This is a genomic window from Pelomonas cellulosilytica (genome assembly GCF_021353265.1).
Lineage (GTDB): Bacteria > Pseudomonadota > Gammaproteobacteria > Burkholderiales > Burkholderiaceae_C > Pelomonas > Pelomonas cellulosilytica.
In genome coordinates this window covers 225,528-335,036 of record NZ_JAJTWU010000009.1, presented here as the reverse complement: position 1 = coordinate 335,036, position 109,509 = coordinate 225,528, and the positions used below count along the sequence as shown (strand labels likewise).

The window sequence follows — 109,509 nt, the reverse complement described above, 5'->3', positions numbered from 1 at the left end:
TCTTCCAGGCGTCGCTGTCGCCGTGGAACTGGCTGCCGTAGCGCAGCTCGACCGTCTGGCGCGTGCCCGGCTGCGTGGGCTTGCGGGTCAGCGTGTTGATGATGCCGCCGGTGGCGCCCAGGCCCTGCGCGGCGGACGCGCCGGACACGACCTCGATGCGCGACACGATCATCGGGTCGGCGAAATAGCCCTCCCGGCCACCCAGCCGCAGCGGGTTTGTCTGAGGGATGCCGTCCAGCAGCAGCAGCGCATTGCGGCCGCGCAGGCCCTCGCCGAAGTTGGTGAGCTTCTGTCGCGCAGGCGCATAGCCCGGGATCTGCACGGCCAGCAGAGCGCTCGGGTCCTCGCTGACGAGACCTTGCGCCGCGATCTCGCTGGCGCTGATCACGCTGACGGCGCCGGGGATCTTCTCCAGCGCCTTTGCGCCACGCGTTGCGGTCACGACAACCTGGTCCAGCGTGTTGCGCACTTCGGGCGATGCCGGATCGGCGGCATCGGACACCGGCTCGGCGTGGGTGGAAAGGCTGAACAGCAGAGCGGCACTGGCCATAGCCAGTGCATGGAGACGGGGACGCATGGGAGATCGCAAAGCAGCAGGAGAGGTGATGTCGGGCGCCCGACGGGCGCGGCCACGCACTGTGCAGCGGCTGACATCACGCATTCTATTTGCAAATGCGAATCACTCTCAGTATCAATTCAGCGTGGTCCAGGCTTTCATGCCTTGAGCCGGATCACGACGGCCGCGACGACGGGAAAGATCAGCGCCAGCGCGGCAATCAGCCGGGCCAACCGCCGAGGCGTGGCGACAAGCCGGGCTGCACGCCAGAAGGCCAACACGGCCAGCAGCAGCGCGGCCGGGCTGCCGTACAGCCAGAATCCGATGAGGTTCCAGCCGCGGCCCCAGCCTTCGCCGGCCGGCTTGATGAGCGCCAGGACGCCGTACAACGCCGCCGTGGCAACGGCGACGGCCAACAACCAGACGTCAGGGTGGCGCGGCTCCCGCGGCACCATGGTGGGCGAACGCCCGTCCGAGTCAGTGGCCGGAAGGCATCGATTCGTGGCGCGCGGCGGCGGCGTACAGGTCAGCAGCGAACGCCGGGTCGCTGTCCATCCAGCCATCGGCCATGCGGCGCACGGCTTCCGCCTCGTCGGCCGCGCTGCGGACCGAGGCGCCCTTGGGCGCTGCCACCCAGGCCGCGCGCATCAGGCGGGCACCTGCGGCGAGCACGTCCGTCACGCGGGGGAAGCTCAGCAGCGGGCGATCTTGGAAGGTTTGCGAGGTGATGGCAGCCATGTCAGCTCCTGATGGGATTCGGGTTGGTGGGTGGCGGCGGCGCCGGCTTTTGGCCGACATTCGCGTTAACCCTTAGTCCGTATCCTAGGGTTTCCCCGAGATTCTGGCTAGCCACCCCGATGAGGGATGGGGCAGTTTCTGCGCCTCAGTTCACACCTGAGGGGGCATCGGCGACGCAGTGGCGGGGCCAGCGGCTGCCAGCAACTGCTCCAGCCGCTGTTCGCGCAGCCCGTAGAAACGCTTGATCTCGGCCACCTGAGCCAGCAGCTCCAGCCGCCGGGCGGCCAGCGCCTGCGCGGCCGGCCCCTGGGCCTTCACGGCCAGGATCATCTTGTTCTTGCTGGTGTGCTCCAGCGCGATGAACTCGAACACCTGCGTGTGATAGCCCTCGCTCTCCAGCAGCAGTGCGCGCAGGGAGTCGGTCACCATCTCGGCTTCTTGCCCGAGGTGGATGCCGTGCTGCAGCATGGGCCGCAGCACGGCCGGCAGCGTCATCTGCGGACGAAGCTCCTTGTGGCAGCACGGCGAACTCATGATGATGCGCGCCCCGCTCTGCAGGCCCACGTGCAGCGCGTGGTCGGTGGCGATGTCGCAGGCGTGCAGTGCGATCATCACGTCCAGCGGCTGCACGGCCTGGGTGCGCACGTCGCCCTGGTCGAATCGGATGCCGCCGAGCTGCTCGCCGTCGATGACCGCGTTGCAGAGCCTGACCATGTCGTCGCGCAGCTCGATGCCGGTCACGCGCGGGGTGAGGCCCTGTGCCTGCAGCCAGTCGTGCACGGCGAAGGTGAGGTAGCCCTTGCCGGAGCCGAAGTCCGCCACGCGTATCGTTCCAGCGCCCGGCGCCTTCAGGCCGGCTTCATCGACGGCCGCGGACAGGATCTCGACGAAGCGGTTGATCTGCTTCCATTTGCGCGCCATGGCCGGCACCAGCGCCGGCTGCTCCTTGACGAGGTGGGTCAGGCCCAGCGCCCGCCACACCGGTTGGGCGATGTCCAGCGGCCGGTGCTTGGCCTTGTCGTGCGCGGCGGGCGGCGGCGCCTCCACCGCGTCCACGCGTGTGACGCGCAGCGTTTCGCGTCCCTTGCGGCTGACCGCGAACTGCACCTCCTCGGCGGCCGTGTGCAGGTGCGCGTTGCGAAAGCGCGCGCCCAGCAGCGTGCCGATCTCGGCCAGGCCGGCCTCGGGCGTGTGGTTCTTCGTGACGTCCTTCGTGCGGTGACGCCACAGGAAGCTCAGCGCCGGTTCGCCGCGCAGTTCGATGGCGCGCACGGTCAGCCTCTCGACATCGGCGTCGTCACCGACCGGGCCGGACAGCAGCAGCTTGCCGAACTGTCCGCCGGCCAGCGCCAGGCGCACCAGGTGCATAAAACGCTCGGACACCGGCGCCGTGGCAGCCGGTGGCGGGGTGACGAGGGACGTGAACAACGGCGCGGCCATGGGGCCGCATTGTCAGCGCGAGCGCCGCACCCGCAGGCCGACGAGGCCCAGGCCGGCCAGCAGCAGCGCGACGCTCTGCGGTTCGGGCACGGCGGTGACGCTGACGGACTGCCAGCTCATCGACGCCAGGCCCAGGACTTCGTCGGTCACGACGCCGGGGATCTGGTAGCTAGGCCAGCCCATGCTGTCGAAGCTGAACAGCCGCATGCTGTCGCCCGCCTCGCTGTACGCGGCCATGTGAGCCAGTGTGCGGTTGCCGAGGTCGAATTCCAGCCCGGCGCGCTGCTCGTAGCCCAGGTCGAATGCCGCGACGGCGCGGTTGCCCGACCAGTGCAGCTCGAAGTCCGTCAGCTCGTACCCAAAGAGCCAGCCGTCGCCGTCCAGGTCGGTGCCGGCGAAACGGCCGGTCACCACGGCGCCATCGGCATAGCCGCCCTGCGTGAAGTTGAAGGCCTCGGCGTGTGCCGGCTGGGCAAGGGCCGCCGTGAGGGCGATGGTGGTGGTGAGCGCGGTGAGCAGGCGGGGGGTGAACATGACCGTGGGTTCGTCAAGAGTTGTGAGGCCAGCCATGCTGCCGACGGGCCCGCGCCGTCACATCGCCCGAGGGAGCCAGGGGGGCATGTAGGCCGTCATGGCCCGATCGGGCCAGCGATGGCGCGGACCGTGGCGACAATCGCCGTCATGCGCCTGCGCCAAGCCACCCGTGACGACACCGCCGAAATCTGGCGGGTGCGCTACGCCGTCACGGAGAACCGGCTGACGCCGGGCCGCATCGGCGACGCCGAACTGCATGCGCACCTGGAGGACTTCGGCCGCGGCTGGGTCGTCGAGCTCGAACCCGCGCCGAACCCGAGGATTGCCGGCTTTGCGATCGGCGATGCCCGCGACGGCCACATCTGGGCGATGTTCGTGGACCCTCCGCTGCACGGCCAGGGCTACGGCCGGCTGCTGCATGACGAGATGGTGCGCTGGCTGTTCGCCCAGGGCCACCGGCGGCTGGACCTCGGCACCGAGCCCGGCTCGCGCGCCGAAGCCTTCTACCGCCGCGCCGGCTGGCGCCCGCTGGGCAACGCGACAGACGCGCACGGCGACCGACTTTTTGAACTGCGCCTGGAAGACTGGACACCCCATGCTTGACACCCACGAGATCGAAACCGCCCCGAACCCACGCACCACGCTGATCGTGCTGCACGGCCTGGGCGCCGATGGCTACGACTTCGTGCCGATCTGCGGCGAGCTGCAACTGCAGGCGCTGGGCCCCGTGCGCTACGTCTTCCCGCATGCGCCGACGCGGCCGGTGACGATCAATGGCGGCTACCCGATGCGCGCCTGGTACGACATCCGCATGGCCGACCTCGTCCGCCAGGAGGACGAAGCCGGGCTGCGCGAGTCGCAGCAGCAGATCGCCGCGCTGATCGACCGCGAACGCGAGCGCGGCGTGGCGGCCGAGCGCATCGTCGTCATGGGCTTCTCGCAGGGCTGCGCGATGACGCTGATGACGGCACTGCGCTACCCGCACCGGCTGGGCGGCGCCGTGGGACTGTCGGGCTACCTGCCGCTGGCTGCCACGGCCGCGGCCGAGCGCCACGCCGCCAATGCCGACCTGCCCATCTTCATGGCCCATGGCACACAGGACCCCATCGTGCCGCTGGCCCGCGGCACCGCCAGCCGCGATGCACTGGTTGCGCTGGGCCACGATGTCGAATGGCATGACTACCCGATGCCGCACTCGGTGTGCGCTGAGGAAGTGGCCGACCTGAACGCCTGGCTGCTCCAGCAGCTGGGCTGAATTCCCGCCGTTGTTCCGCCCGCCGCCCGGCCGCCGGGCCGGGCAAGATCGATGCGTCATGGAGCGCCTGGCCGAACAGATCGTTGACTGGCACAACCGCCACCCCCTCGCCCGGCGCATTGCCGTGGGCGATGTGCACACCATCGGTGTCGTGGCGCTGCCGTTCATCCGCGCGACGGCGCAGTCGGGCGGCTTCGCCGAGCCCGTCCTGACCGATGCGGTCAGCGCCTTCGATGACCTGCACGGCCTGCCGCCGGCCTCGCGCTGGGCGGTCGGCACGCAGCGGCTCAAGGCGCTGCCGCAGTGGCTGCAGCAGCTGCTGAAGCGCGAACGCCGCACGCAGTGGCGCGCCTTCAGCGAGAAATTCCTGCCGGGACTGAGCCTGCGGCGCATCGAGCGCTTCGCGCTGGCCCACGGCTTCGAGGACCCGCCGGCCACGCCCGAGACGCGACCCTGGCGCGTCATCGTCATCGACGAGCAGCGCGCCAGCGCCCGGCCGGGATGGCCGTTCGAGCTCTACGTGATGACGGCCGGCATCGACACCGGCAGCGCGCGCACCCGCGTGCTGAGCGGGCGCGGCATCCCGTCGCAAATCATCGGTCGCCGCCTGTGGGACCCGCTGCGGCTGGCCGCCTCAGGGGGCGTGCTGGCGCTGCTGCTGGCCCTGGGCGCGTGGTCGCTGTGGCCGCACCGCAGCGCCGAGCCGCTGATGGCCGCCGCCGAACCTGCGGCGTCGGACGTGCTTCCCGCCGCCGCTTCAGCGGAACCCGAGGCCGCAGCATCGGCCACGCCTGCCGAGCCGGCATCGGCGGCATCGGCGGCATCGGCGCCGGAGCCCGCGGCCTCCCAGCCGGACGACGTTGCGTCAGCACCCGAAGATGCCGACAGTGCACCGGTGCCCGACATCCGCCCGCGCCTCGTGCAGCGCGCCGACGGCAAGGTCGTGCCGCCGCTGCTGCGCTCCAAGCCGGCCGACACGCCGGCCGACGCCAGCGCCGCCGCGCCCACGCCAGACCGGCCAGCCGACAAGGCGACGGCCCGCACCGGCCGCACGGCCGCCGACAAACCCGCCGCCGAGCCCGCGGACCCGCGTCTGGCGCGCATGGCCGCCATGCCTGACAAACCGGCGGTGGCGCTGGTGGGCCCGCCCGGCACCAAGGCCGAGGCCGAGGCGCTGCTGCAGAAGATGAAGGCCGGCCTCGTCGGCGTGCACAGCAACCCCGACTCGCTGCAGGCCGACGTCATTCAGACGCCGGAAGGCTGGCGCGCCACGGTCTGGCCCTTCCCGAGCCGCGAGCAGGCGCAGCTGATCAATGCGACGCTGGTGGCGCGCGGCTTGAAGACGAAGGCTGTCAACTTCTAGCGCGCGCGCCAGCGCCGGTCACGGGCGGCGGATGACGAAGGCCCGCTTGTGGCCGCCGTCGAAGCCGCAGCGCTCGTAGAACGCCCACACGGCCGGGTCGCGTCGGCTGGTCGTCAGCACGACCTTGTAGCAACCAGCCGCCCAGGCCTGGGTCAGCGCGTGCGCGATGACGTCCTGCCCGTGCCCCTGGCCGCGCCGCGCGGCATGCGTGACGACGTTCTCGATGACGCCGTACGGTTGCCCGCCGCGCGTGAGGTTGGGGATGACGGCCAGGTTGCAGGTGGCCGTCAGCCGGCCTTGCGCGAACAGGCCGAAGTGGCGCAGCCCCGGCTGGGCGAACACCGCCTGCACCGCCTCGGCACCGGGCGGCGGGTCACCCGGATTGAGGTGCTCGTACAAGGCAATCAGCGCGTCGATGTCGTCCGGCGCCAGGTCGCGGATCTCCGGCTCGGTCACTTCACCTCCAGCTTCATCGCCTGGGCCATGAAGGCCAGGATGTCGCTGCGCTCCTCGATGATCTTGGACGTGGGCTTGCCCGCGCCGTGGCCGGCCTGCGTCTCGATGCGGATGAACTTCGGCTTGGGGCCCGTGTCCGCCGCCTGCAACGCGGCAGCGTACTTGAAGCTGTGCGCCGGCACGACGCGGTCGTCGTGGTCCGCCGTCGTGACGAGGACCGCCGGGTAGTTCACGCCGCTCTTGATGGTGTGCAGCGGCGAGTAGGCGTAGAGCGCCTTGAACATCTCCGGGCTGTCGGCACTCGTGCCGTAGTCGGTCGCCCAGGCCCAGCCGATCGTGAAGTGCTGGTAGCGCAGCATGTCCATGACGCCCACCTGCGGCACGGCGGCCGCAAACAGGTCGGGCCGCTGGTTCGTCACCGCGCCCACCAGCAGGCCACCGTTGCTGCCACCGTTGATGGCCAGCGTCGCGGGGCTCGCCACCTTGTTCTTGACCAGCCATTCCGCCGCGGCAATGAAGTCGTCGAACACGTTCTGCTTGCGCAGCTTGGTGCCAGCGTCGTGCCAGGCCGAGCCGTATTCGCCGCCGCCGCGCAGCGATGCGCTGACGTAGACACCGCCCATGCGCAGCCAGGTGGCGGCCGTCACGTTGTAAGCGGGCGTCATCGCGATGTTGAAGCCGCCGTAGCCGTACAGCAGCGTGGGGTTCTTGCCGTCGAGCTTCAGGCCCTTCCTGGCGGCGATGAAGATCGGGAAGCGCGTGCCGTCCTTGCTGGTGACGAACTCGCGGCGGGTCTCGAACTCGTCGGCGTTGAAGGCCGTCTTAGGCTGCTTGAATAGCTCGACCTTGCCGGTCTTCACGTCGTAGCGGTAGATCTCGGCCGGCCGGGTCAGGCTGGTGTAGCTGAAGAAGGTCTCGGTCTCGTTCCAGCGCCCGCCGAAGCCGCCGGCGGTGCCGACACCCGGCAGCGCCACCTCGGACAGCCGCTGGCCGTCGGCCGCGTGTACGCGCACCAGCGTGGCGGCGTCATGCAGGTAGCTCAGCAGGAAACGGCCGCCCACTGCGGAAGCGCCGGTCATCGCATCAGGGCCTTCGGCCACCAGCGTCTTCCAGCCGGCCGGCGCCGGGTTCTTCAGGTCGATGGCGACAAGCTTGCTGCGCGGCGCGTCCTTGTCGGTCTTGACGATCAGCTTGCCGGCGACGACTTCCACCGGGCTGTATTTCGCGTCGAAGGCCAGCGTGATCGCCTGCGGCTTGCCGCCGGCGAAGGCGCCGCCGGGCAGCGGCAGCACCATCAGGCCGTTCTTGTCGCCGCCGCGCCAGACATTGATCAGCAGCAGTTGGCCGTCGTCCGACACGCTCGCGCCGAAGCCCCATTCCTTCTCGTCACGGTTCTCGGCGACAAGCACGTCGTCGGCCTGCGGCGTGCCGAGGCGGTGGTAATAGAGCTTCTGGAAGTAGTTGCTGCCGGTCAGCGCGGTGCCTTCCTTCGGTGCGTCGTAGCGCGCGTAGAAGAAGCCCTTGCCGTCGGCCGTCCAGGACGCGCCGCTGAACTTCACCCAGTCGATCTTGTCGGCGAGATCCTGGCCGGTGGCGAGGTCGCGCACCTTCCAGGTCTGCCAGTCGGAGCCGGCGCCCGCCACGCCATAGGCCAGCAGCTTGCCATCGCGCGACGGCACGACGCCGGTCAGCGCGACCGTGCCGTCCTTGGAGAAGCCGTTGGGGTCCAGCGCGACGACCGGCGCGTCCTTCAGCGACTTGGCCGTGTAGAGCACGTTCTGCTGCTGCAGGCCGTCGTTGCGGCTCCAGAAGTAGCGGCCGCCCTCCGTGAAAGGCACGCCAAAACGCTCGAAGTTGTAGAGCTCGGTGTAGAGGCGCCGCACCGGCAGGCGCTGCGGCATGGCCTGCAGAAAGGCCTCGGTGACGCGGTTCTGCTCGACGACCCAGGCCTTGGTCTCGGCGCTGTTGTCGTCTTCCAGCCAGCGGTAGGGGTCGGCGACCGTCGTGCCGTGGTAGACATCGGTCTGCTCGGCCTTGCGGGTGGCGGGGTAGTCGAAGGCTTGGGCCGGAGCGCTTGTGGCGAGCATGGCAGCCAGGGTGAGGGCGGTGAGGGGCAGCTTCATCAGGGGTGTCCTGAGTCGAAAGGAAACCGATGATTTTCGGCGGTGGCGGGCCTGCTCGCCGTTCGTCATCCAGGATTCACCTAACGGTGCTTCCGGCCCACCAAGGGGCGGTCGGCTAGCTGCGGTAGTCGGCGTTGATGCTGACGTAGTCGTGGCTGAGGTCGCAGGTCCAAACGGTGGCGCTTGCGCTTCCGCGGTTCAGGCCCACGCGGATCGTGATCTCGCTCTGCTTCATGACTCGCTGGCCGTCCTCCTCTCGGTACTCGGGCCTGCGGCCGCCACGGGTGACGACGTGCACGTCGTCCAGGTGCAGGTCAATGAGGCCCTGGTCCAGGTCCGTGATGCCCGCATAACCGACGGCCGCGAGGATGCGGCCCAGGTTCGGGTCGCTGGCGAAGAACGCCGTCTTGACCAGCGGCGAATGGGCGATGGCATAGGCCGCCAGCTTGCACTCGGCCTCGTCACGGCCGCCCTCGATGGTGATGGCGATGAACTTCGTCGCGCCCTCGCCGTCGCGCACGATGGCCCGGGCCAACTCCTGAGCCAGCGACACCAGCGCGTCGCGCAGCACGCGGGCGTCGGCACTGTCCAGCGACGTGATCTCGGCATGCGCCGCCTTGCGGCTCGCGATCAGCATGAAGCAGTCGTTGGTGGACGTGTCGCCGTCGATGGTGATGCGGTTGAAGGACGCATCGGCAGCGTCCTTCACCAGCGGCTGCAGCAGCGCCGGGGCGATATTGGCGTCGGTCGCGACGAAGCCCAGCATCGTCGCCATGTTGGGCCGGATCATGCCGGCGCCCTTGGAGATGCCGCTCAGCGTGACCGGCACGCCGCCGATCGTCACGCGGCGCGACGCGGCCTTGGGCAGCGTGTCCGTCGTCATGATGCCGGCAGCGGCCTCGGCCCAGCTGTCTTCCTTCAACGCGGCCAGCGCGCCAGGCAGGCCGGCGACGATGCGGTCGACCGGCAGCGTCTCCATGATGACGCCGGTGGAGAACGGCAGCACCTGCTGCGGCGTGCAGCCGACGAGGCCGGCCAGCGCCTCGCAGGTCTGGCGCGCACGGGCCAGGCCGTCGGCGCCGGTGCCGGCGTTGGCATTGCCGGTGTTGATGAGCAGCGCGCGGATGGTGCTCCCGCCGGCCAGATGTTCGCGACAGACCTGCACCGGCGCAGCACAGAAGCGGTTGCTCGTGAACACACCGGCCACCGCGGCGCCTTCGTCCAGCGCGATGACGGTCAGGTCACGCCGGTTGGCCTTGCGCACGCCGGCCATCGTCACGCCGAGGCGCACGCCCGGCACGGGCAACAAGGAGGCGGGATCGGGGGCGGAGAGATTGACAGGCATGGCGCGCTCGGTGGGAGTCGGGGAAAGCGCGCGGATTGTAGGAACCCGGGAGCGCGATCGAGAGGCGCCAGATTCGGCACGCCCAGCGAAAAAGGCTCCCGAAGGAGCCTTTGAGTGGGTGCGCGCCGAATCAGCGCGGCAGGCGGCGGCGGGCCAGCAGACCGATGACGCCCAGACCGCCGAGGAACAGCGCGTAGGTCTCGGGTTCCGGCACCGGCAGCGACGTACCGATATTGGGCGTGACCACCGGCAGCGCGCTGGCGACGATCAGGTCCTGGTAGGTCGGGTTGGTCAGCTTGGTCAGGCTGTACAGCTCTGAGCCGCTGTAGGTCTGTGCCGCCTTCAGGTAGTTCGTCGCCAGGGCTTGCACCGCATTCAAAGACGCGGGCTGACCGCTCGTCTTCAGGTAGAAGCTGCCACTGCCCTCGGTGATGCTCAACGTGCCGCTGGTCTCGGTGGCGATTTCCCAGATGGCCAGTTGGAAAGCGGCCTGCTGCTTGGCGGAATTCACCGACGCGAAGCTGCTGGAGTAAAGGCCTTGCAGCAGCGTGGCCTGGCTGCCGGTGAAGCTGTCGACGGCGTAGGTCTTGTCGCCCTTCGACTTCAGCGCGATCTGCTGGGTCGGCTCAAGGCTGTAGGCCAAAAAGCTGCCGGACACGCTGTCCAGGAAGCTCAGGCCGGCCGTGCCGTAGTTGGTCGTGACGGTCGTGCTCAGCGAGACCGCGTCGGCATCCTTGCCTTGGTACTTGATCTGGATGCTGCCAGCGAACACCGGGGCGCTGACCAGCAGCGCGGCGGCAAGGGCGAGAGGCTTGAACATTGGGGATACCTTTTTGTTCTTCGGTGTTCAGGTTCAGCGGGCGCGGCGGCGAGCCAGGCTCAGGCCGGCCAGTGCCACGGCCACGAGGGCCAGGGCGGCGGGCTCGGGCAGTTCACGGCCGTTCAGCGTGGCGGTGAAGCCTTCGGGCGCCGTGACGGCGTAGCCTTCGCCGGCCACATGCAGCTCCCAGCTGCCAGCCGCCAGGACTTGCGGGTTGAACGTCCAGGTTTCGACACCGAATTCGTCGTTGTCCCAGTTCACGCCGACGGTCTCGACGAGCTGGTAGACCTGACCGCCCGTGACGGCTTTCAAGAAAGCGGACGTGATGTTGACCCAGGGGCCTTGGACCAGCGACGAGTGGGTGTTGACGCTGCCGCCCAGCAGCGTCGACGCGCCCAGCTGGAAGGAGTAGGTGTTGTCGAACGCGGCGACGTCAACGCCGTCCGACTGGATGTTCTCGTTGCTGAAGCTCAGCGACACCGGTGCGGCGGCAACGGTACCGGCGGCGAGGGCCAGCGTCAGGGCGGAGAGAGCGGCGCGCAACGGCTTCATGGCGTACTTTCTGGTTCTCTATACGGGTCTACCCGGTGTTTAGCCCGGGAATGGACTGCACTCTAGGGGGGCAAAGCCACTCGTTGCACCCCCCATGCGCGGGCCGAGGGGGCTGTTCCGTGCCTCAGCGCACGGTTTTCCCCCGACATAGGTGGGGTGAAAGCCAGGCCCTGCAACAAAAACGGGCCGGCAGAGCCGGCCCATCGTGGCGTGAGGCGCCCGGCGCGTCAGGCCAGCTTGCCGTGGCAGGCCTTGAACTTCTTGCCGCTGCCACAGGGGCAGGGATCGTTGCGCCCCACGTGGCCGAACTGGCTCAGCAACGTTTCGGGGTCGACTTCCTGACTGACGGAACCGTCCTCGTTCGGGTGCTGGTAGGTGACGTTGGCCACCGCCTCCGCGCGCCGCTCCATCGCCTCGGCGGCCTGGTTGGCCTCTTCTTGGCTCTGGATGCGCACGTTCAGCAGGATGCGCGTGACTTCCATCTTCACCATGTCGAGCAGCTGCGAGAACAGCTCGAAGGCCTCGCGCTTGTATTCCTGCTTCGGATTCTTCTGCGCGTAGCCGCGCAGGTGGATGCCTTGGCGCAGGTAGTCCAGCGCAGCCAGGTGCTCGCGCCAGCGCTGGTCGATGCTCTGCAGCAGCACCATGCGCATGAAGGGCGTGAACTGGTCGATGCCGACGCGGTCGATCTTGCTCTGGAACAGCTCGTTGCCCGCCTTGACGACGGCCTCGACGATCTCCTCGTCCGTGATGGCGTCGCTCTTCTTGACGAGCTCGGTCAGCGACAGCTCGATCTGCCATTCATCGCGCAGCACCTGCTCCAGGCCGGGCAGGTCCCACTGTTCTTCCACGCTTTCGGCCGGCACATAGGTGCGCACGACATCCGTCAGCGTCGATTCACGCAGCGAGCCGATCTGGGCGACGAGGCTCTCGGCCTCGAGGATGTCATTGCGCTGCTGGTAGATGACCTTGCGCTGGTCGTTCGACACATCGTCGTACTCCAGCAGCTGCTTGCGGATGTCGAAGTTGCGGGCCTCGACCTTGCGCTGCGCGCCTTCGATGGAGCGCGTGACGATGCCGGCCTCGATGGCCTCGCCCTCGGGCATCTTGAGCCGGTCCATGATGGCGCGCACACGCTCGCCAGCAAAGATGCGCATCAGCTGGTCATCCAGCGACAGGTAGAAGCGCGACGAGCCCGGGTCGCCCTGGCGGCCGGCACGGCCACGAAGCTGGTTGTCGATGCGGCGGCTCTCGTGGCGCTCGGTGGCGATGATGCGCAGCCCGCCCTCGGCCTTGACCTTGTCGTGCAGGCCCTGCCACTCGTCCTTGAGCTGCTGGATGCGCGCGGCCTTCTCTCCCTCTGGGATGGACTCATCGGCCTCGATGAAGTGGATCTGCTTCTCGACGTTGCCGCCCAGCACAATGTCGGTACCGCGGCCGGCCATGTTGGTGGCGATCGTGATGACGCCCGGACGGCCGGCCTGGGCGACGATCTGCGCCTCCTTCTCGTGCTGCTTGGCGTTCAGCACGTTGTGCGGCAGCTTGGCCTGGTTCAGCAGCTTAGAGATCAGCTCCGAGTTCTCGATGGAAGTCGTACCCACCAGCACCGGCTGGCCGCGCGTGTGGCAGGCGCGGATATCCTCGATGACGGCGGCGTACTTTTCCTTGTCGGTCTTGTAGACTAGGTCCAGCTCGTCCTTGCGGATCGTCGGACGATTCGGCGGGATGACGACGGTCTCCAGGCCGTAGATTTCCTGGAACTCGTAGGCCTCGGTGTCGGCCGTGCCCGTCATGCCGGACAGCTTGCCGTACATACGGAAGTAGTTCTGGAACGTGATCGAGGCCATCGTCTGGTTCTCGGCCTGGATCTCCACACCTTCCTTGGCCTCGACGGCCTGGTGCAGGCCGTCGCTCCAGCGGCGGCCCGACATCAGGCGGCCGGTGAACTCGTCGACGATGATGACCTCGCCGTTCTGCACGACGTAGCTCTGGTCCCGGTGATAGACGTGGTGGGCCCGCAGCGCTGCATTCAGGTGATGCATCAGCGTGATGTTGGCCGCGTCGTACAGGCTCGCGCCCTCGGCGATCAGGCCGGCCTGCGCCAGCAGGCGCTCGGCGTTCTCGTGGCCTTCCTCCGTCAGGTGGATCTGGTGGGACTTCTCATCCACCGTGAAGTCGCCCGGCTCGATGACGCCTTCACCCGTGCGCGGGTCCAGCTCGCCGATCTGCTTCTTCAGGCCCGGCACGACGGCATTGATCTTCAGGTAGACGTCAGTGTGGTCGTCAGCCTGGCCCGAGATGATCAGCGGCGTGCGCGCCTCGTCGATGAGGATGGAGTCCACCTCGTCAACGATGGCATAGGCCAGGCCGCGCTGCACGCGGTCGGCCGTCTCGTAGACCATGTTGTCGCGCAGGTAGTCGAAGCCGTACTCGTTGTTGGTGCCGTAGGTGACGTCGGCAGCGTAGGCGGCCTGCTTCTGTTCGCGCGGCATCTGCGGCAGGTTGATGCCGACCGTCAGGCCGAGGAAGTTATAGAGGCGGGCCATCCACTCGGCGTCGCGACGCGCGAGGTAGTCGTTCACCGTGACCACGTGGACGCCCTTGCCGGTCAGTGCGTTCAGGTAGACCGGCAGCGTCGCCATCAGCGTCTTGCCTTCGCCGGTGCGCATTTCCGCAACCTTGCCAGCGTTCAGCACCATGCCGCCGATCAGCTGCACGTCGAAGTGGCGCATCTTCAGTGCCCGCTTACCGCCCTCTCGGCAGACGGCGAAGGCCTCGGGCAGGATGTCATCCACCGTCTCGCCAGCGGCGATGCGCTGCTTGAACTCGGCCGTCTTGCCCCGCAGCTCGTCATCGGTCAGCGCCTCGAACTTGGGCTCCAGCGCGTTGATCTGCTGCACGGTGCGGCGGTAGCCTTTGAGCAGGCGCTCGTTGCGGCTACCGAAAATCGAGGTGAGAAGCTTGGGCAACATGCTGCGAATGGGGCTGGGCGGGCTGGTGCGGCCAGCAAATTGCCGGCAGGACGCGCGAATCTGAGGGCGGCACAGGGCAATGCAAGACAAACATGCCCGGCCGCGCAAAACGGCGCAGTTTACAGCGCGCCCGTATCGGCGCCCCGTCATGGCGCCCCGCCATGGCGCACGCGGCTGACTACACTGCCGGCATGGCCCTCCCCCGCTACCTGGCGCCGCGCGTTGTTCGCGCGAGCATCCCGTCGCCCACGCCGGTGGCCGACGCGCTGCGCGCGCACGAAGGTCTTGCACGCCTGGGCGAGCGGCTGGAAGCCTCCCGGCGGCGGCTGAAGGTCATTGCGCCGGCGTTGCCTGGCAGCCTGGTCGCCAGTCTGCAGCCGGGCCCGCTGGACGAAGAAGGCTGGACCCTGTTGTGCGCCAACGCGGCCGTGGCCGCCAAGCTGCGCCACCTGCTGCCGCGCCTGGAGGCGCTGCTGATCCAATCCGGCCTCCCCGGTCGCATCCGCGTGAAGCTGACCCAACGCTGAACCCCGCCGGGTCTACTAGCCAGGGGCTGCGCCGTCTCGCCACAACGGGCGCGGACCCGGAGCGTGTGCTATTGCCGCAGCCGAACAGAAGTCGCGACGTTCAGCCAGGAGTGGCGGATCGACGTTTGAGAATGGCTTGATCGCCTGATCCATGGGCGTCGGCCCATTTGCGAACCCGAAGGAAATTGAAGATGAAGCTCACCATTGGACAAAGGCTGGCCTCGGGTTTTGCGCTCGTGCTGGTCCTCGCGGCGGGCGTCATCGGGCTGTCGTGCTGGCATCTGGCCCGGACAGCGACAGCCACCCGCCAGATGATGAACGAGCCGCTGGCCAAGGAACGGCTGATCGCCGACTGGAACCGCAACACCCACGCGGCGGTGCGCCGCACCATCGCCATCGCCAAGAGCTCGGACAGCTCGCTCGTGCAGATCTTTGCCGAGGATCAGGCCCAGTCGACCAAGGCATCGAGCGCGATGTACGACAAGCTCCAGCAGCTGCTGACTTCCAGCGAGGAAAAGGCGCTCTTCGAGGCGGTCGACCAGGCACGCAAGGTGTACCTGGCGGCACGCAACGAGATCGTCCGGCTGAAGAAGGAGGGGCAGGCCGATGCCGCGGAGAAGCTGCTGACCGAGACGTTCCTGCCCGGCTCCAAGGTCTATTTGCAGAAGGTGCAGGACCTGCTGGACTTCCAGCGAGCCGCCATCGACAAGACCGCTGCGGAGGTGGATGCCGCCAACAGCGACGGCCGCAACCTGCTGATCGGTCTGGGTCTGACGATGCTGCTGATCGGCGTGGGCGCCGCCTGGACCATCACGAAGGGCATCACCGGCCCACTGCGGACGGCCACTCGTCTGGCGGAACAGGTTGCTGAAGGGGACCTGACTGCCTCGGATGCGATGGCGGCACCGTCGAGCGATGAGATCGGGCAGCTGTGGGCGTCTCTGCACCGCATGCGGGAACGCCTGTCGACGATGGTCAGCAACATCCGCGACTCGGCGGAGTCCATCAACACGGCCGCCGTCGAGATCGCCAGCGGCAACCAGGATCTCAGCGCCCGCACCGAGAAGGCCGCTGCCAGCCTTCAAGAGACGGCCAGCGCCATGGAGGAACTCACGGGCACGGTGAGCCAGTCCGCCGCATCGTCGACGCATGCCAACGAGTTGGCGCAAACCGCTTCAGACGTGGCGCAGCGCGGCGGCGAGGTCGTGGCCGAGGTGGTCCACACGATGGACGAAATCAACACCAGCTCCCGCAAGATCGCCGACATCATCGGCGTCATCGACGGTATCGCATTCCAGACGAACATCCTGGCTCTGAACGCGGCTGTGGAGGCGGCCCGGGCCGGCGAACAGGGGCGCGGCTTTGCAGTGGTCGCGGGTGAGGTGCGAGCGCTCGCCGGCCGCAGCGCCGATGCGGCCCGCGAGATCAAGAGCTTGATCGGCAGCAGCGTCGAGCGTGTGGAAGCGGGCTCACAGCTCGTCGCGCGGGCGGGGCAGACGATGAGCGGGCTGGTGGTCGACGTTCAGCGTGTGAGGAACATCGTCAGCGAGATCACGGTGGCGACCAAGGAGCAGTCCACAGGCATTGCGCAGGTCAACATCGCCATCAGCCAGCTCGACCAGGCCACCCAGCAGAACGCGGCCCTCGTCGAAGAATCCACCGCAGCGGCAGAGAGCCTGCGGGAACAGGCGAATACCCTGGCCAGCGCGGTCAGCGCGTTCAGAATCAGTCACCGTCAATAGCCGGCAAACCGGGCGGCATAGCTCGCCTCCGCGTCGCCGCGGCAGACATCTCGCACCTCGAGCGCGACGTGGTCGCAACCTCTAAGCTCGCTATCGATGCCCAAGTTGAACGCGCGAGCTCACGAACGCGGTTCCCCGGAGCCGCCGTCAACTGGCTGGCCAGGGGCTCGGCGCCAAAGGCCGTAGGTACTCCGCGCTTGACAGGCCCGGGGGACCGGCCAGATGTAGTGCACGCCGTGCAGCATGAACTCCACCAGATTGGAGCTGATCGGCGACCATTGGCCGCGCCTATGAGCCACCGCCAGGCCGGACGCCACTGCACGTTTCACGCTCGCGTGCGCTTCTGAAACGCTGATGGCCAGGGCTTCGCCCAGCGCCGCATACGTCCAACGCTGCGGTGCCGCTGCCTTCAGCAGTACGAGCAGGTCTTGCGGTTTGAGTTCCATAGCGGAGTGACATTCGCTATTCGCGAATAGCGAATGTCACTGATGGGGCTCATCCCGAGCAGCGCGCGCAGACTCTTGTGAGAAGAACGCCGTGATGACGCATTGGCCGTCTTCGTGGCGCGGCACTTTCTTCTAGGTCTGCCACCATGAGCGACGCCGGTGTGGCACCTCGTTCAGCTAGCGGTTGCCAGCCAAGCCAAGAGCACGACATGCCGATTCCGCGAGGCGAAGTGAGCCACTGAACGGGTATTGCGGCCACGGCCGACACCGAAGCAGCGATCGATGTCGCGATCATTGGAACGCCATCTAGGCATGTAAGGATTTGGCCTCCATTTACGGCGTCGGCTACCAACCGTTGATGCGTGACGCCATCTGCCGTTGGGCCGAAGCCGAGATGAAGCAACTGCTTGCCGGAGCGGCGGAGACGCGTCGGCAGAAGGCGCAGGAGCACAAAGAAGCCAAGCCGGTTATGAAGCGGCAATCAGAATCGCCCGCACCGGCTGCTGAGCAGCCGCGCAAGCGAGCGGCATGACCAGATGAGTTTTGACGGGCCCGCGCTTAGCGGGGCTTTTTCCTTTTCAGCCTTCGGAGTCGCAGTAGCCCTGACGATGCCGTTATCGACTCGCATGGAGATCGCCTCGCGCGCGCGCCTGCCGCCCGGCCAGGCCAATGCACGCGGCCATAGCGATCTTCTTCACTTCTCCCCCCCACCCGCCATCCCGGCGGACTATTGAAGTAGATCAGCGCCCAAAGGCTAGCGCCAGAGGTTGCCTCGGGTGCACGAAGTGGTACAGGCTGCCAGAAGAGAAAACAGGGACCAGACCGCTGGTGCGATCTAAGTCCCTGTTCTTAAATGGTGCCGGCTATCGGATTCGAACTGATGACCTACCGCTTACAAGGCGGTTGCTCTACCAACTGAGCTAAGCCGGCTGAACGTGTGATTCTAGGTCCTTACTTGACCCGCTTGAGCGCTGGCCGCGGACCGCCGGCTGGAGATTCTGGCGGCGGCGGTGCGTCACCGTCCTCATCGCCCGGCTCGCTGGCCAGTCGCAGCCCGCTGCGACGCGGTTCGGCAGGCACCGGCACGGGCGTTGCGGGCCCCTCCGGCTGGGGCTCCGGCGCCGGAAAGGCCATGCCCTGGCCGTTCTCGCGCGCATAGATGGCCACGACATGGTCCACCGGCACGATGATTTCCCGCGCGACACCGCCGAAGCGTGCCTTGAACTGGATGAACTCGTTGCCAAGATCCAGGCCGCTGGTCGCATCGAAGCCGATGTTCAGCACGATTTCGTTGTTGGACACGTACTCCATCGGCACTTGCACGGAGCGATCCACGTGCACGGCGATGTAGGGCGTGAAGCCGTTGTCCGTGCACCAGTCGTGAAGCGCGCGGATCAGGTACGGGCGGGTGGACGTGCCACCTGCCCCACCTTCTTGGCCTTGCGATTTGTCCATGTACTACCTTGGCCCCTGCAGGCCCTATGGTCCGTATTCCCAGCGACTGCTGCGGATCTGGCTTCGCCAGACCGCTGGTAGCGCCCCCTCACGGGGTCGCGCCGAAGCGCGTGGGGGCGGGCGAATCAGCGGCGCATGACCTTTTCAGAGGGCGTCAGCGCCTCAATGTAGGCCGGGCGGCTGAAGATGCGCTCGGCGTACTTCAGCAGCGGCAGCGCGTTCTTGGACATGTCGATGCCATAGTAGTCCAGGCGCCACAGCAGCGGGGCGATAGCCACGTCGAGCATCGAGAAGTCGTCGCCCAGCATGTACTTGTTCTTCAGGAAGATCGGGGCGAGCTGCGTCAGGCGGTCGCGGATCTGCGAGCGGGCTTTTTCCAGCTGCTTGTCCGTCGCCTTGGTCGTCGTGCCACGGCCTTCGAGGATGTTCACGTGCGCGAACAACTCCTTCTCGAAGTTCAGCAGGAACAGACGGACGCGGGCGCGGGCCACCGGGTCGCCGGGCATCAGCTGCGGGTGCGGGAAGCGCTCGTCGATGTACTCGTTGATGATGTGCGATTCGTACAGGATGAGGTCGCGCTCGACGAGGATGGGCACCTCGTTGTACGGGTTCATCAACGCAATGTCTTCAGGCTTCGCGAACAGGTCAACGTCGCGGATCTCGAAGTCCATGCCTTTCTCGAACAGCACGAAGCGGCAGCGGTGCGAGTAGGGGTCGGTGGTTCCAGAGTAGAGGACCATCATGGCTTGGGCTCCCGAGGGGTCAGTCAATCAAAAAGCGCGCTGGCTGAGCCGCGCTGAAAAAGCAAACGCAGTGGGTGGCCGAGGCGCGCCCCACTGCGTGGTTCGGCACCGCTTTGAGGCGGCACCGGGACACTTCGCTGTTACTTCACGTCCTTCCAGTACGACGCGTTCAAGCGCCAGGCGAAGACAGTGAGGATGCCGAGGAAGATCAGCACGATGACACCGAGCTGGAAACGCTGGGCCTGTGCCGGCTCGCCCATCCATTGCAGGTAGGCGACCAGGTCGGCCACGGCATCGTCGTATTGGCGCTCGGTCATCGTGCCGGGCTTGATCATCTCGTAGCCGGCGAAGACATGCGTCTTCTTCTCGTGGTCATGCGGATCGGCCACTTCCTCGAACTTGGCGATGCGCTGGCCTTGCAGCTCCCACAGCACATGCGGCATCGCGACACTCGGGAAGGCAAGGTTGTTCCACCCCGTCGCCTTCGTGTCATCGCGGTAGAAGTTCCGCATGTAAGTGTAGAGGTAGTCAGCACCGGAGCCCTTGGCGCCGTCGGCGCGCGAGCGGGCGATCACCGAAAGGTCGGGTGGATTGGCGCCGAACCAGGCCTTGGCTTCCTTGGGGTCGAGGCTGACCTTCATGGTCTCGCCGACCTTCTCCGCCGCGAACAGCAGGTTGTTCTTGATGTCGACCTCAGTCAGGCCGATATCGCGCATGCGGTTGTAGCGCATGTAGGCCGCGCTATGACAGTTCAGGCAATAGTTGACGAAGATCTTCGCGCCATGCTGCAGCGAAGCCATGTCCGACATCTTGTCCTTGGGGAACTTGTCCCATTCGATGCCACCGGTGTTGGCCTGCACGGCACCAGCGAAGCCGAGGGTGGCCAGCAGGAGGGCGATCAGCTTTTTCATTGTCGTTGTGCTCCGCGGCTCAGTGGGCGTGGAAGGTCACGCGGTCAGGCACCGGCTTGGGTTCGCCAAGACGGCTCCACCAGGGCATCAGCAGGAAGAAGCCGAAGTAGAACAGCGTGCCGATCTGAGCCACCAAGGTGCCGATCTCGCTGGGCGGCTGGATGCCCAGATAGCCCAGCACCAGGAAGAACACGACGAAGACGGCGTACAGGTACTTGTGCCAGCCCGGGCGGTAGCGGATGGATTTGACCGGGCTGTGGTCCAGCCAAGGCAGGAAGAACAGGATGATGACCGCGCCGCCCATGACGACAACGCCCCAGAACTTGGCGTCGAAGACCTTGAGCAGGAAGATCGCCACGGCAGCCGCCACCAGCAGCGCCAGCTTGGCGGCGCCACCGAACTTGCCCTTCAGGAAGCTCACGACGGCGGCCAGGCCGACGACGCCGCACAGCACGTTGACCATCACGTCGGTCGTCGCGCGCAGCATCGAGTAGAACGGCGTGAAGTACCAGACCGGCGCGATGTGGGCCGGCGTCTTCAGCGGGTCGGCCGGGATGAAGTTGTTGTACTCCAGGAAGTAGCCACCCAGTTCCGGCGCGAAGAAGATGATGGCTGTGAAAACCATCAGGAACAGGCAGACGGCATAGATGTCGTGCACCGTGTAGAACGGATGGAAGGGCACGCCGTCCAGCGGATGGCCGTTTGCGTCTTTCGGGCCCTTCTTGATCTCGACGCCGTCCGGATTGTTCGATCCGACATCGTGCAGCGCCAGCAGGTGGGCGACGACGAGACCCAGCAGCACCAACGGCACGGCGATCACGTGGAAGCTGAAGAAGCGGTTCAGCGTCGCGTCGCCGACGACGTAGTCGCCGCGGATCATCAGCGCCAGGTCCGGGCCGACGAAGGGCACGGCGGCGAACAGGTTCACGATGACCTGCGCGCCCCAGTACGACATCTGGCCCCACGGCAGCAGATAGCCCATGAAGGCCTCGGCCATCAGGCACAGGAAGATCGCGCAGCCGAAGATCCAGACCAGCTCACGCGGCTTGCGGTAGCTGCCGTACAGCAGCCCGCGGAACATGTGAAGGTAGACCACAACGAAGAAGGACGAGGCGCCCGTGCTGTGCATGTAGCGGATCAGCCAGCCCCACGGCACGTCGCGCATGATGTACTCGACCGACGCGAAGGCGAGTGCCGCGTCCGGCTTGTAGTGCATCACGAGAAAGATGCCGGTGACGATCTGGATCACCAGCACCAGCAGTGCCAGCGAGCCGAAGATGTACCACCAGTTGAAGTTCTTCGGCGCGTAGTACTCGGCCATGTGGACCTTGTAGGCGTCGAACGCGGTCGGGAACCGGTTCTCCAGCCAGGTCATGGTCTTCACGCCCACCGAGGCGCCTGCGGGAGCTTCCTTGAATTCAGCCATGTGTCGTCCCTGTCTTTCTCGTCAGGCCTTCTTGTCTTCGCCAATCATGAGCTTGGCGTCGGACAAGTACATGTGCGGCGGCACTTCGAGGTTGTCCGGCGCGGGCTTGTTCTTGAAGACGCGGCCGGCCATGTCGAAGGTGGAGCCATGGCAGGGACACAGGAAGCCGCCGTTCCAGTCGTCCGGCAGCGAAGGCTGGGGGCCGGCGGCGAACTTGTCGCTGGGCGAGCAGCCGAGGTGTGAGCAGATGCCGACGACGACCAGGTACTCGGGCTTGATCGAGCGGTTCTCGTTCTTCGCGTAGTCGGGGATCGGGAACGCCTTGCGCTCCGACTGCGGGTCGGCCAGCTGCGGATCGTTCTTCTTGAGGGCCTCGATCTGCTCGGGCGTACGGCGCACGATCCAGACCGGCTTGCCGCGCCACTCGACGGTGAGCTTCTCACCGGGTTTGATGCCGGAGATGTCGACCTCGACCGGCGCACCTGCTGCCTTCGCACGCTCGCTGGGCGCAAAGGTGCTGACGAAGGGCACGGCCGTCGCGACACCGCCCACGGCTCCGGCGCAGCCGGTGGCAATCAACCAGGTCCGCTTGCCTTGGTCCACTTGCTGGTCACTCATGAGGGTCCTCTAAAGAGACTTCGAATCGAGACTTCGAATCCGACAGACTTCTGATCACGGGCAGCCCGGGATTCTAGCGGACGGCAAATCTGCACTGCCGCCGGGCTCCCGGGGAAAGGACGCAGGTTTACCCGGCTTCTGACCCCGCCCAGTTGGCGCCAAGATGCCGCCGAACACTTTCTTTGATCCCCGTCAGGAGTCCTGCATGAGTTTCTTTTCCGAGTTCAAGGAGTTCGCCGTCAAAGGCAACGTCATCGACCTGGCGGTCGGCGTGATCATCGGCGGCGCATTCGGCAAGATCGTCGACTCCCTGGTCGGCGACGTCATCATGCCGGTCGTGAGCAAGATCTTCGGCGGGCTCGACTTCAGCAACTACTTCGTCCCGCTGGCGGGCCAGACGGCGTCGACGCTGGCCGAGGCCAAGAAGGAGGGTGCGGTGCTGGCCTACGGCAGCTTCATCACCGTTTCGCTGAACTTCATCATCCTGGCCTTCGTGATCTTCCTCATGATCAAACAGATCAACCGCCTCAAGCGGGAGCCGGAGGCTGCCGCGGCGCCGGCAGCGCCGCCGCCCACGCCGGAAGACATCCAGCTGCTTCGCGAGATCCGCGACGCCCTCAAGCGATAGCCCGGTTTTCGTCGCCCGCCCGGTAAGCAATGGTTACCGGGCTTTTTTTTGCCACGGATTTGGCGGCTCATGAAAACCCTAGGCGGTGCCAGGCGCGATACTTTCGCTCACTTGTGCCCTTTTCCTGATGAACGCGCCAGAGATCCGTCTGAATCCGCACCTGGAAGCCTCGCTGACCCGCATTCGTCTCGCGGGTGAGCAGGCTGCGGAGCGTTGCGCGGAAGGATTGGGCCTGTCGGCGCTGTCAGCCGGCCAGATCCGGCGCCGTGACGCGTTGCTGGCAGCGCAGTTCGTGTTCCGCCAGCAGCAGGGCACTTTCCTGCAACGCTTCCTGCAGAGCCTGCGCAAGCAGGTGACGGCCGAGCAGTCCGAGGCCAAGCCCGCGGCCGCCGCTCCGGCCAAGAAGAACTGGGGCGAACTCTCGCTGATGGACGACGACCAGGTGAACAACCTGGTCGCGGCCGACCGTATCGGCCTTGCCATCGGCCACCACAGCGAGTGGGAGCTGCGCGAGGTGGAGTCTTACGTGTCCAGCATCCAGGTGGGCGAGCGCAATCCGCTACGGCCCGAGCTGATCGGCCAGGCGCTGCTGGACGCCGTGCAGGCCATCACCGACGACCCGCCGATCCGCCAGACGCTGACCGACGAACTGACCCGCGCGCTCGCGCAGGAGATGCGCGCGTGCTACGGCGACATCGCCGAGTTGCTGCGCTCACGCGGGCTGCGCCCCCAGGACCTGCGCGTGCGCGCCACGCCGGACGCGGTATCACGCCATGGCGGCCTCGGCGGCAACACGCAGGCGGGCGACCTCGACTCCAGCTACGGCGCGATGTCCACGCGCAGCGGCTATGGCGGCTCGGGCCACGGCAGCCTGGGCGGCGGTGGTGGGCGCAGCGGGTTCGGCGGCTTCAGCGGCAGCACCGGCCGCGCCAGCGGTCCCGGTGGCCTCGGCCGTGTCGACCCACAGATGATGGACCTGCTGCGGCGCCTGGCCCACGCGCCGGCGCCGTACGAGGGCTTCGACAGCGGTCACTCCAGCCGTATGGGCTTGGACACGGTGTCCGGCGAGCCCAGCGCCTGGAGCCAGGCGCCGCTGCCGGCCAACCTGATCAACATGCACCGCGACGAGCTGCGGCAGGCCGCCACCGGCCGGCTGGACCACATGGTCATCGACGTGGTCAGCAGCCTGTTCGACCAGATCCTGGCCGATCCCAAGGTGCCGCCTCAGATGGCGCGCCTGCTTGCCCGGCTGCAGCTGCCGGTGCTGCGCACCGCGCTCGGCGACGAGACGTTCTTCTCGTCGCGGCGCCATCCGGTGCGGGTCTTCATCAACCGGCTGGCCTCGCTGGCCTGCGCGTTCGACGACTTCAGCGACGACCCCGGCCGGGCCTTCCTGTCCCATGTGCGCGACCTCGTGCAGGACGTGGCACAGGGCGACTTCGACCGCATGGACGTCTATACGGCCAAGCTGGATGCGCTCGAGACCTTCATCGCCGAGCAGACGCGCAACACGCTGAAGGCCGCGGGCGATGCCGCTGCCGTCGTGGAACGCCGCGAAACCGACCTGCGCCTGCAGCAGCGCTACTCGCTGCAGTTGCAGCAGCAGCTGGCCAAGGTGCCGATGCAGGGCTTTTTGCGCGACTTCCTGGCGCAGGTCTGGAGCCAGGCCATCGTGCTCGCGTCGCGCGAAGGTGCGCCGGAGCGCGCACTGCGGCTGCGCGCGCTGGGCCGCAGCCTCGTCATGAGCGTGCAGCCCAAGGGCGGCACGGCGGCGCGCGCCGAGTTCCTGCGCGAGCTGCCCAACCTGATGCGCACGCTCAACGAGGGGCTGGATCTGATCCGCTGGCCCGATGCGCCGCGCAAGGACTTCTTCGGCGCGCTGCTGCCTGCGCACGCCGAATCGCTGAAGGGCCAGGCCCCCAGCGCACTGGACACCAACCTGCTGATCAAGCAGCTCGACCAGATCTTCGGCGTCGCCCCGCCCAACGAAGCCGACCTCGCGAAGCCGATGGCCGGCGAGACGCTGCCGGGCGACCTCGACGCGAGCCAGCGCCTGACACCGGCCGAAGCCAAGAGCCTGGGCCTCGTGGAGGAGTCCACCGTCGACTGGAACGGCGAGCTGGACCTGGACCTCTCGGGCAATGACGCCGCCACGGCCGCCGAGCCGCTGCAGGCGGTGGACATCTCCATCGACGGCCTGCCGCCGGCGGAGAGCGCCCCCGAGCCGACCACCGGCGCGCTGCTGATGGAGAACCTGCAGCTCGGCTTCGCCTACCAGATGCACACGGGCACCGAGTGGCAGAAGGTGCGTCTGGCGCACATCAGCGCCGGCCGCAGCTTCTTCATCTTCACGCATGGCAACCGCCACCAGGAGACGGTGACGATGACGGCCCGCATGCTGAAGAAGCTCTGCGAAGCCGGACGTATGCGCACCTACGAAACCGCCCACCTGCTGGAGCGCGCGACCGCAAGGGCCCGCGCCCAGCTCGCCGCGCTGTCTACGCCGGCCCGGTAAGGCGCCGCGCCATCGCGAGCGCCGCCCCCAGGCTGGCCGGATCGGCCACGCCGCGGCCCGCGATGTCGAACGCCGTGCCGTGGTCGGGGCTGGTCCGCACGAAGGGCAGGCCCAGCGTCACGTTGACGCCCTGCTCCACGCCGAGGTACTTGACCGGAATGAGCCCGTGGTCGTGCGTCATCGCGACGACCACATCGAACTCGCCGCGCCGCGCGCGCATGAAGACAGTGTCCGGCGCGTAAGGCCCGCTGGCATCCCAGCCCTCGGCACGCGCATCGGCGATGGCCGGCGCGATGTGGCGGATCTCCTCGTCGCCGAACAGCCCGCCCTCACCCGCATGCGGATTGAGCCCGGCCACGGCGATGCGTGGCGCCGCCACACCCATGCGCCTCAGCGCCGCACCGGTGATGCGCAGCGTCTCCAGCACGTTCTGCCGCGTCACGCGCTCGATCGCGTCGCGCAGCGCGCAGTGGATGGTGACGAGCACCGTGCGCAGCTCCTCGTTGGCCAGCATCATGCGCACCGGCACGCCGCCGGCAAGCGCCTGCAGCATCTCGGTGTGGCCCGGATAGGGCGAGCCCGCGGCGTGCAGCGCCTCCTTGTGGATGGGCGACGTGACAACGGCCCGCGCACGGCCGGCCTGCACCTCGGCCACGGCGGCCTCGATGCAACGCGCCGCCGCGGCGCCGGCCCGAGCATCGACCCGACCGAGCGGCGCATCGACCAGACCGGCCGGCAGGCCTTCAGGCCGCCAGACCGGCAGGCAGCGTGGCGGCACGCGGTGCAGCTCATGCAGCCCCTGCAGCACCGCGACCGCGAGCCCGCCGCCCACGCAGGCGACGGCCCGGCGCAGAACGGCCGGATCGCCGACGACAACCGCATCGCGCGACGTGTCGCGCTGCCAGAGCCTGGCGATGATCTCCGGGCCGATACCGCAGGCGTCACCCATGGTGACGACGAGGGGAACCGGGTGAACCGCGTCCGCGGCCGGGAAGTTTTCCAGCGTCATGCGGCATTCTTCCATCACGGGCGCGGCGGGCTGGCAGACTGCCGACCGGCTCATCCAGCCCTGGAGAACTTCTTGCACAAGACCCTTGTCGCCGCCCTCATCGCGGGCCTGCAGCTGACCTCACTGGCCGCCACCCCGCCGGCCCCACCCACCACCACCGCCGCGGCCACGGACGCCGCTGTGCGCACGCGCGAGGCGCTGCACGCGCTGTTCGATGAAGCCTGGGAGACCGAGGCCCGTGCAGCGCCCGAAGGAGCATCGTTGCGCGGCGACCTGCGCTACAACGACAAGCTCGCCGACCGCTCGCCGGCTGCTCTCGCGGCGCGCGACGCCTTCGCCCGGAACATGCTGGCACGCGCCCGCACCATCGATGCCAGCACGCTCGACGAGACCGACCGCGTGTCGCTCGCGCTGTTCATGCACCGCTACGAGCAGGATGTCGCGATGCAAGGCTTCGCCGGCTGGCGCACGCTGACGCTGGGCACGCTGTACGGCGCGCAGTCGGCACTGGCGGGCTTCGCGCGCAACGTGCCCGTCAACGACGAGACACAGGTGCGGCAATGGCTGGCCCGGCTCGCGGCCTACCCGGCGCGGGTAGACCAGGAGATCGCCATCCTGCGCCGGGGCCTCGCGCTGGGTTGGGTCACGGCCCGGCCGGTGCTGGTGCGAGCCATAGCCCAGGCGGAGGGCCAACTGCCGGACAACGTGACCCGGAGCCCGGTCTACGAACCCTTCAACCGCATGACAGTCGCCGCTAGCGCCCGCACGGGCCTGCAGGACGAGGGTCGGGCGGCGCTGCGCGAGCACTTCTACCCCGCCCAGCGCAGGCTGCTGGCGGTCATGAAGGACGAGCTGCTCCCCAGGGCGCCTGAGAGCGGCTCGCTGTCGAGCTACCCGGGCGGCGACAAGGTCTACGAGGCGCTGATCCTGCGCAACGTGACGCTCCCACTGTCGGCCGCCCACATCCACGCTGTGGGGCTGCGCGAGGTCGCCCGGCTGAGCGCCGAGATGGAGAAAACCAAGGCCGAGGCCGGATTCGACGGTGACCTCGCGGCCTTCAAGAAGTTCCTCTACAGCGACCCGAAGTTCTTCAACCAAAGCGGCGAAGAACTGCTGGACGGCTACCGCGCCATTGCCAAGCGCATCGACCCTGAGCTGCCCAAGCTGTTCGCCCAGCTGCCGCGTTCGACCTACGGCATCCGCGGCATGCCGGCCTACACCGGCGAGGGCGCGGCAGACAACTACAACGGCCCGTCGCTGGACGGCACGACACCCGGCTGGTTCAACGCCAATGCGATTGCCTTCAAGCGCCGGCCCAAATGGGCCATGGAGACGCTCGTCGCCCACGAGACCGTGCCGGGCCACCACCTGCAGATCTCCCGCCAGGTGGAGCTGGGCGAATTGCCGAAGTTCCGCCGCCAGTCGCAGTACTCGGTCTTTAGCGAAGGCTGGGGGCTGTATGCCGAGACGCTAGGCCCGCAGATCGGCCTGTACCGCGACCCCTACACCCGCTTCGGCCACCTGCAGGGACAGATGTTCCGCGCCGCCCGGCTCGTGGTGGACACCGGCCTGCACGCGCAGGGCTGGAGCCGCGACCAGGCCATCGCCTACATGATCGAGCAGACCGGGCACGACCCCGTCTTCATGGCCGCCGAGGTGGACCGCTACACATCGCTGCCCGGCCAGGCGTTGAGCTACATGATGGGCGAGCTGAAGATCCTTGAGCTGCGCGCCCGCGCCGAAGCCGCCCTCGGCGCCCGCTTCGATCAGCGCCGCTTCCACAACGCCGTCATCGACCAGGGCGCCATGCCGCTGCCACTGCTGGAGCAGCGCATCGACGGCTGGATCGCCAGCGAGAAGGCGCGCGCATGAGCCCCGCCTTCTACCCGGTCGGCACGCCCGGCCAGCCTTGGGGCGAGGCGGACGTGCGCGCGTGGCGGGCGCGGCTGGTGCGGCAACGCAGCCACGCGCAGGACGTCGTCGCGGCCATCGACACGCTCCGCAACGACTTCGACGTCAGCGAGTACGGCGCGCTGCACTACGACGGCGAGCGGTTCCCGCTGCTGGCCGTACGCAGCCGCGACTGGCGCGACGAGCTGCCTACCCTCGTCGTCACGGGCGGCGTGCACGGCTATGAGACCAGCGGCGTGCACGGCGCGCTGCGCTACGTGCGCGAGCACGGCCACGCCACCGCCGGCCGCGCCAACCTGCTGGTCGTGCCCTGCGTCAGTCCCTGGGCCTATGAACGCGTTCAGCGCTGGAATTTCGATGCGCTGGACCCGAACCGCAACTTCCGCGCCGGCAGCCCGGCCGGCGAGTCGGCCGCGCTCGTCGCGCTGCTGGCCCCGCTGCACGGCCGCGTGCTGATGCACATCGACCTGCACGAGACGACCGACACCGACGAATCCGAGTTCCGCCCCGCACTGGCGGCACGCGACGGCCAGCCCTTCGCGCCCGGCGAGATCCAGGACGGCTTCTATCTCGTCGACGACATCGACCACCCCCAGCCCGAGTTCCAGCGCGCCGTCATCAACGCGGTCGCGCAGGTGACCCACATCGCTGCGCCGGATGCCAACGGCCAGATCAACGAGTCGCCGCTGCAATCGCCTGGCGTTATCGAGTTCCCGGTCAGCCGCTGGCAGCTGTGCGCGGCCATCACGGGCGCCCGCTTCGCGACGACGACCGAGGTCTACCCCGACAGCCCCCTCGCCACGCCCGAGCAATGCACGCTGGCACAGGTCATCGCCGTCAAGGCGGCCGTGGACTTCGCGCTGGCGCGGGCCTGACGCGGCTACCTCAGGCCGGGTTGTCGATGTCGATGAACTGCCAGGACAGCCCCAGGTCCTGCGCCACCTGGGCGCCCACGGCCTGCACGCCGTAGCGCTCGGTGGCGTGGTGGCCTGCGGCGATGAACGCCACACCGGTCTCGCGGGCGTAGTGCGCCTGCGGCTCGGAGATCTCGCCGGTGACAAAGACATCCGCCCCGGCCGCGATGGCCGACTCGAAATACCCCTGCGCGCCGCCGCTGCACCAGGCCACGCGGCGCAGCGGCCGACCGTCGCCCGGCACCGCCGTCACCGCACGACCCAGCGCCTGCTGCAGCCGCACCGTGAGCGCCGGCAGGTCGGTCGGCTCGACGGCCGCGGTGAAGCCGAGGTCCTGGTCACCGAAGCGGCCATCGGCCGTCCAGCCCAACCGCGCGCCGAGCTGAGCGTTGTTGCCCAGCGCCGGATGCGCGTCCAGCGGCAGGTGGTACGCGAACAGGCTGACGTCGTGCCGCAGCAGCCGGGCCAGCCGCTGCTTCATCCAGCCCGTCACGCGGCCGTCTTGGCCGCGCCAGAACAGGCCGTGGTGCACGAGGATGGCATCAGCCCCGGCCGCGATGGCGGCATCGATCAGCGCCAGGCTGGCGGTGACACCACAGACGAGGTGGCGCACGTCGGCACGACCCTCGACCTGCAGACCGTTCGGCCCATAATCCTTGAAGCGGGCGGGCTCCAGCCACTGGTTGAGCTGGCGTTCCAGCGCGGCGCGATCGGTCATGGGTGTGAGGTGAACGGGTGTTGAGGCGGCTCTGGCTGATTTTCGCGCAGGCGGTCACGGTGATCCTCGCCGCCGTCTTCGTCATTGCAACGCTTAAGCCGCAGTGGCTGCAGGCCTCGCAGCTGCGCGAGGCGCCCATCGCACAGACGGCGCGCCAGATCGCGCTGCCACCGCTGCAGGCCGCGCCGGCTTCCGTTGCACGCATCGGCTTCGCGCAGGCGGCCCGCGCGGCGGCACCCGCCGTCGTCAGCATCACGGCCAGCAAAGCCCCGGCCCAGGCGGCGGGCCGCACGCGCGAGCCGCTGTTCGGCTTCCCGTTCGGCCTCGGCCGGCCGCGCAACGGCCCCCAGCTGGGTCTGGGGTCGGGCGTCATCATCTCGGCCGACGGCGTACTGTTGACGAACAACCACGTCGTTGAAGGCGCGTCGGACATCGAGGTGCAGCTCAGCGATGGCCGCCAGGCGCAGGCCACGCTGGTGGGCACCGATCCCGAGACCGACGTGGCCGTGCTGAAGATCAACCTGCCCGACCTGCCAGCCATCGGGCTGGGCGACGCGACCAGCCTGCAAGTCGGCGACGTGGTGCTGGCCATCGGCAACCCGTTCAACGTCGGCCAGACGGTCACGTCGGGCATCGTCTCGGCGCTGGGCCGCTCGCAGCTCGGCATCAACACCTTCGAGAACTTCATCCAGACCGACGCCGCCATCAACCCCGGCAACTCGGGCGGCGCGTTGGTGGACGCCGACGGACGCCTGGTGGGCATCAACACGGCCATCTTCTCGCGCAGCGGTGGCTCGCTGGGCATCGGCTTTGCCATTCCCGTCGACGTGGCGCGGCAGGTGGCGGCGGCCATCCTGAAGGACGGCAGCGTCTCACGCGGCTGGATCGGTGTGCAGACCCGCGAGCTGACGCCGGAACTGGCCGAGGCACTGAAGCTGGGCAGCGCGCGCGGCGTGCTGATCGGCGGCGTCGTCAATGACGCGCCGGCGGCCAAGGCCGGCATCAGGCCGGGCGACGTGCTGACGCGCGTGGGTGATCGGCCGGTGGCCACGCCGGCCGAACTGCTGGCCAGCGTCGCGGCCCTCAAGCCGCGCAGCCAGGTCGACGTCAGCGTTCAGCGCGGCAGCCAGGCGATGACGTTCTCCGTCGCCGTGGGCCAGCGACCCAAGCCTCAGCGGGCGTCGGAAGACGACTGATCCTCAGGCGCCTTGGTGCTGCGGATGAAGTAGGTGGCCGCAAACAGGCCCAGCTCGTAGAGCAGGCACATGGGGATGGCCAGCGCCAGCTGCGAGACGATGTCCGGCGGCGTGATGACGGCCGCGACGATGAACGCCACGACGATGAAGTAGCCGCGCCATTCGCGCAGCTTCTCCACCGACACGACGCCGATGCGGGCCAGCACGACGACGATGACCGGCACCTCGAAGGCCGCGCCGAACGCGATGAACATGTTCATGACGAAGCCCAGGTAGGCCTCGATATCCGGCGCCGCCGTGATGCTCTTGGGCGCGAAGCTCTGGATGAACTTGAAGACCTGGCCGAAGACGAAGAAATAGCAGAACGCGACGCCGGCAAAGAACAGCAGCGTGCTCGACACCACCAGCGGCAGCACCAGCCGCTTCTCGTGCGAGTACAGGCCCGGCGCGACGAAGGCCCAGGCCTGGTAGAGCACCACCGGCAGCGCCAGCAGGAAGCCGGCCAGCAGCGTGATCTTCAGCGGCACGAAGAACGGCGCGATGACATTGGTCGCGATGAGCTTGGTGCCCTCTGGCAGGTGCGAGACCAGCGGCTGCGCCAGCAGGTCGTACAGCGCGCCGGGGCCAGGGTAGAGGGCGAGCACACCGAAGCAGACGGCGACGGCGACGACGGCGCGCAAAAGCCGGTCGCGTAGCTCCATCAGGTGGGCGACGAAGGGCTGCTCGGTGCCGGCCAGTTCGTCGTGGTCAGGGTTCTGGAAGGAGCTCATGTCCTCGTGCCGGGAGGGCGGAAGCGGGCCACACGGGCGGCGCCGGACTGGGTGTGGCGGCGCACGCCGGCCTTCTGCTTGAACCATAGCGGCGTGGCGCCGCGCTTGAGCCGCCAGTTCTTCTTCGGATGGCGGTACTCGGGCTGCGGCGCCGGTAGCCCGGATTCATAGGATGCGCCCTCGCCGCTCACGTCGCCCCAGGTCTGGTTCAACGCCTGCGTCGCGGAGTCGACCTCCTGGCGCACGCTCTGCTCCACGTCGTTGACGGCCGTCTGGAACTGGGTCTTCATCTTCTGGAGTTCCTCCAGCTCAATGGACCGGTTCACCTCGGCCTTCACGTCGGCGACGTAGCGCTGCGCCTTGCCCAGCAAGGTACCCACCGTGCGGGCGACACGAGGCAGCTTCTCGGGGCCGATGACGATCAACGCCACCGCGCCGATCAGCGCGAGCTTGTCAAAGCCGAAATCAAGCACTAGTCGTCAGATTCAGGACTTGGTCTTGGCGTCGACGTCGACGGTGTTGGGGTCGTTGACCTTGTTGGCCGTGACCTGCTGCGCCGGTGCGACCGGTGCGTCGGTCGAACCATCCTTCATGCCGTCCTTGAAACCCTTGACGGCGGCGCCGAGGTCGGAACCGACGTTGCGCAGCTTCTTGGTGCCGAAGATCGCGATGACGACGACCAGGACGATCAGCCAGTGCCAGATGCTGAATGAACCCATGATGTGTACTCCTTGTGGACTGGCTCAAATTCTAGGTGAGGGGCCGCGCGGCCCTTGCCATCGTGGCGTCACACGCCGACGTTAGCTGGGGGCGAGGCTCAGCCTTTCAACCACGGGCGTGGACCGCCCATCACATGCAGGTGCAGGTGGAACACCTCCTGCCCGCCGTCGGCCCCGGTGTTAATGATGTGGCGGAAACCGTTGGTGACACCCAGTTCCTTCATCAACCGCGGGCCCAGCGTGGTCATCCGGCCGAGCAAGGCCGCATCGGCCTCGGTCACCTCGGCCATCGACGCGATGTGGCGCTTGGGGATGATGAGCACGTGCACCGGCGCCCAGGGATGAATGTCGTGGAAGGCGAGCAGTTCCTCGTCCTCGTAGACCTTCTTGCTGGGGATCTGGCCGGCGACGATCTTGCAGAAGATGCAGTTCGGATCTGCGCTCATCGGGTGCTTCCTCGTTGGGCGAATTCAGCGAGGCCGGACAGGCCTTCGCGGCGGGCCAGCTCGGCCAGCACGTCCTCGGGCTTCAGGCCGAAATGGGCCAGTGCCACCATGCTGTGGAACCACAGGTCGGCGACCTCGTAGACGACCTTCTTCGGGTCGCCATCCTTGGCGGCCATAACGGTCTCGGTGGCTTCCTCGCCGACCTTCTTCAGGATGGCGTCCAGGCCCTTGTCGAACAACTTGGCGACGTAACTGGCGGAAGGGTCGGCGCCCTTGCGGGATTCGATGACCGCACCGACGCGGCGGAGGATGTCGTCACTCATAGATCTTGTGCGCGTCCTTCAGCACCGGTTCGGTGGTGCTCCAGACGCCGTTCTCCAGCTTCTGGAAGAAGCAGCTGTGCCGGCCCGTGTGGCAGGCGATGCCGGGATCGTGCCCGAGCTGCGTGACGGTCAGCAGCACGACGTCGTTGTCGCAGTCCATGCGGATGGCGTGCACCTGCTGGAAGTGGCCGCTCTCCTCGCCCTTGTGCCACAGCTTGTTGCGCGAACGGCTCCAGTAGACGGCCTGGCCGCGCTCGGCGGTAGCGTTGAGCGCCTCGCGGTTCATCCACGCGAACATCAGCACGTCGCCCGTGCCCTGCTCCTGCGCGATGACGGGCACCAGGCCCCGGTCATCCCACTTCACGTCATCAAGCCAAGTCATATGTTCAGTCTAGGTGAGTCGGGCCGGCATGGCCGCGTTCCGCGGCAAACCACTGCAGCACCGGGATGGTGCCAGGCAGCACGGGGGTCACCGCCACCGGCAGTTGGCTCCAGGCCATCTGCTGGCCTTCGAGCATCTGGAAGTCGCCGGTCCAGTCGAACACCTTGCAGAAGTTCAGCCGCACGCGGGCATGCGGATAGTCCATGACCAGCACCTGCCACGGATGGGTCGCGCCGATCCGGATGCCCAGCTCCTCGCGCAGCTCCCGGGCCAGCGCCTGCTCCACCGTCTCGCCGGCCTCGACCTTGCCGCCCGGGAACTCCCAGTAGCCGGCGTAGACCTTGCCCTCGGGGCGCGAAGTCAGCAGGAAGCGGCCTTCGCTGCCGGCCGAATCCCGTTCCACGAGCACGCCGACGGCCACCTCTACCGGCACCCGGTCGACGTCAGACATGGTCCAGCCCCTCCGGCGCATCGCCCTGGATCTCCAGCGCGGACGGCGTGTCGACGCTGCCCCGCCCCGCGCGGTCACGCGCGAACTGGAAGGCCACGCGGCCCGAACGCGAGCCGCGCTCCAGCGCCCAGATCAGCGCGTCCTGGCGGGCCGCTTCGATGGCCGGAGCGTCCAGCCCGAAGTGGCGCAGCCACTGGGCCACGATGGTCAGGTACTCCGCCTGGCTGAACGGGTAGAAGCTGATCCACAGGCCGAAGCGCTCGGACAGCGAGATCTTTTCCTCCACCGCCTCGCCAGGGTGGATCTCGCCAAGTTCACCATGCGTGCCGCCGAGGTTGTCGGCCATCTTCTCGGGCAGCAGGTGGCGGCGGTTACTTGTCGCGTAGATCAGCACGTTGTCGCTGGCGGCTGCGACCGATCCGTCCAGCACGCTCTTCAGCGCCTTGTAGCTGGCCTCGCCTTCGTCGAAGCTCAAGTCGTCACAAAAAACGACGAAGCGCTCCGGGCGCGCCGCCACCTGCTCGACAAGATCCGGCAGGTCGACGAGGTCGGCCTTGTCGACTTCGATGAGACGCAGGCCGCGATCGGCGAATTCGTTGAGCACGGCCTTGATCAGGGAACTCTTGCCCGTGCCCTTGGCGCCGGTCAGCAGCACGTTGTTGGCCGGCCGGCCCGCGACGAACTGGGCCGTGTTGCGCAGCAGCTTCTCCTTCTGCGGCTCGACCTCCTGCAGGTCCGTCAGCCGGATGCGGCTGACGGACCGGACCGGTTCTAGGCACAGCGCGCCATGGCGGCGGCGCGCGCGGAAGGCGGTAGACGCGGCCCAGTCGGGCGGCGTGGGTGCATGGGGCAGCACGGCTTCCAGCCGCGTGAGCAGGCCTTCGGCGCGGCTGAGGAGGGATTCCAGGGCGGCAGACATCGCACCAGTTTAGGCGGCCGCCATTCCCGTCGGGGTTCACGCAAGGTTCACACGCGCTGGTTCCAACGGCCTGTGCCGCCGGCAGGCAGGCGTCAACGTCAGGACACCGCAGCGGCCGAGCATGTCCCCATCCGCAGCCCCACCGAGGACCACCATGCGCACCGCCCTGATCGCCACCACGCTCGCGCTTGCAGCGCTGTCCAGCGCCCACGCCGACACGCTGCCCACCGACGGCAGCTGGGCCGGTTTCACCGTCGACGCCAACCTGCCGCCGTACGGCTTTGGCTGGGTCGCCGACGATGGCACGCCACTGAGCTTCAACATCACGATCGACCCGGGCTTCGTGGGCCGCCTCACCGTGGTGGACACCGGCTTCTCGGGCGACCGCTTCCACGTGTATGACGGCGGCCAGCTGATCGGCAGCACCGGCGCTTCCGTGAACGGCGACACGCGCGGCGACATCACCTTCGACCCGGACGCTGCGCTGGCCAACCCGGCGTTCAGCCGCGGCAGCTTCACGCTGGGCGCCGGCACGCATGCCATCACCGGCGCACTGTTCCAGTCGGCCATCGACGTCGACTACGGCCCGCTGAACGCCACGATCGGCGGCCTGAAGCTCACCGTCAGCCCCGTGCCGGAGCCGGCCACGGCGGCGCTGCTGCTCATCGGCCTGGGCCTGCTGCTCGGCGCGCTGCGCCGCCGCAACGACAACAACAGCTAACTCCGGAGACCCGACATGCGCCTGCACGTCCTGCCCCTCGCACTGGCTGCCGCGCTGGCCGCCGGCACCGCCACGGCCGCCACGCCCATCAGCGTCAAGATCGTGGCCCTCAACGACTACCACGGCAACCTCGAATCCCCCGGCACCTTCGGCCCCAACACGGTGGGCGCCTACGCCAGCGCCGGCAACCGCCCCGACGTGGGCGGCGCCGAGTTCCTCGCTGCCTATGTGGCCGGCATGCGGGCGAAGAACCGCAACACCGTCGTCGTCGGCGCAGGCGACCTGATCGGCGCGTCGCCGCTGATTTCGGCGCTGTTTTTCGACGAGCCCGCTGTCGAGACGCTGAACCAGATCGGCCTGGACTTCTCGTCGGTCGGCAACCACGAGTTCGACAAGGGCAAGGCCGAGCTCCGCCGGCTGCAGACGGGCGGCTGCAAGCTGACCGGCTCCGGCGTGCCGGACACCAACAGCTGCCGCGGCTTCGGTTCATCCGCGCCGGGCACGTTCGATGGCGCGAAGTTCCAGTGGCTGTCGGCCAACGTCGTCGAGACCGCCAGCGGACGGCCGCTCTTTGCGGCGTACGGCGTGAAGAGCTTCGGCGGCGTGAAGGTCGCGTTCATTGGCATGACGCTCAAGGGCACGCCCGGCATCGTCACGCCCACCGGCGTGGCCGGCCTACGGTTCGACGACGAGGCCGACACAGTCAACGCGCTCGTACCCAAGCTGCGCGCGCAGGGCATCGAGTCCATCGTCGTGCTGGTGCACCAAGGCGGCTTCCAGAACGTCATCACCGGCGGCGGCACGCAGGCGACCACCAGCGACATCAACGGCTGCACCGGCGATCTGCGCAACGGCGACGGCAGCGACAGCGACATCCGTGCCATCGTCAAGCGGCTGGACAACGCGGTCGACCTCGTCGTCAGTGCCCACACGCACGCGGCCTACAACTGCTCCAGGAACACGATTGACGTCAGCAGCAACGGTGCAACGACGACATCGCGCGTGGCCGGCGTGCCGAACAAGGTCGGCCGCCTCGTGCCGGTGACCAGTGCCAGCGCCTTCGGCCGCATGGTCACCGAGATCGACCTGCAGATCGACCCGACCACCCGCGACGTCATCGACGTGAGCCCCACCAACGTGCTGGCGGCACGCGACAGGCGCCAGGGCGGCGCCATCGTCGCGGCGACCGATCCAGCCGTCGTCGCCGCGCAGAACCACGTCGCGCAGAACCCCGGCGTCACGAATGTCGTCGCGGCGTACAAGTCAGCCGTCTCGCCGCTGGCCAACGCGGTCGTCGCCACGATCACCGGCGACCTGCCCAACACCGCCAACGCCGCCGGCGAGATGCCGGCCGGCGACCTAATCGCCGATGCGCAGCTCGCCGCGACGCAGCCGGCCGGCCTTGGCGGCGCACAGATCGCCTTCATGAATGCCGGCGGCGTGCGCAACCCGGGCTTCGTCAAGCCTACCGGCGCCAGCTACCCCTATGCCCTGACCTACGGTGACGCCTTCACCGTCCAGCCCTTCGGCAACAGCCTGGTGACGATGACGCTGACGCAGCAGCAGATCAAGGACGTGCTGGAACAGCAGTTCGCCAACTGCCTGGGCCAGGGTGGCAGCAACCGCATCCTGCAGATCAGCAACGGCTTCAGCTACAGCTGGTCCGCCAGCGGCAGCTGCGGCGCGCGCATCCGGAACGTCAGCTTCACGCCGAAGGATCTGACCACCGTGCCGCCGCAGCTCACCGGCCCGACGGAGATGCTGGTCATCAACGGCGTCGTGCAGAACCCGAACAAGACCTACCGCGTGACGGTGAACAACTTCATGGCGACCGGCGGTGACGGTTTCGGCGTGCTCATCGGTGGCACGAATACGCTGGGCGGCGCGCAGGACATCGATGCGCTCATCGCCTACCTCGCCGGCTACAAGGCACCAGCCGCTGCCTACAACGGCGCGGCCGCCGAGCTGGGCAAGCCGCGCATCAGCGTCGCACCTTGACGCCACGCATCCGGCGCTGGGGCCTGCTTCTGGCCGCGCTGCTGGCAGGCGCCACCGCGGCTCACGACGACGCGCTGCCGCCGGCGCAGGAGGTCGTGCGCCAGCACCTGCTCGGCGATGCGCGGGCGGCCCTGTCGCGTGGCGAGCCGGACGCCGCGCTGGTACCGCTGGAAACCGCCGCCGGCATGAGCCATGCGGCCGACACCGAGTTACTGCAGCTGCAGATGCAGTTGCAGGCCGGCCACATCCGCCAGGCGCTGGCATTCGCTGCACACACGGCAGCGGCGCACCGCGACGAACCCGCAGCGCGAGCCTTGCACCTGTGGCTGCTGGCGGTGTCGGGCCAGGCCGACTACGCGCGGCGGCGGTTGAACGTCGGCGATCCGTCAGACGCCGCGCTGGTGCGACTGCTAGACGGCCTGGCCCTCGATCAGCCCTTGCCCGGAGCCGCGCCGGCGCCATGGCCACACGGTGTCGCGGTGCCGCAGCGCGCGCGTCCGGTAACGACCGGGCTGCTGCTGGACGCCGGACAGCTGGCACTGGTGCCCGCATCGGCCGCCCAGGGCAACGCGACGCTGTGGCTACGCAACGGCCTGGGCCGTGCGAGCCACGCGCGGCGCGCCGCAGCCGACCCCGACCTCGCCGCACTCGGCCTGGCCTTGCTGCATGTGGAGCCCCCGCTGCCGGCCACCTCCTCGCTGACGCGCGCGCCGAGGCCGGCGTTTGCCGGAAGCCCGGCGTCCCGGCTGGGCATGCCCCGGGTCGACAGTGCTGGGCCGGCCTGGCCCGTGCTGCAGCTCGGCTTCCTGGGCCGCACGGACCGCCACGGGGCCCAGGCGCTGGGCTGGCCGCGTGGCGCGCTGCTGTCGGGCGGACCGGTGTTCGACGGCGCCGGGCGGCTCATCGGCCTGGCCATGCCCGGCGAGGATGGCGGCGAGCACCTGCTGCCAGCTGCCGCGCTGCCCGGCCTGCCCGTGCGCAGCGACGCGCAGGCCGTCACGCCGGACGAGCTCTACGAGGGCGCCCTGCCCCACATCGCCCAGCTACTGCGCTAACGCGCGCAGCGAGGCTTCGAGTTGCTCGGTCGGCAGCCGCTTGAAGCCGGAGCGCGCATAGCGGTGCAGCCGGCCGATGATGAAGCTGATCCAAACCGACGCGTGGGCGTTGGCTTGCACGGTGGGCGTCAGCGAGCCCTGCGCCTCCGCGGCGGTGCGCAATACCTGGCGCAGCGAAGACTCGACGCGGTCGAAGAACTGGTTGATGCGCGCCGTCAGCCGCTCGTTCTCGTACACCAGCGCATCACCCACCATGACGCGCGCCATGCCGGGGTTCTTCTCGCCGAACTGCAGGACGAGGCTCGCGATGCGCGCGGCCGGGCCGGGGGGCGGCAGCGGATGCGGCGCGTCGACGACCTGGTGGATGAGCCCGAAGACGCTGTGCTCGATGAAGTCGATCAGCGCCTCGAACATCTGCGCCTTGCTGGCGAAGTGGCGGTAAAGCGCCGCTTCGCTCACGTCCAGCCGGGCGGCCAGCGCCGCAGTGGTGATGCGGTCGGCGCCCGGCTGCTCCAGCATGCTGGCCAGCACCTGCAGAATCTGCGTGCGCCGCTCGCCGGGCTTGGGGCGCCTCTTGGGGATGGGCGGGGCGGTGGCAGGCAGGTCGGCGTCCATGGCGGGGATGCTAGTCCCGCAGCCAGCCCAGCCGCCGGGCCTCGTAAATTGCCTCGACCTTGGAGCGCACGTGCAGCTTGCGGTAGACGCGCTTCACGTAGGTCATGACCGTGTGCGGCGAGACCTGCATGAACTGCGCGATCTCGTCGAACGTGAAGCCCTTGGCCGCTAGATGCAGCACGCGGCTCTCCTGCTCGGACAACGCGACGATCTCCTCGTCGGCCAGCGTCGCGGCCATCGCTTCAGGCGACGGCCCTTGGGCGCTCTGCGCGCCGGGCGCCAGGCGCACCAGCAGCCGGCGGGCGATGACCGGGCTGATGGGGCTGCCGCCCGCACGCAGCGAGCGCAGCTGGCCCGGCAGGTCCAGCGCAAGGCTGTCCTTGAGCAGATAGCCGGTGGCGCCAGCCTCAATGCTCGCGACGACATGCTGCTCGTCCCCAAACACGGAGATGACCATGACTTCGCATTGCGGGCGCGTTTGCGCCGCATGGCGGATCAGCTCGATGCCGCTGCCACCGGGCAGATCGAGGTCCACGAGCAGCACGTCGGGCTGCAGCTGGTCGAACATGCGGCGGCCCTGCGGCAGATCGGGGGCGATGCCGAGGAGCTCGATGTCGGGCACGCTGCCCAGGGCATGCGTAAAGGCCTCGCGGAAGCGGGCCTGGTCTTCGACGATGAGGACCGAGAACGGGGTCATTGACTCTTCAGCTTCATCAAAAGCGCTATTTTCGGCTGAGGATACGCCTCGACCGCCGCTGTCTTCCTTCAGAAGTGGGGCAATCTTGCCAGCGCCGCCAGCGAACGCACGCGGTGGCTCACATAGGGCGGGCGGCGATGCAGCCTCGCCGCACCCGCGCTGCGCAGCCAGCGCTGCATCCATACGGTGGACAGCCCCAGCCGGTGCGCGGACTTCTGGTGGATCAGCGTGTCCTCCACCAGCACGCAGCGCTCGGGCCGCAGCCCCAGTCGAGCCAGCACGAGGCGGAACATGCGCGCGTCCGGCTTGGGCCGCGACTCGCCGAAGCAGGCCATGTCCTCGATGCAGATCAGCCGCTCGAACATGCCGCGCAGACCGATGGCAGCCAGCACGCGCTCGGCGTAGGCGCGCGGCGCGTTCGTCAACAGGAACTTGCGGCCGCGCAGCCGGCGCAACGCGGCCAGGTCGTGCGCATGACCGTGCAGGTGCTCGTCCAGGCCCGGCAACTGGTGCGTTTCATCCAGGAAGTGAGCGGGCTTGATACCGTGGTGGCGCTGCAGGCCGGTCAGCGTCGCGCCGTAGCGGAGCCAGTAACGGTGCCGCAACGCGACGGCCTCATGCATGCTCAAGCCGAGGTGCGTCTGGATGTAGGCGGTCATGGACTCGTTGAGCGCCGGCATCGCCCGGTGCGACGCGTTGTGCAACGTGTCGTCGAGGTCGAAGAGCCAGACGCGCTCGCGGACATTCACGTCGGTCGGCGTGACGAGCTCATTGCAAGCACGCGCTTTCGGCCTGGACGCGGCACGCGCATTTCTTCTCATCGAGACGAAATCATCGTGCCGTAGGCCTGGTCGGTCAGCACCTCCAGCAGCATCGCGTGCGGCACCCGGCCGTCGATGATGTGGACGGCATTGACACCGCTCTTGGCCGCATCGATAGCGCCGGCGATCTTCGGGATCATGCCGCCACTGATGGTGCCATCGGCCACCAGCTCGTCGATGCGACGCGGCGTCAGCTCGGTCAGCAGGTCGCCCTGCTTGTCCAGCACGCCACGGATGTTGGTCAGCATCAGCAGCTTTTCGGCCTGCAGTACCGTAGCCAGCTTGGCGGCCACGACGTCGGCATTGATGTTGTAGCTCTCGTTCTTCTCGCCGAAACCGATCGGACTGACGACAGGGATGAACTGGTCGTCCTGCAGCGCCTTCACGACAGACGGGTCGATGCTGACGATGTCGCCCACTTGGCCGATGTCGTGCTCCTTGGCGGGGTCGTCCTTGTCTAGCATCCTGAGCTTCTTCGCGCGGATCATGCCGCCGTCGCGCCCCGTCAGCCCCACGGCCTTGCCGCCCGCGGCGTTGATGAGACCCACGATGTCCTGCTGCACCTCGCCGGCCAGCACCCACTCGACGACGCTCATCGTCTCTTCGTCGGTCACGCGCATGCCCTGGATGAAGTGGCCCTTCTTGCCAAGCTTGTTCAGCGCGTCCTCGATCTGCGGGCCGCCCCCGTGCACAACGATGGGGTTCAGCCCCACAAGCTTCAACAGCACGACGTCCTCGGCAAAGTCCTGCTGCAGCGCCGGGTCGGTCATCGCATTGCCGCCGTACTTGATGACGATGGTCTTGCCGTGGAACTTGCGGATGTAAGGCAGCGCTTGAGAAAGGATCTCGGCCTTCTCGCGCGGCGCGACGTGGGACACGTCGGTGGTGGGATGCGGGGTCATGCGGGCAGCTCCGGGGAAATGCGGCGCATTCTAGGAAGCCGCCGCGACATTGGCCGGCCTCAGCGTGTAGACGTCGGCGCCGGCTGCACCCACTCGTGCACGGCGGCCTGCACTTCCGTCTGGATGAGGTGCCGCACCACCTCGACCTTGCGCTCGGACGACAGCGCCTTCCAAGGGTCGGTGCCCTGGTGGCCGGGGTCCGCGAGGGCGATGCTGGCGCGGGCGAGGTGCGCCGCCTGCAGATCCAGCGTCGCCACGTCCACCAGGTAGACGTCGAAATACGCATACGGCGCCAGGAAGCCCTCCCCGACCTCGTTGCTGTCGGCCCGCTCTACGGTCACCATGGTGTCGATGTAGAAACCCAGCCCTTCGAGCTGGCCGGCGCCGGTCATGCTGCGGTACATCTGCAGCTTGGCCTCGGCACGCGCCGGCTGGATGAGCACGAGATGGGACAGCTTGGCGGCGCGCGCCGCGTCCAGCAGGGCCTGGGTGACCAGCACCGCCTGTCCGTCGCGCTTCCAGGGCATGCTGCCGTCGGCCGGGCGCGCCAGCAGCACGGCGTCGCCCAGACCCTCGCGCCGGGCGCTGTCGGCCGTCGTTCGCAGTACGAAATTCTCGAAGTCGCCAGGCGCCATCTTGACCGTCTCGCGCGCGTTGCGGTCCACGCGCGTGCCGGTGGTCGGCGCGCGGATGACGAGCTCCAGCTCGCGGCCCAGCACGGACATGACGCCCAGCTTCGTGATCGGCGCGGCCGCGGCCAGCCCGCTGGCCAGCAGGGTCAGGGCAATGACGACGGGACGCAGCAAGGTTCGCATGGCGGGATTCCGGGATGAAGGTAAGCGGCAGGTTAGCCCACGGCGCGAACACCCCTCGCGGTGAATCCTCACAGCCGACCGCCACGCCAAAATGCCGCCATGCAAGCCAGCGCCTATCTGAAGCTCTCCATCGCCACGGCCCTGGTGACGATTGTCCTGAAGGCGGCGGCCTGGCAGTGGACGGGTTCGGTGAGCATGGCGGCCGATGCGTTGGAGTCGCTCGTCAACCTGGCAGGGGCGGCCTTCGCGCTCGCGATGGTCACGCTCGCCCAGCAGCCGCCCGACGCCGAGCATCCCTACGGACATCACAAGGCCGAGTACTTCTCCGGCGGCTTCGAGGGCATCCTGATCATCGCGGCGGCGCTGGGCATCCTCTGGGGCGCGGTCGACCGCTGGCGCCACCCGCAGCCGCTGGAGTCGGTCGGCCTCGGCGTGGTGCTGTCCGTCGTCAGCTCTTCGCTGAACGGCGCACTGGCCTGGGCGATGCTGCGCAAGGCGCGGGAGGTTCGCTCAGCGGCGCTGGAGGGGGACGCCCGCCATCTGTTCACGGACGTGTGGACGTCGGCCGGCGTCGTGGCAGGGTTGCTGGGCGTGATGGCGACCGGCTGGCAATGGCTGGACCCGCTGCTGGCCGTCGCCGTGGCGCTGAACATCCTTCGCGAGGGCGTGCACCTGCTGCACGAAGCCTCGCGCGGACTGATGGACGAGGCGCTGGACGCAGACAGCCTGGCCCGCATACACGCCGTGCTCGACGGCTTCCGCGAGCCGCACCCGGTGCGCTTCGACCACATCGCCAGCCGCGTGGCCGGCCAGCGCCGCTTCGTGGACCTGCACATGCACATGCCGGCCCAATGGACGCTGGCGCGCGCCGCAGCACTGCGCGGCGATGTCGAGCGCGCGCTGCTGGGCGCCGTGCCCGGCCTGCGCGCCAGCATCCAGCTGCTGCCGATGGACATGGAAGCCCGTACCCTCCAGGACGAGGACGCCGCATGATCGCGGTACTGCAGCGCGTGCGCGAAGCCCGCGTGGAGGTGGCTGGCGAGGTGGTCGGGGCCATCGGGCCTGGGCTGCTGATGCTGGTCTGCGCCGAGCCTTCGGACAGTGAGGCGACGGCCGAAAAGCTTGTCGCCAAGGTGCTCAAACTGCGTGTCTTCAGCGACGAGGCCGGCAAGATGAACCGCAGCCTGCAGGACATCGCCGGCGGCCTGCTGATCGTCAGCCAGTTCACGCTGGCTGCCGACACATCGGGCGGCAACCGGCCCAGCTTCACGGGCGCCGCGCCCTCAGAACAAGGGCGGCGGCTCTACGAGCACACGCTGGCGTTCGCCCGACGGCAGCATGCCGATGTCGCCTGCGGCCGCTTCGGTGCGGACATGCAGGTGCATCTGATCAACGACGGCCCGGTCACGATCCCCATGCGGCTCGGCTGAGACCGCCCCAGTCACTCGTCGTCCTGCCAGCGGCGCAGCCGGCGCCTGATCTCGTCCTGCACCTTGCGCAGGTCGGTCGCGGAGGCCAGCGTGAAGCGGTCCCACTCAGGCGTGCGCGCCGGACGCCTGGCAAGCCGCACCTGCACTTGCGCACCATCGAGCGAAAGTTGCAGCACCTCGTCGGCGCCGAGGAGCCAGCCCTCGCCGCGCTCGGCCAGCACGCGTTGGTCCCGCACGAAGCGGCGCATTGTCTGCACCGCGGACGCCGCGTTGAACGGCGGCGGCGCCATCTCCCAGGAATCGTCATCCATGCCTGTCTCCTTGGCCGGCGCCGCAATCGCGGACGCAGCGCGCGCCGGTCAGGCTGCGAAGGCTACCGCCTCCGGCTCGCCGCGGGGCAGGCTGGCCCAGCGCTCGGCGGTCAGTTCGTACAGCAGTGCCGCCGCACTGCCGGGCCCGTCCGACACCGTGCCCTTGAGCCGCAGGCCCAGGCTGTCCAGCGTCTTACGGGTCGGCACGTTGTTGGGCAGCACGGCCGCGATGACGGACGGCTCCTGGCGCTGCTCGAAGGCCTGCTGGAACGCGTGCAAGGCCATCTCCGACGCCAGGCCGCGGCCCCACGCCTGCGGTGTAATTCGGTAATACAGATACAACCCCGCATGCCCGGCAACGCTGCGTCGCATGAGGCCGCCAAAGCCGATCAGCTCGTCCGGCCGTTCGCGCCACGCGATGGCCCAGTGTCCGAATCCGTAAGCCCGCCAGTGCACGATCCAGTCCTTCAGCTGCGCCTCGGTGGCGATGCGGCCATGGGGCGTGGCGGCAGCGCAGAAGCGCGTGACGGCCGGATCGGCGTAGAGCGCCATCAGGGTATCGAGATCGCTGTCCCGGGGCGGGCGCAGCACCAATCGGTGGGTGACAAGGGCAGCCGGAGAGGCGGGCACGGGATCGCAAGCGTCGGTCAGGGCCATGAAACAGCGCGAAACTCGGTACAAACCCCAGCAGGGTAAACACGAGACGCTTTTGGGGGAAGCCCGGACTGACGGGCTTTGTCGCGTTCCCGTCACAAATCCACGTCGCCGGCTTCAGCCAGCCGCTACCGGCGATGCCAGGCCTGCGAGTACGCAGCCGGCGTACAGCCGACCAGCCGCCGGAAATCGGCGATGAAGTGGGCCTGGTCGAAGTAGCCGAGCTCCTGCGCGAGCGCCGCCCAGGAGACCGGCTGGCCGGCCTGCACCCGGGCCAGCGCCTCATGCAGCCGGTATCGGTTGATGACCCATTTGGGCCCGACGCCGACATGCTGGCTGAAGAATCGCTGCAGGCTGCGCAGCGTCATGCCCCAGCGGTCGGCCAGTTGCTGGGCCGACAGCAGCTCGTGATCGGCGGCGGCGCTGTCGACGATGCGGCCGGCCAACAGCGCCGGCTCACTGGACGGCGGCAGGTGGGCACGCAGCACATCCGAGGCGAGGTCGGCGGCGCTCGCGTCGTCAGCCGCATGAAGCACCTCAGCCAGACGTTGGACATCGTCGCCCATGAGCGCCTGTGCCGGCAGCGACGCATTGGCCAGGCCCGACACCGCGCGGCCGAGCCAGGCGCGCAGCGCGCCGGGGCGGAACTTGATGCCGAATGCCATGGAGCGCCCCTCCAGCCGGCGCGTCCAGCGGCCTGTGTGCACGCCCCACAGGTCCGCCCGCTCCGGCTCCACGACGAGATGCAGGTTCGGATGCGGCAGCGTCTCCTGTACCTGGGGCGGCAGGCCTTCGAGGTTCCAGCGCACAAGCCAGAAGTGCTCCACGCGGTCGGCGAGATCCGTCGGCGCCTCGACGCGTCCATGCGCGAACTCGCCGACGCGCAGGCGGTGCAGCACGCCTCGGGCCGGTGGCAGCCCACGCGCCGGTCGCGTTTTTCCAATCGTCATGGCGGGGTTGCGGCTGCAATAGGGCCTGGCGACACGAGCCAGGCAACGGATGATGTCATGAGACTTTTCACGCAACCCCTGGCGTTGGCCGCGGCCCTGACGCTCGCAGCCGGCACCGCAATTTCAGCTCCGCAGGAGACGACGATGAACCTCGAAGTGGCGAGCGGCCCGTTCGACGTGAAGCTTTCTCAGGAGCCGCCCAGCGCCGCGGCCGAGGTGGCCGGCATCGGCCGGATGTCGCTGGACAAGCACTTCCACGGTGCGCTGGACGCCACCAGCCGCGGCGAGATGATCGCCTTCCGCAGCACGACACCTGGCTCGGCCGGCTATGTGGCCATGGAGACGGTGCGCGGCCAACTGGCCGGCCGAGAGGGCAGCTTCGTGCTGCAGCACAGCGCGACGATGACGCGCGGCGAGCCGGCCCTGTCCATCACCGTCGTGCCCGATTCGGGCACCGGCGCGCTGCAAGGCCTGACCGGCCACATGACCATCGAGATTGCGGCAGACGGCGCGCACCGCTACCGCTTCGAGTACGCGCTGCCGCCGCGCTGAGTCAGGGCAAGTCGACCTTCACCCGCTTGAAGCGGGAACCGCCGCCGCTGTGGATGCTGACGGCCGACTTCGCGCAGCCGAAGCGCTTGGCCACCAGTGCGATCAGCTCGGCGTTGGCCTTGCCATCGACCGGCGGCGACTTCAGCCAGGCGGTCCAGGTACCGTCGGCCTCCTGGACCAGCTCGGACCGCGACGATCCGGGCTTGGCCTTCAGCTGCAGCGTGGCAGTGCTCAACCGACCAGCATCGCGTTGACGCGGCGGACGTAGGCGGCCGGGTCTTCCAGGTGGCCGCCTTCGGCCAGCACGGCCTGGTCGAACAGCACCTGGGCCAGGTCATCGAAATGCGCACTGTTGTCCAGGCGCTTGACGAGGGCGTGGTCGGGGTTGATCTCGAGCGTCGGCTTGCTCTCGGGCGCCTGCTGGCCAGCCTGCTTCAGCAGGCGGGCCAGGTGGCCGCTGACGTCGCCTTCTTCCACGACGATGCAGGCCGGCGAGTCAACGAGGCGGGTCGTCACGCGCACGTCCTTGGCGCGGTCCTTCAGCGCTTCCTTGAGCTTGTCGACCAGCGGCTTGAAGGCCTCGGCAGTGGCCTCAGCCTTCTTCTTTTCTTCCTCGTCCTGCAGCTTGCCGAGATCGACAGACCCCTTGGCGACGGACTGCAATTGCTTGCCGTCGAATTCGTAGAGGTGGCTCAGCATCCACTCGTCGACGCGGTCCACCAGCAACAGCACCTCGATGCCCTTCTTGCGGAAGATCTCCAGCTGCGGGCTGTGCTTGGCCGCGGCCAGCGAGTCGGCGGTGATGTAGTAGATGGTCTCTTGGCCTTCCTTCATGCGCGACACATAGTCGGCCAGGCTCACGCCTTCGTCCGCGTGCGTGGACGCGAAGCGGAACAGCTTGGCCAGGCGCTCCTGGTTGGCATGGTCCTCGCCGATGCCTTCCTTCAGCACCTGGCCAAAGTCCTTCCAGAACTCGGCGTACTTCTGCTTCTCGGCGGCGTCATCGCTGTTGGCGAGGCTTTCCAGCATGCCCAGCACCCGCTTGGTCGAACCCTCGCGGATCGCCTTCACGTCGCGGCTTTCCTGCAGCAGCTCGCGCGACACGTTCAGCGGCAGGTCGGCCGAGTCGATCACGCCCTTCACGAAGCGCAGGTAGACCGGCATCAGCGCCTCGGCGTCGTCCATGATGAAGACGCGCTTCACGTACAGCTTGACGCCGCCACGCTTGTCGCGGTTCCACAGATCGAACGGCGCCTTTTTGGGGATGTAGAGGAGCTGCGTGTACTCGCTGCGGCCCTCGACACGGTTGTGCGTGTAGGCCAGTGGCGCCTCGGTGTCGTACGAGATCTGCTTGTAGAACTCCTCGTACTGCTCTGCCGTGATGTCGCTCTTGCTGCGCGTCCAAAGCGCAGAGGCCTTGTTGACCGGCTCCCATTCGTCGGTGACGACCTGCTTCGCGTTCTCGGCATCCCAGGTCTCCTTGCGCATCAGGATAGGCAGTGAGATGTGGTCGCTGTACTTGCTGACGGTGGACTTCACGCGCCAGGTCTTCAGGAACTCTTCCTCGCCCTCGCGCAAATGCAGGATGACGTCGGTGCCACGGCCTTCCTTGGTGATGGTTTCCAGGTCGTACTCGCCGGTACCTTCACTGGTCCAGCGCACGCCCTGGTCGGCCGGCAGCCCGGCGCGGCGGGTCTCGACGGTGATGCGGTCGGCGACGATGAAGCCCGAGTAGAAGCCCACGCCGAACTGGCCGATGAGCTGAGCGTCCTTCTTCTGGTCGCCGTCCAGCTTGGCCATGAACTCGCGCGTGCCGCTCTTGGCAATGGTGCCCAGGTGCGCCGCGGCTTCTTCGGCGCTCATGCCGATGCCGTTGTCGCTGATCGTCAGCGTCTTGGCCTCTTCATCGAACTTGATGCGGACTTCGAGGTTGGGCTGGTCTTCCCACAGCGCCGCGTTGTCCAGCGCTTCGAAGCGCAGCTTGTCGCAGGCGTCGCTGGCGTTGCTCACCAGCTCGCGAAGGAAGATCTCCTTGTTGGAGTACAGGCTGTGGGTGACGAGGTGCAGGATCTGCTTGACTTCGGCCTGGAAAGCGTGGGTTTGCTTGGTCATGGCGGGTTGGGTCTGAAAAAGCGAAACGCGGCCAATATCGGGCCGCGTTTCAGGGATTCAAGAGGCTGTGCGGGAATTCTCTCAGCCGCGCCGCGCCTTGACCGCCTCACTCAGCACGTCCAGCACGGCGAGCGAATCATCCCAGCCCAGGCAGGCGTCGGTGATGCTCTTGCCGTATTGCAGCGTGGCCGGGTCGTCCTTGCCGGGCGTGAACTTCTGGGCGCCGTCGTTCAGGTGGCTTTCCACCATGACGCCGAAGACGCTGTTGCTGCCCTCGCGCAGCTGGCCGGCGATGTCGCGCGCCACGTCGAGCTGGCGGCTGTGCTGCTTGCTGGAGTTGGCGTGCGAGCAGTCCACCATCAGGCGCTGCGCCAGCTTGGCCTTGTCGAGGTCCGCACAAGCTTCGGCCACGCTCTTGGCGTCATAGTTGGGCGCCTTGCCGCCACGCAGGATGACATGGCAGTCTGCGTTGCCGCGCGTCTCGACAATGGCGACCTGGCCGTTCTTGTGCACCGACAGGAAATGGTGGCCGCGGGCGGCGGCCTGGATCGCGTCGGTCGCGATCTTGATATTGCCATCAGTGCCATTCTTGAAGCCGATGGGCGCCGACAGGCCCGAAGCCAGCTCGCGGTGCACCTGGCTCTCGGTCGTGCGGGCGCCGATGGCACCCCAGGAGATCAGGTCGCCGATGTACTGCGGCGAGATGACGTCCAGGAACTCGCTGCCGGCCGGCATGCCTAGGCGGTTGATCTCCAGCAGCAACTGGCGCGCGATGCGCAGGCCCTCGTCGATGCGGTAGCTCTCGTCGAGATAGGGGTCGTTGATGAGCCCCTTCCAGCCCACCGTGGTGCGCGGCTTCTCGAAGTAGACGCGCATGACGATCTCCAGCGTGCCGGCGTACTTCTCGCGCTGCTCCTTGAGCTTGCGGGCGTACTCGATGGCCGCGGTCGGGTCGTGGATGGAGCAGGGGCCGATGACGACGAGCAACCGGTCGTCCTTGCCGCTCATGATCTGGCGGATGCGCTGGCGCGTCTGGCTGATCAGGTTCTCCATCACGGTGCCGCGGATGGGGAAGAAGCGGATCAGGTGCTCCGGCGGCGGCAGCGGCGTCACGTCGACGATGCGCTCGTCATCGGTGGCGCTGGTCTTGTCGTCCTGGGAGTACCAGCGCTGGGCTTCGGGTTGGACGGAGGAGACTTTGGCGTTCATCGGAGTCAGCCTTTCAGAAAGCAAAAAACCGCCGGGCTTGGCGGCCTCGGCGGTTTTTGGGGAGTTTGCTGTTCAGCGCGCGCGCTCAGGACTCTCCACCGCCGGGGCGGGGAAAAAACCAAAAGCTAAAGTAGGCAGCGCGGGACATGCCTGAAATCTAGCATGCCGGCCCGCGGGCCGCTTCGGCGGCTTGCAAACCAGCCGTCGCGCGGCGCGATGGGACAACGGGCGTCATGACAGCAGCTGCAGCGCCTGACGCGCTGCCACCCATTCCTCGTTGGTCGGCTCCACAGCCACCCGCACCGCGCAGGCCGGCGCGGAAATGACCGCCTCGTTGCGCGCGTTGGCTTCATCGTCCAGCACGAGGCCCAGAAAACCCAGCCCCGCCACGACGCGCCGGCGCACCTCGGCCTGGTGCTCGCCGATGCCGGCCGTGAAGACCAGCAGGTCCAGCCCGCCGAGCACGGCCACCAGCGCGCCGATCTCCCTCACGATGCGCCGCACGAACAGCGCTAGCGCCGCCGCGCAGCGCGGGTCGTCGGCCTCGTGGGCGAGGAGCTCGCGCGGGTCGGCCGAGCGGCCCGACACACCGAGCAGGCCGGACTGGTGATAGAGCAGCTGGCCGACCGCATGCACGTCCAGCCCCTCGATCTCCATCAGGTAGAGCAGCGCGCCCGGGTCCAGTGCGCCGCAGCGTGTGCCCATCATCAGCCCGTCCAGCGCGGAGAAGCCCATCGTCGTCGCGACGCTGCGCCCATCCTGCATGGCGCAAAGGCTCGCGCCGCTGCCCAGGTGGGCGACGATGCACCGCCCGCGCGCCGGCTCGCCATGGCGCTCCGGCAGCACGATGGACTGGTACTCGTAGGACAGGCCGTGGAAGCCGTAGCGGCGCAGGCCACGCTCCCAGGCCGACCAGGGCAGCGGCAGCAGCTGCTCCACCTGCGGCAGCGTGTGATGGAAGGCGGTGTCGAAGCAGGCCACCTGGGGCAGGTCGGGCCGCTGCTTCAACAGCACCTCCATGGCCTCCAGCGCGAAGGGCTGGTGCAGCGGGGCGAGCGGGACGTATCCGCGCAACTCAGCCAGTGCGGCCGCATCGACGCGCAGCGGTGCCGCGTGGTGGGCGCCGCCATGGACGACACGGTGAGTCACGGCGCGCACCGGCACCGCCCCGAGACGGGCGCGGATGGCCTCGCGGATGACGCCCAGCGCATCGTGATACGGCTCGGCATCGCCCAGGGTCAGCGAACACTCCACGCCGTCCTGCGCCTGAAGGCTGGCGTTGCCACTGCCGATGCCCTGTACCTTGCCGCCCCACCAGGGCTGGCGCGGCGGGTCTTGAGTACCTGCGTCGAAGAGGGCGAACTTGATGCTCGACGAGCCGCAGTTCAGCACGACGACGACCGACGCAGGCGGGTTAGAGGCGAGGCTCACGGCGGCGTGCTCCGGTAGTGGTGGGCCAGCAGCACGGCCAGCGCACAGGAGGCGATGCGGGACTCGGCGCCGTCGGCCCGGCTGGTCAGCACGATGGGCACGCGGGCTCCCATGACGATGCCGGCGCTGGCCGCGCCGCCCAGGTATTCGAGCTGCTTGGCCAGCATGTTGCCGCTCTCCAGGTCGGGCACGACGAGCACGTCGGCCTGGCCCGCCACGCCGGACTGGATGCCCTTGATGCGCGCGGCGGCGATGGAGACGGCGTTGTCGAAGGCCAGCGGCCCGTCCAGCTCCGCGCCGGTGATCTGGCCACGGTCGGCCATCTTGCACAGCGCTGCGGCGTCCAGCGTCGCCGGCATGTGTGCGTTGACGGTCTCGACCGCCGCCAAGATGGCCACCTTGGGCCGCGCCACGCCGATGGCCTGGGCCAGATCGATCGCGTTGCGCACGATATCGGCCTTGTGCTCCAGCGTCGGCGCGATGTTGAGCGCGGCGTCCGTGATGATGAACGGGCGCGGATAGGCCGGCGTCTGCATCAGGAAGCAATGGCTGGCGCGGCGGCTGGTGCGCAGGCCGGCGCTGGCGTCCAGCACGGCGGTCATCAGCTCGTCGGTGTGCAGGCTGCCCTTCATCAGCGCCTGCACCTCGCCCTGCCCGGCCAACGCGGCCGCGCGCGCGGCGGCGGCATGGCTGTGAGCCACGTCGTCAATGGCGATGCCGGCAAGATCCCAGCCGTGCTCGGCGGCCACGGCCTCCACGCGGGCACGGGGCGCGACGAGAACCGGCTCGATGAGGCCGGCGTCACGCGCCTCCAACGCAGCCCCGAGGCTGACGGCATCGCACGGATGCACCACCGCCACCTTGACCGCGCCCAGCGGCCGCACCGCCGCCAGCAGCCGCGCCAGGCCGCCACCGCCCTCGCTCAGGCGCACCTCGGGCAGCTGGCTGGCCTGCCATTCGATGCGCTCCTTCGGCGCGATGACCTCAGCCTCGCCCTCGATGACCGTCTGCCCCTGCTGGTTCACACACCGGCAGGCCAGCGTCAGTCGGCGATGCTCGGCCTCCCGGGACGTGACGGTCACGCACACCTGCAGCACGTCGCCGATGCGCACGGGAGCGAGGAATTTCAGCGTCTGGCCGAGGTAGATGGTGCCAGGGCCGGGCAGGCGCGTTCCTAGCACGGCCGAGATCAGCGCACCGCCGAACATGCCGTGGGCGATGACGCCATGGAAGCGCGTGGACGCGGCGAAGCCAGCGTCCAGGTGCTGCGGATTCACGTCGCCCGACAGCACAGCGAAGAGCTGCAGGTCGGCCGCCGTGACGGTGCGCTCCAGCGAGGCACTGTCGCCGACGGCGATCTCGTCGAAGCTGCGGTTGTGCAGCAGTTGCAGGCGCGGTGGGTTCATGACTCTCCTTGTCGCATTCATTCAGGGCAGAGCGCCGGTCCGCCCCAAGCCGTCCCTGCGGGTGCCCGACCGGGACTGCTCGCGATCAGCGAGGCAATACTGGGCGAGGGGCTCACATCCATTTCAGGCCATCAGGCCGATGGTCTTGCGAAAACGTGACAGCGCCGCGGCGAACAGCGCGCTGCCGATGGCGGCGACCGCGAGCAGCTGCGGCCAGACGACTTCGAGCCCGGCACCGCGATAGAGGATGGCCTGGCCGGCGGCGACGAAGTGGGTCGTCGGCGCGGCCTCCATGACCCACTGAACCAGCGCCGGCATGCTCTCGCGCGGCGTGACACCGCCGGACAGCATCTGCAGCGGCAGCAGCACGAGGACCAGCAGCATGCCGAACTGCGGCATGGAGCGCGCGAGCGTCGCGAGAAAGATGCCCATCGACGTCGTCGCGAACAGGTGCAGCGCCGCGGCCAGGCCGAACAGTGCCACCGAGCCCTGCACCGGCACATGCAACGCGCCCTGCACGACCAGGGCCAGCGAGGCCATGGCCGCGACGAGCACGACCAGCCCCATGGACCAGACCTTGGCCAGCATGATCTCGGCAGGCGTGACCGGCATGACGAGCAGGTGCTCCACCGTGCCGTGCTCGCGCTCGCGGATCAGCGCGGCCCCGGTCAGGATGATGGACAGCATGGTCACGTTGTTGATGATCTCCATCAGCGAGCCGAACCAGGCGTGCTCGAGGTTGGGGTTGAAGCGCATGCGTAGCGCCAGCTCCACCGGCATGGCCGTGGTGCCGGCCTGGCGCTGCACGAAGGCATTGACCTCGCCGGCGACGATCTGTTGGATGTAGCCGCCGCCGGTGAAGGCCTGGCTCATGCGCGTCGCGTCGACGTTGAGCTGCAGCGCCGGCTGGCGGCCCGCCAGCACGTCGCGCTGGAAACCGGGCGGGATGACGAGCACGAAGGTGTAGTCGCCGCGGTCCATGCCGGCGTCAATGTCGCGCGCCGCGATCAGGTCGGGGCTTCGGAACTGCGGCGGATAGAAGCTGGATGCCAGCCGCGCGGACAGCGGCGACGCGTCCTCGTCGACGATGGCGATGGCCGCGTGGCGCAGGCTCTCGGGCATGGCGGTCGCGGCGACGTAGATGGAGATGCTGAAGGTATAGGCGATCAGCACCAGCATCATGGGGTCGCGCCACAGGCTCCACAGCTCCTTGATGCCGAGGCGGTAGACATGGGCGAGGTTGAGGCGGGGCATGGTTGTCAGACGCTCCGCTGTAGTTGCGGTGGGGCGATGGCAAGGTCCATGCCGGGACGAAATCCCGGTATGGGCCCGGCCAGAAAGACAAAGCAACGAAGCAGCATCACCTCTCCTGCTTCCTCAACAGCAGCATCGCAGTCCCCAGAATGACCGGCACAGCAACGGCCAATGGCCAGAGGCTCGACCACAAGTCGGGCAAGGCCAGCGCCTTGCTGAACACGCCCCGGCTGATCGTCAGGAAGTGCGCCGCCGGATAGACGCGGCCGATCAGCAAGCCCACCCCTTCCAGCGACGACACCGGGTCGATCAGCCCCGCGAACTGCACGCAGGGAATCAGCGTGCCGATCATCGTGACGAACAGCGCGGCGATCTGGCTGCGCGTAAAGGTCGAGGCCAGCAGGCCCAGCCCCGTCGCCGCGACGACGTAGAGCAGCGCGGCCACCGACAGCGCCATCAGGCTGCCCTTCAACGGCACGCCGAACACTGTCACCGCAAGCACCACGAGCAGGAAGAAGTTCAGCATCGCCAGCAGCACGTAGGGCAGCTGCTTGCCGAGCAGGAACTCGCTGCGCCGCACCGGCGTCACATAGAGATTGAGGATGGAGCCCAGCTCCTTCTCGCGCACCACGGACAGCGCCGTCAGCATGGCCGGGATCATCATCAGCAACATCGGGATGACGGCCGGCACCATGGCCGGCAGACTCTTCACGTCGGGGTTGTAGCGATAGCGCAGCTCCACATGGCTGGGCGCGGCCAGCGTGACGCCGAAGCGCTCGCGCGCCATCTCCACGAGCCAGAGCTGGTGCATGGCCTGCACATAGCCGCGCGAGGTCTCGCCGCGCGTGGGCATCGCGCCGTCCACCCAGACGCCGATCTGCGCCGAATGGCCACGGGCCACGTCGCGCGCGAAGCCGTGCGGAATCTCGATGGCCATCGCCAGCTCGCCGGCCCGCATGCGGCGGTCCAGCTCGGCGTGGTCGTGCAGCGGCGGCTGCTCCAGAAAATAGCGCGAGCCCGCCAGACGCTGGGCATAGCTCTGGCTCAGGCCGGTCTGGTCCTGGTCCAGCACAGCGAAGCGCAGGTTCTCCACGTCCAGGCTGATGCCGTAGCCGATGATGAACATCAGCAATGCCGTTCCCAGCAGTGCCAGCGTCGCGCGCACCGGGTCGCGCCGCAGCTCCAGCGCCTCGCGCAGGCTGTAGCTCCAGGCACGGGCCGGGCTGAAGCGGCGGCGCGGCGGCGCCGGCGCGGCCACCGCGGGCGCCGCGTCGGCCGCGTCAGCCGCAGGGGCCTCGCCAGTGGCCTCCTGCAGATAGGCGATGAAGGCTTGTTCCAGGCTGACCGCGCCACGGCCGGCCTGGATGGCGGCTGGCGTGTCGCTGACCAGCACGCGGCCGGCGTGCATCAGCGAGATGCGGTCGCAGCGCAGCGCCTCGTTCATGAAATGCGTGGAAATGAAGATCGTCACGCCATCGCGCCGTGCCAACTCGACCATCAGCTGCCAGAACATGTCGCGCGCCACCGGGTCCACGCCGGAGGTCGGCTCGTCGAGGATGAGCAGCTCCGGGCTGTGCACCATGGCCACGGCCAGCGACAGGCGCTGGCGCATGCCCAGCGGCAGCGCCTCGGGCATGCTGTGCTGTTGATCCTCCAGCCCGAAGCGCTGCAGCATCTCGTCGACGCGCGCCCCCAGTCGTGCCGCCGGCACCTCGAACAGCCGGGCGTGCAGCACGAGGTTCTGGCGCACGCTCAGCTCGGCGTAGAGCGAGAAGGCCTGCGTCATGTAGCCCACGCGCCGGCGGGTCTGCAGGTCGCGCGGGTCCACCTCGCGGCCGAACAGCCAGGCCTGGCCCTCGCTGGCGCTGAGCAGGCCGGTCAGCATCTTCATCGTGGTCGACTTGCCGCAGCCGTTGGAGCCGAGAAAGCCGAAGATCTCGCCGCGGCGGATGCGGAAGTCGACATGGTCGACCGCCGTGAAGTCGCCGAAGCGCATCGTCAGCCCGCGCGCCTCGATGGCGATCTGGTCCTCGGCCTCGGCGGCCAGCGGCGGCACGACGACCTCGCGGTGGCCGCGCCGCCGCTCCTCCGGCAGCAGCGCGATGAAGGCCCGCTCCAGAGAGGCCTGCGCGCCGCGCAGCTCGGCCGGGCTGCCGGTGGCCAGCACGCGCCCGGCGTCCATGGCCACCAGCCAGTCAAAAGCCTCGGCCTCCTCCATGTAGGCCGTCGCGACGATGACGCTCATGCCGGGCCGCTGCGCGCGGATGCGCGCGATGAGCTGCCAGAACTGCGCGCGCGACAGCGGGTCCACGCCGGTGGTGGGCTCGTCGAGGATGAGCAGGTCGGGGTCGTGGATCAGCGCGCAGCACAGACCCAGCTTCTGCTTCATGCCGCCCGAGAGCTTGCCCGCCGGCCGCGCGAGGAAGGGCAGCAGGCCGGTGCTGCCGCAGAGCTCGTCGATGCGCCGGCGACGCTCGGCCGCGCCGTGGCCGAACAGACGGCCGAAGAACTGCAGGTTCTCCTCGACCGACAGCGTCGGGTAGAGGTTGCGGCCCAGGCCTTGCGGCATGTAGGCGATGCGCGGGCACACGAACTCGCGGTGGGCACGCGAGGCCATGTCGCCCCCCAGCACCTCCAGCTGCCCCTGCTGTAGCGCACGCGCACCGGCAATCAGCGACAGCAGGCTGGACTTGCCGACGCCATCGGGCCCGATCAGGCCCAGCATGCGGCCGGCCGGCAGATCCAGCGTCACGTCTGCCAGCGCCTGCGTGTCGCCATAGCGCAGGCTCAGACCCTGCAGGCGGGCGATCGGCATCAGTCGATCACCTTGGCGAGCGAAGCCGGCCAGGGCTGCTGCGCATCCAGCCTCACCCAGGCCACGCCGGGCAGGCCGGTCTTGACCTGCTCGGCGTGCTTCCTCAGCAGCTCGGGCGCGATCTGGGCGCGCACGCGGAACATCAGCTTCTGGCGCTCGCTGGCGGTCTCGACCGTCTTGGGCGTGAACTGCGCCGTGCTGGCCACGAAGGACACCTTGGCCGGGATGACCAGGCCGGGCGCGGCGTCCAGCACCAGGCGCACCTCGCTGCCCAGCGCCAGCCGGCCGGCCACGGCCTCGGGCACGAAGAAGCTCATGTAGACGTCGCTGAGGTCGACGAGGTTGAGCACCTTGCCGCCGGCGCCTAGCACCTCGCCGGCTTCGGCGATGCGGTATTGAACGCGGCCGGCGCGCGGCGCCGTCAGCACGGCGTCATCGAGGTCGGCCTTGACGCGATCCACCGTCGCACCGCCGGCCTTGACCGTGGCCTGCATGCCGGTGGCCTGGGTGCGTGCAGCCTCGATGGCGGCCGTCGCCGCAGCCACCTGGGCCTGGGCCGCCGCCAGCGCCGCCTCGACGCTGCGCACGCGGGCCCGGTCATCGTCCAGCTCCTGCTCGGACGATGCGCCCTCCTCGGCCAGCGCCTGCGAGCGCGACAGGCGCCGGCGCGCGGCATCCAGCTCAGCCTCGCGCTGCGCGACGACGGCCTGGGCCGCGCGGCGGTCGCTCTCGCGCACGGCCACCTGCGCCTGGGCGCTGTCGACCCCGGACTCGGCCTGCCGCAGCCGCGCTTGGGCCTCAGCGTACTGGGCCTCCAGGCTCTGTACCTGCAGGCGTGCCAGCGGCTGGCCGGCGGCGACGAAGTCGCCCTCACCGGCCATGACGGCCTGCAGCCGGCCCGGCAGCTTGGTGGCGATGTCGATTTCGGTGGCCTCGATGCGACCGTTGCCCTGCATGAAGGCCTCACCCGGTCCCTGCGGGCGCAGTCGCGTCCAGCCCCAGCCGGCCAGCGCCAGCACGGCCAGGCCCACCGCGGCGGGCAACAGGGTCTTCTTGAGGAACGGGGCAGTCATGGGCGGGCTCCCTGGGGGGCGGGTTCTGGGGTCGTGAGGTCGCCACCGCCGAGGGCGGCATAGAGGCCGGCCTGGCTGGCCAGAAGCGCGCGCCGGGCCTGCACCTGCTGCTGCTCGGCGGCGAGCAGGTCGCGCTGGGCGTCCAGCACTTCGAGGAAGGCGGCGGCGCCGGTGTCGTAGCGGCGCAGTGCAAGGCGGGCGCGCTCGGCCTGAGTGGCCAGCGTCTGGCCGGCGATGTCCAGCTGCTCGGCGTAGCGCTGGCGCGCAGACAGCGCGTCGTTGACGTCCCGCAGCGCGCCCTGCACGGCACGCTCGTAGGCCAGCACTGCCTGCTGGCGGCGGGCCTGCTGCACGGCCAGGGCCTGCTCGCGGCGGCCACCGTCCAGCAGCGGCAGCGCCACGTCGGGCGTCACGCTCCAGGCGCTGCTGCCGGCCTTCAGCAGACCGGAAAGCTCGGCGCTGGCGCTGCCAAACGCAGCCGTCAGGCCGATGCGCGGCAGGTAGGCGGCGCGGGCCGCCTTCACGTTGGCGTCGGCCGCGCGCAGTTGGTGCTCGGCGGCGACGAGGTCGGGCCGCCGGCGCAGCAGCTCGGCCGGCAGGCCGGCACGCAGCGGCGCCAGCTCGGTGAGGCGGGGTTCGCCGGCCGCGGGCGCGCCGCCGGTCAGCAGCGTCAACGCCTGCCACTGCGCCTCGCGCTGCTGCTGCAGCTGCGACACCAGCGCCGCGGCCTGCGTTTGCAGCAGCCGCACCTGGGTCAGCGCGAGCCGCGAGGTGGCGCCCACCTCGACACGGCGCGTGAAGATGCGCAGCGTCTCCTCGCGGCTGTCCAGCGCGCGGCGCGCCAGGCGCAGGCGCTCGTCCAGCTCGGCGAGCTGCAGCCAGGTCTGCGCAACCTGGTGCACCAGGGACAGCGTCAGCGCCTGCGCGGCGGCATCGCTGGCCAGCCAGGCCTGGCGGGCGGCCGTGTCGAGGCTGGCCAGCCGACCCCACAGGTCCAGCTCCCAGCTGGTCAGGCCCAGGCCGAGCTGGAAGTCGTTGCCCATCAGCGGGCGGCGGGTGAGATTCAGGTCGGCCGGCACACGGGTGCGCTGGCCCTGCGCATCCAGCACGATCTGCGGCGCGCGCTGGCTGGCCTGCAGACCGGCCAGGGCACGGGCCTCGTCCAGCCGGGCCAGTGCCAGCGCGCGGTCACGGTTGTGCGTGAGCGCCTGCTCGATCTGGGCCTGCAGGGCCGGGTCGGCGAAGTAGTCGCGCCAGGCGGGCGGTGCGGCGGCGGGGTCGCCGGCGTCCGTCGCGAAACGCGCGGGCAGGCCGGCATCGGCAGCGGGTTGCGGCGCCAGTGGCGCGCAGCCCGCGAGCAGCATCGCCAGGCTGGCGGCGGGAACAGTCAATCGCATCGGGTCATCCCAGGATGTGCAGGCCACCATCGACGTAGAGCACATTGCCCGTCAGCGCACGGCCAAGCGGGCTGACCAGGTGGCGGCACAGCGCGCCGACCTCGGCGATGTCCACCAGCCGGCGCAGCGGCGCGCGCTCGCGCGAGCGGGCCATCAACTCGTCGAAGCCCGGCAGCCCCGATGCCGCCCGCGTGGCCATCGGCCCCGGCGACACCGCGTTGACGCTGATGCCGAGCGGGCCCAGCTCGGCAGCCAGGTAGCGCACGCTCGATTCCAGCGCGGCCTTGACCGGACCCATCAGCCCGTAGTTGTCGACCACCTCTTCGGCGCCGAGGTAGCTCATCGTGACGATGCTGCCGCCGTCGCTCATCAGCGGCTCGGCCAGCCGCGCCATGCGCAGCAACGAGTGGCAGGACACATCCATGGCCCGCGCGAAGCCGGCGGCGCTGCTGTCGACGACACGCCCCTGCAGGTCGGCTCGCGGCGCGAAGGCAATGGAGTGGACGAGGAAGTCCAGCCCGCCCCATCGGCGCCCGATCGCATCGAAGACCGCTTCCAGCTGACCCGGCTGCTCGACGTCCAGCGGCAACCTCAGCGGCGCGCCGACCTGCTCGGCCAGCGGCTCGACGAAGAGCCGGGCCTTGTCGTTCAGCCAGGTCAGGGCCAGCTCGGCGCCGGCCTCGTGGCAGGCCCGGGCGCAGCCCCAGGCGATGCTGTGCTCGTTGGCGACGCCGACGACGAGGCCGCGCAGGCCTTGCAGTTCACCGGTCATGTCATCGCTCCAGCACGTAGGTGCCCGGCGCGTCGCCGAGCACCGGAGCGGCCTTGGCGCCCAGGCGCGGCGGCTTCACGCGCGGCCCACCGCGGCCGGCAAGCCAGTCGATCCAGGCTGGCCACCAGGAGCCCTCGGTGACGGGCGTGCGCTCGAACCAGTCCTGCGGCGCGACATAGGGCTGGCCCGGCGCGGCCGTCGCCGCGCGGTAGTGGCGGTGGCCTTGCCCCGGCGGGCTGACGATGCCGGCGTTGTGGCCGCCGCTGGTCAGCACGAAGCGGATCTCGGCCGGGCAGAGGTGGTGCAGCTTGTAGACCGAGCGCCAGGGCGCGACGTGGTCGGTCTCGGTGCCGACGATAAACATCGGCATTTGCAGGTCGCTCAGCGCGACAGCACGGCCGCCGGCGAGGTAGCGGCCCTCGGCCAGGTCGTTGTGGAGGAAGAGCTGGCGCAAGTAGTCGCCATGCATGCGCGCCGGCATTCGGGTGGCGTCGGCATTCCAGGCCATCAGCGCATTCAGCGCCGGGCGCTCGCCCAGCAGGTACTCCTGCACCAGACGCGACCACAGCAGGTCATAGGAGCGCAGCATCTGGAAAGCGCCAGCCATCTGGTCGGCGCGAAGATAGCCGCGCTGCTGCATCTGCGCCTCCAGCAGGCTGAGCTGGCTCTCGTCGATGAACAGGCCCAGCTCGCCGGGCTCGCTGAAATCGGTCTGCGCGGCGAACAGCGTCAGCGATGCGAAGCGCTCGTCCCCATCGCGCGCCATCGCGGCAGCGGCGATGCTCAGCAACGTGCCACCCAGGCAATAGCCCACGCCGTGCACAGGCCGCCCCGGCACGACGGCGTTGACGGCGCGCAGCGCGTCGGCGATGCCCAGCTGCAGGTAGTCGTCCATGCCCAGCTCGCGCTGTTCGGCACCGGGGTTCTTCCACGAGATCGCGAACACCGTGTGGCCCTGCTGCACGAGGTGCTCGATCAGCGAGCTGCCGGGCGCCAGGTCGAGGATGTAGTACTTCATGATCCAGGCCGGCACGACAAGCAGGGGCTCGGCGTGGACGGTCGGTGTCTGCGGCGCGTACTGGATCAGCTCCATCAACGCGTTGCGCCAGACCACCTTGCCGGCCGTCGTGGCGAGGTTGCGGCCGACGGCGAACTCCTCGGTGCCGGCCGGCGGCGCGCTGGTCGCCAGGCGCTGCACGTCATCCACCCAGTCCCGCGCGCCGCGCAGAAAATTCATGCCGCCCTCGGTGGCCGTGCGGCGCAGCACCTCGGGATTGGTCCAGGGCAGGTTGGCGGGCGAGGCCATGTCCAGCCACTGGCGGGTCCAGAAGCCCATCAGCTCGCCGTGGTGCCGGTCCACACCCCAGACGCCGCGCGTGGCCTCGGCCCACCAGGCCTCCTGCATCACGAAGGCCTGCTGCATCACGTTGAAGGGCCAGTGCTGCCAGTCGGGGCCCGCGAAGCGGCGGTCGGGCAGCGGCGGCCGGGGCGGGTCGGCGCTCTGCCAGCTGTCGCGCGCATAGGCCACCAGCTCGGCGGCCTGCTGCTGGGCCAGCGCAGCCAGCTCGAGCCGCCGCCCCGGTGACAGGCTCAGGTGCGCCGCCCAGTCGGCCAGCGCCAGGGCCGGCGACACCACGGAAAGCGAACGCGTCCAGCGCGCCAGCATGGCGTGGAAATGCTGGTCCAGCCGCTGGCTTGGGCTGTCGATCTCGGGGCTGCTCATCGGTCCTCCCAGGGGCGCTGTGCGGAGCCCTACGGCCCGCTCTCCGAGCAATGTAGGCAGCCACGCGCAACGGCAACTTGACTGACGTCAAGCTAACGACTGGCCGGTCGGTATCTACTGGACGTCATCAAGGAGACATCGACATGGACGCACAGATGGCCGCGCCGGTCCGGCGCGAAGGCCCGCGTCTGCGCCTGCCGCCGGCCGTGCGCAGCCAGCAGATCCTGGACGCCGCCCTGACCGTGTTCACCGAGCACGGCTACGCCGCCGCGCGCATGGACGACATCGCCCTGCGCAGCGGCCTGTCCAAGGGCGGGCTGTACGCGCACTTCGCGAGCAAGGACGAGGTCTTCGAGGCACTGCTGTCGCGCGTGCTAGTGCCCCCCGAGCTGGGCGAGCCGCCGGCGGCCGAACTGGGCGCCGGCGTGCTGGTGGACTGGCTGCTGGACGCACTCGATGCCGGCTTCGGCCGGCCGGAGCTGCGCGCCGTGCTGCGATTGCTGGTGGCTGAGGCCGAGCGCGTGCCAGCCATGGTGACGCGCTGGCGCGGCGTGGTCATCGAGCCTTTCCTCGCCGCCGTGAGCGCGCTGCTGGCCCGCCATCTCGGCGATCAGCGGCCAGACGCTGCGACACCGCTGCTGGCCCGCGAACCCTGGCTGGCGCTGTCACCGGCCGTGCATGCGCTGCTGATGCAACTGGTGCTGCCCGAGCAGCTGCTCTACCCGCCGGAACGCGTCCGTCAGGCTCACCGCGAGCTGCTGCTGATGCTGATGCTGATGGCCCACGACTGAAAGCACGTGACCCACGGATACGGGCCTAGCGCCGGGGCCGCCCCAAGACGGCCCGCCAGGGCGATGTGCCGGCGGCTCGATGCCGCCAGCATCGCCCCCCCCTCGGGGGGGCCGTGTCAGTCAGGCCGTGCCGCCCACGGTCAGGCCATCGATGCGCAACGTCGGCTGGCCCACGCCCACCGGCACGCTCTGGCCTTCCTTGCCGCAGACGCCGACACCGGTATCCAGCTTCATGTCGTTGCCGATCATGCTGACGCGGGTCAGCGCGTCCGGACCGTTGCCGATGATGGTGGCGCCCTTGACGGGGTACTGGATCTTGCCGTTCTCGACCCAGTAGGCCTCACTGGCCGAGAACACGAACTTGCCGCTCGTGATGTCGACCTGGCCGCCGCCGAAGTTGGTGGCGTACAGGCCCTTCTTGATCGACGCGACGATCTCCTGCGGGTCGTCCTGGCCGCCCAGCATGTAGGTGTTGGTCATGCGCGGCATCGGCAGGTGGGCATAGCTCTCGCGGCGGCCGTTGCCGGTGGGGGCCGTCTTCATCAGGCGCGCGTTCATCGCGTCCTGGATGTAGCCCTTCAGGATGCCGTCCTCGATGAGCACGTTGCGCTGGCTGGCACAGCCCTCGTCGTCGATGTTCAGCGAGCCTCGGCGGTCGGGGATGGTGCCGTCATCCAGCACCGTGACGCCCTTGGCGGCCACGCGCTGGCCGATACGGCCGGAGAAGGTGCTCGACCCCTTGCGGTTGAAGTCACCCTCGAGCCCGTGGCCGACGGCCTCGTGCAGCAGCACGCCGGGCCAGCCCGGGCCGACGACGACGGTCATCTCGCCGGCGGGTGCCGGGCGGCTGTCCAGGTTGGTCAGCGCAGCGTGCACGGCGTGCTCGACATAGCTGGCGATCATGTCGTCGGTGAAATACGCCAACCCGAAGCGACCGCCGCCGCCGCCCGAGCCCACCTCGCGGCGGCCGTTGCTTTCGGCAATGACGGTGATGGACAGCCGCACGAGCGGTCGCACGTCGGCCGCCAGCGTGCCGTCGGCGCGGGCGATCAGCACCACCTCGTGCTCGGCGGCCAGCCCGGCCATGACCTGCACGATGCGCGGGTCCTTGGCGCGGGCCATTTTTTCGGCGCGCTCCAGCAGCGCCACCTTGGCCGCGCTGTCGAGGCTGGCGATGGGGTCGGTGACGCCGTAGAGCTCGCGGCTGCCGGCCACGCGGCCCTGGCCGGGTACCTTCACCTTCTTGCTCTGCCCTGCCGCGGCGATGGTGCGCACGGTGCGGGCGGCATCCAGCAGCGAGTCCAGCGAGATGTCGTCCGAGTAGGCGAATGCCGTCTTCTCGCCGGCCACGGCGCGAACGCCCACGCCCTGGTCGATGCTGAACGAGCCGCTCTTGACGATGCCCTCCTCCAGGCTCCAGCCCTCGGCGCGGGTGGTCTGGAAGTACAGGTCGGCATCGTCGACCCGGTGGTCGGTGATGAGCCGCAACGCCTGCGTGAGCGAGGCCTCGGTCAGGCCGAAGGGCTCCAGCAGTTGCGAGCGGGCGGTGGCCAGGCGGGCCAGGGTGGGTTCGACGGCGATCATTCGTGGATTCTAGGAAGTACCGCGTCAGAACTTGCAAGACATGGGAATGCTTGCTTACGCCTGAGCGGTCGGCGGCGGCTGCAGCATCGTCGTTGTGGGTGGGCCTCGTCACCCAACCCACCAAGGAGCCCTCGATGAAGCACTCGCACAAGACCCTGATTGCCCTGCTGTCTTTGGCCAGCGCCGGCGCCTTCGCGCAAACGCCTGGCACCAACACGCCACGCGTCGACCAGCGTGAGGCGAACCAGCAGGCGCGCATCGCCAGTGGCGCCGCCAATGGCAGCCTGACGCCACATGAGACGCAGCGCCTCGAAAAGGAGCAGGCCCGCATCGACAACGCCGAGGCCAAGGCGAAGGCGGACGGCACGGTGACGGCGCAGGAACGTCGCCGCCTGCACGTCATGCAGGACGGTGCCAGCCGCGACATCCACCGCAAGCGCAACAATAACCGCGCTGCTGGCACGCCCGGCTGATACCGCTGCTAACAACTCGATCCCTGGACGCGAGGGTCTAGGGATGTCGCTGGCGCCGACCGAGGCACAGCATGCAGCGCTCCGCACCAACCTGGAGCGCGCCATGAAAAAGCTGCTGCTCGCCACGCTGGCCCTGGCCGGCACGGGTCCCGCCCTGGCCTACACCCTGGTCGGCCAGGGCTACACCGAACCGGTCTTCCTGACCGCTCCGTCCGGCGATGCCTCGCGGCTGTTCATCGTCGAGAAGGGCGGCGTCATCAAGATGCAGTCCGGCGGCAAGGTCACGCCCTGGCTGGACATTTCCGCCCAGGTCAACACCGACAGCGAACGCGGCCTGCTGGGCCTGGCCTTCGACCCGAACTACGCCACCAACGGTCGCTTCTACGTTGACTACATCGACAAGACGACGCTCGCCACCGTCGTTGCCAGCTATACGGCCACGAGCCAAGGTGTCGACAAGGCCAGCGCACGGACGATCCTGACCGTGCCCCAGACGGGTGGGTTCAGCAACCACAAGGCCGGCTGGATCGGCTTCAGCCCCAAGGACCCGGGCCAGCTCTACATCGCCACGGGCGACGGCGGCAGCGTCAACGACCCGAACAACAACGCGCAGAACCTGTCCAGCAACCTCGGCAAGCTGCTGCGCATCACCCCGGGCACCGACGGCGGCTACACGGTGCCGGCGGACAACCCCTTCGTCGGCGCGGCTGGCAATGACGAGATCTGGGCCTACGGCCTTCGCAACCCCTACCGCAACAGCTTCGACCGCACGACAGGCGACCTGTGGATCGGCGACGTGGGCCAGGGCCAACGCGAGGAGATCGACTTCGCGTCCGCGGCATCGGGCCTCGGCCGCGGCGCCAACTACGGCTGGCGCCTGCGAGAGGGCACGATCGCCACGCCGGGCGTCGGCGGCGCCAGACCTCCCGGCGCCGTGGACCCGATCTACGACTACGGCCACACCGTCGGGCAGTCCGTGATCGGCGGCTATGTCTACCGCGGTGGCGCGGACGCCAACCTGGAGGGCAAGTACGTCTTCGGGGACTACGTGAGCGGCAGCATCTGGGCGCTCAGTGGCGGCAGCGTCACCGCGCTGGATTCACCGCTAAACAACACCAGCGGGCTGAGCAGCTTCGGCGAAGGCGGCACCGGCGCGCTGTACGCCATCGACATCCACGGCAACATCTACCTGCTCGCCGCTGCGGTGCCCGAGCCGGCACCGGCCGCGTTGTTGGCGGTGGGTCTGATGGCCTACAGCCTCATTCGTCGCCGCCGCGCTTGAGCTGCAGCCCCGCGTCGTAGAGCCGGTTGCGCGGCGCGCCGGTGATCTGCGCGGCCAGCGCCACGGCCTGCTTCAGCGGCAGTTCGGTCGCCAGCAGCGCCAGCACGCGCAGCGTCTCGGCCGGCAGGTCGTCATCCGCCACCGCCTGTGGCGCCTGGGCGTGCAGCACGAGCACGAACTCGCCGCGCTGACGCTGGGCGTCGGCCGCCAGCCACGCCGGCAGTGAGGCTGCGTCGGCGGTGGTCACGCTTTCGAACTGCTTGGTCAGCTCGCGGCAGACGGTCACACGGCGGGCCGGCGCCAGCTCGGCCAGCAGCGCGACCAGCTCCGTGATGCGGTGCGGCGCCTCGAAGACAACCTGGCTCTGGCCCTCGACGGCCAGCACCGTCTGCAGCGCCGAGCGGCGCTCGCCGGCCTTCGTCGGCAGGAAGCCGGCGAAGGCGAAGCTCGTTGCGACCGTGTCGCCGGCCACGCTGAGCGCCGTCACGGCGCTGCTGGGCCCTGGCAGCGGCAGCACGCGGTAGCCGGCGGACACGACCTCGCGTACCAGCACCGCGCCGGGGTCGGAAATCGCCGGCGTGCCGGCATCCGACGCGTAGGCGACGCGCTCGCCGGCGGCCAGCCGCGCCAGCACCGCGGCGCTGGCCTCGCGCTCGTTGTGCTGGTGCAGCGCGATCAGCGGCTTGTGCAGGCCCAGGTGGCGCAGCAGCGCGCCGCCCTGGCGGGTGTCCTCGCAGGCCAGCGCGTCAACGAGGCCCAGCGTATGGATGGCCCGCAGCGACAGGTCGGCCAGGTTGCCGATGGGCGTGGCGACGACATAGAGCGTGGCGGTCGGATACTGCTGGCCACCGGCTGCGGCCTGGGCGGCCTGGCGGAGCAGGGAAGCGTCGATGTTCAACTGGGGCTCTCGATCAAAAACGGCCGCCAAGGCCTCGGGCGATGCCGCCAAGGACGCGGCGCTGGCGCATTTTCAGCGCGCGGGCCTGCGCCTGCTGGAGCGCAATTATCGAGTCGCCGCCGGCGCCAGCCGCCGCGCCGGCCGGGTGGGCGACGCCGCCACCTTGCCGCTTCGACGTGGAACCATCGACGGCGCTGAACTCACCTGGTTACAAGGGGCTTTCGACGCGGGGTAACACTGCGCTGAACACACCCGCGTTCAACGCGGACCGGCGCCGGGCTGCCCCAAGCATCGCCGCCCCTCGGGAGACCGGACGAGGGGGCTTTTATGATCCGCCCGAATGATTGAACAAAGAATCCAGCAGCAGTTTTTCGAAAGCGCCGACCTGCTGTACCAAGCTGCCGAGCAACTGGCCCGGCCTTTGGCGATGGCCGCACAGATGGTGGTGGACGCCATCACCGGAGGCAACCGCATCCTGTGCGCGGCCCACGGCCTGGCCGGCATGGACGCCGACTACCTCGCCGCCCGGCTGGCCGGCCGCTTCGAGCAGGAGCGCCCGGGCCTGGCCGCGTGGAGCCTGGCCGCCCAGGCCCGCGAGGCCGCCGGGCTGGACCTGGCGCGGCTGCTGCAAGCCCACGGCCACCCCGGCGACGTGCTCGTCATGATCGAGCCGCTGCGCGAGCAGCGCGACGCCTGGCAGCCGGCGCTGGCCGTGGCCCATGCGCAGGAGATGAGCATCATCGCGCTGACCGCACAGCCCCCGGGCGCGGCCGACGAATGGCGCGGCCTGCTGCAGGACACCGACATCCAGATCCGCGTCAGCCACGCCCGCGAGCCGCGCGTTGTGGAGGCCCAGCGCGTGCTGCTGCATGCGCTGGCCGACGCTGTCGACCTTCAACTGCTCGGCAGCGACGAATGAAACCCTTGCCTGGAATCCCGATGAAGAAGCTTTCCCTGACCCTGACCGCGGCCGTCCTCGCCAGCACCCTCGCCACCGGCTGCGCCCCGCTGCTGATCGGCGGCGCGATGGTGGGCGGCGTCACCGTCGCGACCGACCGGCGCACCTCCGGCACCCAGCTGGAGGACGAGACCATCGAGGTCAAGGCCGGCGCCCGCGTGCGCGAGCAGCTTGGCGAGAAGGTGCATGCCAACGTCAACAGCTACAACCGCGTAGCCCTCATCACCGGCGAGGCCAACTCCGAGGAAGCGAAGGCTCAGCTGGAGACCATCGTCGGCGGCGTGGAGAACGTCAGCAAGGTGCTGAACGAAGTCACCGTCATGCCGGCCAGCTCGCTGGGCAGCCGCTCCAACGACGTGGTCATCTCCGGCAAGGTCAAGGCCCAGCTCATCGACGCACGCGACCTGTTCAGCAATGCCTTCCAGGTTGTCGTCGAGCGCGGCGACGTCTACCTGATGGGCCGCGTGACGGAACGCGAAGCAGCCCGCGCGACCGAAATCGCGCGGCAGATCGGCGGCGTCAAGAAGGTCGTGCGCGCGTTCGAGATCATCAGCGAGGAAGAACTCGCGCAGACGCTGCCGAAGAAGTCCTGACCACGCGGCCCGTCGCGGGCCGCTCGTCGCCCCCGCGCTGGCCGGTCATCGCGTCAGGTCAGGCGGGGAACCGCCCGGCGGTCGGCGGGCGCCAGCAGCCTCACGATCAGGCTGGACGTGTCCCAGCGATTGCCGCCCATGGCCTGCACGTCCGCGTAGAACTGGTCCACCAGCGCCGTCAGCGGCAGGCGCGAGCCGTTGCGGCGCGCTTCGTCGAGCACGAGGCCGAGGTCCTTGCGCATCCAGTCCACGGCGAAACCGAAGTCGAACTTGCCTTCGACCATGGTCTTGCCGCGGTTGTCCATCTGCCAGCTCTGGGCGGCGCCTTTGCCGATGACGTCAAGCACCTGAGCCATGTCCAGGCCGGCGTTCTGGCCGAAGCGCACCGCCTCGGCCAACCCTTGCACGACGCCGGCGATGCAGATCTGGTTGACCATCTTGGCCAGTTGCCCCGAGCCCGGCCCGCCCAGCAGCGTGACGGCCTTGGCGAAGGCCAGCACCAGCGGCTTCATCGCGTCGAACGGCGCGGCCTCACCGCCGCACATGACCGTCAGCGCGCCATTGACCGCACCGGCCTGGCCCCCGGACACCGGCGCGTCGATGAACGCGATGCCGCGACCGGCGGCTTCGGCATGCAGCTCGCGCGCGACCTCGGCCGAGGCCGTCGTGTGGTCGACGAACACGGCGCCCGCGGCCATGCTGGCGAAGGCACCCTGCTCGCCCAGCACGACGGACCGCAGGTCGTCGTCATTGCCGACGCAGCAGAACACGAACTGCGCCCCTTTCGCCGCCTCAGCGGGCGTCGCGGCGAAGGCGCCGCCGTACTCCTTCACCCAGGCTTCGGCCTTGGCGGTGGTGCGGTTGTAGACGGTGACCTGGTGGCCGGCGCGCGCGAGGTGGCCGGCCATGGGGTGGCCCATCACGCCCAGGCCCAGGAAGGCGACTCGGCGGGCGGGAACGGGTTCGTAGGTGCGGGTCATGCTCAAAGAATGGTCAAGTGTTCGGTGCCGGTGGACAGGTCGCCGCTGCGGGCGCGCTCGCTGTTGAGCTTGATTTGCAGGCGCAGGTCGTTCACGGAGTCGGCATTGCGCAGCGCGTCTTCATACGTCACCTTGCCAGCTTCGTAGAGGTCGAAAAGCGCCTGGTCAAAGGTCTGCATGCCCTGCTCGCGCGAGCGCTTCATCAGCTCCTTGATCTCGCTGATCTCGCCCTTGAAAATCAGGTCGGAAATCAGCGGCGAATTCAGCAGGATCTCGACGGCGGCGACCCGGCCTTTGCCCTCGCGACGCGGCAGCAGCCGCTGGCTGATGAGGGCGCGCAGGTTCAGCGACAAATCCATCAGCAGCTGGGCGCGACGGTCTTCCGGGAAGAAGTTGATGATGCGGTCCAGCGCCTGGTTGGCGCTGTTGGCGTGCAGCGTAGCCATGCACAGGTGGCCGGTCTCGGCGAAGGCGATGGCATGGTCCATCGTCTCGCGGTCGCGCAGCTCCCCCATCAGGATGACGTCGGGCGCCTGACGTAGCGAGTTCTTCAGCGCGGCCTCCCAGCTGTCGGTGTCGATGCCCAGCTCACGCTGCGTGACGATGCAGTTCTTGTGCGGATGCACGAACTCGATCGGATCCTCGATGGTCACGATGTGGCCATAGGTCGTCTCGTTGCGCTCGTCGATCATGGCCGCCAGCGAGGTGCTCTTGCCCGAGCCCGTCGCGCCAACGACGATGACGAGGCCGCGCTTTTGCTGCACCACTTCACGCAGCACGGGCGGCAGGTCCAGCGACTCGATCGTCGGCAGCGTGGACGGGATGGTCCGCAGCACCAGGCCCACCTGGCCCTGCTGGATGAAGGCGTTGACGCGGAAGCGCCCGACGCCATGCGGCGAGATCGCGAAGTTGCACTCCTTCGTGCGCTCGAACTCCGCGGCCTGCTTGTCGTTCATGATCGCCCGCGCCAGCTGCAGCGTGTGCTGGCCGGTCAGCGGCTGCGGCGAGACCTTGGTCATCTTGCCGTCCACCTTGATCGCCGGCGGGAACTCCGCCGTCAGGAACAGGTCGGAACCTTTGCGCGACAGCATCAGCCGCAGCAGGTCGTTGATGAATTTTGAGGCCTGGTCGCGTTCCATGAATGATCCTTCCCAACCCGGCATTTGCCGGAGCATGGCTGTTCGGGCCGAGCGCCGGGCCGCTCCCAAGCCGGCCCGCTTTGCAAATCACTGAGGGCCCCGGCCCGCAGTGATTTGCACCCCCTGGGGGTGGTTCGGCGCTCGCGCCGAACCGGGGAGTGAATCGTTCTAGCCGGGGAAGTTCTCGGGGAACTTCGCCTTCGCGCGCGCCTCGGCGGGCGAAATGATGTTGCGGCGAACCAGATCGGTGAGGTTCTGGTCCAGTGTCTGCATGCCCTGCGAATTGCCGGTCTGGATGGCCGAGTACATCTGCGCGACCTTGTTCTCGCGGATCAGGTTGCGGATGGCCGACGTGCCCAGCATGATTTCGTGCGCCGCCACGCGGCCCGAGCCGTCCTTCAACTTGCACAGGCTCTGCGAGATGACGGCCTGCAGCGACTCCGACACCATCGCCCGCACCATTTCCTTTTCGGCGGCGGGGAACACGTCGACGATGCGGTCCACCGTCTTGGCGGCTGATGACGTGTGCAGTGTGCCGAACACCAGGTGACCCGTCTCGGCGGCGGTCAGCGCGAGGCGGATGGTCTCCAGGTCGCGCATTTCGCCGACGAGCACGCAGTCCGGGTCCTCGCGCAGCGCCGAGCGCAGTGCATTCGCGAACGAGTGCGTGTGCGGGCCGACCTCGCGCTGGTTGATCAGGCTCTTCTTGGACTCGTGCACGAATTCGATCGGGTCCTCGATGGTGAGGATGTGGCCGTATTCGTTCTCGTTGAGGTGGTTGACCATGCCGGCCAGCGTCGTGCTCTTGCCGGAGCCCGTCGGGCCCGTCACCAGCACCAGGCCGCGCGGGCGCAGCGCCAGCTCGGCGAAGACCTTGGGCGCGTTGAGCTGTTCCAGCGACAGGATCTTGCTCGGAATCGTCCGGAACACGGCGCCCGCGCCGCGGTTCTGGTTGAAGGCGTTGACGCGGAAACGCGCCAGGCCCTGGATCTCGAACGAGAAGTCGACTTCCAGCGTCTCCTCGTACACCTTGCGCTGCGAGTCGTTCATGATGTCGTACACCATGTCGTGGACCGCGCGGTGGTCCAGCGCCTCGACGTTGATGCGCCGCACGTCGCCGTGCACCCGGATCATGGGCGGCAGGCCGGCCGAAAGGTGCAGGTCGGACGCCTTGTTCTTGACCGAGAATGCCAGCAGCTGGGTGATGTCCATGGTGTGCGTATGAGAGAGCTCGGCTGATTATGGCGATCTCAGATTCCCTCCAAGTCACCAAAACACGGATTGCTGCGGCATGTGTCGCGGCCGGGCGGTCACCGGACGCGGTGGCGCTGCTGGTCGTCAGCAAGACCTTCCCCGCCGCCGCCGTCCGCGAAGCATTCCGGGCCGGCGCACGGGCCTTCGGCGAGAACTATGTGCAGGAAGGTCTCGCCAAGATCGGCGAACTCATCGCATTGCGCGGCCAGATCGAGTGGCACCTGATCGGCCCGCTGCAGTCCAACAAGACGCGCCCCGTCGCCGAGCAGTTCGACTGGGTGCACAGCGTGGACCGCCTCAAGATCGCCGAAAGGCTGTCCGAACAGCGCCCGGCGGACCTGCCGCCGCTGAACATCTGCTTGCAAATCAACATCAGCGCCGAGGCCAGCAAGAGCGGCCTGCTGCCTGGCGACGTCGCTGCGCTGGCCCGCCAGGTTGCCGCGCTGCCGAGACTGAAGCTGCGCGGCCTGATGGCCGTGCCCGAACCGGGCCCGGGCGCGCTGGCCCAGCACCAGGCGATGGCGGCGCTGTTCAACGCGCTGAAGGCCGAAGGGCTTGCGCTGGACACGCTGTCGCTGGGGATGAGCGCCGATCTGGAAGATGCGATCCGGGCCGGCTCGACGATGGTGCGCGTCGGCTCGGCCATCTTCGGCGCCCGCCCGCCCGTCAACGGGGCCTGATCACCACCTCGGCGGGCTGCAGTCCGTCGGACGAGACGCGCAGCGTCACCGGGCCGGTCGCGCCCGGCTTGAGCTTCACGATGGCCAGCGCGAGCGCGTTGAAAGCCTTGCGCTCGGCGGACTTGAAGACGGTGTGATCGGTCGGGTCGCCGTTGTCCGTGGCGACGATCTCGGCCGGCCCTTCAACGGTGAACGCCAGCAGTGGCTTGCTGCGCGGCACGGCCCGGCCGTCGGCATCGGCCACGGTGGCCGTCACGAAGGCCAGGTCGCGGCCATCGGCGGCAATGGCCGGGCGGTCCGCCGATAGCTGCAACGCGGCCGGCGCCCCCGTCGTCACGACGCGGTCGCGCGCCCACGCCTTGCCCGCCTTGTACGCCACGACGAGCAGTTCACCCGGCTCGTAGACCACGTCGTTCCAGCGCAGACGGTATTCGCCGTCGCCCTTCTTCTTGCGGCCCAGCGAGCGGCCGTTGAGGAACAGCTCAGCCTCGTCACCCGACGTGTAGACGTGCACCGGCGTGACCTGACCGACGCGCTCCGGCCAGTTCCAGTGCGGCAGGATGTGGGCCATCGGCAGCTCAGGACGCCAATGCGCCTGGTACAGGTAGAAGCGGTCCTTCTTGAAGCCGGCCAGGTCGAGGATGCCGAAGTAGGAGCTGCGCGACGGCATCTGGATCTTGCCGAGCCGCGCCAGCTCGTCCCGGGCGCGCTCGCGCTCCGGGCCCTCGGGAAAGTTCAGCACATTGGTCAGGTCGTCGTTGTAGGGCGTGGGCTCGCCGAGGTAGTCGAAGCCGGTCCAGACGAACTCCCCGGCCACGAAACGCTGCTGGTCCTGCGCCTTGAACTCGGCATCGGGCGTCGTCGCCCACGACGGGTAGACGAGGTCGTAGCTGCTGACCTGGAAGCCGCCGCGGCCCTGCCGCGGGTCGTCGCTGACCGGGAACACGTACTCGCCCCGCGTGCTGACCGTCGAGGCCGTCTCGCTGCCGAACAGCGGCTGGCTCGGGTTGGCGGCACGGAACTTCGCGTATTCCCTGGGCTTGTAGTTGTAGCCGAACACGTCCACCGTCTTCTGGAAGCCGTTGTAGCCGGCCTGCAGCACATTGGCCGCCGCGGAGACCGGGCGCGTCGCGTCTTCCTGCTTCACCAGCGCGGCCAGCCGGGCGGCCACGGGCGGCCCGTCGGCGCGGCCCAGCTCCTCGATCTCGTTGCCGATGCTCCACAGGATGACCGACGGGTGGTTGCGGTCGCGGCGCACCCAGGCGCGCAGGTCGGGCTCGGACCAGTCCGCAAAGTGCAGGTGGTAGTCGTTGGGCTTCTTCGCGTGGGTCCAGGTGTCGAGCAGCTCGTCGATGACGAGGAAGCCCATGCGGTCGGTCAGCTCCAGCAGCTCCGGCGCCGGCGGGTTGTGGCTGGTGCGCAGCGCGTTGACGCCCATCTCGCGCAGCAGCTCCAACTGGCGCTCGGCAGCGCGCACGTTGAAGGCTGCCCCCAGCGCGCCGAGGTCGTGGTGCATGCAGACGCCGTTGAGCTGCACGCGCCGGCCGTTCAGGTGGAAGCCGTCGTCCGCCGTGAAGGCCGCCTGGCGGATGCCGAATGGCGACTCCACGCGGTCCAGTACGCGACCGCCCTGCTTCACGACGGTGACGGCGACGTGGCGCTGCGGCGAGTTCAGGTCCCACAGCACAGGCTTGTCGAGCCTGACGTCAAAGTCCAGCGCCGTGCGCTCACCGGCCTTCAAGGTACGCGGCTGCGCTCGCGACGGCGCCAGCGGCGCACCGACCGGGCGGCCGTTGGCGTCGGCCCGGTAGATGTCCACCGTCACGCCGACCTTGACCGGCGCACGGCTCTCGTTCGCCACGGCGACCTGCACGGCCACGGTGGCGCGCTCGGCCGTCACCTGCGGCGTGCGCACGAACACCTGGCCCGCCGGCACGTGGACGGCATCGGTGCGCGTCAGCCAGACATGGCGGTAAATGCCGCCACCGGGATACCAGCGCGACGACTCGGGCGGGTTGTCGAGCCGGATGGCCAAGCTGTTGCTGGCGCCTGGCTTCAGGCAGCCGGTCAGGTCGACCTGGTAGGACGTGTAGCCGTAGGCCCAGCCGCCCACGAGGCGGCCGTTGCAGTACACGGCCGAGTTGGCCAGTGCACCGTCGATCTCCAGCAGCGTGCGCTGGCCCGCCGCGGCGGCGGGCTGCACCAGCTGCTTGCGGTACCAGGCCACACCCTGCCAGGGCAGTTTGCCCGTCTCGCCCGGCAGCGCCTGGTCAAACGGCCCTTCGACGCCCCAGTCGTGCGGCAGGTCCAGCAGTCGCCAGCCGGCGTCGTCGAACCCGGGTTGCGCGTAGGCCAGCGCCTCGCCGGGCACCGGACCTGCAGGCGGTGCGGCCGGTGGCGTCGCCAGCAGTGGTGCGGCCGCGGCCAGCAGCCAGGGCTTGAAATCGGCCGGCTTCAGCGCGGGCACGCCGGCGGGGTCGCCCTGGGCGAAGCGCCAGCCGGCCGACCAGTCTGTCCGCTCCCGCGCCTGGGCCGGCAGGGCGCTGGCGAACGCCAGGGTCATCAGGATCAGCGGGGCAGCACGAGTCGGCATGGTCTGGCCTTGAGGCGAACAGAAGCGCGCATGCTAGACGCCCAGACAGGCCGGCAAACAATCACGGCCTTGATCGGTTTGCCGTCAAGGCACACTGCGGCCATGTCCACCCGTGCCCTCCCCGCGCTGGCCGCCACCCTGCTGCTGCTCGTCGGCATTGCCGCCGCGAACGAGCCAGTGCCCGACACGCTGGCGCAGCGCGCGCTGGCCTGCACCGGCTGCCATGGCAAGGAAGGCCGCGCCGCGCCGGACGGCTACTACCCGCGACTGGCCGGCAAGCCGGCCGGTTATCTGTACCGGCAACTGCTGAACTTCCGCGATGGCCGGCGCGACTACGGGCTGATGAGCGAGCTGATCGCGCCGTTGTCCGACGCCTATCTGCAGGAACTGGCCGGCCATTTCGCGTCGCTCGACCTGCCCTATTCACCGCCCCAGCCGACCACGCTTCCCGCACCCGAACTCGCACGCGCGCAAGCGTTGATCCGCCAGGGCGACGCGGCGCGCAGGCTGCCCGCCTGCACCGCCTGCCATGGTGAACGGCTGACCGGCACGCAGCCCGCCGTGCCGGGACTTCTGGGCCTGTCGCGGGACTACCTGAACGGCCAGCTTGGCGCCTGGCGCAGCGGCCAGCGGCGCGCCCAGGCGCCGGACTGCATGAAGACAATCGCCCAGGCCCTGACCGAGTCCGAGATCAACGCCGTCACGCAGTTTCTCGCGAGCCGCACGATGCCGGCCGACCCGCACCCGGCCGACCGCCTGCCCGCACCTGCGCCGATGCAGTGCGGCAGCCTGACGCCATGAAGCGCCTGTTGATCGGCCTGGGGCTGGTGGCAGCGCTTGCAGCCGCGGCCGCCGCCGGCCTGCTGACCTGGCAGCGTCAGCTGTCGGACGACACGCCCCGCGCCGACCGGCCGGCGAGCGTCGAGCGGGGTGCCTACCTCGCCGCCATCGGCAACTGCGCCGGCTGCCACACGGCGCGCGGCGGCGTGCCACTCGCCGGCGGAAGACCCATCCCGACGCCGTTCGGCACTGTCTTCTCTTCCAACCTGACACCCGATGCGAGCGGGATCGCCGGCTGGAGCGCAGACGATTTCTGGGGCGCGCTGCACTTCGGCCGCAGCCGCGACGGCCGGCTGCTGGTGCCCGCCCATCCGGTCGTCAACACGACTCGGGTCACGCGCGAGGACGCGGACGCGCTGCACGCCTGGCTGCAAGCGCAGCCGCCGGTGGCCTCGCCGCGACGAGAGCATGAGCTGCGCTGGCCCTACGGCACCCAACTGGCGCTGGCAGCCTGGCGCGCGCTGTACTTCCGCCCGGGCGTCTACCGCGCCGATCCGGCGCATGACGCCGCCTGGAACCGTGGCGCCTACCTGAGCCAGGGGCTGGCCCACTGCAGCGCCTGTCACGCCGGGCGCAATGCACTGGGTGGCGACGACGGCCCGGCCGATTTCCGCGGCGGGCTGCTGAGCGGCCTGGGCTGGCAGGCCCCGTCACTTCTGGACCCGCAGGAGGCCGGCGTGCAGCGCTGGCCCGCCGCCACGCTGCAACGCTGGTTGCGCGACGGAAATGCCGAAGGGCACACGGCACAAGGGCCGATGGCCGAGGTCGTGCTGGGCAGCACGTCTGCCCTGGATGACACGGATATCGCCGCCATGACGACCTATCTGCTCGCACTACCCGAGCAGCCCGTCCCCCGCGCGGAAGGCGCGCGGCCGGACGCCCAACGCCGCGAACGCGGGGCACGGCTGTATGCCGACCATTGCGCGGCCTGTCACGGCGCGCAGGGCGAGGGGCGGCGCGATACCGCGGGCGGCCTCGCCTACCCCGCGCTGGCCGGCAGCAGGACCGTCGCGATGACCAGCCCGGCCAACCTGCTGCGCATCATCGATCGCGGGGGTTTCGCACCCGCCACGCCGCGGCATCCCAGGCCTTATGGCATGCCGCCCTTCGCGGGCGTGCTGAACGTCGAGGAGCTCGCAGCCCTCGCCAGCCATCTGCGCCATGACTTCGGGCACGGTGCGACCGAAGTCGACACCGTGCAGGTGTTGCGTTTGCGCTCGGCCAACGCAACACACTGACAAGCGTCAAACCGCCCCGACAGCACGCCGTGAACGACTTCACGCAAGGTTGCAACGGTCGGTAATTAATCCCCTGAGGTCGCGACACACTGCTCGTCGGCCCAACGGTGGGCCCGCTCAAAAGACGGGGCACCAGCCTAAAGTGACCGTCGATTCAAGAGCGGCCCTCCGCCGCCGATCACCGACGACACCGGACAAGGACCTGAACCGCATGAACTTCCTGACCCAACTGCGCATTGGCCAGCGCCTCGCCGTCAGCTTCGGCTTGTTGATTGTGCTTTTGGTGGCCATCGGCATCTTCGGGGCATCCAGCGCGAACAGCCTGGCCAAGGACCTCGACCGCACCGCGAACTCCAGCCTTGTGAAGATCGGCTCCGCCAACGCGCTGGAGAGCCAGGTCAACATCATCTCGCGTGCCGTGCGCGACCTGCTGCTGCTGGACACCGCCGGCGCCATCAAGAAGCAGAAGAAGGCCATCAGCGACGCGCTGGAAGAGGCTGAGAAGCAGCTCAAGAGCCTGGAAGAAGTCGTCTCTGACGACACAGAGAAATCCACCGTCGCCGAGGTGCGCGAGCGCAAGACCAAGTTCCTGACGGCGCTTGAGAAGTTCCAGAAGGTCCAGACCGACGGCAGCCCCGACGAGGCGCGCGAAAGCCTGATTACGGACCTTCGCCCCGCCCAGGCCGCACTGCAGGAGGGCATCAAGAAGCTGGTCGACATGCAGTTCGAAAGCGGCAAGGCGCTGGCCACGTCCGGCAACGAGCGTGCGCGCTCAGCCGTGATGCTGACCTTCGTTCTTGTGGCGGTCGCCGTGGCCATCGGCATCGGCGGCGGCATCGTCATTTCGCGCTCCATCGTGGCGCCGGCCCGCCGTGCCCAGGCCGCCGCGGAAGCGATCCGCGCTGGCGACCTGACGCAAAGCATCGTCGTGGAAGGCCGTGACGAACTGAGCCAGATGCTGCAGGCCATGCAGGACATGCAGGCTGCGCTGTCCGGCGTCGTCCGCGACGTGTCGTCTGCCGCCAGCGAGGTTGCGCAGAACTCCGGCACCATTGCCGACAGCAACAACAACCTGGCCGAGCGCACCAGCCGCTCCGCCGCCAGCCTGCAGAACACTGCCGCCTCGGTCGAGGAGATCGCATCCACGCTCAAGGGCGCAAGCGACCTGACCCGCCGCGCCGCCGGCATCGCCGTGACGGCCCGCCAGGCCGCCAGCAACGGTGGCTCGGTCGTCTCCAAGGTCGTCGAGACGATGGAAGAGATCAGCGCCAGTTCCAAGAAGATCGGCGACATCATCGGCGTCATCGACGGCATCGCCTTCCAGACGAACATCCTGGCGCTGAACGCCGCGGTGGAAGCCGCACGTGCCGGCGAACACGGCCGTGGCTTCGCGGTCGTCGCCGCCGAAGTGCGCGCGCTGGCCCAGCGCTCGGCTGGCGCCGCGAAGGAAATCAAGGTGCTGATCCAGGAATCGACGGTCAAGGTCGAGAACGGCACGACGCTGGTCAACAACGCCGGCGTGACCATCCGCAGCGTCGTCGACGAAGTCAACAACATGGGCCAGCTGATCGAGGAGATCTCGCACTCCGCACAGGAGCAGGCCACGGGCGTCGGCGTCGTCAACGGCGCGATGAACGAACTCGACCGCGCGACGCAGCAGAACACCAGCCTGGTGGGTGAACTCAGCCGCTCGGCCGATGCGCTGCGCGACAGCTCCACCCGCCTGATCGAGGCCGTCGGCTTCTTCCGCGCCGCCTGAGCGCCGATCACTCCATCATCCGAGCCGAGGTTTCCATGCCCGCCACGTCACGCCTGCTTCGCACCGTCGCCGCCGCCACTCTCGGCCTGATGCTCGCCTTCTCGGCCCAGGCCGTACCGAAGGTGGTCAAGAAGGTGCCGCCCGAGTTCCCCGCCGAAGCCGCCAAAAAGGGCGTCAGCACCGGCGTCGTCAAGGCCAAGATCAGCATCGATGCCGACGGCAAGGTCACCGATGTGGAAATCCTGGAAGCCGAACCCAAGCGGCTGTTCGACCGCGCGGTGAAGGACGCGCTGATGGAATGGCGCTTCGAGCCGGGCGAGAAGACGACGCACGAAGTCAAGCTCGTCTTCAAGAACGAGGACTGACTTCCCCGGGTGGGTCTATCGGCTCACCACGGGCAACTCGGCGCCCCGGCCCATGGGGTGCCACCAACGCAGCCCACCCACTGCCAGCATCACCGCCAACACGGCGCCGGCCAAGAGGCCCAGGCGCCGTTTCCTTTTAGCGGCACGCACATGGGCGCGCCCGCCGCCGCGTGCCTGGCGCAGTGCAGCGGGCGTGGCGGCGGGCACGCGTCTGACCTCCACCGCGTGCTTGCGGCCGTCACGTCCCGTCACAATTCCGAAGGTCAGCGGCTCGTCCAGCCGCGGTCCATCGCCATCCGTGGGGAACGCCGCGAGGCTGACAAACACTTCGTCGCCGCCGCCTGCCGCGCGGATGCTGCCGTAACCCGCCTCGTGGTTCCAGGCGGTCAGTACTCCTTCGAATCGCATGATGTCCTTCACTGCAAGTGGGAATATTGGGAGACGACGCCGCCAAGCCCGCAACGGGATGTAAGCCGCACAATCCGCCCCTTCCGCCTTTTGCCTCTCTTCAGCGCATGCCCATCCATTGGTTTCCCGGCCACATGAACGCCACCCGGCAGGCGATCAAGGATCGCGTGAAGGCCGGGCTGGACGTCGTCATCGAACTGCTCGACGCCCGACTGCCGGGCTCCAGCAGCAACCCGTTGCTGGCAGCACTGACGACAGGCCGGCCGTCGCTGAAGGTGCTCAACAAGCAGGATCTGGCCGACGCGGCACAGACAGAGGCCTGGCTGGCCCACTACAACGCCCAACCCCACACCCGTGCCATCGCGCTGGACGCCGGCGACAAGGCGCCCGCACGCGCACTGATCAAGGCCTGCCGCGAGCTCGCGCCGCAACGCGGCGGGCTCGCCAAGCCGATGCGCGTGCTGATCTGCGGCATCCCCAACGTCGGCAAGAGCACGCTGATCAACACGCTGGTGGGCCGCCGCGCGGCCAAGACCGGGGACGAGCCCGGCATCACCAAGATCGAGCAGAAGATCGTGCTGGAGGACGGCTTCTATCTCTTCGACACGCCAGGCATGCTGTGGCCTCGCATCTCCATCGCGCAAAGCGGCTACCACCTCGCCGCCAGCGGGGCCATCGGCCGCAACGCGTTCGACGAAGAAGAAGTGGCGCTCGAGCTGATCGCGGTGCTCAAGGGCCGCTATGCCGACCGGCTGCAGGAACGCTTCGGCCTGGCGGAGCTGGGGTCGGATGACGCGGTGCTGGAAGCCATCGGCGTGAAGCGCGGCGCCAAGATCCGCGGCGGTGCGGTGCAGATGCACAAGGCGGCCGAGGCGCTGCTGGGCGACTTCCGGGCCGGCCTGCTGGGACGCATCACGCTCGAAACCCCCGACGAAATGGCCGCGTGGCGCCAGGCCGCAGCGGACGAAGAGGCGCGCAAGACCGCCGAACTCGAAGCGCAAAAGGCTGCCGACAAGCTGCGGCGCAGCGGACGCCGCAATGGCTAGCGCTGGCGCTTGAGCAAGAAGAAGAACGCCCGGCTCGCGCCCTTCAGGTCCATCAGCCCCATCACCGTGTCGTCATCGATGCGGCGGAACACGTCGTGAATGGGCAACCGGTCGTACACCATGGCGGCGCTGACGACGCCGCGGTGCTCGATCTGCCGCAACCTCGCCGCGGACTGCCGCGTGGCCAGCAGCGGCAGCAGCACCTGCAACGCACGCCCCAGCGTGGGCGACTTGGGCAGCGGCCAGCGGTCCAGCCAGCCGATCGCCGGCGCCATCCAGCGCGGGTTCAGCGCCAGCGTGCCGCCTCCACGGCGCGCGAACAGCAGCGGGTGGACGGCCTCCTCGCTGTCGAACCGCTTGCCCCACCAGCCATAGGCCTCCAGCGCGCCGTCGAGCGGATGACCGGTAGGACAGCCCTCACCCCGCCAACTGCCCAGCATGAAGTCGTTGGCGACAGCAGGCAGCGTGTCGAAGCGCGCAAGGGCCGAGCCAGTGTCGAGAGGCGGCATGGCGACATCATCGCCCGTCCTGCTCGACGAACTAGAAGCGCACCCAGCCTCCGGCGCGCAGATGCCAACGCCCGCCCTGGTTCTCCCAGCGATGGGGCTCATACCGGTAGCCCGGCCGCGGACGTTCGTAGTGGCCGGGCACCCAGTCATGCCGCCCTCCGCTCCAGCCCCAATAGCCGCCGATCCACACCGCGCCCGGATAGGGCATGACCGGTACCGCTTCGACATACGGCGCCGGTGGCGGCGTGTCGACAACGACGACGGACGACGGGGCGTAGTAACCCCCATGGTGCGCAGGCACCACAATGCACGCCGACAACAGCCCGGCAGATGCCAGGGCCAGGGCCCAGGTGAAGCGCTTCATGGCATCAGCGCGGGCCACGGCCCGGCATGTCGTAGACGGTCCGGCCGCATCGCGGGCCGCCGTCGTCACCCAGGCCGGCGCAATGGCGATGGCCCGGCACGATGATGCAGCCTGACAGCAGCGCCGCGGAAACAAGGCACACAGCCAGCGTCATTCGTTTCATCAGACATCTCCCGGCCACCGGAGGCAGCCGCCCGTCCATAACCGTGGAAAGCGCTGCATGGATGACCGGCTCACATAAAGTTACGCGGACCGGATGTCAGGTGACGGTGCGGTCAGCACCCAGCGCATGCCGGGCATCAAATTTGCACGTCTCGCCCCCTATGAAGCATCTTCTTCTCGCCTTTCTGTCTGCCGTGCTCATCGGCTGCGCCGCCCCTCCCGCGGCCGACAACCAGCAGGCCGCCAACGCCGAGCCCGGCACGCGTTGCGAACGGCAGCGCACCACCGGCACGCTCATGGTCAGCGTGCGTTGCCAGTCGGCCGAGCAGCAGCAACAGAACCGGGACGGCGTGGACGCCCTGCATGAAGCCACCCGCCCCACGAAGGCGCCCGGCGAGTTCTGACCCTGTACGCCACGCCGTTCACGGGCCCCATGACCTGTGATTGAGGCGTCAGGCGCGCGCTATCCTCCAACACCGCATCAGCCATCCCATTCACCCATGAAGCGTCTCCTCATCGCCCTTCTCCCCGCCACCCTGATCGGCTGCGCGGGAACGCCCCCTGTTGAAGAACAACAGGCCGCCGCCGTGGAGCCAGGCACGCGCTGCGAGCGCGAGCAGTCCACCGGTTCGCACATGATCAGCGTGCGCTGCCGCACGCCGGCCCAGCAGGCGCAGGACAAGCGCGATATCGACGCGATGCAGGAAGCCACACGGCACGTGCGCTCCGTGGAAATGAAGGGCAAGGGCGGCTGACATCGCCGTGCCGGCGCGGGCCCGTCACGACGGCCTCCGAGCCTCGCGTGACTCCCACATGACGCCGGCCAGCGCCAGCATGCCCAGCGCCAGAACGACGGCCGTCAGCCACAAGGCGGCGTCGAAGCTGCCGCTGGCTTCCACCATGCGCCCCGTCAATGCTGGCGCGCTGACCTGCGCGGCGCCATAGCTCAACGTCAGACGTGCCATGGCCTTGCCGGGGTTGGTGGGTGACTGGCGCCCGGCCAACGCCAGCGTCAAGCTGACGATGCCGATGAAGGTCGCGCCATACAGCAACGCCCCCGCCAGCGCAGCCACCAGTCCGTGCGACAGCGCCGGCAGCAGCACGCCGACGATCTGCAGGCCGAAGGCCAGCAGCAGCGCGCCCACGTCGCCCAGCCGGCGTGCGACGCGGTCCCACACGAAGACGGCCGGCGTCGCCGCCAGACCCACGAGCAGCCAGGCCCACGGCCCATGGCCCGCCAGCAGCGGCTGCTTCTCGACGATGGCGACAGTAAACGTCGCGTTGATGACGAAGCCCCAGCCGGCGCAGAAGTAGGCCGCCAGCATCCACGCCATCCAGCGCCGCCCCGGCCCGCCGCCCGCGGCCATGCGCTGCGCAGCCGGTGGCACCGGCGGCCGCCAGGCCCAGGCGGGCAGCAGGAAGGCCAGACCCAGCAGCGCAAAGCCCTGCCATTGCGCCGACCATCCAAGCTGCATCCCGGTCATGCCCAGCGCGCCGATGGCCGACACCGCCACGCCGAGGCCCAGTCCGATGAAGTACAGGCCCAGTTCCGGCCGCCGCCCCGAACGGATCAGCCAGCCCTGCACCAGCCCCGAGCCCAGCAGCATGCCGGCGGCGCCGCACAGGCCGCCCAGATAGCGCGACAGCGCCCAGACGCCGAAGGCCGTGCTCCAGCCCATCAGCGCCGTGATGACCAGCGCCAGCGGCAATGCGGCGCTGTACAGCCGCCGACGCCAGGCCGGGCTTTCCACCCAAGCCACCAGCAGCGCACCGCTCATGTAGCCGGCATAGTTCAGCGCCGCCAGCAGGCCGCCGTCGGCCAGTCCCAGGCCGGCCTGGGCATGCATCTGCGGCAGCAGCGGCGTGAACGCGAAGCGGGCGAGCCCGACCGTCAGCACCAGCGCGCAGATGCCGCCGAGCAGCACCTGCCAGGGGCGCAGCGATTCAGTGGAGGCGGCCTCGGGCATCGGCACAGGTTACGCGAGCGGTGCATCCCCGCGCCGGGGGCTTGCAAACGGTGCGATGGCACCCAGTTGCCAGCCCATGCCGTTGCTCGTCTGCTTCCTGCTGGTGCTGTGCGCCGCCGCTGTCATTGCGTTGTGGCCGCTGTGGGTGCGACACCGGCGCGAGCGCATCGCCGGACAGCCCTTCCCGGCCGCGTGGCGGCGGCTGTTGCGCCGCCATGTGCCGCTGGTGGCGCGGCTGCCGGCACGACAGCAGCTGAGGCTGAAAGCGTTGATGCAGGTCTTCCTGGCCGAAAAACCCATCATCGGCTGCCGCGGCCTGCGCGTTACCGACGAAGTGCGCGTGACCATCGCCGCGCTGGCCTGCCTGCCGCTGCTGGGCGCGGCGCGTGGCCTGTACCCGGAGCTGCGCCAGGTGCTGGTCTACCCGGGCGCCTTCATCGTCGACCGGCCGGTGACGGAAGGCGGCGTGCAGTCCGACCAGCGGCGGGTGCTGGCCGGCGAAAGCTGGAGCCAGGGCCAGGTGCTGCTGGCATGGGACGAGGTCAGGCGCGGTGCGGCCACGCCGGGCGACGGCCACAACGTCGTTATCCATGAATTCGCCCATCAGCTGGACCAGGCTCATGGCGCGGCCAACGGCGCGCCGCAGCTGCCGACGGCCGAGGCCTACCGGCGCTGGTCGACGGTGATGCAGAACGAATTCGATGCGCTGCGCTGGCGGCTCGCGCGCGGCGAGCCGGGACTCATCGACGCCTATGCGGCGACCGACCCGGCGGAGTTCTTCGCCGTCATCAGCGAGCTGTTCTTCGAGCGGCCGGTGGAACTGGCCGCAGGCCATCCGGCGCTGTATGCCGAACTCAGCGGCTACTACCGCCTCGACCCGACAGCCTGGGCTTAGAAGCCCAGCGAGGCGAGCAGGTCGTCCACGTCGTCCTGCTTGAGTGCCTTGTCCGGCGTCTGCACGCCACCCATGACGGAGGGTTCTTCCGAGACCGGCGGAGGCGGCAGCGAGGCGATCAGGTCCTGCAGCGGCGGCTCCGCGCGCTCCAGCATCTTGCTGACCTTGTTGATGACCTGGCCGGAGAGATCCTGAAAGTCCTGCGACATCATGATCTCGGTGTGCAGCGACTTCTCGCGCGCGGCAAAGCTCGCCGCGTCGGCCGCGTAGGCGGCGCACAGCTTCATCAGCGCGCGGGCGCGCTCCTGGCTGATGTTGGTGGACAGGGCCAGGCGGTTCAGCGCGTCCGACAGTTCACGGCCCTTCTTGCGCACGGCCTCGGCGTCCTCCTGGGCGGCTTCCACAAGGTTGAGCACCTTGGTGGCGGCCTGCTCGGTCATGCTGCGCACGTAGGCCAGGCGCTCACGGGCGTCCGGCAGTTCGTCGACGACGGTGTGCAGGATCTGCGCGGCGTCGGCGCGGATCAAGGTCTGGATGGACGCATCGGACATGTGGGTTCCCCTGGGCTGAGCCCGGCCGGCAGCGACGAGGCTCACTCAGTTTAGGAGGGGCACCGTGCGATGCCACGGCCCAACAGCGAGGCGAACGCGGCCTTTGTCACGCGAACCCCGGCGGGTTCAGCGCGGCACGAGCAAGGCCCGAAGGCCGGCCGCCTGGGCGGCGTCCAGCCGGCCTGCGGTCTCGGCCAGCGCAATCTGACGGCGACCCAGCGCCAGCAGCAGGTCGGCATCCAGCCCGGCATCGGCGAGCGCCGCGAGGTGGCGCTGCAGCACGCCGGCGTCGCCCCGGGCGATGGGGCCGGACACGGCGCCGGCCAGGCCACGGGCGGCGGCGGTGTCGAGCGCACCGCGCGTCAGCGGCAGCAGCGCCGGCAGGGCATCCGCCCCGTTCAGGCCGGCTTCGTCCCACAGCGTGGCAGCCTCCGCCAGCACGGCCAGCACGCCGCTGGCCGCGAGATTGGCCGCCGCGTGATAGGCCGCGCGGGCCCGGCTATCCATCGGCGACGGCAGCGCCAGCGGCTGCAGGGCCAGCCGCCGGGCCAGGTCCTCCAGCGCCGGGCGATGCGCCGCGTCGGCCTCGATGCCGACATGCACACCCGCCAGGCCGGCCTCGCCGGCCAGCAGCTTCAGCGGATGGAAGCCCGCCGCCGCCGGAGCCGCCGCCAGCGCCGACAGCGGCGTCGCGCCGCTGCAATGCAGCGCCAGCTGACCGGCCCGCCAGCGCAGCACCGACGCGGTGGTGGCGATGTGGTCGTCAGGGACGGTCAGCCACACCCAGTCGGCCTGCGCGGCAGCTGCGGCGGCCATGAACTCGCCAGCGCCGGGCGAACGGCGGCCGACGACGACCGCCTCGCCCGCCGCACGCAGCGCCGGCACCAGCGCTTGAGCCAGCCGGCCAAAGCCGATGACCGCGTGGGTCAGCGCCATCCGCGCGCTCAGGGCTTGACGAACTTCAGCGTCATGCGGTCGCTCTCGCCGATGGCCTGGTACTTGGCGCGGTCCTGGTCCTTCATCGCGTAGGTAGGCGGCAGCGTCCAGACGCCGCTGGGGTGGTCGGCCGTGTCCTTGGGGTTGGCATTGACCTCGCTGCGGCCGGCCAGCTTGAAGCCGGCCGCCTCGGCGAACTTGATGACCGTCGCCTCCTGAACATAGCCGGTCGGCGCCTTCGGGTCCTGCGTACGCGAGGCCGGCAGGCGGTGCTCCTCCACACCCAGCACGCCGCCCGGCTTCAAGGCTTTGAAGGCCGCGTCGAACACGGCCTGCGCGGTGCCACCGGCCATCCAGTTGTGCACATTGCGGAACGTCAGCACCGCGTCGGCGCTGCCGGGCGGGGCGATGTCGAGCAGGCCCTTGGCGGGGTCAAAGGTCGTGATCTTGACCTTGCCGTAGACGCCCATCGACTCCATCTTGGCCTTGAAGCGCGGGCTGCCGGCGTCGGCGGCGTAGAGCTGGCCCTGCTCGCGCAGATAGGGCGCCAGGATCTCGGTGTACCAGCCGCCTCCTGGCGCCAGCTCGACGACCGTGTCGGCGGGCTTGATGCCGAAAAAGCTCAGCGTCTCGTACGGATGGCGCGCCGCGTCGCGCGCGACGTTGCCGACGCTGCGGTGGTCGGCCGCGACAGCGGCCTTCAGCGGGTCGGCGGGCTGCGCCTGGACGGCGGCAGCGGCAATGACGAGAGTGGCGGCGAACCAGTGCTTCATGGGCGATGTCCCGGTGCGTTGAAGGGCCGCCAGTATGCGGCGCCGGGACAGTCCCTGCCGAAGGTCAGCGCTTGGGCTTGGGCGGCTTGCGGGCACCGGTGGTGTCGGCCGGCGCGACGACGCCCTTCACGGTCGCCTGCGCGAGCTTGAAGAACACGTCGGTGTTGTCCTGGACGCCGGTGAACGCCAGCGCGCCGGGGCCGTAGGCCGACAGCGGCACGTCGGTGGCGGTGTGCACGGCCTGCTCACCGGGCACCTGGCCGGTGACGAGGTACTCACCCAGCGCGTCATCGCGCTCCTGCGCATTCGCGGGATACCACTTCAGCGGCGCCTCGGTGACGAAAGGCTGCTGCACGTCACGCTGCGGTGTTTTCTTCGTGCGCCAGTCCTCGTAGCGGTCGGCGTTGGCGCCGTAGCCCACCAGCAGCCGGTAGTCGATGTCGGTGGTCTCGGGATAGCCGTCGGCAGCGATGCGGTAGTGCGGGAAGCCGGCCTTCTCGTAGGTGCCAACGACGCCGTTGCGCAGGTTGGCCACGCCCTTCTTGGCGGCCAGCTCGGCCAGCGCCTTGTCGGTGACGGTGGCGCCGCCGATCAGCGCAGCACCCGAGCATTCGTGGTCGGCCGTCACGATGACCAGCGTGTCGCCTTGCTCGGCCGCGAAGTCCTGCGCCACACGCACGGCGCGGTCGAACTCCAGCGTGTCGAGCATCCAGCGCTCGGTGTCCATCGCATGGGCCTGCTTGTCGATGGACGCGCCTTCGATCATCAGCACGAAACCCTTGGGCGCGCGCCTGAGCACGGCTATCGCCTTCGCAGCCATCTCGTCCAGCATGGGCTGGTCCGGCAGGCCGAAGTCCTCTACGACGCTGCCGCCGCCCAGGCCGTTCTTCTCCGTGCCGCGGCGACCGTTGATCTTGTCCAGCGCGACGTTCATGTTGGAGAACGCGAACAGGCCCAGCAGCGGCCTGGTCACGTCGGCCTTGTCCAGGTCGGCCTTGGTCGGCGCATAGCCGAAGCCGGCAGCCTGGAACTCCTGGATGAGGTCACGGCCCTTGTCCAGGCGGCCTGACGACACGCCCCAGCGCTTGACGATGTCGGCCGTGTGCGCGTCGGTCGCCGAGAACGCGTAGTCGTTGGTATCGGTGCGCGCCGAGCCGGGCGTGCCGGCTGGCAGGAACCACTTGCGGCCGCCGCCCATCAGCACGGTCAGGCCGGTGTGGGCGCGGTCGTCAAAGAACTGGTCGACGATGCCGGTGCCCGCCCCGCGGTTGCTCGTGTGCACGGCGTTGCCGGCCGGCGTCGCGTCGAAGACGTCGGCCGTCGTCACGATGCCCAGCTGCTTGCCCTGCGTGCGGTGCAGGTACTCGGACAGGTACTCGACGCGCGGGTTGTCGAAGGCGTCGAAGGTGTCGTCAGGGAACACGCCCTCCTCGTTGTTGTTGTTCTTGTTGCCACTGACGTAGCTGGTCATTCCGGGCGACGAGTCCGTGACGATGGAGTTCAGCGACGACGTCTTGACCATGCCGGTCGCCGTGAACGTGTCCATGGCCAGCGGCTGCAGCGCCTTGCCCTGCGCGTAGCCGTGCACGATGCGCGCGGCAGTGCGCTGCGAGGCGCCCATGCCGTCACCCAGCAAGATGATGATGTTCTTGACCTTGGGACCCATCGCTGCCGTGAACGGCACGACCTCGAAGTTGCCGGTGGCCACGACCTTCTGACCGTCGGCCTGGGTGGCCTCCACACTGAATGAATGCGCACCGGCCGCCTCGCTGGAGACGGCGCGGACGGTGGCGATCGCCGCCTCGGCCGCCAGGCCCTTGGTGCAGCCACTGGCGCAGTCGCGCAGCGCGACGTTGGCGCTGACCGGTTTGCCGTCGAGGAGGAAGCGAGCCGAGGTGATCTTCTGGCCCGCGTCGGGCTTGATGGTGGCCTGCAGGTCGAAGCGCTGACCCGGCAGGAAGCGCGCGATGACCGGCGCCGCTCGGCCGCTGGAAAACAGCTCGCTGGGCGGCGTCAAGCGCGTGACGGTGGGCGCGGCAGCGGCGGTACCGGCGGCCAGGGCGAGGAACAGGGCGGCGCGTTTCATCGGGCGGGTCATCGGGCAGGCTCGGAAGTGGAAGCGAGGGCGTCGGGGGCAAGCTGCAGGCGCAGCCAACTGACGCGGCCGGTCTCGTCCTCGGCGGGGCCGTAGTCGAGGCGGCCGGTCAGCGTGACCGGGCCGGGCCGGTAGGCGATGAGGCGGTCGCGCTGCGCCTCGGGCAGCAGCACGGTGACGGTCGCCGCCGGAAGGTCATCGGCCTCGCCGTCGGCATGCTCGGCCATCGACACCGGCCGCGGCGTCAGCAGGAAGCGGCCGGCCTGCGGCTGCTCGCGCTGCACCATGAAGCCGACCAGCCGCACCTGCCGGCCCTGCGCAGCTTTCAGATGAGGCGTGGGCTCCAGGCCTCGCGGCCCGATGGGCTGGACGAAGAAGTCCGTGAAGCTCAGGGCCAGCGGCGGCTCGGCGGCGGCCAGCGCGGCCGGCGCCAGCAGCGCGGCGGACAGCGCGGCCAGCCAGGGCAGCAGTCTCATGCGGGGCGACTCCAAAACCCCGCATGCTCGCGCCGCTGCATGTCAAAGCTGTGACGACGCTCCCAGCAGCGCGCCGCGGCTGCACAGCGCCTCGAAGTCGCCCAGCGGCATCGGGCGCGCCAGGCCGAAGCCCTGCAACACGTCGCACCCCTGCGCGCGCAGGTGCGCCTGCTGCCCGGTCGTCTCCACGCCCTCGGCCACGACGGTCAGCCCCAACCGGTGGGCCAGCGCGATGACGGCGTCGACGATGGCGCAACCCTCGGGGCCCGTCTCGATGTGGTCGACGAAGGACTTGTCGATCTTCAGCGCGTCGATGGGGAACTGGCGCAGATAGGCCAGGCTCGAATAGCCGGTGCCGAAGTCGTCCAGCGACAGGCTCACGCCCAGTTCCTTGAGCCGGCGCAGCATGGCCGCGCTCTCGGCCGGGCGGTCCATCAGCATGCTCTCGGTGACCTCCAGCTCCAGGCATTGCGGCGGCACGCCGTGGCGATGCAACGCCTCGCTCAGGACGGTGTCCAGCTGCCCCGCGGCGAACTGGCGCGCCGCCACGTTGACGGCGATCTGCGGCATGTCCAGGCCCTGCGCGCGCCAGCGCGCCTGCTGCGCACAGACCTCGTCGATGACCCACGCGCCGATGTCCAGGATCAAGCTGCTCTGCTCGGCGATGGGAATGAAGCGGCCCGGAGGCACCAGCTCGCCGTTGCGACGCCAGCGCAGCAGCGCCTCGGCCCCGACGATGCTGCCGGTGGTCGTGCAGACCTTGGGCTGGTAGTGCAGCAGCAGCTCGCCGCGCGACAGCGCGTGGCTCAGGGCGACCTCGATCTCCAGCTTGTCCACCGCCTGGCGGTTCAGGTCCTGCGTGTAGAAGCAGAAGCGGTTGCGGCCCTGCTCCTTGGCCCGGTATAGCGCGGCGTCGGCATCGCGCATCATGGCCGTCGCATCGCTGCAACCATCGTCGGGGAACAGGCTGATGCCGATGCTGGCCGTCACATAGACCTCGTGGCCCAGCGACAGCGCTACGGGCCGCGCCACGGCCGCGAGCAGGTCCTGCGCCAGCAGGGCCGCCTCGTCGGCGCTGTGCAGCGCCTCGGCGATGACGAGGAACTCGTCGCCACCGAGCCGGCCCAGCGTGTCGCCGGCCCGCACCCGCGTTCTGAAGCGCCGCGCCACGCAGGTCAGCAGCTCGTCGCCCGCCGGGTGGCCCAGGCTGTCGTTGACGGTCTTGAAGCCGTCCAGGTCGATGTACAGCAGCGCCGTGCGCCCGCCGTGGCGGCGCGTGCGGGCCAGCGACTGCTCCAGCCGCTCGGCCAGCAGCCGGCGGTTGGGCAGCTCGGTCAGCGGGTCGTAGTTGGCCAGGCGCTGCAGCTCGGCCTCGTCGCGCTTGACGCGCGTAATGTCGGTAAACACGCCGACGAAGTTCGCCACGCCGCCCGCATCGTCACGCACCGCGCTGATCGTCAGCCACTCGGGGTAGATCTCGCCGTCCTTGCGCCGATTCCAGATCTCGCCGCGCCAGTGGCCCACGCGCAGCACCTCGCCCCACATCACGCGGTAGAAGGTGTCGTCATGCCGGCCGGAATGCAGCAGCGCCGGCGTGTGGCCGATGGCGTCCTCCGGCAGATAGCCGGTGATCTCGGTGAAGGCACGGTTGACGCTCTCGATGCGGCCTTCGGCGTCGCAGATGACGACGCCGTCACGCGTGCTCTCGAAGGCCTTGGCCCACTGGCGGTTGCGCTCCTCCTGCTGGCGGCGCTCGGTCACGTCGTGCACGACGCCGAAGATGCCGCTGATGCGTCCGTCGTGTTCACGCAGCGGCCCCAGCGTGCTCAGCAGCCAGCGCCGGCCCTGGGCCGTCGTCATCTCGCACTCGCCCGACACCGCCTGGCCGGTCTCGATGACGCGCTCGCGCAGCGTCGCGATGTGCTCCCGGTCCACAGGCGAGAAATGCACGTCGACCTTGCTGCCCAGCACCCGCTCGGCGGGCAGTCCCAGCGCGCGGCAGGTGGCCTCGTTGGCGAAGGTGAAGCGGCCCTGCAGGTCCTTCGTGAAGATCAGGTCTGGCGAGCTGCTGGTGATCGCGTCCATGAAGTCCAGCGCGCGCAGCTTCTCCTCCTGCTCGGCGCGCTCGCGCCGTGACGCGAGCAGCTCGCGGCGCTGCTGCAGGCTGAACACGCCGGCGACGGCCAGGACCAGCGCCGCGATCTCGGCCACGACGATCCACAGCAGCTCCCCCCAGGCGCGCTGGTAGAGCCTCTGCGCATCGACGACGGCCGTCAGGGTCCAGCCGCCGGCCAGCGGCGTGGCCACTCCCACCAGCCGCTGCTCCGCCACCTGCGCGTCGAAGGGCTGCGGCGCCGCCCCGTCCGCCAGCGCGGGCCAGCCGGTCACGCCGTCGCCGGGCAGCACGCGACCCTGCAGCACGCCGCCCGGGCCCAGCTCCAGCCATTGCCAGCCGCCCTGGCGCCGGCGCGACAGCAGCAGCCGCTCGCCATCCACACCCGCCGCGCCAGCGCGCAGCAGCCCGAGCAGCACCGGCGTTGCGTCGAACCGCAACGCGAGAGCCTGACCGGCATGGCTGGTCTCCGCGCGCAGCGGCGCATGCGCGTCAATCTGCAGATGCGCCACGCCGGCCGCGTCCGTCACCGCCAGCACAGTCCAGTGGGCGTCGCCGAGCGGGCCATCCGGCGTCGTCGCGATGCGGGCGGCCTGGCAACCCAGCGACTCGCACAGGCGCTCGGCCTCCGCGGCGCGCATGCCGTCGTCGCCCCCACGCCGACCGTCGGCCAGCAATTGCTCGGCTTCGACACGGCGGCTTTGTGCGTCACGAACCCGCTCCATCGCCCAGGCGTTCCACTCGGCCGCGCGGGACCGCACGACGACGCCCAACAGCTCCGACACTGCCTGCCGCTCGCCACGGGAAGCCCGGATCGCGCCACCGACGCCGATGCCAACGATGACCGTCGTCGCCACGCCCAGCACCACCAGCATGCGACGGCGCGCGCCGGAAACGGCCGGCAGCGCGGCCCGCCGGCTGCGCCAGCCGGCAGCGCCCACCCAGAAGGCCGACAGCGCCACGAACACCAGGCCCTTCCACTGTCCGAGGGAGCGCAGCACCGCCACGTCCGACGACAGGCCGAACAGCAGACGGTCAGACCAAAAGATCCAGGCGACGCCAAACACCAGATAAAGCAGCACGGCGCGCAGCAGATGGCCGTCCAGCAACCCCAGGCTGCGGCGCCAGGCCTGCGTCAGCGCGCCCTCGTCCTCCGCCGTCGGCACGGCATCCTGGACATCGCCCGACCCGGGCGGATGCCAGAACGTCTTGCTCGACAGATTTCTCTCCACGCCTTCTCCCTAGATCTAAGGGGCGAATTCTGGACAGCGGTGCCCCGGCCGCACTTGACGGACATCAAGCGCCACCACGCGCATGCACGCCGTTAGTTGACGGAATACCTGCACCGCGGTGCTCAAGGGCACCGCGCGATATCCCGCTCCGGTCGATAGCGCTGTTCGGGGGGGTAAAGTCCCGGCCCATCGACGCGCCCGACCGCGCGTCCTCTCCCCGCATGAGTCTGCCCCACGTTGCCGTCCTAGACGACGAAGTCGACATCACCCAGTTGCTGGCCACGTACCTGCAGGTGCAGGGTTTCCGCGTGAGCCAGGTGCACACCGGCCGGGCCCTGCTCGACCTGATGGCCAGCGACCCGCCGCAGCTCGTGTTGCTGGACCTGGGCCTGCCCGGCGAAGACGGCTTCGTCATCGCCCGGCAGCTGCGTGAGCACTGGCGCTGCGGCCTCGTTATCGTGACGGGGCGCGGCGACGCCATCGACAAGGTCGTGGGCCTGGAGATCGGCGCCGACGACTACGTCACCAAACCCTTCGACCTGCGCGAACTGCTGGCCCGCATCAAGGCCGTGCTGCGCCGCCTGGCGCCCAGCCCGCCAGCGCCGGCCGCCGCCGTACCGGCCGCGCCCGAGCCGGTCGAGCGCTCGCGGCTGCGCTTTGCCGACTGGGAACTCGACACCGCGGCGCGCCGGCTCCTCAAGGTGGGCGGCAGCGAGGTCGTGCTGACGACAGGCGAGTTCGAACTGCTGCAGGTGCTGGTGCGCCACGCAGGCCGCGTGCTCTCGCGGGACTTCCTGCTGGAGAGCACCCGCGGCCGCGAGGCCGCGCCGTTCGACCGCACGGTGGATGTGCTGATCGGCCGACTGCGCAAGAAGCTCGGCGACAGCGCCGACGAGCCCCAGCTCATCAAGTCGGTGCGCGGCGCCGGCTACCTGTTCGTGCCGGCGGTGGCATGACATCCGGCATGGATTCCGCAACGGCCGCCGCAGCCTACCGCTCGCTGTTCGCCGTGTCGGCAGATGCGCTGCTGCTCGTCGACAACGCAGGCACCATCCTGCTGGCCAATCCCGCCGCGTCAACGATGCTGGGCTACACCCCGCAAGAGCTCGTCGGGCTGCCGGTGGACGCGCTGGTGCCCGACGCGACGCGGCCGCGCCACGCAGCCTACCGCCAGGGCTACGCCCGCAGCCCGCGGCCCCGCCCCATGGGCACTCAGATGGAACTGGTGGCCCGGCGCAAGGACGGCTCGGAGGTCATGGTCGAGATCGCACTGAGCCCGCTGCAGAGCCAGGGCCTGCCGTACGTCGTGGCCGCCATCCGCGACATCGGCGCCTATCCGCGCGTCAAGCAGGCGCTCAAGCGCGCACGCTATGCCGAGCACGTGGCCGAGGTCGGCCGCATGGCGGTGGACACGCGGGACCCGCAGCAGCTGCTGCAGCGCGTGCCGCAGGTGGCGGTGGAGACGCTGCAGGCCGACGCGGCCGTCGTGTTCCTGCTGGAGACCGACCGCCAGACCTTCCGCGTGGCCGGCAGCGCTGGCCAGGCGCCGCCCGAGACGCTCGGCAGCCGCATGCCCAACCGGCCGGACACGCCACCCGGCTTCGTCGTGGCGCAGGGCCGCCCGGTCGTCATCGCCAACTACGCCGACGAGCAGCGCTTCACCGTGCCGCAGGAATACCTGGAGGTCGGCCTGGTCAGCGCGATGGCCGTGCCGCTGACCGACCGCGGGCAGACCGTCGGCGCGCTGACCGTGCGCTCACGCGTGGCCGAACGCTTCGGCGATGACGAGGTGCATTTCCTGCAGTCCCTCGCCCACCTGCTGGCCGCCAGCCTGCAGCGCACGCACACGGAGGAGGCCCTCAACCATGCGCAGCGCCTGGAGAGCGTGGGCCAGCTGACCGGCGGCATCGCGCACGACTTCAACAACCTGCTCACCATCATCCAGGGCAACCTGCAGGTGCTGGAGGACTATCCCGCCGTTGCGGACGATGCCGCCGCGCCGCAGTTCGTCAACGCCGCGATCCGAGCCTCGCGCCGCGGCGCCGAGCTGACGAGCAAGCTGTTGGCCTTCTCGCGCCGTCAGGTACTGCAGCCCACGCAGGTGGACGTGGCGGCGATGGTGGAGTCGCTGGCCGACATGCTGCGCCGCACGCTGGACCAGCGCATCCGCATCACGGTCGACGTCGAACCGGATTGCCCGCCCGTGCTCGCCGACCCAGGCCAGCTCGAGTCCGCACTGCTGAACATTGCCATCAACGCGCGCGACGCGATGCCCGAAGGCGGCGCGCTGACCTTCGTGGCGGCCCGTTGCCAGGCGCTGCCTGCCGAGCTGCAGGGCGGCCGCCCGCGCGACTACGTGCAGCTCGCCGTGGCCGACACCGGCTCCGGCATGCCCGAGGCCGTCAAGGAGCGGGCCTTCGAGCCGTTCTTCACGACGAAGGAAGCCGGCCGCGGCACGGGCCTGGGCCTGAGCACCGTCTACGGCTTTGCCAAGCAGTCGCGCGGCGCGGCGCTGCTGGACAGCACGCCGGGCCAGGGTACGACGGTGGCGCTGCTGCTGCCCTGCCATCCCGACGCCGGCCGCGAGGACGACGCGCCGGGCGTGACCGGCGACGCGGTGCCGCCCGGGCTGAAGGTGCTGGTGGTGGAAGACGAGCCGGAGGTTCGTGCCGTCGTCGTGAACTTCTTGCGCGCACTCGGTTGCCAGGTGGACGCCATGCCCACCGCCGAACTGGCGCTGGCCGCACTCACGCCCGACGCCGGCTACGGCCTGCTGCTCAGCGACGTGGCGCTGGGCCCGGGGCTGCGCGGCACGCAGCTCGCCGTGCTGGCCCAGCAGCGCCTGCCGGTGCTGCCGGTGCTGCTGATGTCCGGCTACTCGTCCGAGCTGCTGGATGCCGACGAGGCGTCGGCCTGGCAGCTGCTGCGCAAGCCGTTCACGCGGGAAGGCCTGGCCGCCGCCATCGCGCAGGTGCTGGCGCTGAGGTGACTCACTGCAGCGTGGGGTTGGGCGACAGGCTGCGCTGAACGTAGGCGCCCAGCGCGCGCACATCGGGAATCTGCACGTCGCGGCGGCCGCGCTCGGGGAAGGCGATGAGCTTGTCGCGGGACAGGCGCGAGAGTGCGCGGCTGACCGTCTCCAGCGTCATGCCGAGGTAGTTGCCGATCTCAGCACGCGTCATGCGCAGCGTGATCTGGTCGTTGCGCAGGCCGCGGTCGGCCATCGCATCGGCCCAGGCGCGCAGGAACTCCGCCACGCGGGCGTCGGCCGACAAGGTGCACAGGCTCAGCAGCGAATCGCGGTCTCGGGTGATCTCGCGGCTCATCGCTGCATGCAGCAGGCCCAGCAGCGGCGCGTGCGCGGTGCTGGCGGCCAGCAGCGCGTCGTAGCGCACAGTCCAGACCTCGCCGGTGTCCATGGCAACGGCGTCGCAGCCGTACTGGCCGGCGGCGATGCCATCGAAGCCCAGCCAGTCGCCCTTGAAGTGCAGGCCCACGACCTGCTCGCGGCCGTCCGGCGCGAGGTTGACGGTCTTGAAGAAGCCGGAGTGGATGACGTGCAGGCTGCCAAACGACTCGCCGGCCTGGTAGACGTGCTCGCCGGTATGGACGACACGACGCGTGATCGCAACATGGTCCTGCAGCAGACGCAGCGTTTCGGCGATCCGCTCGGCAACGGCATGCTGGCCGGGACGCGAGGCGGTCACGGCGGGCAGGCGGGGGGCGGCGGTCGTGGCGGCGGTGGTCAGCATGGCAGTCTCGGCGGCAGTTGTTCGATGGGGAGAAGCTTAGGAAGCGCAGGGCAACCGCATGCGAACGGCCCGGCAACCGGAAGGGCTGCTCGGTAATGCTCGGTAAACGGCGCGTAAACGGCAGCTGCCGCCTTCACAGGGGACATCGGCAGCCTGCCTTGATCTGTATCAGCCCTCTCGGCAAGGGTGGCCCGCAGACTGGCGGGACGAACGCAATGCCATGTCGATGATCCTTTCTCCCTGGTCACCCGACGCGCTGGGCCGCGACGGCCTGCGCGCACTGACGAGCCGCGCCGAAGGCCTCAGCCGCGCCGCCGCCGACGGCGGCGCGCTGCCGCAGCTGCTGCGCGGCAAGCGTCTGGCGCTGCTCAGCGACGCGCCGGACAGCCCGGACGCGACCGCCTTCCTGCAGGCCGCCAACGAACTGGGAGCGCATGTGGCGCTGGTGCGTGCAGGCAGTGCCGCCGGTCCGCGCAACCGCGCGAAGCTGCTGGGCCAGCTCTACGACGGCATCGAATGCCAGGGGCTGACCGAGACCGAGCTGGGCCAGCTGGAACGCGACGCCGGCGTGCCGGTGTTCGATGGCATCGGCAATCCCGGCCACCCGATCTACGCGGTGGACGGCCTGCGCGCCTGCCCCCCGCGGCATGTACTGCAGGCACTGCTGTGCACCGCATTGGCCTGAACGACTGAAAAGATCGGCTGGCAGGAGCGGCGGCGCGGCGCGCCGTCCGACACCGACGGTAGCGGCGGCGAGCCTAGCCTCGCGAACATGCCCGCTGCCACGTCCACTGCCACACCCACCTCCCCGCCTACGCCGGACGACGGCGACTCGCCGTCCGCCTGGGGCCGCTTCATCACCGTCGCCAAGCCCTACTGGCTGGGCGACCGCAAGCGTGTCGCATGGGCCGTGCTGGTAGGGCTCGTCGCGCTGATGCTGCTGGACACGCAACTGGCCGTGCTGGTGAACGACAAGACCGGCGAGCTGACGTCGGCGCTGTCCGCGCGCGACGAAGACCGCTTCTGGGCCGCGGTGCGGGCCATGCTGTGGGTGGTGGGCATTGCCGTGCCTGTCTATGCGTTCTATTACGCATCGCGCGACGCCTATGCCAACGACTGGCGGCGCTGGCTCACGCGCCGCTTCATGGACGCCTACCTCAGCGACCGCGCTTACTTCCGCCTCGCCGGCGTCGACAACCCGGACCAGCGCATCGCCGAGGACGTGAACACCTTTACCGGCCGTTCGCTGAACTTCCTGCTGATCCTGCTGGGCTCGGCCATGCAGTTGGTGGCCTTCAGCGCGGTGCTGTGGGGGCTATCGAAGATGCTGGTCGGCTTCCTCATCGTGTACGCCCTGGCCGGCACGGTACTGTCCATCGGCCTGTTCGGCCGGCCGCTGATCCGGCTGAACTTCTGGCAGCTCAAGCGTGAGGCGGACTTCCGCTTCCGCCTGATGCGGTTGCGCGAGAACGCTGAGTCCATCGCCTTCTACCGCGGCGAGCAACAGGAGCGCCACCAGCTGGACCAACGGCTGCGCGCCGCGCTGCTTAACACGAAGAAGATGATCCGCGCACAGTTCCTGCTGAATCTGTTTCAGCGCGGCTTCAGCCAGTTGAGCCTGCTGGTGCCCTTCGTCGTGCTGGCCGGCCAGGTGCTGTCGGGTGAGTTGGAAGTGGGCCAGGCGGTGAAGGCGGGTGGCGCCTTTGCGGCGGTGCTGAGCGCCGTCTCGCTGATCGTCGACAACTTCGAGAGCCTGTCGCGTTTCGTCGCCGGCATCGACCGGCTCTACGTGATGGCCACCCAGCTGCAGCAGGGGCCACCCGAGGCAGGCATCGAGCTGCAGCCGGCGCAAGACCTGCAGCTATCCGGGCTGACGGTCAAGGCCCCCGACAGCGACCGCGTGCTCGTGCAGGACCTGTCGCTGAGCGTGCCGGCAGGTGAGTCGCTGCTGATCACCGGCGCCAGCGGCAGCGGCAAGAGCTCGCTGCTGCGCGCCATCGCGGGGCTGTGGACACAGGGCAGCGGCCAGATCAACCACCCGCCGCAGGAGGACGTGTTCTTCCTGCCGCAGCGGCCCTACCTGCAGCACGGCACGCTGCGCAGCCAGCTCATCTACCCCAGCACGCACACTGCGCTGGAAGACGCCGCGCTGATGAAGGTGCTGGACGAGGTGAGGCTGCGCCACCTGGCCGAGACCGAGTCGGGGCTGGACCGCCAGGAGGACTGGGAGAAAGTGCTCAGTGGCGGCGAGCAGCAGCGTCTGGCCTTCGCCCGCCTGCTGGTGCATGCGCCCAAGGTGGCCATCCTCGACGAAGCGACCAGCGCGCTCGACGACGCCAACCAGAAGCGGCTCTACGAGCGGCTGCGCGAGCGCGGCACGACGCTCATCAGCATCGCCCACCGGGCCGCTGTCGCGGGCTTCCACCGCCGCGTGCTGCAACTGACCGGCGGCGGGCGCTGGAAGCTGTCGCGCACACCGGCCGCGCCCGACGAGACGCCAGCGGCTTCAAAGAAGCTGAAGGCGTAATCGTTGCCGAGCGAGTTGCAGACGACCCGGTCGAAACCGTCACGGCGACCCGGGCCCGCGATTTGCCCCCTGTAGGCGTCGGCACATCGCCGGCTCAATCCACAGGAGACCGACATGACTCAGCAGCAAAACCGCAACGAGCAAGGCCAGCAACAACAAGGACAACAAGGCCAGCAGGGTCAGCAACGCGACAAACAGCAGCAGCAGGGCCAGCCGCGCGAGAACCAGCAGCGCGAAGGCCAGCGCGGCAGCCAGGACCAGCAGGACGGCAGCAACCGCGGCAACGACCTCGGCCGCGACGACCAGTCGTCCAGCCGCGAGCAAGGCCAACGCCAGCAGCGCTGAAGCCCGTCACGCCGCCGGAGCCGCTGCTTGAGCGCCCGGCGGCGTTCTTCTTTGCGAGGAGTTGTCATGGCCAAGCAAAGCACGCCTTCTGGGGCACCCCCGTCCACCAGATGCTGGTCGTGTTCCCGCAGGGCCTCCTCGGCGCGTCGGTCGTGTTGGACCTATTGGCCCACACCACGGATGGCGGCACGCTGGCCGTCGTAGCGCACTACCTGATCCTTGGCGGCTTGCTGACCGGTGTGCTTCGGCCTGATCGACTGGCTCGCGATTCCACGCGGCACGCGGGCCAAGTCGGTCGGCGCGCTGCACGCCACCCGCAACGTGCTGGTGCTCGCATTGTTCGGCGCCAACGCCTGGCTGGGTGGCGAACTTGTGGACCGGCTGGGCGTCGGCGGGTCAGACATCAGGTAGAACACCGCAACCAGGGCGAAGAACGCCGGCACGCCCAATGCCGTCCAGGCCCTCACGCAAAGGAAATACGCCGCGGGCAGCGGCTGCCCCGCCCACGCGGCCGCCTCGGCCAGCCTCCGCATGCGGATCTGCAACACCTCGGCAGCCAGCACGCGACCGCCAACCATAGAGCGCCAGCGACATCACGATCCACCGCGACGACAGCGCAAACCCCGCCCACTGCGCCTGGTAGAAGCCGCTGAGCGGCTGGAAGACGACGGTGGAGGCGGTGAACAGCCAGTCGGCCCACACCACCTGCCGCGCGACGGCGGCCACCGTCCGCGGATCGCGGCCCAGGCTAGTGAAGAACAGGTAGTAGGCCGACCCCAGACCGGTGCCGAACAGCAGCGTCGACGACAGGATGTGCAGCCACTTGGCGACGATGTAGTCCATGGCCGTTCAACGCGCGGCCCGGCGCGGCTCGAGCGTCCACAACGCCGCCAGCAACACCAGCACCGGCAGGTTCTTCACGATGGGCCCGTACGGATGGGCCCAGAACTCCGGCAGCGCCACGGTGATGACGGCGCTGTAGAGCCCGATCAACAGCGCCTGGGAACCCCACAGCCAGCGCCGCGCCGCCGGTGCACTCGGTGGCCACAGTGTCAGCAACCCCAGCAGCAGGTCTAGGCCGGCTGCGCCGCGAAGCGCGCCCGGCTGCCATTCGGGAGGCACGCCGGCCCGCTCCAGCAGCGCGAAGCTCTGCCCGATCGGATAGACGACCAGCGACACGAAGGCCGCGGCCAGCCAGACGGCGGCCAGCGACAGCCGCAGCAGCGGCAGCAGCCAGCCCAGCTGCGCCACGACCCGCATCGCGTCACGCTGGTCGGGCGCAATGAACTGCGTCGCCGCGCGCGGCAGCCGGCCGAGCAAGCGCGCCAGCGGCGCAGCGTCGGCCGTGCTGCCTTGCTGCAGCATCGTCCACGCCGCGCGGTCCAGCAGGCTGTCGCGCCGCCATCGCCCCAGTCGCGCTGCCAGTCCCACCGCCCACGCTGGCACGGGCAACCACGGTGAACCGCTAAGGCCCAGCCCCCGGCGCAGCGCGAGCAGGTAGTCCTGCAGCATCAACGGCCGAGGGCCCACCAGCGCCAGGCGACGGCCCGGCAGCTGGCCGGCCGGCGCCTCCACCAATGCACGCAACGCTGCCACCGCGTCATCCACATGGATGGGCTGCACGCGCTGCTGCCCGCCCGCCGGCAGCGGCACCAGTGGCAGCGCCGCCAGCGCCAGCAGCCGCCGCGCGCTGGCGCCGTCCGCGCCGAAGACGAGCGACGGCTGTGCGACACACGCCTGCAGAGGCAGCGAAAGCAAGTGCTGGTCAGCCTCGTATTTGCTGCGCAGGAACTCCGTCTCGGCATGTGGGTCGGCGCCCAGCGCCGACACCTGCACGACACGCTGCACGCCAGCCATTGCACTGGCGTCGAACAGCGCCCGTGGCGCGCGCGTGTGCAGCACCTTGAAGCTGGCGCCGCCCTGCTCGCGGAACAAGCCCACCAGATTGACGACGACATCCAGGCCGTCCAGGTGCGCCATCCACGCGGCGGCCGACGTGGTGGCGAAATCCAGCTTCAACCAGGTGCAGCGGGCATGCTCCAAGGATGGCGGACGGCGGCCTGCGCACACGACGCGATGGCCGGCGGCCAGCAGTTCGCGCAACAGCCGGCTGCCGATGAAGCCGGTGGCACCGGTCATCAAGATCTTCATGCACGGCTCCCGGCAAGGGGCATGCCCTGGGCGCGGCGATTGCCTCGCCGCCTGATGTCCGAACTCGCCGACGTCCGATGAAACCGCTCCACTCCCACCTGGTCGGCCGGCTGCTGACCAGCGACCTGTTGTCCGGCGGCTTGTCCGCCGCCGTGCTGGCCTGGCGCGGCCGCACTGACGCACACAGCGCCGCCGCGCCCATCAACGCCGTCAGCCACTGGCTGTGGCCGCGCGAGGCGTTGAGGCAGGACGGCGTCTCCGCCCGCTTCACAGCGACCGGCCTTGCCGTGCACTTCGCCGCCGCGCTGCTGTGGTGCGGGCTATACGAGCGGCTTCGTGCCCGGCAAAGCGCAGCGACGCCGGCGCGCGCGGTGACCGACGCAGCCGTCGTCAGTGCCGTCGCCGCTGTGGTGGACCTGGCCTGCGTTCCGCACCGGCTCACGCCAGGCTTCCAGGAGCGAATCTCGCCGCGCAGCCTGTTGATGGTCTACGGCGCCTTCGCGGCCGGCCTGGCGCTAGCGGGCCTGTCCGCGCTGCGCCGGTGAGGCTGAGAGGCTCAGGGGCTGACGAGGGCACCCATGCAGGCGGCCAAGGCCTCGCGCAGCTCGGCCGACACGCCATCGGCACAGACCAGCGCCACGTCCATCGTCACCTGCTCGCGCAACGCACGCCGCACGACGCCGGCATAGCGCCGCACGGCCAGCGGCATCGGCATGCAGGTGGTGCCCTGGCCGGCACCGATGCGCGCGAGCACGCCCATCATTTCCGCGGCCGGCGCTTCTTCCTGCGGCACGAATCCGTGCTGCCGGTACTGTCGGTCCAGGTGGTCGTAGAGCAGCGGGCTGATGCTGCGGCGGAAGCGGAAGAACGGCGGCACGCGGTTGAGGTCCAGCAGCGACAGCACCCGGTGCCGCGCCAGCGGCGACGCAGCCGGCACCAGCGCGGCCAGCGGCAGCTGCATCAACGTCTTGTGCCACAGGCCTTGCGTCTCGATCGGCGCGGCCACCATCGCCGCCTCGAGCGCGCCGCGTCGGACCGCCGCCACCGCCTCGTGGCTGGGCAGCAACTCGCTGTCCACACCCGCCACCAGGCCGCGGCGACGTAGGCTCTGCGCCAGCTCCGGCAACCGGTTGGCATCCAGCCACGTCAGCATGCCCAGCCGCAGCGTGGGCAGCGACTGGCTCATCCCGGCGATGCGTTCGACGACCTCGTCCGTCTTTGCCAGCAGCGCACGGAATGACTCCAGTGCCTCGGCCCCCGCTGGCGTCATGCGCACGCTGCGGCTGTCGCGCTGCAGCAGCGCGACGCCGAGCACGGCTTCCAGCTCTGCGATCGCGCGCGACAGCGGCGGCTGCGTGATGTGCAGGCGCTCGGCCGCGATGCGGAAATTGCGCTCCTCCGCCACGGCGACGAAATAGCGCATCTGGCGAAGACTGACGTCGCGACTCATCGGCAGGTTCCAGTGCGCGGCGATTATGGGCTGACGGGCCGATCAATACCCGAACGGTATTGAGCAGAAGGTATTTCCGGCGGCACGGCAGCGCTCCTAGAGTCCGCAGCCCTGACACCCGGAGACCACCGCCGTGACACCGCACTCGTTCGCCTTCCCCTCCATGGCCGCACGCCGCCTGGCCTGCATGGCCGCCGCATGCGGCCTGCTCGCTGCCTGCGGCGGCGGTGGCGGCGCCGGCACCGCGCCGCAGCCGCCGGGCGGCGTGCCCGACGTACCGCTCGCCTGTATCGACCTGCCCGACGACGTGACCTGGTTTCGCAGCAGCAGCGCGTCGGCGGAATGGAACGACGTGCTCGTCGACAGCCGCAACCGCATCTGGCTGGCCGGCTACGTGGACGGCATCGTCGGGCAGGCGACGCTCGACCCGAGCGGCAACGCGCGCGCCGTCGTCCGGCAGCTGGCGCCCGATGGCCAGCTGCTGTGGGACAGCGGCCCGCTGCTCGACACCGCCGGCACCGACAGCGCCGAGGCGCTGGCCCTCTCGTCTTCCGGCGCGGTCTACGTGGTCGGCCGAACCACCGGCGCATTCGCCGGCGGCACCAACGCGGGTCAGTTCGATACCTTCGTCGCATGGGCCGACGACGGCCGGACGCAGTGGCGCACCGTCCTCGCTGGCAACGAGCGGCCGCAGCACCCGAGGCGCGCCGCGTTGGCGACAGACGGCAGCCTGCGCATCGCCGGCTTCGACGACGACTACATCCCGAGCAACTACGTCGCCGCCTGGAGCGACCCGTTCGCGATGAGCCTGCGGCGCCTGGACGGCCCCAGCCCCACGTTGACCACGCAGTGGTCTCATCAGTTCAACACGCCGGAGGGCGACCAGGTCGAAGGCCTGGCCGTTGGCAGTGACGGCGCCAGCTACGTGTCGGGCATCGTCGGGTCCGGCGCGCAGCGCGGCGCATTCGTGCGCAAGCTCGACGGCAACGGCACGGTGCTGTGGACCGTGCGCTACACGTCCCAGCCGACCGATGAAGTGCGCGCGATCAAGCCGCTGGCTGACGGCACGATGCTGATCGCCGGCAGCGTGTACGGCTCGTTCCGCGGCGCGGCGGGCTTCGGCGGGCAGGACGTCTTCGTCGCGCGCATCGACGCAGGCGACGGCCATGTGATCGCCAGCTGGCAATACGGCAGCCCCGGCGCGGACTGGCTGGCCGACATGACGGTCGACAGCCAGGGCCGCATCCTGCTTTTCGGCGAAACCGAAGGCAGCGTCGTGCCGGGTCAGCCGGCCGCGGGCCTGACCGACCTGTTCATGCTGCGCCTGTCCGCCGACGGCACCGTCCTCGGCCGCCGGCAGTGGGGCACGGCCGACGACGAGCGCGCGCAGCGCGTGGCGGCAGACAGCTGCGGGCGGGTCGTGGCCGTCGGCAGCTCCACCCATGCCGGCGTGCGCGCCGGCCTGCTGTGGCAGTGGAAGCCGTGAACGCAGGTCAGCGACACCGCCTGCGCTGCCATGGCGCTAAGGCTCGCAGGCCGGGCCGCCCCGGCCCGCCGCCCAGGTCGTCGCCTGCTCTATAAGCTTCAGGTACGACGGATCGGCATAGCTTTCGGCGCGGTGGCCGATGGCGGAGTAGAACGCCCGGCCGCGGCCTACGCAGCGCGTCCAGGCGATGGGGTGGTCGTCGCCCATCGCCAGGTCGCCCGGCGAGTAGGTCTTCTCGTCCAGTGTGGCCAGCACGCGGGCACCGGCTTCGCGCGGATTTGCGGTGAACGAGTACCACTCGTCCTTCATCGTCCAGCCGTCGCCCAGGCCGGCGACGACGGGATGGGCGCCAGCCTCCACGACGACGTGCGCGTCTTGAAACTGCGGGTTCATGGGGTGGCCCTTGAAGCGCGAGCCCAGCAGGGTGTCGGCATACCAGTCCCACCACACCGTGCCGTCGCCGCCGGCGCCGTGAAGGCCCACGAAGCCGCCGCCGCCCTCCATGTAAGTCTGGAAGGCCGCGCGCTGCGGCAGCGTCAGCACGTCGCCGCTGACGTTGTTCCACACGACCACATCGAACTGGCGCAGATAGGCCGGCGTCATCGCCCCGCCCTTGTCGGTGACCGTGACGGACCAGCCGCGCCGCCGGGCCAGGTCGCGTAGCGCCGCACGCGCCGCCGGGATTGCTTCGGCATGCAAGAAGCCGTTGACCTTCTCGAACACCAGCAGGCGCGGCGAGCCAGCCGGTACCACGCCTTGCGGCAGCTCATCGTCATAACGCGCGCAGCGCGCGGCACGGTCGGAGTCGTCCACTGGCAGCGCACCGAGCACCGCGTCCAGCCGTGCCAGCGGCGGCATGTCCTGGCCCGCTGCGATGGAGCGCAGCGTCATGACGGCCGACAGGCTGGGCGGCTTAGTACCAGCCATCCACGCCGGTAGCGCACGCACGCCGGGCCACTCGGCCGCCAGCGCTGTCATCGCACGCGGGGACTGCAGGACATCGAGCAGCGGCAGGTCCACCGAGAAGGGTGCGTCGCGCAGCGGGCAGTCCGTGACGGGTGCGGCTGAGGCCTGCGCGGCCGCGACGGCCAGCAGCGCCTGGGCGAGGCGGCTTCGCCATGTGACGTGGATTGCCTGGGTCATGCGCATGCGTCGGCCCTGCGACCGGGTGCCTGTGAGCGGCGGATTATGGGCGCCGCTGCAGCAGCGCTCCCACGCCCCACAGGCCGGCGGCCAGCGCCACGGCCAGGGACGCATTCGCCGCCATACCCAGGTCGTCCGCCAGCATCAGCCACACCCCGCTGACCGCGCCCAGCGCCAGGAACAGCAGCACCGCGCCCGCGCGCGCCACCGGTCGGCCCGGCGGATCGAAGCGCGGCTGCATGAGCCGTTGAGCAGCGTCGTCGCGCGGCGCCGACACGCCGGGCGGCAGCCAGCCGGGCGACTTATAGAGCACGCGCAGCTTGTCCCGCCAGCGCGGCGTGGCGCGCATGCGCCGCGCCATCTCGGCGTAGAACTGCCCCACACCCCACAGCGGGTTCCAGCTCGCCAGCGGCTTGACGGTGCCGTACACGCAGGGCTCGCGCTCCTCGGCAAAGCTGCCGAAGAGCCGGTCCCAAAGCACGAGGATCGCGCCGTAGTTGCGGTCCAGGTAGGCCGGGTTCACGGCATGGTGAACGCGGTGGTTGGACGGCGTGGAGAACACGCGGTCCAGCCAGCCCAGCCGGCCGATGTGCTCGGTGTGGATCCAGAATTGATAGAACAGCACGACGGTGCCGGCTAGAGCGAAGAGCCGCGTCGGCACGCCCAGCAAGGCCATCGGCAGGAAGAACGGCCAGCCCATGACGCCGTACAGACTCTCCTGGCGAAGCGCGGTGCTGAGGTTGAAGTGCTCGCTCTGGTGGTGCACCGCATGCGCGGCCCAGAACAGCGCACTCTCGTGGCTGACGCGATGCAGCCAGTAGTCGCACAGGTCGTACATGACGACCGCCAGCACGCCGCCCACCGCCCCATGCCATACGCCGGCCGACACCAGCGCGAAGCGCGCATGCACGGCGGCGTAGAGGCCTGCCTGGATCAGCGGCGTGACGAGCGCCACCGCCTGGCTCAGCAGCCCCTGGCTGAGGCTGGACAGGGTGTCGGCCAAGCCATAGGTGTCGCGACCACGCCAGCGGCCCCAGGCCCATTCGGCTGCCATGCAAGCCACAAAGACAGGCAGCGCATACAGCAACAGATCGCCGTGCATCGTCGCAACGCGCCTCAGAACCGATGCCAGAGGCTGACCATGAAGGACGGCTGGTCGCGGCTGTGCGCCAGCGGCGAGCGCGCCGCCTGCCCGATGAGCCGCGCCTGCAGCCACTGCCCGCTGACCGACCAGTCCGCCGAGAACTTGTGCTCGCCGCTGAACGCGATGCTCCAGTCCTGCCAGCCGCTACCCGGATGCCACTCCGGCAGCCCCCCGGGCGCCGTGGCGCGCACACCGAAACTGCCGCGCAGGTGGGCCGCATTGGCATACGTCGCCGCCACGCTCACTGCCAACAGGTCGTCACCCAGCGGTATGCCGCTGGTAGCGCCCAGCTCCAGCTCGCCGCCGTCCCGGTGCCGCCCGCTGCCCCACGACAGGCCGGACTGCAGCAGCAAGACCGGCAGCACCTGCACATTGGCGAAGGCTTCGGTGATGACGCGCGTGCCCAGGCTGTCCACGCCGGGTGGCGACTCCCGCCGCGGCCGGCCCGACTGCGGCCACCAGCGCAACCCCAGTTGCCAGTCCTTCGCCGCCGCACCCGACAGCAGCGCCGGTGCCAGGTTCCAGCCGATGCCGGCATCCGTCGCGGCAAAGAAGCCGGTGGGCGATTCGTAGTCGATGGCCGGCAGCAGGCCCAACCGCTGCCGCCCGCTGCCCGGTGCCCGCGGCCAGCCACGCACCGACAGGCCACCGGACCAGGTGGTGGTTGCGGGGGGCGCATCGATCAGCAGCAGGCTGCCGGCGGCATGGGCGGCAGGGGTGCCGGCGATCAGCAGCGCAGCGCCCATCAGACAGCGATGGCCGAGCGGCAAGCGGGAAACACGGGTCATGGAGATGCTGGCGGGCGAGGTCACCCGCCACGATCGAACCGCACTCTAGCGGCCGGTTCGGCGCACAGCCGCCAAACAAGAGGGGGCGGCGGCACCCCGACAGCCGCGGGCAAGGAACCGGACAGCGGCGCGCAATTCAGCGGCCTGCGTGCGGCGGGTCAAGGGGGCAGGTGCTTGGTCGACGCGCTGACTGGAGGGGTGGCCTGCAGCTCGGCTTGCTCAGGCCCACCTGTCTCGATAGGATCCGATCGTCGAAAAGGACCAGAGCGGCAAAGGTAAGCCCGCTCCCTCTCTCAGGAGAGGCTCCGTATCGCTTCACAGCGAACCCACGGCAAGCAACGGCGAGTTTCGCTGCGGCTTGGCGTGTCGGAATGGTTGGCACACAAGACAAGGCGAGCTCGCACTCATTGTTCAAAGGAGTGCATACCATGCCTGTCATTCGCGCCCGTACACCGGTGGTGACGCAAATCAACGTGTTCACCGTTCCCCCCGGCCGACAGCAGGAACTGATCGACCACCTTGCGAAAGCCGCTCTGACCGCCCGTGAGGTGGAGGGCTGGCTGTCCGCCAGTCTGCACCTTAGCTTCGACGGCACACGGGTCGTCAATTACGCGCAAAGCGCCGATCAGGAGGCCGCCACTCGCGTCATAGCCCATCTGAAAGCGAAGGGGCTCATCGACGGCAACAAAGCGTTCGGCGAAGCGCACCCTGGTTTGTATGAGGTCGTCTTCACATTGGATCGAGAGAACGGCGACTAGCGGCTGGTCTTCTTCGCTTGCACGACCTGCTCACGCTCAGCTTCCCAGCCGGCAGGTGGTGCACGGTACTCCGCCATCCACCCTGCACGAGCGGGGTGGGTCGCTCTGCCGCCAGCCCGCATATGGCGATGTCCTCTCGGATGCGCGGATGACTTCGGACTGAATGGACGCCGCTTCCTCTTGAAGGCGCCGATCCTGCACACGATGCTCGTGAGGAGCCTCGCCCTCCGAGGGACTCCGATTGGGCTTGCATTTGCCGCGCACAGGGAGGCTGCACGGCGCAAGACCGTACCGCGTTGCAGAAGCCGAGGTCGTGCAGTGCGGCTGGCTACACGTCAAAAGCTGAGGGTCGCCGCGCCATTCTTGATCAGTTCATGCATGACGCTCGCGCCCGCGACCACTGCGCCATCGATGAGCGCCTCCTGCGTATATCCGCGGTTCTTCGCACACACGGCGCAGGCCCAGAGCTTGCCTCCACGTTGCAGAAAGTCCCGCACCATGTCGGACAGCGGGTCGATGGGCTTGACATGGGCCAGGTCCGCAGCTCCGCGGCGCACGATGTCGACGCCCGAGCTGACGAGAAAGATCGAAACATTGAGGCCCGCCGTCATGCCGCCCAGGGCGATAACGAACGCAGCCGACGACAGCTCATGATCAAGGCCATGGGTGATCATGACCACCAGGTCGCGATGGTTGGTTTCCACGTATCAGTTCCTTGTAGAAGTGGTGCGCCCGGGCTCGTCGAGCCGCTCCTGGCACACAAGGGGAATCGTGAAATCGCATCACATCCCGCCATGCGGCTCTAGTGGACGCACGACGGCGGAACGGCCTAAGGCGTTTACTGGACGGCGTAGACGATTTGAGGAAGTGGCGGAACAGGAGGCGAATCTACGATTAAGCGTTCATGGCCGAGAACAAGCCGCCCCTGCCGCCCCAAGGCCGTTTGCCGCGGCTCAGTCGCTTGATGAGCGAGCTGATGGAACTCGGCAGCGATGCGCGTGCGGTCCGTCTGGAGCAGATCAGAACTGAAGAGCCGTTGCTGGCAGATGAGCTGACAGGTCTGTTGGCCCAGCTCGAGACGGTTCGTAGTCGGAGCTTTCTGGACGGGACCGCATTCCCTGGAGATGCGACGCTGTCCGGTAGAAGGTTCGGCAACTACACGCTCATCCGACCGATCGGTCAGGGAGGTATGAGCACCGTCTGGCTGGCCGAGCGCAGCGACGGGAGCTTTGAAGGACGGGTTGCCGTCAAGCTGCTGAACCTCGCCTTGATGGTGCACGCCGGGACGGAACGGTTTCGACGGGAGGGAAATCTCCTGGCTCGGCTGGCCCATCCGCACATCGCCCATCTCATCGATGCTGGCGTCGAGACCGAC

General features: G+C 69.2%; 111 protein-coding genes, 1 tRNA gene and 3 pseudogenes (2 of these 115 running past the window's edge). 41 read left to right on the top strand and 74 right to left on the bottom strand.

Annotated features, from left to right (window positions below; genetic code table 11):
• The 5 genes and pseudogenes from LXT13_RS22570 to LXT13_RS29015 form a co-directional block, all read right to left on the bottom strand.
• Positions 1 to 577, bottom strand: the 5' portion of a protein-coding gene (locus LXT13_RS22570; protein WP_233374562.1) for a TonB-dependent receptor. It extends 1,556 nt beyond the left edge of the window; only the first 577 of its 2,133 coding nucleotides appear in the window; it begins with the start codon at positions 575 to 577; the stop codon falls past the left edge of the window.
• A 137-nt stretch (positions 578 to 714) separates the two neighbouring features.
• On the bottom strand, positions 715 to 972 hold the full coding sequence (locus LXT13_RS22565; RefSeq protein ID WP_233374561.1) for a hypothetical protein: 258 nt from the start codon (positions 970 to 972) through the stop codon (positions 715 to 717).
• 61 nt (positions 973 to 1,033) lie between these two features.
• Positions 1,034 to 1,294, bottom strand: coding sequence for a hypothetical protein (locus LXT13_RS22560; protein ID WP_233374560.1), 261 nt, complete (start codon positions 1,292 to 1,294; stop codon positions 1,034 to 1,036).
• A 150-nt stretch (positions 1,295 to 1,444) separates the two neighbouring features.
• Complete coding sequence (locus LXT13_RS22555; protein WP_233374559.1) at positions 1,445 to 2,734, bottom strand: class I SAM-dependent methyltransferase; 1,290 nt, start codon at positions 2,732 to 2,734, stop codon at positions 1,445 to 1,447.
• 12 nt (positions 2,735 to 2,746) lie between these two features.
• Positions 2,747 to 2,836, bottom strand: a pseudogene (locus LXT13_RS29015) (PEP-CTERM sorting domain-containing protein); the annotation flags it as partial.
• Positions 2,837 to 3,415: 579 nt separating this feature from the next.
• Between LXT13_RS29015 and LXT13_RS22545 the strand changes: the two are divergent.
• From LXT13_RS22545 to LXT13_RS22535, 3 genes are read left to right on the top strand one after another with little or no spacing between them, the layout of a single operon-like run.
• Entirely contained in the window at positions 3,416 to 3,871 is a 456-nt protein-coding gene (locus LXT13_RS22545) for a GNAT family N-acetyltransferase (protein ID WP_233374557.1), read from the top strand.
• The gene (locus LXT13_RS22540) at positions 3,864 to 4,523 is read left to right on the top strand and encodes an alpha/beta hydrolase (RefSeq protein WP_233374556.1); all 660 of its coding nucleotides are present in this window, start codon (positions 3,864 to 3,866) and stop codon (positions 4,521 to 4,523) included. Before LXT13_RS22545 ends, LXT13_RS22540 begins: the two co-directional genes overlap by 8 nt.
• A 58-nt stretch (positions 4,524 to 4,581) precedes the next feature.
• Positions 4,582 to 5,886, top strand: a complete 1,305-nt coding sequence (locus LXT13_RS22535; RefSeq protein WP_233374555.1) for a hypothetical protein — start codon at positions 4,582 to 4,584, stop codon at positions 5,884 to 5,886.
• An 18-nt stretch (positions 5,887 to 5,904) separates the two neighbouring features.
• Here LXT13_RS22535 and LXT13_RS22530 read toward each other — a convergent pair whose 3' ends face one another.
• The 6 genes from LXT13_RS22530 to secA form a co-directional block, all read right to left on the bottom strand.
• On the bottom strand, positions 5,905 to 6,342 hold the full coding sequence (locus LXT13_RS22530; RefSeq protein ID WP_233374554.1) for a GNAT family N-acetyltransferase: 438 nt from the start codon (positions 6,340 to 6,342) through the stop codon (positions 5,905 to 5,907).
• Positions 6,339 to 8,465: a prolyl oligopeptidase family serine peptidase gene (locus tag LXT13_RS22525; RefSeq protein ID WP_233374553.1), complete on the bottom strand. Its 2,127-nt coding sequence runs from the start codon at positions 8,463 to 8,465 to the stop codon at positions 6,339 to 6,341. Before LXT13_RS22525 ends, LXT13_RS22530 begins: the two co-directional genes overlap by 4 nt.
• Before the next feature lie 115 nt (positions 8,466 to 8,580).
• Positions 8,581 to 9,810 (bottom strand): bifunctional glutamate N-acetyltransferase/amino-acid acetyltransferase ArgJ, encoded by a 1,230-nt coding sequence (argJ, locus tag LXT13_RS22520; protein ID WP_233374552.1) that lies wholly within the window; start codon positions 9,808 to 9,810, stop codon positions 8,581 to 8,583.
• Positions 9,811 to 9,940: 130 nt separating this feature from the next.
• Positions 9,941 to 10,630 carry a PEP-CTERM sorting domain-containing protein gene (locus LXT13_RS22515; protein WP_233374551.1) on the bottom strand — a complete coding sequence of 230 codons (690 nt, stop codon included), beginning with the start codon at positions 10,628 to 10,630 and terminating at the stop codon, positions 9,941 to 9,943.
• 33 nt (positions 10,631 to 10,663) lie between these two features.
• Positions 10,664 to 11,182 carry a PEP-CTERM sorting domain-containing protein gene (locus LXT13_RS22510; protein WP_233374550.1) on the bottom strand — a complete coding sequence of 173 codons (519 nt, stop codon included), beginning with the start codon at positions 11,180 to 11,182 and terminating at the stop codon, positions 10,664 to 10,666.
• Positions 11,183 to 11,409: 227 nt separating this feature from the next.
• A complete protein-coding gene (gene secA / locus LXT13_RS22505; protein ID WP_233374549.1) occupies positions 11,410 to 14,154 on the bottom strand; it encodes a preprotein translocase subunit SecA in 2,745 nt (914 codons plus the stop codon).
• Between the two features lie 191 nt (positions 14,155 to 14,345).
• Between secA and LXT13_RS22500 the strand changes: the two genes are divergently transcribed.
• A complete protein-coding gene (locus tag LXT13_RS22500) occupies positions 14,346 to 14,681 on the top strand; it encodes a hypothetical protein (protein WP_233374548.1) in 336 nt (111 codons plus the stop codon).
• 191 nt (positions 14,682 to 14,872) lie between these two features.
• Positions 14,873 to 16,423 carry a methyl-accepting chemotaxis protein gene (locus LXT13_RS22495; RefSeq protein WP_233374547.1) on the top strand — a complete coding sequence of 517 codons (1,551 nt, stop codon included), beginning with the start codon at positions 14,873 to 14,875 and terminating at the stop codon, positions 16,421 to 16,423.
• A 14-nt stretch (positions 16,424 to 16,437) separates the two neighbouring features.
• Here the strand turns inward: LXT13_RS22495 and LXT13_RS22490 are convergent.
• Together LXT13_RS22490 and LXT13_RS22485 are read right to left on the bottom strand one after the other, a co-directional pair.
• Positions 16,438 to 16,556, bottom strand: a pseudogene (locus LXT13_RS22490) (integrase); the annotation flags it as partial.
• Entirely contained in the window at positions 16,543 to 16,869 is a 327-nt protein-coding gene (locus LXT13_RS22485) for a hypothetical protein (RefSeq protein WP_233374586.1), read from the bottom strand. The gene LXT13_RS22485 and the pseudogene LXT13_RS22490, both read right to left, overlap by 14 nt.
• Before the next feature lie 358 nt (positions 16,870 to 17,227).
• On the opposite strand from LXT13_RS22485, the gene LXT13_RS22480 reads away from it, so the two are divergent.
• A complete protein-coding gene (locus LXT13_RS22480) occupies positions 17,228 to 17,401 on the top strand; it encodes a hypothetical protein (protein WP_233374546.1) in 174 nt (57 codons plus the stop codon).
• 322 nt (positions 17,402 to 17,723) lie between these two features.
• Here LXT13_RS22480 and LXT13_RS22475 read toward each other — a convergent pair.
• The 6 genes from LXT13_RS22475 to petA form a co-directional block, all read right to left on the bottom strand.
• Positions 17,724 to 17,799 (bottom strand) — tRNA-Thr (locus tag LXT13_RS22475).
• A gap of 21 nt (positions 17,800 to 17,820) precedes the next feature.
• Positions 17,821 to 18,324: a ClpXP protease specificity-enhancing factor gene (locus LXT13_RS22470; RefSeq protein ID WP_233374545.1), complete on the bottom strand. Its 504-nt coding sequence runs from the start codon at positions 18,322 to 18,324 to the stop codon at positions 17,821 to 17,823.
• A 125-nt stretch (positions 18,325 to 18,449) separates the two neighbouring features.
• Positions 18,450 to 19,067, bottom strand: coding sequence for a glutathione S-transferase N-terminal domain-containing protein (locus tag LXT13_RS22465; protein ID WP_056192820.1), 618 nt, complete (start codon positions 19,065 to 19,067; stop codon positions 18,450 to 18,452).
• A 140-nt stretch (positions 19,068 to 19,207) separates the two neighbouring features.
• Positions 19,208 to 19,978: a cytochrome c1 gene (locus LXT13_RS22460; protein ID WP_233374544.1), complete on the bottom strand. Its 771-nt coding sequence runs from the start codon at positions 19,976 to 19,978 to the stop codon at positions 19,208 to 19,210.
• 19 nt (positions 19,979 to 19,997) lie between these two features.
• The gene (locus tag LXT13_RS22455) at positions 19,998 to 21,404 is read right to left on the bottom strand and encodes a cytochrome b (RefSeq protein WP_233374543.1); all 1,407 of its coding nucleotides are present in this window, start codon (positions 21,402 to 21,404) and stop codon (positions 19,998 to 20,000) included.
• Between the two features lie 21 nt (positions 21,405 to 21,425).
• Positions 21,426 to 22,022, bottom strand: coding sequence for a ubiquinol-cytochrome c reductase iron-sulfur subunit (petA, locus tag LXT13_RS22450; RefSeq protein WP_233374542.1), 597 nt, complete (start codon positions 22,020 to 22,022; stop codon positions 21,426 to 21,428).
• Between the two features lie 205 nt (positions 22,023 to 22,227).
• Here petA and mscL point away from each other — a divergent pair, with 205 nt between their 5' ends.
• Both mscL and LXT13_RS22440 read left to right on the top strand, forming a co-directional pair.
• Positions 22,228 to 22,650 carry a large conductance mechanosensitive channel protein MscL gene (gene mscL, locus LXT13_RS22445; RefSeq protein WP_233374541.1) on the top strand — a complete coding sequence of 141 codons (423 nt, stop codon included), beginning with the start codon at positions 22,228 to 22,230 and terminating at the stop codon, positions 22,648 to 22,650.
• Positions 22,651 to 22,777: 127 nt separating this feature from the next.
• Positions 22,778 to 25,165, top strand: a complete 2,388-nt coding sequence (locus LXT13_RS22440; protein WP_233374540.1) for a DUF1631 family protein — start codon at positions 22,778 to 22,780, stop codon at positions 25,163 to 25,165.
• Here LXT13_RS22440 and pdxA read toward each other — a convergent pair.
• Positions 25,149 to 26,174 (bottom strand): 4-hydroxythreonine-4-phosphate dehydrogenase PdxA, encoded by a 1,026-nt coding sequence (gene pdxA, locus LXT13_RS22435; protein ID WP_233374539.1) that lies wholly within the window; start codon positions 26,172 to 26,174, stop codon positions 25,149 to 25,151. The genes LXT13_RS22440 and pdxA overlap by 17 nt on opposite strands.
• 72 nt (positions 26,175 to 26,246) lie before the next feature.
• Here pdxA and LXT13_RS22430 point away from each other — a divergent pair, with 72 nt between their 5' ends.
• Positions 26,247 to 28,046, top strand: a complete 1,800-nt coding sequence (locus LXT13_RS22430; RefSeq protein WP_233374538.1) for a DUF885 domain-containing protein — start codon at positions 26,247 to 26,249, stop codon at positions 28,044 to 28,046.
• Entirely contained in the window at positions 28,043 to 28,960 is a 918-nt protein-coding gene (locus LXT13_RS22425) for a M14 family metallopeptidase (protein WP_233374537.1), read from the top strand. The genes LXT13_RS22430 and LXT13_RS22425 overlap by 4 nt, the downstream gene beginning before the upstream one ends.
• A gap of 10 nt (positions 28,961 to 28,970) precedes the next feature.
• Here LXT13_RS22425 and LXT13_RS22420 read toward each other — a convergent pair whose 3' ends face one another.
• Positions 28,971 to 29,717, bottom strand: coding sequence for a Nif3-like dinuclear metal center hexameric protein (locus LXT13_RS22420; RefSeq protein WP_233374536.1), 747 nt, complete (start codon positions 29,715 to 29,717; stop codon positions 28,971 to 28,973).
• Positions 29,718 to 29,734: 17 nt separating this feature from the next.
• Here LXT13_RS22420 and LXT13_RS22415 point away from each other — a divergent pair, with 17 nt between their 5' ends.
• Positions 29,735 to 30,913, top strand: coding sequence for a S1C family serine protease (locus LXT13_RS22415; RefSeq protein WP_233374535.1), 1,179 nt, complete (start codon positions 29,735 to 29,737; stop codon positions 30,911 to 30,913).
• Here the strand turns inward: LXT13_RS22415 and tatC are convergent.
• The 8 genes from tatC to LXT13_RS22375 form a co-directional block, all read right to left on the bottom strand.
• A complete protein-coding gene (gene tatC / locus LXT13_RS22410; RefSeq protein WP_233374534.1) occupies positions 30,889 to 31,683 on the bottom strand; it encodes a twin-arginine translocase subunit TatC in 795 nt (264 codons plus the stop codon). The two genes, LXT13_RS22415 and tatC, sit on opposite strands and share 25 nt — an antisense overlap.
• A complete protein-coding gene (gene tatB / locus LXT13_RS22405; RefSeq protein WP_233374533.1) occupies positions 31,680 to 32,156 on the bottom strand; it encodes a Sec-independent protein translocase protein TatB in 477 nt (158 codons plus the stop codon). The genes tatC and tatB overlap by 4 nt, the downstream gene beginning before the upstream one ends.
• 12 nt (positions 32,157 to 32,168) lie before the next feature.
• Positions 32,169 to 32,402, bottom strand: a complete 234-nt coding sequence (tatA, locus tag LXT13_RS22400; protein WP_233374532.1) for a Sec-independent protein translocase subunit TatA — start codon at positions 32,400 to 32,402, stop codon at positions 32,169 to 32,171.
• Positions 32,403 to 32,500: 98 nt separating this feature from the next.
• Positions 32,501 to 32,848 (bottom strand): histidine triad nucleotide-binding protein, encoded by a 348-nt coding sequence (locus tag LXT13_RS22395; RefSeq protein WP_233374531.1) that lies wholly within the window; start codon positions 32,846 to 32,848, stop codon positions 32,501 to 32,503.
• Positions 32,845 to 33,171 (bottom strand): phosphoribosyl-ATP diphosphatase, encoded by a 327-nt coding sequence (locus LXT13_RS22390; RefSeq protein ID WP_233374530.1) that lies wholly within the window; start codon positions 33,169 to 33,171, stop codon positions 32,845 to 32,847. The genes LXT13_RS22395 and LXT13_RS22390 overlap by 4 nt, the downstream gene beginning before the upstream one ends.
• The gene (gene hisI, locus LXT13_RS22385) at positions 33,164 to 33,553 is read right to left on the bottom strand and encodes a phosphoribosyl-AMP cyclohydrolase (protein ID WP_233374529.1); all 390 of its coding nucleotides are present in this window, start codon (positions 33,551 to 33,553) and stop codon (positions 33,164 to 33,166) included. The genes LXT13_RS22390 and hisI overlap by 8 nt, the downstream gene beginning before the upstream one ends.
• 4 nt (positions 33,554 to 33,557) lie before the next feature.
• Positions 33,558 to 34,004: an NUDIX domain-containing protein gene (locus LXT13_RS22380; protein ID WP_233374528.1), complete on the bottom strand. Its 447-nt coding sequence runs from the start codon at positions 34,002 to 34,004 to the stop codon at positions 33,558 to 33,560.
• Positions 33,997 to 34,923, bottom strand: a complete 927-nt coding sequence (locus tag LXT13_RS22375) for an ATP-binding protein (RefSeq protein ID WP_233374527.1) — start codon at positions 34,921 to 34,923, stop codon at positions 33,997 to 33,999. The genes LXT13_RS22380 and LXT13_RS22375 overlap by 8 nt, the downstream gene beginning before the upstream one ends.
• Positions 34,924 to 35,077: 154 nt before the next feature.
• Here LXT13_RS22375 and LXT13_RS22370 point away from each other — a divergent pair, with 154 nt between their 5' ends.
• The 3 genes from LXT13_RS22370 to LXT13_RS22360 are packed head-to-tail and all read left to right on the top strand — an operon-like array spanning position 35,078 to position 38,697.
• Positions 35,078 to 35,644, top strand: coding sequence for a PEP-CTERM sorting domain-containing protein (locus LXT13_RS22370; RefSeq protein WP_233374526.1), 567 nt, complete (start codon positions 35,078 to 35,080; stop codon positions 35,642 to 35,644).
• A gap of 15 nt (positions 35,645 to 35,659) precedes the next feature.
• On the top strand, positions 35,660 to 37,642 hold the full coding sequence (locus LXT13_RS22365; protein ID WP_233374525.1) for a bifunctional metallophosphatase/5'-nucleotidase: 1,983 nt from the start codon (positions 35,660 to 35,662) through the stop codon (positions 37,640 to 37,642).
• Positions 37,639 to 38,697, top strand: a complete 1,059-nt coding sequence (locus LXT13_RS22360; protein ID WP_233374524.1) for a hypothetical protein — start codon at positions 37,639 to 37,641, stop codon at positions 38,695 to 38,697. The genes LXT13_RS22365 and LXT13_RS22360 overlap by 4 nt, the downstream gene beginning before the upstream one ends.
• On the opposite strand, the gene slmA is transcribed toward LXT13_RS22360, so the two are convergent.
• The 5 genes from slmA to LXT13_RS22335 all read right to left on the bottom strand — a co-directional run bounded on the left by slmA (position 38,686) and on the right by LXT13_RS22335 (position 42,547).
• A complete protein-coding gene (slmA, locus tag LXT13_RS22355) occupies positions 38,686 to 39,312 on the bottom strand; it encodes a nucleoid occlusion factor SlmA (protein ID WP_233374523.1) in 627 nt (208 codons plus the stop codon). The genes LXT13_RS22360 and slmA overlap by 12 nt on opposite strands.
• 10 nt (positions 39,313 to 39,322) lie before the next feature.
• Positions 39,323 to 40,009, bottom strand: coding sequence for a response regulator (locus LXT13_RS22350; RefSeq protein ID WP_233374522.1), 687 nt, complete (start codon positions 40,007 to 40,009; stop codon positions 39,323 to 39,325).
• A 68-nt stretch (positions 40,010 to 40,077) separates the two neighbouring features.
• Positions 40,078 to 40,758 carry a pyrimidine 5'-nucleotidase gene (locus tag LXT13_RS22345; protein WP_233374521.1) on the bottom strand — a complete coding sequence of 227 codons (681 nt, stop codon included), beginning with the start codon at positions 40,756 to 40,758 and terminating at the stop codon, positions 40,078 to 40,080.
• Between the two features lie 68 nt (positions 40,759 to 40,826).
• On the bottom strand, positions 40,827 to 41,732 hold the full coding sequence (gene argB / locus LXT13_RS22340) for an acetylglutamate kinase (RefSeq protein WP_233374520.1): 906 nt from the start codon (positions 41,730 to 41,732) through the stop codon (positions 40,827 to 40,829).
• 59 nt (positions 41,733 to 41,791) lie between these two features.
• Positions 41,792 to 42,547 carry a hypothetical protein gene (locus LXT13_RS22335; protein WP_233374519.1) on the bottom strand — a complete coding sequence of 252 codons (756 nt, stop codon included), beginning with the start codon at positions 42,545 to 42,547 and terminating at the stop codon, positions 41,792 to 41,794.
• Between the two features lie 99 nt (positions 42,548 to 42,646).
• Here LXT13_RS22335 and LXT13_RS22330 point away from each other — a divergent pair, with 99 nt between their 5' ends.
• Positions 42,647 to 43,540: a cation diffusion facilitator family transporter gene (locus LXT13_RS22330; RefSeq protein WP_233374518.1), complete on the top strand. Its 894-nt coding sequence runs from the start codon at positions 42,647 to 42,649 to the stop codon at positions 43,538 to 43,540.
• Entirely contained in the window at positions 43,537 to 43,977 is a 441-nt protein-coding gene (gene dtd, locus LXT13_RS22325) for a D-aminoacyl-tRNA deacylase (RefSeq protein WP_233374517.1), read from the top strand. The genes LXT13_RS22330 and dtd overlap by 4 nt, the downstream gene beginning before the upstream one ends.
• 11 nt (positions 43,978 to 43,988) lie before the next feature.
• Here the strand turns inward: dtd and LXT13_RS22320 are convergent, their stop codons facing one another.
• The 3 genes from LXT13_RS22320 to LXT13_RS22310 form a co-directional block, all read right to left on the bottom strand.
• The gene (locus LXT13_RS22320; RefSeq protein WP_233374516.1) at positions 43,989 to 44,288 is read right to left on the bottom strand and encodes a hypothetical protein; all 300 of its coding nucleotides are present in this window, start codon (positions 44,286 to 44,288) and stop codon (positions 43,989 to 43,991) included.
• Between the two features lie 48 nt (positions 44,289 to 44,336).
• Positions 44,337 to 44,918, bottom strand: a complete 582-nt coding sequence (locus tag LXT13_RS22315) for a GNAT family N-acetyltransferase (RefSeq protein WP_233374515.1) — start codon at positions 44,916 to 44,918, stop codon at positions 44,337 to 44,339.
• 152 nt (positions 44,919 to 45,070) lie between these two features.
• On the bottom strand, positions 45,071 to 45,892 hold the full coding sequence (locus LXT13_RS22310; RefSeq protein WP_233374514.1) for a helix-turn-helix transcriptional regulator: 822 nt from the start codon (positions 45,890 to 45,892) through the stop codon (positions 45,071 to 45,073).
• 144 nt (positions 45,893 to 46,036) lie between these two features.
• Here LXT13_RS22310 and LXT13_RS22305 point away from each other — a divergent pair, with 144 nt between their 5' ends.
• Positions 46,037 to 46,444 (top strand): DUF3224 domain-containing protein, encoded by a 408-nt coding sequence (locus LXT13_RS22305; protein WP_419964704.1) that lies wholly within the window; start codon positions 46,037 to 46,039, stop codon positions 46,442 to 46,444.
• A 1-nt stretch (position 46,445) separates the two neighbouring features.
• On the opposite strand, the gene LXT13_RS22300 is transcribed toward LXT13_RS22305, so the two are convergent.
• From LXT13_RS22300 to LXT13_RS22250, 11 genes are all read right to left on the bottom strand, one after another.
• Positions 46,446 to 46,679 (bottom strand): DUF167 domain-containing protein, encoded by a 234-nt coding sequence (locus LXT13_RS22300; protein ID WP_233374512.1) that lies wholly within the window; start codon positions 46,677 to 46,679, stop codon positions 46,446 to 46,448.
• Complete coding sequence (gene htpG / locus LXT13_RS22295; RefSeq protein ID WP_233374511.1) at positions 46,676 to 48,556, bottom strand: molecular chaperone HtpG; 1,881 nt, start codon at positions 48,554 to 48,556, stop codon at positions 46,676 to 46,678. Before htpG ends, LXT13_RS22300 begins: the two co-directional genes overlap by 4 nt.
• 81 nt (positions 48,557 to 48,637) lie before the next feature.
• Positions 48,638 to 49,765, bottom strand: a complete 1,128-nt coding sequence (locus LXT13_RS22290) for a 3-deoxy-7-phosphoheptulonate synthase (protein WP_233374510.1) — start codon at positions 49,763 to 49,765, stop codon at positions 48,638 to 48,640.
• Positions 49,766 to 49,996: 231 nt separating this feature from the next.
• Complete coding sequence (locus tag LXT13_RS22285) at positions 49,997 to 51,196, bottom strand: acetate/propionate family kinase (protein WP_233374509.1); 1,200 nt, start codon at positions 51,194 to 51,196, stop codon at positions 49,997 to 49,999.
• Positions 51,193 to 52,602, bottom strand: coding sequence for a bifunctional enoyl-CoA hydratase/phosphate acetyltransferase (locus tag LXT13_RS22280; RefSeq protein WP_233374508.1), 1,410 nt, complete (start codon positions 52,600 to 52,602; stop codon positions 51,193 to 51,195). Before LXT13_RS22280 ends, LXT13_RS22285 begins: the two co-directional genes overlap by 4 nt.
• Positions 52,603 to 52,725: 123 nt before the next feature.
• Positions 52,726 to 53,856, bottom strand: a complete 1,131-nt coding sequence (locus LXT13_RS22275; protein WP_233374507.1) for an ABC transporter permease — start codon at positions 53,854 to 53,856, stop codon at positions 52,726 to 52,728.
• A 106-nt stretch (positions 53,857 to 53,962) separates the two neighbouring features.
• On the bottom strand, positions 53,963 to 56,671 hold the full coding sequence (gene rbbA, locus LXT13_RS22270) for a ribosome-associated ATPase/putative transporter RbbA (protein WP_233374506.1): 2,709 nt from the start codon (positions 56,669 to 56,671) through the stop codon (positions 53,963 to 53,965).
• Positions 56,671 to 57,744: an HlyD family secretion protein gene (locus tag LXT13_RS22265; protein WP_233374505.1), complete on the bottom strand. Its 1,074-nt coding sequence runs from the start codon at positions 57,742 to 57,744 to the stop codon at positions 56,671 to 56,673. Before LXT13_RS22265 ends, rbbA begins: the two co-directional genes overlap by 1 nt.
• Positions 57,741 to 59,141, bottom strand: a complete 1,401-nt coding sequence (locus LXT13_RS22260; protein ID WP_233374504.1) for an efflux transporter outer membrane subunit — start codon at positions 59,139 to 59,141, stop codon at positions 57,741 to 57,743. Before LXT13_RS22260 ends, LXT13_RS22265 begins: the two co-directional genes overlap by 4 nt.
• Before the next feature lie 4 nt (positions 59,142 to 59,145).
• A complete protein-coding gene (fabI, locus tag LXT13_RS22255; RefSeq protein WP_233374503.1) occupies positions 59,146 to 59,913 on the bottom strand; it encodes an enoyl-ACP reductase FabI in 768 nt (255 codons plus the stop codon).
• Position 59,914: 1 nt separating this feature from the next.
• On the bottom strand, positions 59,915 to 61,636 hold the full coding sequence (locus LXT13_RS22250) for a PHA/PHB synthase family protein (RefSeq protein WP_233374502.1): 1,722 nt from the start codon (positions 61,634 to 61,636) through the stop codon (positions 59,915 to 59,917).
• A gap of 143 nt (positions 61,637 to 61,779) precedes the next feature.
• Between LXT13_RS22250 and LXT13_RS22245 the strand changes: the two genes are divergently transcribed.
• Complete coding sequence (locus LXT13_RS22245; protein WP_233374501.1) at positions 61,780 to 62,427, top strand: TetR/AcrR family transcriptional regulator; 648 nt, start codon at positions 61,780 to 61,782, stop codon at positions 62,425 to 62,427.
• Between the two features lie 120 nt (positions 62,428 to 62,547).
• Here LXT13_RS22245 and tldD read toward each other — a convergent pair whose 3' ends face one another.
• Positions 62,548 to 64,011 carry a metalloprotease TldD gene (gene tldD / locus LXT13_RS22240; protein WP_233374500.1) on the bottom strand — a complete coding sequence of 488 codons (1,464 nt, stop codon included), beginning with the start codon at positions 64,009 to 64,011 and terminating at the stop codon, positions 62,548 to 62,550.
• Between the two features lie 134 nt (positions 64,012 to 64,145).
• Here tldD and LXT13_RS22235 point away from each other — a divergent pair, with 134 nt between their 5' ends.
• Together LXT13_RS22235 and LXT13_RS22230 are read left to right on the top strand one after the other, a co-directional pair.
• Positions 64,146 to 64,484 carry a hypothetical protein gene (locus LXT13_RS22235; protein ID WP_233374499.1) on the top strand — a complete coding sequence of 113 codons (339 nt, stop codon included), beginning with the start codon at positions 64,146 to 64,148 and terminating at the stop codon, positions 64,482 to 64,484.
• A gap of 103 nt (positions 64,485 to 64,587) precedes the next feature.
• Positions 64,588 to 65,766 (top strand): PQQ-dependent sugar dehydrogenase, encoded by a 1,179-nt coding sequence (locus tag LXT13_RS22230; RefSeq protein WP_233374498.1) that lies wholly within the window; start codon positions 64,588 to 64,590, stop codon positions 65,764 to 65,766.
• On the opposite strand, the gene rsmI is transcribed toward LXT13_RS22230, so the two are convergent.
• Positions 65,744 to 66,664 carry a 16S rRNA (cytidine(1402)-2'-O)-methyltransferase gene (rsmI, locus tag LXT13_RS22225; RefSeq protein WP_233374497.1) on the bottom strand — a complete coding sequence of 307 codons (921 nt, stop codon included), beginning with the start codon at positions 66,662 to 66,664 and terminating at the stop codon, positions 65,744 to 65,746. The genes LXT13_RS22230 and rsmI overlap by 23 nt on opposite strands.
• Here rsmI and LXT13_RS29010 point away from each other — a divergent pair.
• The 3 genes and pseudogenes from LXT13_RS29010 to LXT13_RS22210 all read left to right on the top strand — a co-directional run bounded on the left by LXT13_RS29010 (position 66,657) and on the right by LXT13_RS22210 (position 68,215).
• A pseudogene (locus LXT13_RS29010) lies at positions 66,657 to 66,899 on the top strand (PDDEXK family nuclease). The gene rsmI and the pseudogene LXT13_RS29010 overlap by 8 nt on opposite strands.
• Positions 66,900 to 67,004: 105 nt before the next feature.
• The gene (locus LXT13_RS22215; RefSeq protein WP_233374496.1) at positions 67,005 to 67,583 is read left to right on the top strand and encodes an SIS domain-containing protein; all 579 of its coding nucleotides are present in this window, start codon (positions 67,005 to 67,007) and stop codon (positions 67,581 to 67,583) included.
• Positions 67,584 to 67,603: 20 nt separating this feature from the next.
• Positions 67,604 to 68,215 (top strand): BON domain-containing protein, encoded by a 612-nt coding sequence (locus LXT13_RS22210; RefSeq protein WP_233374495.1) that lies wholly within the window; start codon positions 67,604 to 67,606, stop codon positions 68,213 to 68,215.
• A gap of 53 nt (positions 68,216 to 68,268) precedes the next feature.
• Here the strand turns inward: LXT13_RS22210 and LXT13_RS22205 are convergent, their stop codons facing one another.
• The 3 genes from LXT13_RS22205 to LXT13_RS22195 all read right to left on the bottom strand — a co-directional run bounded on the left by LXT13_RS22205 (position 68,269) and on the right by LXT13_RS22195 (position 71,546).
• Complete coding sequence (locus LXT13_RS22205) at positions 68,269 to 69,195, bottom strand: NAD(P)-dependent oxidoreductase (RefSeq protein ID WP_233374494.1); 927 nt, start codon at positions 69,193 to 69,195, stop codon at positions 68,269 to 68,271.
• 2 nt (positions 69,196 to 69,197) lie between these two features.
• Positions 69,198 to 70,334, bottom strand: a complete 1,137-nt coding sequence (locus tag LXT13_RS22200) for a PilT/PilU family type 4a pilus ATPase (RefSeq protein ID WP_233374493.1) — start codon at positions 70,332 to 70,334, stop codon at positions 69,198 to 69,200.
• A 168-nt stretch (positions 70,335 to 70,502) separates the two neighbouring features.
• Positions 70,503 to 71,546: a type IV pilus twitching motility protein PilT gene (locus LXT13_RS22195; RefSeq protein WP_233374492.1), complete on the bottom strand. Its 1,044-nt coding sequence runs from the start codon at positions 71,544 to 71,546 to the stop codon at positions 70,503 to 70,505.
• A gap of 29 nt (positions 71,547 to 71,575) precedes the next feature.
• On the opposite strand from LXT13_RS22195, the gene LXT13_RS22190 reads away from it, so the two are divergent.
• Positions 71,576 to 72,268 carry a YggS family pyridoxal phosphate-dependent enzyme gene (locus LXT13_RS22190; RefSeq protein ID WP_255719647.1) on the top strand — a complete coding sequence of 231 codons (693 nt, stop codon included), beginning with the start codon at positions 71,576 to 71,578 and terminating at the stop codon, positions 72,266 to 72,268.
• Here LXT13_RS22190 and galB read toward each other — a convergent pair.
• Positions 72,255 to 74,861, bottom strand: a complete 2,607-nt coding sequence (galB, locus tag LXT13_RS22185) for a beta-galactosidase GalB (protein WP_233374491.1) — start codon at positions 74,859 to 74,861, stop codon at positions 72,255 to 72,257. The two genes, LXT13_RS22190 and galB, sit on opposite strands and share 14 nt — an antisense overlap.
• Before the next feature lie 102 nt (positions 74,862 to 74,963).
• Between galB and LXT13_RS22180 the strand changes: the two genes are divergently transcribed.
• The 4 genes from LXT13_RS22180 to LXT13_RS22165 all read left to right on the top strand — a co-directional run bounded on the left by LXT13_RS22180 (position 74,964) and on the right by LXT13_RS22165 (position 79,063).
• A complete protein-coding gene (locus LXT13_RS22180) occupies positions 74,964 to 75,662 on the top strand; it encodes a c-type cytochrome (RefSeq protein ID WP_233374490.1) in 699 nt (232 codons plus the stop codon).
• On the top strand, positions 75,659 to 76,939 hold the full coding sequence (locus LXT13_RS22175) for a c-type cytochrome (RefSeq protein ID WP_233374489.1): 1,281 nt from the start codon (positions 75,659 to 75,661) through the stop codon (positions 76,937 to 76,939). The genes LXT13_RS22180 and LXT13_RS22175 overlap by 4 nt, the downstream gene beginning before the upstream one ends.
• A 211-nt stretch (positions 76,940 to 77,150) precedes the next feature.
• Positions 77,151 to 78,698: a methyl-accepting chemotaxis protein gene (locus LXT13_RS22170; protein ID WP_233374488.1), complete on the top strand. Its 1,548-nt coding sequence runs from the start codon at positions 77,151 to 77,153 to the stop codon at positions 78,696 to 78,698.
• Positions 78,699 to 78,733: 35 nt separating this feature from the next.
• Positions 78,734 to 79,063 carry an energy transducer TonB gene (locus LXT13_RS22165; RefSeq protein WP_233374487.1) on the top strand — a complete coding sequence of 110 codons (330 nt, stop codon included), beginning with the start codon at positions 78,734 to 78,736 and terminating at the stop codon, positions 79,061 to 79,063.
• A 15-nt stretch (positions 79,064 to 79,078) separates the two neighbouring features.
• On the opposite strand, the gene LXT13_RS22160 is transcribed toward LXT13_RS22165, so the two are convergent.
• Positions 79,079 to 79,483, bottom strand: coding sequence for a cold-shock protein (locus LXT13_RS22160; protein WP_233374486.1), 405 nt, complete (start codon positions 79,481 to 79,483; stop codon positions 79,079 to 79,081).
• 95 nt (positions 79,484 to 79,578) lie between these two features.
• On the opposite strand from LXT13_RS22160, the gene ylqF reads away from it, so the two are divergent.
• Positions 79,579 to 80,517 (top strand): ribosome biogenesis GTPase YlqF, encoded by a 939-nt coding sequence (ylqF, locus tag LXT13_RS22155; RefSeq protein ID WP_233374485.1) that lies wholly within the window; start codon positions 79,579 to 79,581, stop codon positions 80,515 to 80,517.
• On the opposite strand, the gene LXT13_RS22150 is transcribed toward ylqF, so the two are convergent.
• Genes LXT13_RS22150 through LXT13_RS22140 form a run of 3 tightly spaced genes read right to left on the bottom strand, consistent with a single transcriptional unit; the run spans position 80,514 to position 81,553 of the window.
• Entirely contained in the window at positions 80,514 to 81,026 is a 513-nt protein-coding gene (locus tag LXT13_RS22150; RefSeq protein ID WP_233374484.1) for a DUF4334 domain-containing protein, read from the bottom strand. The genes ylqF and LXT13_RS22150 overlap by 4 nt on opposite strands.
• Before the next feature lie 31 nt (positions 81,027 to 81,057).
• Positions 81,058 to 81,390 carry a hypothetical protein gene (locus tag LXT13_RS22145; RefSeq protein WP_233374483.1) on the bottom strand — a complete coding sequence of 111 codons (333 nt, stop codon included), beginning with the start codon at positions 81,388 to 81,390 and terminating at the stop codon, positions 81,058 to 81,060.
• Between the two features lie 4 nt (positions 81,391 to 81,394).
• Positions 81,395 to 81,553, bottom strand: coding sequence for a hypothetical protein (locus LXT13_RS22140; RefSeq protein WP_233374482.1), 159 nt, complete (start codon positions 81,551 to 81,553; stop codon positions 81,395 to 81,397).
• Between the two features lie 160 nt (positions 81,554 to 81,713).
• Between LXT13_RS22140 and LXT13_RS22135 the strand changes: the two genes are divergently transcribed.
• The gene (locus LXT13_RS22135) at positions 81,714 to 81,956 is read left to right on the top strand and encodes a hypothetical protein (RefSeq protein WP_233374481.1); all 243 of its coding nucleotides are present in this window, start codon (positions 81,714 to 81,716) and stop codon (positions 81,954 to 81,956) included.
• Between the two features lie 96 nt (positions 81,957 to 82,052).
• Positions 82,053 to 82,307, top strand: coding sequence for a hypothetical protein (locus LXT13_RS22130; RefSeq protein ID WP_233374480.1), 255 nt, complete (start codon positions 82,053 to 82,055; stop codon positions 82,305 to 82,307).
• 24 nt (positions 82,308 to 82,331) lie between these two features.
• Here the strand turns inward: LXT13_RS22130 and LXT13_RS22125 are convergent, their stop codons facing one another.
• Positions 82,332 to 83,519 carry a YbfB/YjiJ family MFS transporter gene (locus LXT13_RS22125; RefSeq protein WP_233374479.1) on the bottom strand — a complete coding sequence of 396 codons (1,188 nt, stop codon included), beginning with the start codon at positions 83,517 to 83,519 and terminating at the stop codon, positions 82,332 to 82,334.
• A 76-nt stretch (positions 83,520 to 83,595) separates the two neighbouring features.
• Between LXT13_RS22125 and LXT13_RS22120 the strand changes: the two genes are divergently transcribed.
• Entirely contained in the window at positions 83,596 to 84,414 is an 819-nt protein-coding gene (locus tag LXT13_RS22120) for a M90 family metallopeptidase (protein WP_233374478.1), read from the top strand.
• On the opposite strand, the gene LXT13_RS22115 is transcribed toward LXT13_RS22120, so the two are convergent.
• The 6 genes from LXT13_RS22115 to LXT13_RS28850 form a co-directional block, all read right to left on the bottom strand.
• Positions 84,411 to 84,965: a protein phosphatase CheZ gene (locus LXT13_RS22115; protein ID WP_233374477.1), complete on the bottom strand. Its 555-nt coding sequence runs from the start codon at positions 84,963 to 84,965 to the stop codon at positions 84,411 to 84,413. The two genes, LXT13_RS22120 and LXT13_RS22115, sit on opposite strands and share 4 nt — an antisense overlap.
• Positions 84,966 to 85,091: 126 nt before the next feature.
• Positions 85,092 to 85,901, bottom strand: a complete 810-nt coding sequence (locus LXT13_RS22110) for a DUF2520 domain-containing protein (RefSeq protein WP_233374476.1) — start codon at positions 85,899 to 85,901, stop codon at positions 85,092 to 85,094.
• A gap of 8 nt (positions 85,902 to 85,909) precedes the next feature.
• Positions 85,910 to 86,674, bottom strand: a complete 765-nt coding sequence (locus tag LXT13_RS22105; RefSeq protein WP_233374475.1) for a class I SAM-dependent methyltransferase — start codon at positions 86,672 to 86,674, stop codon at positions 85,910 to 85,912.
• Between the two features lie 64 nt (positions 86,675 to 86,738).
• Positions 86,739 to 88,760 (bottom strand): alkaline phosphatase, encoded by a 2,022-nt coding sequence (locus LXT13_RS22100; RefSeq protein WP_233374474.1) that lies wholly within the window; start codon positions 88,758 to 88,760, stop codon positions 86,739 to 86,741.
• Between the two features lie 8 nt (positions 88,761 to 88,768).
• Positions 88,769 to 89,245, bottom strand: a complete 477-nt coding sequence (locus tag LXT13_RS22095; protein WP_233374473.1) for a hypothetical protein — start codon at positions 89,243 to 89,245, stop codon at positions 88,769 to 88,771.
• A 42-nt stretch (positions 89,246 to 89,287) separates the two neighbouring features.
• On the bottom strand, positions 89,288 to 92,590 hold the full coding sequence (locus LXT13_RS28850; RefSeq protein WP_349254857.1) for an EAL domain-containing protein: 3,303 nt from the start codon (positions 92,588 to 92,590) through the stop codon (positions 89,288 to 89,290).
• A gap of 221 nt (positions 92,591 to 92,811) precedes the next feature.
• On the opposite strand from LXT13_RS28850, the gene LXT13_RS22075 reads away from it, so the two are divergent.
• On the top strand, positions 92,812 to 93,546 hold the full coding sequence (locus LXT13_RS22075) for a winged helix-turn-helix domain-containing protein (protein ID WP_233374472.1): 735 nt from the start codon (positions 92,812 to 92,814) through the stop codon (positions 93,544 to 93,546).
• A gap of 8 nt (positions 93,547 to 93,554) precedes the next feature.
• Positions 93,555 to 95,579, top strand: coding sequence for a PAS domain S-box protein (locus LXT13_RS22070; protein WP_233374471.1), 2,025 nt, complete (start codon positions 93,555 to 93,557; stop codon positions 95,577 to 95,579).
• Position 95,580: 1 nt separating this feature from the next.
• Here LXT13_RS22070 and LXT13_RS22065 read toward each other — a convergent pair whose 3' ends face one another.
• Positions 95,581 to 96,342 carry a Crp/Fnr family transcriptional regulator gene (locus tag LXT13_RS22065; protein WP_233374470.1) on the bottom strand — a complete coding sequence of 254 codons (762 nt, stop codon included), beginning with the start codon at positions 96,340 to 96,342 and terminating at the stop codon, positions 95,581 to 95,583.
• Between the two features lie 220 nt (positions 96,343 to 96,562).
• On the opposite strand from LXT13_RS22065, the gene LXT13_RS22060 reads away from it, so the two are divergent.
• From LXT13_RS22060 to LXT13_RS22050, 3 genes are all read left to right on the top strand, one after another.
• Entirely contained in the window at positions 96,563 to 97,027 is a 465-nt protein-coding gene (locus LXT13_RS22060; protein ID WP_233374469.1) for a Rossmann-fold NAD(P)-binding domain-containing protein, read from the top strand.
• 87 nt (positions 97,028 to 97,114) lie between these two features.
• Positions 97,115 to 98,869 (top strand): ABC transporter ATP-binding protein/permease, encoded by a 1,755-nt coding sequence (locus LXT13_RS22055; protein WP_233374468.1) that lies wholly within the window; start codon positions 97,115 to 97,117, stop codon positions 98,867 to 98,869.
• A 114-nt stretch (positions 98,870 to 98,983) separates the two neighbouring features.
• Entirely contained in the window at positions 98,984 to 99,214 is a 231-nt protein-coding gene (locus LXT13_RS22050) for a hypothetical protein (RefSeq protein WP_233374467.1), read from the top strand.
• Positions 99,215 to 99,375: 161 nt separating this feature from the next.
• Here LXT13_RS22050 and LXT13_RS28845 read toward each other — a convergent pair whose 3' ends face one another.
• Genes LXT13_RS28845 through LXT13_RS22035 form a run of 3 tightly spaced genes read right to left on the bottom strand, consistent with a single transcriptional unit; the run spans position 99,376 to position 101,365 of the window.
• The gene (locus LXT13_RS28845) at positions 99,376 to 99,705 is read right to left on the bottom strand and encodes a hypothetical protein (protein WP_349254859.1); all 330 of its coding nucleotides are present in this window, start codon (positions 99,703 to 99,705) and stop codon (positions 99,376 to 99,378) included.
• On the bottom strand, positions 99,611 to 100,057 hold the full coding sequence (locus LXT13_RS22040) for a DUF2269 family protein (RefSeq protein ID WP_349254856.1): 447 nt from the start codon (positions 100,055 to 100,057) through the stop codon (positions 99,611 to 99,613). The genes LXT13_RS28845 and LXT13_RS22040 overlap by 95 nt, the downstream gene beginning before the upstream one ends.
• A 6-nt stretch (positions 100,058 to 100,063) precedes the next feature.
• Positions 100,064 to 101,365 carry an SDR family oxidoreductase gene (locus LXT13_RS22035; RefSeq protein ID WP_233374466.1) on the bottom strand — a complete coding sequence of 434 codons (1,302 nt, stop codon included), beginning with the start codon at positions 101,363 to 101,365 and terminating at the stop codon, positions 100,064 to 100,066.
• A 77-nt stretch (positions 101,366 to 101,442) separates the two neighbouring features.
• On the opposite strand from LXT13_RS22035, the gene LXT13_RS22030 reads away from it, so the two are divergent.
• Positions 101,443 to 101,910, top strand: a complete 468-nt coding sequence (locus LXT13_RS22030; protein ID WP_233374465.1) for a hypothetical protein — start codon at positions 101,443 to 101,445, stop codon at positions 101,908 to 101,910.
• A gap of 11 nt (positions 101,911 to 101,921) precedes the next feature.
• On the opposite strand, the gene LXT13_RS22025 is transcribed toward LXT13_RS22030, so the two are convergent.
• Complete coding sequence (locus LXT13_RS22025) at positions 101,922 to 102,815, bottom strand: LysR family transcriptional regulator (protein ID WP_233374464.1); 894 nt, start codon at positions 102,813 to 102,815, stop codon at positions 101,922 to 101,924.
• A 133-nt stretch (positions 102,816 to 102,948) separates the two neighbouring features.
• Here LXT13_RS22025 and LXT13_RS22020 point away from each other — a divergent pair, with 133 nt between their 5' ends.
• A complete protein-coding gene (locus LXT13_RS22020) occupies positions 102,949 to 104,301 on the top strand; it encodes a hypothetical protein (protein WP_233374463.1) in 1,353 nt (450 codons plus the stop codon).
• A 36-nt stretch (positions 104,302 to 104,337) separates the two neighbouring features.
• Here the strand turns inward: LXT13_RS22020 and LXT13_RS22015 are convergent, their stop codons facing one another.
• Genes LXT13_RS22015 through LXT13_RS22005 form a run of 3 tightly spaced genes read right to left on the bottom strand, consistent with a single transcriptional unit; the run spans position 104,338 to position 107,376 of the window.
• A complete protein-coding gene (locus tag LXT13_RS22015) occupies positions 104,338 to 105,444 on the bottom strand; it encodes a ThuA domain-containing protein (RefSeq protein ID WP_233374462.1) in 1,107 nt (368 codons plus the stop codon).
• 43 nt (positions 105,445 to 105,487) lie between these two features.
• Positions 105,488 to 106,546: a sterol desaturase family protein gene (locus LXT13_RS22010; protein WP_233374461.1), complete on the bottom strand. Its 1,059-nt coding sequence runs from the start codon at positions 106,544 to 106,546 to the stop codon at positions 105,488 to 105,490.
• Between the two features lie 14 nt (positions 106,547 to 106,560).
• Entirely contained in the window at positions 106,561 to 107,376 is an 816-nt protein-coding gene (locus LXT13_RS22005; protein ID WP_233374460.1) for a MipA/OmpV family protein, read from the bottom strand.
• A 428-nt stretch (positions 107,377 to 107,804) separates the two neighbouring features.
• Here LXT13_RS22005 and LXT13_RS22000 point away from each other — a divergent pair, with 428 nt between their 5' ends.
• A complete protein-coding gene (locus tag LXT13_RS22000; RefSeq protein ID WP_233374459.1) occupies positions 107,805 to 108,134 on the top strand; it encodes an antibiotic biosynthesis monooxygenase family protein in 330 nt (109 codons plus the stop codon).
• A gap of 335 nt (positions 108,135 to 108,469) precedes the next feature.
• Here LXT13_RS22000 and LXT13_RS21995 read toward each other — a convergent pair whose 3' ends face one another.
• Positions 108,470 to 108,838 (bottom strand): DsrE family protein, encoded by a 369-nt coding sequence (locus tag LXT13_RS21995; RefSeq protein ID WP_233374458.1) that lies wholly within the window; start codon positions 108,836 to 108,838, stop codon positions 108,470 to 108,472.
• A 200-nt stretch (positions 108,839 to 109,038) separates the two neighbouring features.
• Here LXT13_RS21995 and LXT13_RS21990 point away from each other — a divergent pair, with 200 nt between their 5' ends.
• Positions 109,039 to 109,509 carry the beginning of a serine/threonine-protein kinase gene (locus LXT13_RS21990; protein ID WP_233374457.1) on the top strand. It continues 2,271 nt past the right edge of the window, so 471 of the gene's 2,742 nt are visible here — the first part of the coding sequence; it begins with the start codon at positions 109,039 to 109,041; the stop codon falls past the right edge of the window.

Bases quoted from the DNA above. Each gene is read 5' to 3' on its own strand.
- LXT13_RS22480 (WP_233374546.1), top strand. From the start codon at position 17,228: ATGCGTGACGCCATCTGCCGTTGGGCCGAAGCCGAGATGAAGCAACTG.
- LXT13_RS22555 (WP_233374559.1), bottom strand. From the start codon at position 2,734: ATGGCCGCGCCGTTGTTCACGTCCCTCGTCACCCCGCCACCGGCTGCC.
- LXT13_RS22070 (WP_233374471.1), top strand. From the start codon at position 93,555: ATGGATTCCGCAACGGCCGCCGCAGCCTACCGCTCGCTGTTCGCCGTG.
- LXT13_RS22460 (WP_233374544.1), bottom strand. From the start codon at position 19,978: ATGAAAAAGCTGATCGCCCTCCTGCTGGCCACCCTCGGCTTCGCTGGT.
- LXT13_RS22470 (WP_233374545.1), bottom strand. From the start codon at position 18,324: ATGGACAAATCGCAAGGCCAAGAAGGTGGGGCAGGTGGCACGTCCACC.
- LXT13_RS22290 (WP_233374510.1), bottom strand. From the start codon at position 49,765: ATGAACGCCAAAGTCTCCTCCGTCCAACCCGAAGCCCAGCGCTGGTAC.
- LXT13_RS22245 (WP_233374501.1), top strand. From the start codon at position 61,780: ATGGACGCACAGATGGCCGCGCCGGTCCGGCGCGAAGGCCCGCGTCTG.
- LXT13_RS22515 (WP_233374551.1), bottom strand. From the start codon at position 10,630: ATGTTCAAGCCTCTCGCCCTTGCCGCCGCGCTGCTGGTCAGCGCCCCG.
- LXT13_RS22095 (WP_233374473.1), bottom strand. From the start codon at position 89,245: ATGAGACTGCTGCCCTGGCTGGCCGCGCTGTCCGCCGCGCTGCTGGCG.
- LXT13_RS22465 (WP_056192820.1), bottom strand. From the start codon at position 19,067: ATGATGGTCCTCTACTCTGGAACCACCGACCCCTACTCGCACCGCTGC.
- LXT13_RS22010 (WP_233374461.1), bottom strand. From the start codon at position 106,546: ATGCACGGCGATCTGTTGCTGTATGCGCTGCCTGTCTTTGTGGCTTGC.
- LXT13_RS22560 (WP_233374560.1), bottom strand. From the start codon at position 1,294: ATGGCTGCCATCACCTCGCAAACCTTCCAAGATCGCCCGCTGCTGAGC.
- LXT13_RS22420 (WP_233374536.1), bottom strand. From the start codon at position 29,717: ATGACCGATCGCGCCGCGCTGGAACGCCAGCTCAACCAGTGGCTGGAG.
- LXT13_RS22455 (WP_233374543.1), bottom strand. From the start codon at position 21,404: ATGGCTGAATTCAAGGAAGCTCCCGCAGGCGCCTCGGTGGGCGTGAAG.
- rbbA (WP_233374506.1), bottom strand. From the start codon at position 56,671: ATGCCGATCGCCCGCCTGCAGGGTCTGAGCCTGCGCTATGGCGACACG.
- LXT13_RS22265 (WP_233374505.1), bottom strand. From the start codon at position 57,744: ATGACTGCCCCGTTCCTCAAGAAGACCCTGTTGCCCGCCGCGGTGGGC.
- LXT13_RS22190 (WP_255719647.1), top strand. From the start codon at position 71,576: ATGGCGATCTCAGATTCCCTCCAAGTCACCAAAACACGGATTGCTGCG.
- LXT13_RS22375 (WP_233374527.1), bottom strand. From the start codon at position 34,923: ATGTCTGCCGCCCTGGAATCCCTCCTCAGCCGCGCCGAAGGCCTGCTC.
- LXT13_RS22140 (WP_233374482.1), bottom strand. From the start codon at position 81,553: ATGAAACGAATGACGCTGGCTGTGTGCCTTGTTTCCGCGGCGCTGCTG.
- LXT13_RS22305 (WP_419964704.1), top strand. From the start codon at position 46,037: ATGAACCTCGAAGTGGCGAGCGGCCCGTTCGACGTGAAGCTTTCTCAG.
- LXT13_RS22175 (WP_233374489.1), top strand. From the start codon at position 75,659: ATGAAGCGCCTGTTGATCGGCCTGGGGCTGGTGGCAGCGCTTGCAGCC.
- LXT13_RS22365 (WP_233374525.1), top strand. From the start codon at position 35,660: ATGCGCCTGCACGTCCTGCCCCTCGCACTGGCTGCCGCGCTGGCCGCC.
- slmA (WP_233374523.1), bottom strand. From the start codon at position 39,312: ATGGACGCCGACCTGCCTGCCACCGCCCCGCCCATCCCCAAGAGGCGC.
- LXT13_RS22035 (WP_233374466.1), bottom strand. From the start codon at position 101,365: ATGAAGATCTTGATGACCGGTGCCACCGGCTTCATCGGCAGCCGGCTG.
- argB (WP_233374520.1), bottom strand. From the start codon at position 41,732: ATGACCCCGCATCCCACCACCGACGTGTCCCACGTCGCGCCGCGCGAG.
- LXT13_RS22180 (WP_233374490.1), top strand. From the start codon at position 74,964: ATGTCCACCCGTGCCCTCCCCGCGCTGGCCGCCACCCTGCTGCTGCTC.
- LXT13_RS22050 (WP_233374467.1), top strand. From the start codon at position 98,984: ATGACTCAGCAGCAAAACCGCAACGAGCAAGGCCAGCAACAACAAGGA.
- LXT13_RS22500 (WP_233374548.1), top strand. From the start codon at position 14,346: ATGGCCCTCCCCCGCTACCTGGCGCCGCGCGTTGTTCGCGCGAGCATC.
- LXT13_RS22395 (WP_233374531.1), bottom strand. From the start codon at position 32,848: ATGAGCGCAGATCCGAACTGCATCTTCTGCAAGATCGTCGCCGGCCAG.
- LXT13_RS22280 (WP_233374508.1), bottom strand. From the start codon at position 52,602: ATGAACCCACCGCGCCTGCAACTGCTGCACAACCGCAGCTTCGACGAG.
- LXT13_RS22170 (WP_233374488.1), top strand. From the start codon at position 77,151: ATGAACTTCCTGACCCAACTGCGCATTGGCCAGCGCCTCGCCGTCAGC.
- LXT13_RS22115 (WP_233374477.1), bottom strand. From the start codon at position 84,965: ATGTCCGATGCGTCCATCCAGACCTTGATCCGCGCCGACGCCGCGCAG.
- LXT13_RS22120 (WP_233374478.1), top strand. From the start codon at position 83,596: ATGCCGTTGCTCGTCTGCTTCCTGCTGGTGCTGTGCGCCGCCGCTGTC.
- LXT13_RS22145 (WP_233374483.1), bottom strand. From the start codon at position 81,390: ATGAAGCGCTTCACCTGGGCCCTGGCCCTGGCATCTGCCGGGCTGTTG.
- secA (WP_233374549.1), bottom strand. From the start codon at position 14,154: ATGTTGCCCAAGCTTCTCACCTCGATTTTCGGTAGCCGCAACGAGCGC.
- LXT13_RS22075 (WP_233374472.1), top strand. From the start codon at position 92,812: ATGAGTCTGCCCCACGTTGCCGTCCTAGACGACGAAGTCGACATCACC.
- LXT13_RS22545 (WP_233374557.1), top strand. From the start codon at position 3,416: ATGCGCCTGCGCCAAGCCACCCGTGACGACACCGCCGAAATCTGGCGG.
- LXT13_RS22195 (WP_233374492.1), bottom strand. From the start codon at position 71,546: ATGGACATCACCCAGCTGCTGGCATTCTCGGTCAAGAACAAGGCGTCC.
- LXT13_RS22335 (WP_233374519.1), bottom strand. From the start codon at position 42,547: ATGCGAACCTTGCTGCGTCCCGTCGTCATTGCCCTGACCCTGCTGGCC.
- LXT13_RS22015 (WP_233374462.1), bottom strand. From the start codon at position 105,444: ATGACCCAGGCAATCCACGTCACATGGCGAAGCCGCCTCGCCCAGGCG.
- fabI (WP_233374503.1), bottom strand. From the start codon at position 59,913: ATGACCGGTGAACTGCAAGGCCTGCGCGGCCTCGTCGTCGGCGTCGCC.
- LXT13_RS22135 (WP_233374481.1), top strand. From the start codon at position 81,714: ATGAAGCATCTTCTTCTCGCCTTTCTGTCTGCCGTGCTCATCGGCTGC.
- LXT13_RS22370 (WP_233374526.1), top strand. From the start codon at position 35,078: ATGCGCACCGCCCTGATCGCCACCACGCTCGCGCTTGCAGCGCTGTCC.
- htpG (WP_233374511.1), bottom strand. From the start codon at position 48,556: ATGACCAAGCAAACCCACGCTTTCCAGGCCGAAGTCAAGCAGATCCTG.
- LXT13_RS22535 (WP_233374555.1), top strand. From the start codon at position 4,582: ATGGAGCGCCTGGCCGAACAGATCGTTGACTGGCACAACCGCCACCCC.
- LXT13_RS22540 (WP_233374556.1), top strand. From the start codon at position 3,864: ATGCTTGACACCCACGAGATCGAAACCGCCCCGAACCCACGCACCACG.
- LXT13_RS22065 (WP_233374470.1), bottom strand. From the start codon at position 96,342: ATGCTGACCACCGCCGCCACGACCGCCGCCCCCCGCCTGCCCGCCGTG.
- argJ (WP_233374552.1), bottom strand. From the start codon at position 9,810: ATGCCTGTCAATCTCTCCGCCCCCGATCCCGCCTCCTTGTTGCCCGTG.
- LXT13_RS22030 (WP_233374465.1), top strand. From the start codon at position 101,443: ATGAAACCGCTCCACTCCCACCTGGTCGGCCGGCTGCTGACCAGCGAC.
- LXT13_RS22005 (WP_233374460.1), bottom strand. From the start codon at position 107,376: ATGACCCGTGTTTCCCGCTTGCCGCTCGGCCATCGCTGTCTGATGGGC.
- LXT13_RS22110 (WP_233374476.1), bottom strand. From the start codon at position 85,901: ATGGCGCTGACCCACGCGGTCATCGGCTTTGGCCGGCTGGCTCAAGCG.
- LXT13_RS22125 (WP_233374479.1), bottom strand. From the start codon at position 83,519: ATGCCCGAGGCCGCCTCCACTGAATCGCTGCGCCCCTGGCAGGTGCTG.
- LXT13_RS22350 (WP_233374522.1), bottom strand. From the start codon at position 40,009: ATGACCCCGTTCTCGGTCCTCATCGTCGAAGACCAGGCCCGCTTCCGC.
- LXT13_RS22330 (WP_233374518.1), top strand. From the start codon at position 42,647: ATGCAAGCCAGCGCCTATCTGAAGCTCTCCATCGCCACGGCCCTGGTG.
- tatA (WP_233374532.1), bottom strand. From the start codon at position 32,402: ATGGGTTCATTCAGCATCTGGCACTGGCTGATCGTCCTGGTCGTCGTC.
- LXT13_RS22105 (WP_233374475.1), bottom strand. From the start codon at position 86,674: ATGAAGCACTGGTTCGCCGCCACTCTCGTCATTGCCGCTGCCGCCGTC.
- LXT13_RS22260 (WP_233374504.1), bottom strand. From the start codon at position 59,141: ATGCGATTGACTGTTCCCGCCGCCAGCCTGGCGATGCTGCTCGCGGGC.
- petA (WP_233374542.1), bottom strand. From the start codon at position 22,022: ATGAGTGACCAGCAAGTGGACCAAGGCAAGCGGACCTGGTTGATTGCC.
- LXT13_RS22380 (WP_233374528.1), bottom strand. From the start codon at position 34,004: ATGTCTGACGTCGACCGGGTGCCGGTAGAGGTGGCCGTCGGCGTGCTC.
- LXT13_RS22215 (WP_233374496.1), top strand. From the start codon at position 67,005: ATGATTGAACAAAGAATCCAGCAGCAGTTTTTCGAAAGCGCCGACCTG.
- LXT13_RS22310 (WP_233374514.1), bottom strand. From the start codon at position 45,892: ATGACGATTGGAAAAACGCGACCGGCGCGTGGGCTGCCACCGGCCCGA.
- LXT13_RS22275 (WP_233374507.1), bottom strand. From the start codon at position 53,856: ATGCCCCGCCTCAACCTCGCCCATGTCTACCGCCTCGGCATCAAGGAG.
- LXT13_RS22060 (WP_233374469.1), top strand. From the start codon at position 96,563: ATGTCGATGATCCTTTCTCCCTGGTCACCCGACGCGCTGGGCCGCGAC.
- LXT13_RS22485 (WP_233374586.1), bottom strand. From the start codon at position 16,869: ATGGAACTCAAACCGCAAGACCTGCTCGTACTGCTGAAGGCAGCGGCA.
- LXT13_RS22150 (WP_233374484.1), bottom strand. From the start codon at position 81,026: ATGCCGCCTCTCGACACTGGCTCGGCCCTTGCGCGCTTCGACACGCTG.
- dtd (WP_233374517.1), top strand. From the start codon at position 43,537: ATGATCGCGGTACTGCAGCGCGTGCGCGAAGCCCGCGTGGAGGTGGCT.
- mscL (WP_233374541.1), top strand. From the start codon at position 22,228: ATGAGTTTCTTTTCCGAGTTCAAGGAGTTCGCCGTCAAAGGCAACGTC.
- LXT13_RS22055 (WP_233374468.1), top strand. From the start codon at position 97,115: ATGCCCGCTGCCACGTCCACTGCCACACCCACCTCCCCGCCTACGCCG.
- tatC (WP_233374534.1), bottom strand. From the start codon at position 31,683: ATGAGCTCCTTCCAGAACCCTGACCACGACGAACTGGCCGGCACCGAG.
- LXT13_RS22130 (WP_233374480.1), top strand. From the start codon at position 82,053: ATGAAGCGTCTCCTCATCGCCCTTCTCCCCGCCACCCTGATCGGCTGC.
- LXT13_RS22200 (WP_233374493.1), bottom strand. From the start codon at position 70,334: ATGGAACGCGACCAGGCCTCAAAATTCATCAACGACCTGCTGCGGCTG.
- LXT13_RS22000 (WP_233374459.1), top strand. From the start codon at position 107,805: ATGCCTGTCATTCGCGCCCGTACACCGGTGGTGACGCAAATCAACGTG.
- LXT13_RS22525 (WP_233374553.1), bottom strand. From the start codon at position 8,465: ATGAAGCTGCCCCTCACCGCCCTCACCCTGGCTGCCATGCTCGCCACA.
- hisI (WP_233374529.1), bottom strand. From the start codon at position 33,553: ATGACTTGGCTTGATGACGTGAAGTGGGATGACCGGGGCCTGGTGCCC.
- LXT13_RS22230 (WP_233374498.1), top strand. From the start codon at position 64,588: ATGAAAAAGCTGCTGCTCGCCACGCTGGCCCTGGCCGGCACGGGTCCC.
- LXT13_RS22025 (WP_233374464.1), bottom strand. From the start codon at position 102,815: ATGAGTCGCGACGTCAGTCTTCGCCAGATGCGCTATTTCGTCGCCGTG.
- LXT13_RS22210 (WP_233374495.1), top strand. From the start codon at position 67,604: ATGAAGAAGCTTTCCCTGACCCTGACCGCGGCCGTCCTCGCCAGCACC.
- LXT13_RS22205 (WP_233374494.1), bottom strand. From the start codon at position 69,195: ATGACCCGCACCTACGAACCCGTTCCCGCCCGCCGAGTCGCCTTCCTG.
- LXT13_RS22510 (WP_233374550.1), bottom strand. From the start codon at position 11,182: ATGAAGCCGTTGCGCGCCGCTCTCTCCGCCCTGACGCTGGCCCTCGCC.
- LXT13_RS22250 (WP_233374502.1), bottom strand. From the start codon at position 61,636: ATGAGCAGCCCCGAGATCGACAGCCCAAGCCAGCGGCTGGACCAGCAT.
- LXT13_RS22040 (WP_349254856.1), bottom strand. From the start codon at position 100,057: ATGGACTACATCGTCGCCAAGTGGCTGCACATCCTGTCGTCGACGCTG.
- LXT13_RS22440 (WP_233374540.1), top strand. From the start codon at position 22,778: ATGAACGCGCCAGAGATCCGTCTGAATCCGCACCTGGAAGCCTCGCTG.
- LXT13_RS22235 (WP_233374499.1), top strand. From the start codon at position 64,146: ATGAAGCACTCGCACAAGACCCTGATTGCCCTGCTGTCTTTGGCCAGC.
- LXT13_RS22390 (WP_233374530.1), bottom strand. From the start codon at position 33,171: ATGAGTGACGACATCCTCCGCCGCGTCGGTGCGGTCATCGAATCCCGC.
- galB (WP_233374491.1), bottom strand. From the start codon at position 74,861: ATGCCGACTCGTGCTGCCCCGCTGATCCTGATGACCCTGGCGTTCGCC.
- ylqF (WP_233374485.1), top strand. From the start codon at position 79,579: ATGCCCATCCATTGGTTTCCCGGCCACATGAACGCCACCCGGCAGGCG.
- LXT13_RS22320 (WP_233374516.1), bottom strand. From the start codon at position 44,288: ATGGATGACGATTCCTGGGAGATGGCGCCGCCGCCGTTCAACGCGGCG.
- LXT13_RS22100 (WP_233374474.1), bottom strand. From the start codon at position 88,760: ATGAAACGCGCCGCCCTGTTCCTCGCCCTGGCCGCCGGTACCGCCGCT.
- LXT13_RS22165 (WP_233374487.1), top strand. From the start codon at position 78,734: ATGCCCGCCACGTCACGCCTGCTTCGCACCGTCGCCGCCGCCACTCTC.
- pdxA (WP_233374539.1), bottom strand. From the start codon at position 26,174: ATGACGCTGGAAAACTTCCCGGCCGCGGACGCGGTTCACCCGGTTCCC.
- tldD (WP_233374500.1), bottom strand. From the start codon at position 64,011: ATGATCGCCGTCGAACCCACCCTGGCCCGCCTGGCCACCGCCCGCTCG.
- LXT13_RS22495 (WP_233374547.1), top strand. From the start codon at position 14,873: ATGAAGCTCACCATTGGACAAAGGCTGGCCTCGGGTTTTGCGCTCGTG.
- LXT13_RS22425 (WP_233374537.1), top strand. From the start codon at position 28,043: ATGAGCCCCGCCTTCTACCCGGTCGGCACGCCCGGCCAGCCTTGGGGC.